The following is a 115,343-nucleotide window of genomic DNA, read 5'->3' as shown; positions in this document are numbered from 1 at the left end:
TCGAGCGTGGCGACAAAACGTTCGCCTCGGACACCGCCACCATCAATGTGGATTTCTTCGTTCCTGGGCCCGTAAACCCGGACCGGCCGGATCCGGTAAACACCAACCTGCCAAGAGTAACGGTAAAGGGCGCGGTTTCTGAAGTCGAGAACGTGCTGACGTCTGCCGATGTCGACGGCGATGTTACGGTAGCGCTCAAGCTGTACGACCCTATCGGCGCGAACGAGGAGATGGTCCTGTATTGGGGAGATATCACGCAAGAGGTCGCCAGGCTCAGCCCTGTAGTGGGGACGGCGGGTGAGGACTATGAATTCGTTCTGAAGTGGGACCAGATCAAGGACCTGCCCAGCAGCCAGGCAGTGCCGGTGTTCTATACCGTTGGGCGAATCAACACCGGAGGTGGTACCCCCCCAGGCAACATTGAGTCCTGCGTGCCGACACCGGTAGATGTCAGCGCAGCGCTGCCGATCAAGCTCGCCAACCCCGAGTTTCCCCTCGCGGTCCCGGCGCCGGACGGAACGCTCATTCTCAACTGCAGTACGCACTTCGGCCCTAGTCAGTTGGTTCGTGTGCGCATCCCTGCAAATCCTAACCTGAAGGGTGGTGAAACGCTTGACTTCACTTGGCAGTGCTACACCGACAGAGCAGGGACACAGCCGGCGGGCGCCGCGTCGACATTCTCGAAGAGCATCACTGCGGAGCAGGTCGCTGACGGTTTTACATTCGATCAAGGGCCGTTTGATGAGTACGTCCTGCCAACCGGCCTGAACGGGTCGATTAGAGTGACGTATGTGTCTGATACCACCCCGCCGATGCAGGGGGAGACGTTGATTAGAGCATCGGGTCAGAACGCGGCGGGCACTTGTCCGCCTAATACCCTTCGTGCATTTGGGGCGGGTGGATGCGGCTGTTAAGTGAGTAGGCTCAACTTGAGATTGAATGTACAGACGCTTTAGTTCAGGTGATAAAAGACAAGGCCAGGCTAAACGGCCTTGTCGTTTTTCAGGCTTATTGCCTCATTTTTACGATGAGCGGTAGTAAATATGCATGGTAGGAAACTACGCTCAATACGTTAGGAAACTTCCTACACGAATGCCAATTTGAAGAATGTAGTCTTCGCGCCTTTGTCCTGCGGAGCTTCTTTGTACTCCGTGGGAATGGCGATATTCCCAAGGAGCTAGACATGGCTGCGTCGCGTTTCACACCCTCCCGTTATTTCAACCCCTCAACCTTTATTTCCCTCGCGCTGTGCATAAGCACCGCCGCTCAGGGCCGCACACTGTCCCCTGACGAATCTGCGGTGGTTAACCAGGGCGACACGCCCGAAGCCTGGACGTTGGCGCCCGGTTCCTCGCTGACGGTGAGCAGCGGCGCCCAAGCCCTGACGATTTTCGGCGGTGGCGCAGGCGCCGTGGTCAATTTCAATGAGGGCAGCTCAACCACAGGCATCAATCTCAGCGCGGCGGGCGCGGTGGCAAACGTCAACGGTGCCAGCGTTAATGCCGCCGGCAACTCGACCGCGTTGATGCTCGGTGACAGCCAGGCGGTCCTGACGAACGCTACCATTACCAGCGAGACCGGCCTCGGTCTCAGTGGCACACAGTTTCAGGGCGGCACCGGCAGCGCGTTCCAGATCAATGGGGGCACGATCAGCGGTGGGGCGGGGGGCGCGACGCTTTCCTCCCGCAGTACGCTGGACGCGACGGGCACCGTGATTACCGGCACCGGCGCAAACAGCTACGGGGTCCGCGGTTTCGGCTCGGACATTTCCCTGCGCGGCAGTACCGTCACCGGCGGCTTGAACGGCCTCGTCTATCGGGTGGATACGGCCAATGTGCGCCAGGGTACGGTCAATATCGAAGGCTCACATGTAGAAGGCACCAACGGCGCTGCGATCCTGCTCAATGGTCAGGGCGGCGGGATGGTTGCCGACCTCAACCTGCTCAACGGCACCACTTTGACGGGCGGCAACGGCAATGCGCTGGAAGTGACCAACACGGCGACGGCGAACGTGCTGCTGCAGAGCAGTGAAGTGACCGGTAACTTCGCTATCTCCAACGGCAGCATCGCCAACCTGACCTTCGATCAGGGCCGGTTGATCGGTAACGTTTCGGCGGATGCCACCAGCAGCGGCACGCTGGCGCTGAACAATAACTCGGCGCTCACGGGCGATGTCACCGGTATTGATACGGTCAATCTGAATGCGAGTTCCATTACCGGAAACGTGACCTCGGCCAGCAACGCCGGTGTGGTTTCGCTGGCTAACCGGTCAGTGCTGGAAGGCAACGTCAACAGCGACAACGTCAGCCTGGATACCAGTCAGATGAAGGGCGACATCACGTCGATGAGCAGTGCCGGCGTCGTATCGCTTGTCGGCAGTTCAGTGCTGGAAGGCAACGTTAACAGCGACAACATCAGCCTGGATGCCAGTCAGATGATCGGCGACATCACGTCGTTGAGCAGCGCAGGCGTAGTGTCCCTGACAGCAGGCTCCGTGCTGGAAGGTAATGTCAGCAGCGATAACGTCAGCCTGAACGCCAGTTCAATGAAGGGTGACATCACGTCGACCAGCAACGCCGGCGTTGTATCGCTTGTCGGAGGGTCCACCGTAGAAGGTCAGGTTATCGGTGACAACGTCAGTCTTGACGCCAGCTCGGTTGTTGGCGATGTCACTTCGGCCAGCGGAGCAGGTGCCGTCAAGCTGGTTCGCCGCTCTCTGGTGAGAGGCAACGTGAACAGCAACAACGTCAGCCTCGACGCCAGTTCAATAACGGGCAATGTCACGTCGACGGGCAATGCAGGCGTAGTGTCCCTGGTGGCAGGCTCCGTGCTGGAGGGCAATGTCAGCAGCGACAACGTCAGCCTCGATGCCAGTTCGATCGTCGGCAATGTCACGTCGACCGGCGGGGCAGGTGTCCTGAGGTTGCTGGGCGGCTCAACGCTGAAAGGCGATGTGAGCAGCAGTAATGTCAGCCTGGATGCCAGCTCGATGTCCGGCGATATCACCTCCGGTGGCGGCGTAGTTTCGCTGACCAACAACTCGGTGTTCATCGGCAACTTGATCAACGTTGACAGCGTTACCCTCGCAGGGTCGTCCACCTGGGAAATGCTGGGTTCCAATAGCCTCAATTCACTTGCAATGAACGACAGTGCGGTGAGGTTTGGCGCGACCAATGCGTTCTACCAACTCAACGTCGGCACGCTGTCCGGCAACGGCACGTTCATCATGGACGCGGATTACCTTACCAACGAGCACGACCTGCTCAATGTGACCGGCTCTGCAACGGGCAGCCATACCTTGCTGATCGCAGGTTCCGGCGTCGATCCGACGTCACCACAGCCCTTGACCATTGTGCAGACCGGGGGCGGTGACGCGACCTTTGCGCTGGCGGGCGACGGTGCGGTTGACGTGGGCACCTATTCCTATCAACTGGCGTCGGCCAGCAATGGCGCGGGCGGCACAGACTGGTTTCTGGACCCGAATACCGCGACGATCAGCCCTGGCACGCGCTCGGTGCTGGCGCTGTTCAACACTGCGCCGACGGTCTGGTATGGCGAGCTGACATCCCTGCGCAGTCGCATGGGCGAGTTGCGCTTCAACGGTGGTAAATCGGGCGGCTGGGTGCGCACCTACGGCAACAAATACAACGTCGATGAAGCGTCCGGGGTCGGCTATCAGCAGACGCAGCAGGGCGTATCGCTCGGCGCCGATGCACCGCTGCCGATTGGCGACGGGCAGTGGCTGGTGGGCGTACTGGCCGGGCATAGCAAATCCGATCTTGACCTCAGTCGCGGGACGTCGGGCACGGTTAACAGCTATTACGGCGGGATCTACACCACCTGGATGGACCAGGCCAGCGGCTACTATTTCGACGGTGTGTTGAAGTTCAACCGCTTCCGCAACGACTCGAAAGTCAGCATCAGCGATGGCACGCGCGCCAAGGGGGATTACGACAACGCCGGCGCCGGTGGCTCGGTGGAGTTTGGTCGACACATCAAGCTGAACGACGGGTATTTCATCGAACCGTACAGCCAGTTGTCCGCCGTGGTGATCCAGGGCAAGGATTACCAGCTGAACAACGACATGCGTGCGGAAGGCGATCGCACCCGTTCGCTGCTGGGCAAGGTAGGGATGACGGCAGGTCGTAACTTCGAGATGAGTGACGGCAAAGTGGTGCAACCGTATGTGCGGGTGGCGGGTGTGCACGAGTTCGCGAAGAACAACGAAGTGCAAGTGAACAACAACGTGTTCAACAACGACTTGTCTGGTTCGCGAGGTGAGTTGGGGGCGGGCGTTGCCGTGGCGTTTTCAGACAGTCTGCAGGTGCATGCTGATTTTGATTACGCCAATGGCGAGAATATTGAGCAGCCGTTTGGGGCGAATATTGGGTTGCGGTATAGCTGGTAATCCTTGATAGCAGCCGACATCTTCGTCAGATGTCGGCTTTTTACCTGATCAGCGAATGCCTACCACCAGACACAGCGAGAATGGAACCACCGAGGCGACCGCATAACCCTCTGCTCCGGTCACAAGGTTTTTTACGTAGTTTTTGTTAAAGACATAACCGTTGCTTGACCAGTAAAAGTCGTTGCCTTGAGGCCATCTCCCGGGGTACAGGTTATAAATAGAACGCAACTCGTCCATATTGGGAATTCTGAACCCCGAAGCTTCCACATTGTTTTTGGCCCATGGGTAACGATTCTGGCCGAATCCTACGCAGAGGATAACGTTGCTTACTTGAACCCGGTATGCTCCGGAACGACCCTGGGCATCCCGAACGGTAATGGTGGCACTGCCATTGCCTCTGCTGAATACCTTGCCGTTCGCATCGACGGTCACCAAGGCCGTATTGCTCGAAGAGTAGGAGTAAGGAGGCACGCCGCTGCGGGGAGTTCGCGTCGCTGTCGTCCCTGCTGGCCATGACACGGGCAGGACATCTAGCCTTGAACCTGGCACGTACAGACGACCGTTCAGGTTGACAGTCGCTGTATCCAGCACGAACTCCGGGATTGGGGAAATAACCGAAAACTGGCGAACAGCCGATGCAGGATTTGAACTGTATTGCCCCACAGCTTTAAGACTGTGGGCACCCAGTGCCACGCTCACCGATACGCTCCAGCTACCGTTAGCACCTACGGCGGTCTTCCCTCTGGAGGTGGCCCCGTCGAAAACTTCCACCTGCTCATTGGCCGCCGCTGTGCCTGACGCCGTCACCGTGGTCTCTGTGGTGGTGCCGCCCTGTGCGACCTCGCCTTCCGAGTCGCTCACGATCAGCGTCGGCGCCGTTGCAGCCTTCACACTGAAGGTCCAGGGTGAGGACGCCGGATGACCGGCATACACGGCCTTGGCAGTCAGGCTATGGGCGCCCACCGACAGGCCGGTGACCGATCGAGACCATCCACCGCTTGAGTTCACACTGGCAATGCCTTTGGACGAGGCTCCGTCGAACAGCTCCACGGATTGGCCGATCGACGCCTTGCCCGAGACGGCGACAGCATTGGCATAGGTAGCCCCGCCATTACTGACAGCGTTGCTCTGAGGGTCTACGACCAGAGTGATGGTCGGGGTGACCACCTCGGTGATGGTGAACTTACGCACGGAGGATTCCGGATTGGTTCCGTAGTTCGCCCTGACTTTCATGTCATGCCGCGCCAGGCTCAGCCCCGTGAGGGTGATTGTCCATTGCCCGCTTGCATTGGCGTTTGCTGTGCCGCGCGACACCCCGCCGTCGAAGACTTCTACCTCAAGACCCATGCTGGCAACGCCGGTCAATACCACGCTGGTATCAACGGTGAATCCGTCCGGTGGAATCTCCACGTCTTGCGTGTCTTTGATATGAGTGATGGTCGGTGCGACCGCTGCGGCGATGACCACCGTCCATATAGCGGACTCTGGCAGTGTTCCATAGAGGGCCTTGGCCTTGAACGGGTGCGACGCAACGGTCAGCCCGGTAACCGTGAGCGACCAGACACCGGATCCATCTGTTCTGGCGGTGCCTTTTGAGACCCCATTGTCAAACAGCTCGATCTGCTGATCAGCGCTCGCCAGCCCCGATACCGTGACGCTGGTGTCCACGGTCGTGCCGCCGTTGGTGACCGGTCCTCGAGAGTCGAGCACCTGATTGATCACTGGCGTCACATTGGCCAGAACTTCGAGGCGGCGAGGCGGTGAGATCAGCCCGCTGCCGTCGAGGGCCCTTGCCGTGAAGCTGTAGTTTTTCGGGGTGAGCGCCGACAGGTTCGTGCTCCACGCACCCGTGGCATTGGCGCGCACCTTTTCGATCAGGGTCGTGCCATCCAGGATTTCCAGTTCGGCTTCAATCGTGGAGGTACCGCTGATGCTTACAGCGGTGTCGAACGTGGTGCCCCCGTCAGCCACTTCGCCTTCGCTGTCCCTGACGCTGACGATCTGCGGGCTGACCCAGTCGTGGTGCAGCTTGAAGGTGTAGACCGTTCTCGGGAACTGCACGGCAGCACTCTCGCTGGCGACGCCGTCGAAAGCCACATTGCAGATCACCGTCACGCGGGTGTCTTGCCCAAGTTTTTCGAGCTCGGTTCGCGGGATGGACAGAGACAGGCCGGCAGAAGCCTGAGCACTGGTCAGCACTGCGCCGTCCAGCAGCGTAATCGAGTGCATGCCGCCGCTGCCGGTTTCCCCCTCAAGGCGCAGCCATGCACGCTGCCCCTCGAGAATGAATGGCCATTTGGCAACGGTTGCGGTGCCATTGCCAGTGAAGGTCGCCAGGTTAAGGGTCAGCGTCTGGCTGTCGGCCTGAGTGATACCGGGATGCGGCAGGTCCCTTTCCGGGTTGCCAAAGGGCAGTATCTGGAGCAGCGTTAGATCGGACTGCTTCTCTGCGGTGTAGCGTTTCACCCGATAGAACACGCTGATATCACGGCCAATGTTCGCGCCGACCACTGTAGCGGGTACCGTGAAATCAACTTGCCCGCTGGCGTTGCCGGGCTTTTCCTGATCAGCAGGCGTGCCCGGCCCCGGGGTGCCCAGCCAGGCCATCGAGACACTGTCCTGAGCCTCCATGCTCGCGTAGCTCACCTGTACCGTCGCGCCGGTCAGCGCGTCAATGGGGTCAAGCACCCCGGCGCTGGCCTCCAGCACGGTAGGGGCGGGCAGTTCGCCGATGAGTTTGCCGATTACCAGATCCAGCGTTGCCGAGTATTGAAATTTGCCGGTGGCGCCCCGCTTCAGGGTGTACAGCACCCGCACTTCATCATTGATGTTGGGCTCAACCAATGAACGGGGAATGGTGAAATCGACCGGTTCGCCGGCAATGGTAGTGGTGATGGGGAGCCAGTCACTGCCGCTGCCCTCCAGCGGATGACCGAGCCAGTACCAGGTCAGCCTATCGCCAGCCACCGTACCGAGGTAGTTGACCCGTAGGGTGACATCACCGGGATTCACCTCGGGGTCAAGCACACCGTCCGGTGCTTCAACGATAATTGGCGCCGGCAGTTCTGCCACGTGCTGGCCGACGTTGACGAGCAAGTGCTCCGACACACGCACATCAAGTACCTGCCACGCGTCGTTGGAGACGCGATAACTGACATCGACTTTGCCGTTTTCAAGCAAGGCAATGTGTTCGCCCATCACAGGGATATACACGACGTTGCCCGCTTCGTTGGCGGTGACGACGTGCTGGGTTTCATACAGGTAGGGTGCGCCATCAGTGCGAGTGCCCAGCCAGGCCAGATCGATCAGATCCCCGTTGGCCATACCGTCGTAGACCGGGATCTCTACATGGGCGCGTTCTACATACGGGTCGAGCACGTCGCCGATCACTTCCAGAATCCGTGGGATCTCCAGCGGTGCCACGCCGGTGATCCGCACGGCTGCCCGTTTCGACGATTGCGGCGGGCCACCATTGGCTTTGGTCAGAACATACGAGGCTTGAGCGGTCCCGTTGATCATTTCGCGCACGAGTGCATTGGGCACGGTGGTGTCATAGATTGCCGGGATATTCGTTATGCTGACCGATTGGCTGTGTTCCAGCGGAGCGCCTGCCGCCGTAGTGCCGAGCCAGGTCATGGTCACTGTGTCCCCGCGCTCGAATGGGTCTGCGGTGACAGCGATCCTCACCGTGACGTCTGCGCTGCCCAAGTTGCCCAGATCGATTTCGCCGTTGATAGCGTCCTGAATGATCGGTGCATCCAGCTTCCAGGCGCCGGCGTCTACCAGCACGAACGTCTGCAGCGACCACTGCTCGGAGAAATTCCAGACCTCGTCATACACCTGATAGTGAACGAGCAATTTCGCAGAGTCGCCTGCCGCGAGTATGGCGGCCTGGTCAACCGTGATGACGACAGGGTCCTCGCCATCTGCCTCCTGTTCGGTGATCGGCCGGCTGATCGACACCACACCCCATCGCAATTCCACGGTGTCGCGCGCGGCCCGTCCCGGGTACTTGGCAATGGTCACCGGAATCCCGTCCTTGGCCCACTGGGCGTCAACGCCGTTGTCGATAACGTCTTGGGGCAGTTGCGGCGCCGTGAGTTCTGAGTGGCCGGGCAGATGCGGGTCGCGGTCCTTGCCTCCGGGCCGGTCGAGCTTGACCAGCAGGCTCTTTGACACGGAGTCTTCCGGCGCGCTCGAGCCGACGCGAGTCAGGCTGTAAAGAACCTTTTTTTCCCGGCCGGCTTCGATAAAAGTAGATTCCAGCTGGAAAAACATACGCTTGTCGATGTCGGCCCCTACGACGATGCGTTCGCCCACGGATACGCCGTCCCAATAGATCTCGACACGGTCGCCGACCTGCATGCGCAGCCAGGGATCGACGGCAAACAACACACCGTACGGGTCTTCGACGATGCTGATGTTGATTCCGCCGTCATGGTCCAAGACGTCCTCGACCATGCTGGAGATCAGCACAGGGCGCAAAGCCAGCGTTGAATAATTGTGGTCCAGCGGGGGAAAGAGGGTGCGTGAGTAGCGTTTCATGGTGAGCTTCCTTTCAGAGGATGTTGTCCTGGGCGGATCATTTGTTGCCGGTGCATCGTCGGTGCGTTGGTTCGGTTGGCGTCTGGAGCGGCAATACCGGAACCGCCAGGCGGGTGTGCTATTTGGTGGAGCGTCAAGCGCGCAGGGTAGTTACGTCGCACTCGGCCTGTGCGATGCCGGTCACTGTCACTGTCACTGTCACGTTCGCTTCAATCGTCATCCCGTCTCCCGCATCAGCACCGTTGGCGGCGTTGATGCGGGAAATGGTGGGGCAGCGAGTGCTATCGGACGGTAAATATGAACACTCCCGATTCACTGCCGTTGCCAAAAAGCAGCTTGGCTTTTAGCGCGTGAGGCCCCACCGCCAAGTCAGCGATGGCCAGATTCCACTCTTGGCTGGTGTTGGCCATAGCTTTACCTTTTGAAGTGGTGCCGTCGAAGACTTCTACCTCAAGCCCAGTGGCTGCAGCCCCAGTCACCGTCACGTAGTTTGCGAGGGTCGTGCTCCCGGCAGGGATCTCATTGCCTTCGGCGTCCCTGATTTTGAGGATGGCTACTGCCACGAGTGGTCCAGCGGTAAACCAGAACACCGCCGACTCCTCGCCGTTCCCATAAAGCGCTCTGGCTTTGACCGCATGAACGCTCCGTTCCAGGTCCTTGAGTGTCTTGCTCCACTGTCCGCTGGCGTCGGCCGTGACGATACCTTTTGAGGTATTGCCATCGAAGACCTCTACCTGGCGCCTGATGTTTCCAGCGCCTGTCAAATACACCGTGTAACCGTTCGGGTTTCCAATACCATTCGTGTTTCCATAGAGAGGTATTTCTTCGCCAGTGCCGCCTTTGACGCTGGAGATGGTGGGGACGACGAGTGGCAGGACGGTAAACCCTCGTACTTCCGACTCATTGCGGTCGCCATAAAGCGCTTTGGCTTTAATCGCGTGAGCCCCCACCGCCAAGTCAGTGATGGCAAGTCTCCAACTTCCGCCGCCGTTCGCCGTGGCCTCACCCATTGAGGCGGCGCCATCGAACACCTCTACCGAGAGCTCGGCTTCTGCAGTGCCTAACACTGTCACGCTCGTTTCATCCGTCGTCCCATCGGGAGGGACTTCCCTGTCGGAAACCAAGATGCTGGAGATGGTGGGTGCGGCGAGTTCTTCGGCTTCAACGGCAAATCTGTGTGCCGCCGACACTTCATTCTCGCCATACAGCGCCTTCGCCGTCATGACATGCGCTCCGATGTCCAGCCCGCTGACTGGCAAGGTCCATTGCCCGGCGTCGTCGGCAATGGGTTTGCCTTTGGAGACGTCGCCATCCAGCACCTCCACCCCCAGGGTCGCAGGTGCAGTGCCGGTCAGGGTGACGCTGGTCTCGGTAGTCGTCCCACCGTCCGCAATTTCCTGGCCCTCAGAATCCTTGACACTGCTGATCACGGGAGGGTCCAGTGCCACCGGCTTCCCGACACTGAAGCGGTTGATGCCCGAGTCGCTGCGGCGTCCGTTCACACGAATCACCCAATAAGAAGCCTCTACAGTGCCAGCGTCGTTTCCCGAAATGTATTCTTGCTCTACGTTGAAATAGACGGCTTGGTTCTCGGTGAATGAGGTGATTGTCTGCGAGTCTTCCAAATCTTTGACGCTGCCATTCCACAGGAAATGCACCACATCGCCTTTCACCATTCCCGTGTAAACCGGCACAGTCACGGTCGTTGCGCCGTAAGCGGGATCTATCAGCCCGTCGACTATCCCTTCAACCTCCGGAGCGTCCAGCTGGGCTCGAGGCTCGCCGATGTTTAGTCGTTCGGCGCGAGCAGATTCGCGCTCGACGATGGTGTCGTCCATCTCTTTGGCGAGGATGAAATACAGCTCGAGGGTACCGCCCTCAATTGCTTTAAGGTGCTTGCCCTCTACCCTGAAATTGATCGGCGCCTGGCTGGCGGCTTCGCCGTTGGTGATGTTATGCGCTGTTAACTGCGGGTCATAAATGGTGAGGTCAGGCCGGGTGCCAATCCACTTCAAGGTGAGCCGAGCACCGGCAACCATGCTGTCATCCCACGGGATCTGCACGGTCGTGGTGGCGAGGTTCGGATCAATCGCGCCTTGCGCCGCATCCAGTGCAACGGGCGCAGCCATGCGCACAGCTTCACCGATCACACTGATGAATCGCCCTCTGGACTTCGACTCGGAAGCGTCCGCATGAATTGCCCGGTACGAAAACACTGCCTGGCTTTGCGCCAGTTTCTGGATGACGTCGTTAGGGATCTGAGTTTCGATGATCTGCGGCAGGTAGGTGATCGTAATCTGCGGCACGTTATATTCGACAGTCTCTTTGTCAGCGGTGGTGCCCTTCAACGTCACCTGGATCCTGTCGCCTACGACGAAGTCCGCCTTGAATGTCCCGATACGCGAGAGGGTTTCTTTGCCCAAAGACGCTTGCAACTGTGCCGCCTGTTGCGGCGTGAATGACCGGCTGAGCTCCTCTAGCATCTCTCGACTGTTGACCGCGATGATCTGCACGGTTATCGGTTCGCCCGCCAGGGTATCGAGGTCCAGGACACTGTCCACTGACTCCTTGACCAGCGGTGCGCCTAGCCGCGAATTGCCGGTGTCAACCACAATACGGGTCTCGGCGGCCCAGTCTTCGGACCGGTTTTGCACCACGTCGTAGACCTCAAACGTCACGGCCAGGCCGTTTTGGTCTGAGTCTCCTCCGGCGACAATGACGTCTTTAACGACAGTCATCCCGATCGGTTGACCCACTTCTTCAGACGTCACCGCGCGCTCTACAAACTCCCCGCCCCAGGAAAGCTTGATAGTGTCCCCTGCGGTCATGTTCGGATAAGGCGCGACGGTAACGGGCACGCCATTTTCGGCGGCATCGGCATCCACGCCATCGTTGACAATGGCCTCGGGCAGCGTGAATTTGAGTGCCGAATGGCCGGGTGTGTCGCCGTTCTGATCCTGCCCGCCGGGCCGATCAAGCTTGACGGATATATCTGTGTAAGCGGAGAACACGGCGTTCTGGCCGAGTTGCTTCACGCTGTATTGCAGTTTGTGATTGCCGGGGACGAGGCGCGGGGCGTCGACAAAGGCAGTTACCCGCTGCTTGACCTCTTCCGGATTAATGGACTCCGTGATGACCATTTGCTCGTCGAGCAATACGGACACACTGTCGCCCTCAGCCATCGCTGGCCATGCCGGAATGTACAGCTGCAGGCCGTTTAGCGGAAAGTTATCCAGCGCCGCGCCGTGGTTGATGCCCCATAACGTCTGACCAGGCTCGGCCGGTGGCACGGGCAGAGGGCCCACAGCGCCGGGGATCTCCAGGTCGATGAGCGAGCTGATACCACTGGAAGGGCGAGACGGGTCACGCGAGGGTGAGGTCATGGCGGTGGACTCCTGTCGATGAATGCCAGGAGTCATTGGGCGCCGGATCAGGGGAGTTGGCTACTGTCACAAATGACAGGTTTTGCTGCCTTTGGTCGGTTGGAAAGCGTCGCCGGAGAGAACCTGCATTGGATAGCTTAAGCATCCTGGTGCGCCTCAGTCGGGGACGCTGCTGGCTTGGGGGCTGTAAGCGCTGCGGTTCCAAGTGCGAGAAGAGGGCGCGCCAGGGGCCAGTTGGTTGGCGGGGTCGTAGGTAAATAGAGTGCCGTCGGTCGTACCCAGATTCATTTCGACCAGGGGCAGGAATCGCTGGGTTTGCTGGAAATAGTCGTTCTGGATGAACTGCGCCTGTGGAAGTCCGCTGCTGCCGGTCTGGAAAAAAAACGACTCCAGCGGTAGCTGTTCAGGAATATCCTGAGTCCATGCCGCAACCATGATTTCGTTCCAGTCACCGCGCTCGGGGAAGGCGTGCCGGACATCGATACTCAGCTGAAATTGAGACGGGCTCTGCCCGTCGAAAGCGCATCCTCTTCCCGGATTGCCCGCGTATTGCACCATCCACAGGGCTACACTCTCGATGCCCAGTGCCTGACACGCGCCGCGGAATGTGCACGGGTCGGGACTGTTGCTGGTAGCGGCATCGTAGGGGTACGCGCAACGAACGGTGGCGGAATAAACGGTGGGCGCTGCTGACTCTTTGAAGGTAAAGCCGAATGGACGGCTGTACACCAGCTTATCAATCGTCAAATCCTGGCGGGCGTAGGAAAAAGACACGCCGTTGTTCATCGTCGAGCCCGGGCTTGGATTCCAGGCGTGGAAAGCGGTCGTGGCATTGTTGGAGCGGAACAACACCCCGTTACAGTAATACGCGGCTAACCCGCCGGGGCACTCTACACGTGTGTCGACGTATCGAGCGTTCATGCGCGCGGCGATCTGATAGCCCACATACAGCTGATCCTGCAAGTTAAATCCGAACGCGCTGCCTGAGCTGTCGTTCAGATCCATGCGTAAGACCGGTAGCCACTGGCCGGTGGCATCGAAAAAATCACGCTGGTCGCTTTGCGCTGCCCTCAATGCTTCGGTCTTGCTGATGTCGTAGAACAACGCTTGGACCGGCACACTCAGTGGCGCCGAAGCGTCCCAGTTTTTCACTTGCAACTGATTGGTCCTGGCCGACCAGTCGCTGCCCAGCCCTTCATGGGCCTTGAGGCTCGCGGCGAACTGGGCGGGGTCAGTCCCGCTCAATGAACATTGTTGGTCCAGCTGGTTCCCGGCCTGCTGGAAATGTGCCAGCCATGTCGGACTGTCGACGATGCCGAGCGCGGAGCAAGAGCTGGCATCGACGGTCGACGGCTGAGAGCGGGCGGGCAGGGCGCAACCAAAACCGGCGCGACTGGCGTTCAACCCCGGGGCAAAGGGATAGGCGCACAGCACTTCCAGTGTTTTGCCCTCGCCCACTGCTGTGAACAGATCACTGAAAATCACCCCGTTGCCCTTGCCTGGCTCGCGGATGGCCAGATCGCGGCGCAGATACGTCAGGCCTTCTGCCCCGAGCGCGCTGGCGTCGCTGCCGTGTTGCCAGAACGTCTGCCCGGCAGTCAGGGGTTGCGCCTGGACAAGCACGCCGTTGCAGTACCAGGCCGGCTTATTTGCCGCGCACGTATCGCTCGTGGCCTGATAACGGTTATTGAGCAGTTGCGCGGTCTCCGGGCCGGTGATGGCCTGTGCGTTAAGACACACCCACAACAGCGCTGCGGCAAATCGGGAAATAAGGGTCTTCATGACCTGTTAACCTCCTGGCGAATCTATCCTGCGAGTGCCCGGATCCCTGCGGTCCGGGCGGCTGCAGCGTCACTGATGATTGTTTGCCTGCCACGTTCCGAGCGCTGCGAACTGCACGGCGTCGCATGACACACCAATGGCCTGATTGCGCAATGAGCCTTCGGCGCTACTGGCGTTCTCGTTCACGTCTGTGCCGCCGAAGTTGTAGGTGCCGTAAGTGCCGGCCCCGACGCTGACCGCAGTCCAGAAGGGGTAATCGAGCCAGCCCAGGTACGTCGTCACGGGAATGTCGTCGGCGTACAGCGTCCACAGTGTTTTGCACTGTGCCAGCGTGACAGGGGCGAGCCCCGCGGCATCACAAACCGCATGCATGCCCGCCCAGTCAGTATTGCCGGTGAGGAAGTGGACCACGTTGATACCACTGACGGTCAGCGAGTATTGGCGGGTCGCACCGGTGCTGTCGGTTGAGGTGATGTCACAGGTGCCATTGGCCCTGGCGGTCACCTTGCCCGAGCTGTCTACGCTTGCAACCGTTTCAGCACTGGTGCTGTAGCTGTAGGGAGGGACACCCCAACTCGCCGTTCGAGTCATGTGGACGAAATCCGGAAGCGTAGAGGGCAGTTTCGGTTCTGCCACGATGTAGTTGTGCGCGGACAGATCCAGCGCTGCACTGGCTTCGAATCCGCCGCTGATAGTCAGGGTCAGCTCTTGCGATGGCTGCTCCTGCTGTTCTCCGGCCGGAACGACGCCATACCACACCGCCACTGATGTCTCGGAGTAAGGCAGGAATTCGGACGCTGCAATCTCGAAGTCCAGCCCTGCGCCCGGACCGTTACGATTGACGACGACGTAATCGATCATTTTGGCGTTGAGGTACAGGCTGACTTTGTCCAGATACTTCAACGTCCCTGGAGGGACATGGGTGACGATAGGTCTGTCCGGATCGGCCCCCGGGTCGAGAAAGCCGTCCTGCGCCTCCTCGACCACGGGTTGGCTCCAGTCAACTAGGGTCCGGCCGCGATGCTTTTTTTTTCGGCCAGGCGTCTGGCGTTCAGCGCCATACCTCTCGCAGCCGGCGTAGCCAGATAAGAGACGTTTCCGCGCAGCAGACTTTGTACGGTACTGCTGTCACCGCCACCTGAGGCATTGCCCCAGGTCACAACCCTGCCGTCGGACGTGAGTGCCACGAAACTCTGGCTGTTGGCGTAAATCGCCTGCACATTGTTCAGCTCGCTGACGACCGCAGTGGTATCGCCTCCCACTGTGGCATCACCCCACGCAACCACTGTGCCGTTGCGACGCAGAGCGGCGAATGCCTTGGCGTTGCCGACCACTTCAACAATGTCATTGAGTGTGGCGATGTCAGCAGTAACCGCGCCGCCATGAGTGGCAGGTCCCCATGCGACCACGTGACCGTTGCCTCGACGGGCAGCGAATGCCTGCCAGGTGGCACTGACTTCGACGATGTCGGTCAGCGTTGTGATGTCCTCAGGTACGGTGCCGCCGTAGGACGCATCGCCCCAAGTCATCACCTGTCCGGTGGCTCTGATCAGGGAAAACGCCCGAGCAGTGCTGCTCCCCAGTTCGGTGATATCTGTCAGCGCGGCGATATTGGTGGGGACCGTTCCACCATTGGCTGCCGTGCCCCAGGCGACCACTCTGCCGTTTCCACGCATGGCGGCGAAGGCTGTGAAGTTACCGGACACCTCGACGATATCGGTGAGCCCGACAATATCATTGGGCACGGTGCCTCCTGCATCGGCACTTCCCCAGGCAACCACTTGTCCGGTGGCCCTGATAGCGGCGAAGGCGTTTCCGGCGCCCACGACCCGGGTAATGTCGGTCAGGACTGCGATTTCCGGAGGTACAAAACCGCCAGATTCCACCGCTCTAGCATTTCTAGCATTGCGGAGGGGGGGATTCACGATAGGAGGGGCTACTTCGTAGCTGCCCCAGGCGACTACGTTCCCGGAAGACTTGATCCCCGCAAACGCCCTGCTATTGCTGGATATGGCGACAAGGTCAGCTACGGTTGGGACAGCACCCTGAGTAAAACCTTCAACAGGACCAGGCGGTACATTCTCCCCGGCTGGAAAGCTTCCGCCTTCCTCCGGGTTGCCCCACACAACCACGTAGCCGTTCACTCGGCGTGCTGCATAAGCGCTGCGGGTACAGCTGACTTCTACGACGTCGTCCATGGTGATAATGGTTGAGGGAATTTGCCCTCCATATGCAGCATTGCCCCAGCCGACCATGTCATGTACGTCGCGATGAGCAACCAGCGCAGCATCGCCTGTGACGGTGGTGTCATTCCCACTGCCTACGATATTGGCCGGACTCAAGGCTACGATGTCGTCGCTGGTACGCACGCGCAGTACCAAATCAGGGCGTGTATCACGGAAGGTGGTTGCTTGAATCCAGGCGTCTGCGTCGCCCTCGTATTGCCATTGGGCGGAAATCGCAGCACCGGTTGTAGAATCGAAGGCGCTGATACGCCGGGGTGTGGCTGAGGCCCGGTAGCTGCTGCGGTTGAAGCGTGCCCCCATGATTTTCAGTTTGCCTGCGCCCAGATCAGTTTTGACGTCGTAGATAGCGTCCGGCGAAGGGCCTTCAACGGCGCCAGCGTTGCGTCTGACTGTATAACTCAGGATCACGCTATGCCCATCGTTGGCGATAACGGTTGCATAAGCGATGTCGAACACCATCTCGCCAGGGCCGGTCGCGGTTTGTTTCGGTGACACGCTGCCCGGTCCCGATTGGCCGGCCCACGTCAGGGTCACTTCGTCTCCGGTATCGAGGTGTGCGTCGACGTTGATGCGCACATGAGCACCGTTGAGCACTGCGTTGGGGTCCAGCGTCGAGCCCACCGCTTCGTTGATAGTGGGGGCGGGCAACTGCGCCGCAGGCGCATCCTGGACAGCAAACGTCAGAGGCACTGACACCCGGTCTTCGCCTTGCAATGGCATAACGATGTAATTGACGGTTACGCTGCCTTCTACACTTTTACGCACCTCTTCCAGAGTGACAGCAAAAATCACTTCTTTCCCTACCCCATTGCCCGTTATGTTCTTGCTGGCGGTGTAGGCGGGCGTTCCTTTGTCGTCTTGCCAATTGAGCGAAACCGAGTCGCCGGCTTGCATACCGTCCCAAGGGGCGATGACGACCTGTGCACCATCAGAGACTTCGTCGAGTTCAAGGGTGCCGTCCTCTGCGCCTGGAACCGAGGGCGCGACCGGCTGGGAGGATTGTGCAGCGCCGACATTGAAGTGGTTGATGTCCGAGTTGCTGGTCCGGCCGCTGACGCGTTCCACCCAATAGGAGGCGTCAACGGTGCCGCCGTCGTTGGGCGCGATATCGCCCTGGTAAAGGTCGAAGACCACCGGTTTGTTCACCGTGATCGAGTTGATCGTGATGAAGTCTTCGACGTCGCCGCCCAAGCTGCCTTGCCACAAGAAAACGACTTCATCGCCCACCGCCATTTCGGTATAAACCGGCACGGTCAGGGTGGTTCCAGGCAAGGCTGGATCGAGCACGCCGTTCGCCACGCCTGCGACCACGGGCGCTGGCAGTTCGGCACGAGGCGCACCGACATTGATCTGCGCGGTATGGGCGGATTCGCTTTTGACGATCCCGCTTCCGGTGTCCTTTTCCAGGGTGAAGTACAACTCCAGCGTGCCGCCTTCAATCTGTTTGAGGTGCGTGCCGGGCACCGTGAAGTTGATCGGGTACTTGTTTGTCTCTTCTCGATTGCTGATGACATGCGGGTCAAACACCGGATCGGTAATACCGAGGTCAGGCTTCTTGCCGATCCATCTCAGGGTAATGACGTTCCCCGCCTGCATGCTGTCATTCCACGGGATTTGCACGGTGGTCTGCGGCAGTTCAGGATCGATTGCGCCTTGCTCGGCATCCAGCGCGACAGGGGCGGCCATGCGCACGGTTTCCCCGATAACATTAATGAATGCACCTTTGGAGGCGGCTTTCAACGTGTCTGTGGCGTCCTTCAAGTCGTAGGTAAACACAGCCTGGGTTTTGGCCAGTCGCCGGATCTGCGCATTGGGCACCGGTATCTCGAAGATATGCCCCACGCGGTCGATCGTGATCGGTTCCGCTTCGTACAAAAGGGGTTCGCCGTCTGCGGTGGTCCCGGTTAATTTCACGTAGATCTTGTCGCCCACCGCGAAGTCGGCTCGTAGGGGCGCAAGACCTTTGAGCGCCCCCTTGCCCAGGGAGGCTTCCACCGTTGCTGTCAGTTTTGTGCCCAGCAACGCCATGAACTGCGCCATGAACAGCAGGCGATTCATCGCCACGATCTGGACCGTTACCGGGTTGCCCCCCAGCGCATCCAGGTCCAGCACATTGTTGACGGCCTCATCGACAAAAGGGGCCTCAAGACGTGAGTTGCCGGTATCCACCACGATGCGCTTTTCAGCCGCCCAGTCCTCGGAGCGGTTCTTGACCACGTCATACACTTCGTAGGTCACCGCCAGGCCCTCCGCGCCGGAGTCTCCTGCCGCGAGAATGACCGACTCCTCGACCATTATGTCTATGGGGTTGTTGACCTCGGTTTCTGTGACTGTATGTTCCACAAACCAGCCACCCCAGGAAAGCCTGACATTGTCCTTCTCACTCATGTCCGGGTACGGTTCGATCGTGACGGGTACGCCCGCCGCGGCGGCGTCTGCATCCACGCCGTTATTGATGACGTCCTCAGGCAACGTCAGCTGCAACGCCGAGTGCCCAGGGGTGTCGCCGTCCTGATCCTGGCCGCCGGGGCGGGTGAGCTTGACCCATATCCTGGTTTCGTCAGACGACAGCGGCGTCTGACCGATACGCTCGACACTGTATTTCACCGTGTACGGGCCGGGTTGAAGATGACGGGCGTCGATAAACGTGGTGACCCGCTGGCCGACCTCTCCTGGGACGACGAACTTGGTCGCAACGTTCAAGGCGTCCAGCCATACCTTGACGCTGTCACCCACGGACATGACGGACCAGACCGGCACGTAAAGCTGCAAGCCTTTGTCTGGAAAGTTGTCGATGACAGCGCCGTGGTTGACCCCCAGCCGTGTTTCGCCAGGCGCTGCAGGCGGGCTCGGAAGCTCGCCGGTGTTGCCGGGTATTTCCGGGCCGACAAGGAGGTCAGGGTTGGCGGTCTGCAGCGCTGCGTCATGCGGCGATGTGGTCATGGCGGTGGACTCCTGTCGATGAATGCCAAGAGTCATTGAGCGCCGGATCAGGGAAGTTGGCTACTGTCAGAAATGACAGGTTTTGCTGCCTTTGGTCGGCTTAACGGTGTGCCAGGACGCCAGCCCTCAACGTCGTGGCCGGGCCCATTTCAGCATGTTATTTCCAGTGATGAATAGGCCATCCGGCCTTTTCAGCGTGTTCACGCAGCGTCGCGTCGGGGTTCACCGCGTGGGGGAAATCCACTTTCAGCAACAGGGGCAAATCGTTGCGCGAATCGGAATAAAAGCTCGCGCCTTCGAGGTTTTCGCCCTCCTGATCCAGCCACGCCATCAGCCGCGTGATCTTGCCTTCACGGTAGGTGAGCACGCCGCTGGTCTGGCCGGTATACACGCCATGGGCCGTTTCCAGATCAATCGCCAGCACCTCATCAACGCCAATGCGCTCGGCGATCGGCTTGACCAGGTGCACGCCCGACGCGGAGATGATCAGAATGCGGTCACCGGCGGCGCGGTGTTCGGCGATGGCCTTGGTGGCGTCGCTGAAAATGATCGGCTCGATGTAATCCTCGACCCAGGGCCCCACCAGAAAATCCACTTCCTCCGGTGTGCGCCCGATCATCGGGTCCAGGCTGAACGCCATGTAATCTTCCATGGCCAGTTCGCCCTTGCCGTAGGCTTCCATCAGTTCGTGGTCTTTCTTCATGAACCACTCCGGATCGACCCAGCCCAGCCGGCCCATCTGCTCGCTCCACAGGCTGGAGCAGTCACCGTGGATCAGGGTTTCGTCCAGATCGAAAATTGCTAAAGACACGCGCGCGCTCCATTAATCAGTGTGGATTCGGTCGGCGTCTGGCGCGCAGCTACAAGTTTCAAGCGGCAAGCTGCAAGAGGGAGCGGCGGTGATCCAGCTTTTTCTTGCAGCTTGTCGCTTGAAGCTTGCCGCTTCAAACAGCACATAACGCCGACGCTTCGATGTGCAGGGTGACGCGCTGGCCGTTCGGGTGCAAGTCGCTGGCCGAGCGGTTGAGCACGTCGACCACCAGATCCACGCCTCTAGCCTCGACGCGATAGCGAATCACGTTGCCCAGCAGGCTGTGGCTGCGCACCTCGCCCTCCAGCGAACCGGTCAGGCTCAATTGAATGGCTTCCGGGCGTATCGCCACGCGGCTGTTGATCGGGCGTTGCATCAAGCGGCTGGCGGCGTCGGCTTCCAGCAGATTGTAGTTACCGATGAAGCCTGCGGCGAAGGCGTCGACCGGTGCGGTGTACAGGGTTTCGGCGTCGCCGCTCTGCACGATCCGGCCCTGATTCATCAGGAAAATCCGGTCGGACATGGTCAGCGCTTCTTCCTGATCGTGGGTCACGAAGATCGTCGTCAGGCCCAGCTCCTGCTGAATGGCGCGGATCTGCTCGCGCAGGTGCTTGCGGATGCGCGCATCGAGGGCCGACAGCGGCTCATCGAGCAGCAGCAGGCGAGGGCGAGTCACCAGCGATCGCGCCAATGCCACGCGCTGACACTGCCCGCCCGAGAGCTGATGCGGGTAGCGCGTGGCGAACTCGTTCAGCTCCACCAACTTGAGCACCTCGGCCACGCGCTGCTTCATTTCATCGGTGCTGACTTTCTGCATGCGCAGGCCGAAGGCGACGTTCTGTTCCACGTTCATGTTGGGAAACAGCGCATAGCTCTGGAACACCATGCCGATGCCGCGCTTCTGCGGCGACACCGGCACCAGGTCCTTGCCATCCAGGAAGATGCTGCCGCTGGTCACAGGCGTCAGCCCCGCGATGCAGCGCAGCAGGGTGGACTTGCCGCAGCCGGACGGGCCGAGCAGGGTGACGAATTCGCCTTTGTGGATGTCGCAATTGATGTCGCTGAAGACCGCTGTGCTGCCGTAGTTCTTCTGCAGGTTTTCGACACTGACGAAGCTCATATCAGTCTTTGTCCTTGTTCAGTCGGTTGGCCGCCCACGTCAGCAGCAGTACGAAAAAGAAGTAGGAAATCACCAGCGCGCTGTTGAAGTGACCGCTGCTGTTGCGCATGTTGTTGAGGTACACCTGCAGGGTCTCGTAGCGGGTGCCGACCAGCAGATTGGCGAACACGAACTCGCCGAACAGGAACGAGAACGACAGCAGCAGGGCAATCATCAGGCCCTTGCGCAGGTTCGGCAGCACCACCAGAAACGCGGCTTGAAAGGTGTTGGCGCCGAGCAACTGGGCGGCGTCCATCAGGTCAACCAGGTTGATCGCTTGCAGGTTGTTGGTGATCGCCCGGTACATGAAGGGCAGTGCCACGGTGAAGTAGCAGCCGATCAGAATCCATGGCGTACCGACCATCGCCAGCGGCCCGGAGCCGTAGAGCTGCAACAGGCCCACCGACGACACCACCGGCGGCACCGCGAAGGGCAACAGGATGAGGATGTTCATCAGCGCGTCGAGCTTGGGGAAGTGGTAATGCACGACGAACAGCAGCGGCAGAATCAGCACCACCGAGAGCACCAGCGCGCCGACGCACACCAGCAGCGACTGGCCGGACGCGCGCAGAAAACGCGGATCGCTCCACAGCGCGACGTACCATTTGTAGGTCAGGCCGTCGGGCAGAATCGTCGCTGACCAACTGGTGGCGATGGAATACACAAAGGTGCCCAGCAGCGGCGCCAGCAGAATCAGAAACAGCAAGTACACCACGACGCGGTGGTAGAGCCCCGGCGGGCGGCGTTCAGCGCGAGACATGGTAGCTCCTCTTCAACAGCCACTGATGCACGACGGTCACCAGCGTCATCATCCCCACCAGAATCATCGCCAGGGCGCTGGCCATGTTCGGGTCCAGCGTGATGTCGCCCGCGACCATCGCGGCGATGCGGATTGGCAGCACGTTGAAATTGCCGGTGGTCAGCGCATACACCGTGGCGTACGCCCCCAGCGCGTTGGCCAGCAGGATCACGAAGGTGCCGAGCAGCGCGGGTGTCAGCACCGGAATGCCGATGTGCCGCCAGAAATCCCAGCCGCTGGCGCCCAACAAGGAGGCCGACTCACGCCAGTCTTCCCGCAGCGCGTCGAAGGCCGGGTAGAGCAGCAGCACGCCCAGGGGGATCTGGAAGTAGGTATAGAGAATGATCAGGCCGGTTTTCGAGTACAGATTGAAGTCATCGATGATTCCGGCCTGCTTGAGAATCAGCGTCAGCGCGCCGTTGAAACCGAGCAGGATGATGAAGGCAAACGCCAGCGGGACGCCGGAAAAGTTGCTGGTCATGTTGGCGAAGGCGCTGACGAAATCCCGGAGGCGCGACGGCACTTTGCGCAGGGAATAACTGCCGAGAATCGCGATGACGATGCCGATCAGGCTCGACCAGAAACTGATCTCCAGGCTGTACTGCATCGCCTGACGGTAGAAGCGCGAGTTGAATGCTTTGACAAAGTTGTCGATGCCCCAGCCGGCGTCCGATTGCAGGCTGTTGATCGCCACCCAGGCCAGCGGCGCGATCTGAAAGGCGATGAAGAACACCGCAAACGGCACAAGGCAAAACAGCGCCAGCCATTTGCCGCGGCTTTGTGAATTCACTTGAGCACCTCTCTGCACACAGGTTTGTCGTGGGGCACACCGAGCAGTTCGCAGACGGTGCCGCAGAGCTCGGTCTGTTTCGGTTGCGCATCGGGGTCGAGGCTGAAGGCATCACCGAGCACGAACAGCGGGACTTCGCGTTCTTCCGGCAGCACGCCGTTGTGGGAGCGGTCGTTGTTCATGCCGTGGTCGGCGGTCACCAGCACTTGATAGCCCGCATCGAGCCAGCGCTGCAGGTACTCGGCGAGGATGATATCGGCGGAGCGAGCGCTGTTGCGGTACTGCGGGGTGTCGAGGCCGTGCTTGTGGCCGGCGTCATCGATGTTCATCGGATGCACGAACAAGAAGTGCGGCGCGTGGGCGGTTCGCAGATGCTCGGCATCGTCGAACAGATGGGAATCGGGGTAGTGATCGACGTAGTAGAAATGCCCGTGCCGAATCGGCAAGTCGACGTCATCGGTGTGACGGTCGCGCGCGGCCACAAACGGGCTGCGGTTGTACAGCTCGCTGACCCAGTGATACGCGGCAGCGGCGGTGGTCAGTCCGGCGTCGGTGGCGTAATGGAACACGCTGCGCTGGTTGGAAAGCCGGGAAACCTGGTTGTGCACGATGCCGCTGTCTATGGGCGCCACGCCGGTCAGAATGCATTCATACAGCGGACGTGACAGCGACGGCAGTTCGCATTCGAGCTTGTACAACGCCGCACGGCCTGCGTTTCGGTAGGCCAGCAAATGCCCCATCGCATGGTGCGCCACGCTGTAACTCAGGCCGTCCAGCAGGATGAGGATGACGTTGTGTTTCATGTGCCGCTCCGGAGGGTGGATCGCCAAACATTACTGTAGGAGTGCGCTTGCTCGCGATCGCGGTATGCCTGCGACAGACAGGTTGACTGACACACCGAAATCGCGAGCAAGCTCACTCCTACAAGGGGGCTGCGTTAGCAGTTGAGGATCACTGCATCTCGACGATGACTTGCTCGTTCCACTGTTGTGGCAGGGCTTTCGAGGTTTTTTCCCATGCCGCAGCGTCTTTGATCGGCGTCACGTTCTTGTACTGCTCGTTGGGCAACAACTTGGCCTGGACCTCTGGCGGGAGCGTCAGGTGCTCGGCGCGGATCGGGCGTGCGTTGCCTTTGGCCAGGTTGATCTGGCCGGCGTCGCTGAAGATGTATTCACGGGCCAGCTTGGCAGCGTTCGGGTGCTTGGCGTACTTGTTGATGATCGTCGTGTAGCCCGAGATCACCGAACCGTCGGACGGGATCAGCACCACGTAGTCGTCAGGATTGGCCATCTTGGCTTTGTAGCTCAGGCCATTGAAGTCCCAGACCACGCCCACTTCCACTTCGCCTTTTTCCATCGACTGGATCGTCGGATTGTTGATGCCCAGGCGTTTCTGCTTGGCCAATTCGGTGAACAGCTGCAGACCCGGCGCGAGGTTGGTTTCATCGCCTTTCATGGAGATCGCAGCGGCCAGTACGCCGTTAGCCGCCTGGGCCGCGGTGCTGACATCACCGATGGTGACTTTGTACTTGCCGTTCTTCAGGTCAGCCCATTTGGTCGGTACGTCCGAGCCGTGCAGCAGCTTTTTGTTGACGATGAAAGCGATAGTGCCGGTATAGGCCAATGCCCAGTGACCGTCTTTATCCTTGGCCCAGTCCGGTACCTGAGCCCAAGTGCTCGGCTTGTACGGTTGAGTCACGCCCTTCGCCACAGCGATCGGGCCGAACGCTGCACCCACGTCGCCAATGTCAGCGCTGGCGTTGTCTTTTTCCGCATCGAACTTGGCCACTTCCTGAGCTGAACTCATGTCGGTGTCCATGTGCACCAGACCGTACTTGGCGGTCAGGTCGGTCCAGGTGCCTTTCCAGTTGGCCCAGTCATCGGGCATGCCCACGCTGTTGACCGCGCCCTCAGCCTTGGCGGCGGCTTCAAGTGTTTTGAGGTCGGTGTCGGCGGCCATGGCCGAAGTGCTCAGCGCGATGGCCGAACCCAGGAGTGATGCCAGCAAAAGGTGTTTCATTCGAAGCTCCTTTGTGCACTTCTCGACGGACTCATAGAAGTGTTCGTTGCGGATGGTTGGTCTAGGTCAGCAATACCTGAGCCAAGTTAGGCGAGTTACATGACGCTTTCGTGTCTGGACCGACTCTTGCTGGGGCGAGACACAGCCCGGCCAGTTGCTGTGGAATGAGCGTAGACCATGCTCAAGCGCCTGATCTGAAAGGCCCGGATGATTTGCTGAGCGCTGGTGTTGCGCCCGCTCCTGGCTGGAATGTCACGCAATGGTCATCTAGGCTGCCTAGGCTCTGGAGCACCGAAACGGGCCGGTCAACGAGCGACTCCGCCCTTTAATAGCGCTGGTCTAGTCCAGATAGGTAACGCAATGCGCGACGAAATACCCCGAGCGGTGACGACCATTTGCAACGCGCTGCAAGAACAGATCGAACATGGTCTGTTGCCACCGGGCAGCAAGTTGCCGGCTGAGCGCAAGCTGAGCGAGGTCTTCGACACCACGCGCATCACCTTGCGCGAAGCGTTGGTGCAGCTTGAGGCGCGGGGTTTGATCTACCGCGAGGAGCGGCGTGGCTGGTTCATTTCGCCGCCGCGACTGGCCTATGACCTGATGCGCCGCAGCCACTTTCACGCGATGGTTCAGGCTCAGGGCCGAGTGCCTGCGACCCAAGTGATTTCCGCGCGGCTGCAACCGGCTTCGGCCGTGATCTGCGGGCTGCTGCAATTGCCGGCGTTGTCCAGCGTGATCCAGATCTGCCGCGCTCGTCGCATCGATGAACGGCTGGTGCTCTACGTCGAACACTACCTCAACCCCGATTACTTCCCGCAGATCCTCGATCTCGACCTGAACCAGTCGCTGACCGAACTCTACGCCAGCCATTACGACATTCGCTATGGCCAGGTGCGTTTCGAGATGGTGCCCACGGCGTTACCCGTGGAAGCGGCAGGGGCGCTGAAAGTCTCCATCGGCAGCCCGGGCCTGCGTATTGTTCGGGTCAACCATGACCAGCGCGGACGGCTGATCGATTGCGATCTGGAATACTGGCGCCATGACGCGATTCACGTAAGCGCGGTGGTGGCGGATATCTAGGCCGACTTACACCGGGGCATCGTCCTTCCTCTCACGCACCTTATTCACACGCCCGCCACTGGTGCTGACCTGCACGTTCAGGCGCGGCGTCGCCAGGTCCATGCCGGCTTCATCCAGATAACGCTTGAGCGACAGGTTGAACGCCCGCGACACTTCCCACTGCTTGATCGGCGCGGTCTTGAAGCGTGCGCGCAGAATGGCGTTGCCCGAGTCGAAACTCTCTACCCCCTGAATCTCCAGCGGCGACCAGATGTTGCGTCGTTGCAGCGGGTCGGTGCGCATCTTCTGGCCGACGTCGCGGATCATCTTCAGGGCGTCGTCGATGTTCATGCTCGCCGGAATCGCGATGCGGAAAATCGCGTACCCGAACTCCCGCGAGTAATTCTGAATGCTTTTGATCTCGCTGAACGGGATGGTGTGGACGATGCCGTCGATGTCGCGCAGGCGTACGGTGCGGATCGTCAGCCCTTCCACAGTGCCCAAGTGACCGCCGACGTCCACGTAATCGTCGATGGCCAGCGAGTCTTCGATGATGATGAACAGCCCGGTGATCAAATCCGCCACCAGCGACTGCGCGCCGAAACCGATGGCCAGACCGATCACACCCGCACCGGCCAACAGTGGCGTCACGTTCATGCCCATGTTCGCCAGGGCGACGATCAGCGCAATGATGAAAATGGTCACGAACAGCACGTTGCGGATCAGCGGCATCATGGTTTGCGCGCGGGTATTCGCCAGGCCTTTGCGCGAGCGGGTGAGGGCGTGGTGAATGGCTGTGTCGGCGAGAATCCAGATCAGCCAGGCGAACATCAGCGTGGCCGCCAGGCCGATGAGCCTGACGCTGATGTCGTGGCCGTCGCCCTCGGCGAATCGAATAAGCGACACACCCCATACGCGCAGGCCCAGTTCGATGAACACCAGCCAGATGAGCAAATGCGCGACCGTATAGAAGAAGTTCTTCAGGCGGTCCGAATACAGCGCGTGGCGCTTGTGAGCGTGGCTTGGCTTGAGCGAATGACGCCGTACCAGGCCGTTGATCACCATGCACATCACCAGCAGCACGGTGCAGATCAGGGCCTGACGCAATGCGGTGCTGGTGTCGCCCGCAGAGAAAAACGTGGCGAACAGGGAAACGCCCACCAGCACCAGCGCTGGCAGGTACCAGAACGTGCCGAGCACCTCGATGCTGTCACTCAGGGCGCGGCGTTTGAGGCGACGCTCAAGCGCCTGATTGCGGATCAGGTGCGCGATCGGGCGACGGAAGCGGATGATGAACAGACCGGTGGACAGTGCGGCCATGACATTGGCCAGGGTCGCGGCGGTATGCGCCAGGTGCACGCCGAGGCTGGCGACCAGACGCGGGTCGCTCAACGCCTCGCCGAACGCGGCGAAGCTGCCAATCCACCACAGCGGCCGAAATGCCTGATGCCGCAGAATGTAAAGCGCCTGGTGCCGGTGCGGGCCGTCCAGCAGAGAAAACGCGATGACACACACCGCCGAGAACAGCGTGCCCACCACCAGCGCGTAGGCGAGCACCATCGCCAGATCCCGGCCCAGGGACGGCGGCAACGAGTAACTCAGGTAGATCGTGATCACCAGCGCCACCAGCCACGGGCCCAGCTTGCGCAACGCGAAGCGCAGCATGTCCGACAGGCGCGGGTGCTGCGGAAGTTCGGCGGAAAGGCCGAAACGCAAACGGACCTTGTGGCCCAGCCAGATCAGCGCTGCCGCCAGCAGCCCCCAGATCGCCAGGACCACGGCAAAGCCCCAGATGATCGGCCACCACTGGTTGGCCGGCAGCATCAGCGCCATCAGCTCGTCCTCCGCCATACCTGCCTCGTCCGCCCAGCGGCTGAGCGGGCTGTCTGCGCCGGTGAACTGTTTTTCCAGCCCGGCAAGCGAGCTGCCGATAAGGCCCAGCACGCCTTGCTCCACCGTCGGCTGCGCTTTCCTGGTGGCGTCCCGCAGTTTTTTCAGGTCATCGAGCAACTTGCTGCGCTGTTGATCGTTTTCCAGCGACGTAATGACCTCGTCCAGCGACTGCCCCAACGGTTCCTGGGCCTGAGGCTGCGTCTTGTCACCGCCACTCAGCAGACTTGGCAGGCCAGCGGCGTGGGTCAACGCAAACGGGAACAGCGCCAGCAGGCAAAGCAGGAAGAGGCGGGGCAGAAGGGAAAGGCGGGTGGGAGCGATCACCTGGAAACAAACCTCGAATAGACAGGCGCTTGAAGTAGCGCGGTATGGGAGCCGTGCAGGGTCAAGCAGAGGCGGATGAGTTTACGAGGGGATGGGGGGTGTGGCGAGGGGGAATTGTGAAGTCCGGGACAGCGCGATGTGCAGGCCGTTTCCATGACCCGTGAAGGACATGGATCGGCCTGCTTTCACCAGTGGCTTGAGATCAAGGCAACTCGGCACTCGCATAGAACGCCGACAGCACCTTCACCAGATGCGCCAGATCCTGACTGCCCGCCAGTTCGCGGATCGAGTGCATGGCGAAGGTCGGCAGGCCGATGTCGACGGTACGCACGCCCAGATGACCTGCAGTGATCGGGCCGATCGTCGAGCCGCAGGCCATGTCGCTGCGCACGACGAAGCTTTGCACCGGCACTTCTTCGGCCATGCACAAATGACGGAAGAAGCCGGCCGTTTCGCTGTTGGTGGCGTAGCGCTGGTTGCTGTTGACCTTGATCACCGGGCCGGCATTGAGTTTCGGGCCGTGGTTGGCGTCGTGCTTTTCAGCGTAGTTGGGGTGTATGCCGTGGGAATTGTCAGCGGAGATCAGCAGGGACTTCTGAATCGTGCGCACGTAGTCGTCGCCTTCCGGCAGCAGGCGTTGCAGCACTTGCTCCAGCATCGGGCCGTCGGCACCGCACGCGGACGTCGAGCCGACTTCTTCATGGTCGGTGCAGATCAGCAGGCAGGTTTCGTCGCCGTCGGCATTGAGCAACGCTTGCAACCCGGCGAAGCAGGACAGCAGGTTGTCGAGCCGGGCGCCAGCGATGAAGTCACCGTTGAGGCCGATGACGGCGGCGCTTTGGGTGTCGTAGAAGCTAAGTTCGTAATCGAGGACGACGTCGGCATTCAGGCCGTGTTCGCGAGCCAGTTGATCAGTCAGCAGGGCGCGGAAGTCGGGGCGTTCGTCACCGGCGACCTGGGCCAGGATCGGTGGCAGTTCGGTCTGCGGGTTGATTGCCCAGCCTTCGTTGGCAGTGCGATTGAGGTGGATCGCGAGGTTGGGGATGATGGCGATCGGCAGCTTGAAGTCGATCAGTTGGCTTTCGACTTTGCCGTCCCGACGGAAGGTGACGCGGCCGGCGAGGGAGAGGTCGCGGTCGAACCACGGCGCAAGCAGGGCGCCGCCGTAGACTTCGACGCCCAGTTGCCAGAAGCCCTGACGTTGCAGTTCGGGTTGTGGTTTGACGCGCAGGCACGGGCTGTCGGTGTGGGCACCCACGAGGCGGATGCCGCCGGTGAGGGGCGACAGGCGACCGAGTTTGAAGGCGACGATGGAGGAGTCGTTGCGGGTGACGTAGTAGCGGCCGCCGGCTTCGGTGTACCAGGGCTCGCGTTCGTCAAGGCGCTGGTAGCCGGCGCCTTCGAGGCGTTGGACGAGGCTGGCGGTGGCATGAAAGGGGGTGGGGGAGGCCTTCAGGAAATCGATAAGGCCTTGATTCAACTCTTCGCGCATAGGTTACTCCAGGCAGCAATGGGCGGGAGTTTACAGGCCAAAAGGTGTTTTGATCGAGATCAAGATCAAGATCAAGATCAAGATCCTTAAGATCAAGAGCGTCTGTCTGGGGACAGACCGTTTCGCCTTCGGCGAGTTACTTGATAAAGCCCCAAGTAACCAAGGGCTTGTGCTCCTGGTTGGGCCCCTCGTTCCTCGGGGTTCCTTCACTCCGGTCTCGCTCCGTGGGCCCGCGCCGAACGGGCATCCATGCCCTGACGGCGCTCTCGCCGCATCCATGCGGCTCGGCCCACTGCGCGAGACCTGCGTTCAGCCTGCACCCAAGTCGCGATTTGCGGTGTTTGGACTTTGTGTGTTCGAAGATCAAAAGCAGATCAAAGGCTTCCCGGCTGAAGCCGGTCCTACGCGGGGGACACAGTGCGCTTTTTAGTGGGACCGGCTTCAGCCGGGAATGGACGCGGAGCGTCCTCGGATGCATACCCACGCAGAGCGTGGGCTCGATCGTAAGATCAACAGCTTCCCGGCTGAAGCCGGTCCTACAGTCGGCGCCAATCCCACAGTCGAGGCCAATCGCACAGTCGAGGCCAATCCCACTGGATGCATGCGATTTCTTGGTAGGACCGGCTTTAGCCGGGAAGAGGCCAGTATGTGCGCTGGTAGTTTTGCAGACCGCCCCTTTCGCTGTGGGAGCGAGCTTGCTCGCGAATGCTGTTGCTGTTGCTGTGCTTTTGATCTTCCTACACAAAAAGTCCAGACACCGCGAAACGCGACTTAGGTGCAGGCTGAACGGAGGTTTCGCGGAGTGGGCCGAGCGGCATGGATGCCGCGAGAGCCGCCCCCCGCCATGGATGGCGGATGGCGGCGGGCCCACGGAGCGGGACCGGAGTGAAGGGACCCCGAGGAACGAGGGGCCAAACCGAGAGCAGGCACCCTTGGTTACTTGGGGTGCTTTTCCAAGTAACTCGCCGAAGGCGAAATGATCTGCCGTTAGGCAGATGTTCTTGATCTTCACGCTGTTCTGACTAACCCGATCAAAACGGCGCCGGGCACTCAAACCGAACCCGCTCACCCGTCCCCGGATGGGTAAACGCCAGCATGCTCGCATGCAGACACAGCCGCGGATACGCCGCCAGCGCCTCCGGATGCGCATACAAACCATCGCCCAGCAACGGATGCCCGATCGACAACATATGCACCCGCAACTGATGCGATCGCCCTGTAATTGGCGTCAGCTCAACCCGACAATACGCGTCATACCGCTCCAGCACCTTCCAGAACGTCAACGCATGCTTGCCCAACTCATGATCCACCACATGACGCGGCTTGGTCGGCGGATCGTAGCGCAACGGCAAATCGATACTGCCACTGTCCAGCGCCGGCTGACCCCAGGCCAGTGCCGTGTAGGCCTTCTCCGTCTCGCGGTCATGGAACTGCCGGGACAGCTCACGGTGGGTGTCCGCGTCACGGGCCAGCAAAATGATCCCGGACGTTTCCCAGTCCAGCCGGTGGACGATTCTCGCCTCGGGATAGCCGTTTTCCTGCAGGCGGGTAATCAGACAGTCCTTGTTATCGTCAGCGCGACCGGGGACTGAAAGCAGCAGGGTAGGCTTGTTCACCACCAGGACAGCGTCGTCCTGATGGAGGATATGAACGTTGGACAGCGGCATTGAAAGCCTCATCACTCAAACAGGCGCCGCACGATCGAAACAGCCATCGCGGCGCAGAAAACAGGTCTTCAGGAACGCCAACGGCGGCGCGCTTGCCTGATCCCGCAAAGGGCTTCAGGCAACCGGGCCGCCGTGGCGACTGCCTTGTCGATCAACGATCAGGCAGGGTGATATTCAGTTCCAGAATCGAGCAGCTGCCGTCGTTTTCAAGGGCGACATGCACGTCATCGTTACCGATATTGACGTACTTGCGGATCACCTCGACCAGCTCCTTCTGCAAGGCGGGCAGGTAATCCGGGGTGCTGCGTTGGCCGCGTTCATGCGCCACGATGATCTGTAGACGCTCTTTCGCTACCGACGCGGTGCTGGGCTTTTTGTTGGCACGAAAGAAGTCAAAAATGCTCATCAGTTACCCCCGAACAGGCGTTCGAAAAATCCTTTTTTCTGTACGTCCAGGAAGCGGTGCTCACGGTCCTTGCCCAACAGACGGTCAACGGCATCGCTGTACGCCTGGCCGGCGTCGCTCTGATCATCAAGGATGACCGGCACGCCCTGGTTGGATGCCTTGAGTACGGCCTGGGACTCCGGAATCACGCCCAGCAGGGTCACCGCGAGGATTTCCTTGACGTCTTCAACGCCCAGCATCTCGCCCTTGCTCACGCGCTCAGGGTTGTAACGGGTCAGGAGCAAGTGCTCCTTGATCGGGTCTTCACCACGCTCGGCGCGACGGGACTTGCTGGCCAGCAGGCCCAGCATGCGGTCCGAGTCACGAACCGAGGACACTTCCGGGTTAGTCACGACGATGGCTTCATCGGCGAAATACATCGCCAGGTGAGCGCCCGTCTCGATACCGGCAGGGGAGTCGCAGACGACGTACTCGAAGGTTTCCTTGAGCTCCATCAGGACTTTTTCAACGCCTTCCTTGGTCAGCGCATCTTTGTCACGGGTCTGGCTGGCGGCGAGGACGTAAAGACCTTCGATCTTCTTGTCCTTGATCAGCGCTTGCTGCAGGTTGGCTTCGCCGTTGACTACGTTGACGAAGTCATAAACGACGCGACGCTCGCAACCCATGATCAGGTCGAGGTTACGCAGGCCGACGTCGAAGTCGACGATTACTGTCTTGTGGCCGCGCAGTGCGAGACCGGTACCGATGGCGGCGCTGGTGGTGGTCTTGCCCACACCACCCTTGCCGGATGTAACCACGAGAATCTTGGCCAAGGTGTATCACCCCTAGAGGAAAAGGACGTTGAGTCCCTGAAGAGCCCCTCATGACGGCGCAACCAAAGCGGGCGAGGGCGGTGATCGGAACCCGTGACGGAATTCCTGTTCGGGAGAACAAAAAAATAGCCCGAACGTCTCGGTGCCTTCGCGTCGTTTTCGCGACGAATCAGAGTGGCTTAAAAATGGCGCAGTATCCGTTAAAGACGGGTGATGTTCAACACGTCGCCGGACAGACTGATCTGCACACCGGCGCCCCACAGCGGATCCCGGCGCAGGTCTTCGGACACCTTGTATTGGCCGGCGATGGAGATCAGTTCGGCGACCATCTGCTGGCAGAAAATCCGTGCCTTGGTATCGCCTTTGATCCCCGCCAGCGCGCGGCCGCGCATCGGGCCGTATACGTGAATGTTGCCGTCGGCGAGCAGTTCGGCGCCGGGGCTGACCGAGGAAATCACCACCAGATCCGAGCCCTGGGCGTAGATCTGCTGACCACCGCGCACGGGGGCGGTGATGATCTTGGTCGGCTTAATCAGCGGCTCGGGCGGCTTTTCAATGATTTCCGGCTTCTTTTTGATTTCGCCTTCCGTCGGATCGAGCGGTCGCTCGCGCGCACCCGACGGCGGCAGCACCGGCAGGTCGATGGAAATGGCGGCGGCGATGTCTTCAATCCGGTTGGCGCGAATGGCCAGGGTGCGCAACCCATGCTGGCGGCAGATGCGCATCATTGCCGGCAGATCGATCGCGCCCTCATCCGGCGGCAACTTGTCCAGCGCCAGCACCAGCGGTGTATTGCTGAAGAAGTTCGGCGCCTGGGCGACTTTTGCCGCCAGTTGACGATCCAAGGCTTCGAGGTTGTTGCGGGCCAGTTCCAGCACAGTGATGGCCAGCATGCTGCCCTTTAGCTGGAACACGGGTTCCTTGTCTTGCAATTCGATTTGGCTCATGTCGGCATACAGCGGCTTGTCGCTAAAAGTGCCGAGACTTATAACGATAACGCCCGCCAGCCGCAAGGGAGGCGCAACCGACGGCGGCACGATCCGCGCGAACCGATGTAGAATGCCCGCCTTTGTCCTGACGGAAGCTGTAATGGATCGCCCGCGTTTTCGAGCTCACTTTCTTCATCCCCGCTTCTGGCTGCTATGGCTGGGGCTGGGCTTGCTCTGGCTGATCGTGCAGTTGCCGTTTCGCGTGTTGCTGGTGATTGGCCGTGCGTTGGGCTGGGTCATGTATTACCAGGCGACCGATCGACGGGTGATCGCCGCGCGTAACCTCGAACTGTGTTTCCCCCAGTATTCGAAAGCCGAGCGCAAACGCCTGCTCAAGAAAAACTTTGCCTCCACCGGCATCGCTTTTTTCGAGATGGCCATGAGCTGGTGGTGGAGCAAGCCCCGTCTCGCGCGGTTGGCGCACATCGAAGGTCTTCATCATTTAAAGCAGGCGCAGCTGGACGGCCATGGCGTGATCCTCATGGCACTGCATTTCACCACCCTGGAAATCGGCGCGGCCTTGCTCGGCCAGCAGCACACCATCGACGGCATGTACCGCGAGCACAAGAACGCGCTGTTCGATTACGTGCAGCGTCGCGGCCGCGAGCGCCACAACATGGATTCCATCGCCGTCGAGCGCGAAGACGTGCGCGGCATGATCAAGCAACTGCGCAAGGGCCGGGCCATCTGGTACGCGCCAGATCAGGACTACGGCGCCAAGCAAAGCATCTTTGTGCCGCTGTTCGGCATTCAGGCCGCCACCGTGCCGGCCACCAGTAAATTCGCCAAGCTCGGCCACGCGCTGGTCGTGCCGTTTACTCAGGAGCGCCTGGCCGATGGCAGTGGTTACAAGCTGGTGATCCATCCGCCCCTGAGCGATTTCCCGGGGGAGAGCGACGAGGCGGATTGCATTCGCATCAATCAATGGGTCGAGCGCGCCGTCACCGAATGCCCCGAGCAATACCTGTGGGCGCACCGGCGTTTCAAGAGCCGGCCGCCGGGTGAGCCGAAGCTGTACAAGAAGCGTGGCTGAAACCAAGAGCTCAATCCCCATGATGACAAGCACCACAGAACAACAAGCGGTGCGCCACGCCTCAGCGCTAGCCCCCGGCGTCGAGCCGGTTACCGGGCTGATCCTGTCCGGCGGCGGTGCCCGCGCGGCCTATCAGGTGGGCGTACTGGCCGGCATCGCTGACCTGCTGCCTGTCGGCGCCAAGAATCCTTTTCCAGTCATCGTTGGCACCTCTGCCGGCGCGATCAATGCGGTGAAGCTGGCCAGCGGCGCCGCGCAGTTTCGTACGGCAATCCACGAACTCACTGACTTCTGGCAGGGCTTTCGCAGCCATCAAGTGTTGCGCAGCGACTGGCCCGGGGTCGTCCGGCAGGCCGCGCGATTCTTCGGTCGCAGCCTGTTGGGCATCGGCCGCCAGCAGGTGCCGGTGGCACTGCTCAACAGTTCGCCGCTCAAGGACCTGCTGACCGCGCGGCTCAACCTCGACGGCATCGACGAAGCCATTGAAGCCAGGCATCTGCGCGCGGTGGCGATCACCGCATTCGGTTACGAGTCGGGGCAGGCGGTCACGTTTTATCAGGGCAAGGGCACGATCGATTCCTGGCTGCGGCATCGCCGGATCGGCCTGCCAACGCGCTTGACCATTGACCATCTGCTGGCCAGTTCGGCCATTCCCTTGCTGTTTGCGCCAGTGAAGCTGGGACAGGAATATTTTGGTGACGGCGCGGTGCGGCAATCGGCGCCCATCAGTCCGGCGCTGCACCTGGGCGCCAACCGCGTGCTGGTGGTGGGCGTCAGCGGCAACCCCCGTGGCCCTGGCGCGAATCCGTCTGTGCCGCGCGCGGTCCGTGGCGTCCAACCGAGTCTCGCGCAGATCGGTGGGCACATGCTCAACAGCACATTCATTGACAGCCTCGAAAGCGACATCGAATTGCTGGAGCGGCTGAACATCGTCAGCCGCATGCTGCCCGGGCCCGACGTGCCCAAGCCGCAGTCGTCAGACTCGACGCCCATTCAATCCCTGGCGCCGGTGGAGGTGCTGGTGATTTCGCCCAGCCAGCCCATCGATGAAATCGCCGCCCGTCATCGCCGCGAATTGCCCCCGGCGCTGCGCACGTTTCTGCGCGGCCCGGGTGCGACCAAAACCAGTGGGGCAGGGGTATTGAGTTATCTGTTGTTTGAGTCGGGTTACTGCAGCGAGCTCATCGAACTGGGCCGTCGAGACGCGATGGCCCAGAAGGATGAGTTGATGCGGTTCCTGCAGTTGGAGTAGTTGCTCTGCTGAAGGCCGGGTCGAGGGCAATCACGCGGTCAGCTTGTCATCCCGAAAATCCCGCAGGGCCTGTTCGATTTCTTCCCGGCTGTTCATCACGAACGGGCCGTATTGCACGATCGGCTCGCCCAGCGGTTTGCCAGCGATCAGCAGCACGCGGGCACCCGCCTGAGTGTTCAGCTGAATCTCACCATCTTCCGACAATCGCGCGAGACGGCTCGTACCCAACTTCTGTGGCTGCCCTGCGATCTCGACTTCACCTTCGTACACGTACAGCAGCACGCGATGGCCGTCCGGGACGCGCGGGCTGATGAGGCTGCCGGCAGGCATGTGGAAATCGAAATACTGCGGCTCGGTGTCCGGACGCTGCACGGCGCCTGCCTGGGACGTGTGGCCGTCGTCGAACTGGCCGGCGATGACCACGACGTCGACGCCGTCCTGCGTGGTGATGCGCGGAATGCGCTCGGGCTGAATGTCGTCGTAACCGGCGTTGCCCATCTTCGATTTGGCCGGCAGGTTGAGCCACAGCTGGAAGCCGCGCATGGCGCCTTTCTCCTGCTCGGGCATTTCGCTGTGAATCACGCCGCGTGCAGCGGTCATCCATTGCACGCCGCCGCCTTGCAGCAAGCCGACGTTGCCCATGTGGTCTTCATGGCGCATGCGGCCTTCGAGCATGTAGGTCACGGTCTCGAACCCGCGGTGGGGATGGGGTGGAAAACCGGCGATGTACTCGTCGGGATTCTCGGAGCCGAACTCGTCGAGCATCAGGAACGGGTCGAAGGCTTCGATGCCGGGCCCGCCGAACACACGGGTCAGCTTGACGCCAGCACCGTCGGACGTCGGTTGGCCGGCCTGGATCGACAGCACTTTACGAAATGGGGGCATGGGGCTCACTCCGGCAAAAGGGGAATGGCGCCTATGGTAGGCCTGTTGAGGCGATGGATGGGTGACGTTTTTGCGGGGGAATGATCGGGTTTGGCGATGGGTCTGGGCGAAGTGTGGGAGCGAGCTTGCTCGCGAATAGGTGTTTATAGCCGCCAGATCTCCAGCGGCCGTAATAACGTCTTCGTGAGCAAGCTCACTCCCACAAGATCCCTGCCAGCAGTGCCAGCAGTGCCAGCAGTGCCGGCAGCTTTCAGATCACGTTACTCGGACACCTGCAGCTTGCGGGCTTCGGTGTACACGTAACGGACTTTCTCGTACTCGAACGGCGAATCCATCTGACCGTAGCGGAAGCTGGTGGTGTAGCGACGGTCGATGGCCCGCAGCAGGTACAACTCAGGGTGGTCTTCGCTGACTTGGGCGACGTTGAGGAAGTTGATCTGCGATTCAGCGGTGAAGTCGAAGACCAGGCCGCCGGTGTCACGCAGGTTCGATGGACCGAGGATCGGCAGCACCAGGTACGGGCCGGCCGGTACGCCATAGAAACCCAGGGTCTGACCGAAGTCTTCGCTCTGCTTCTTCAGACCCATCAGGGTGGCCGGGTCCCACAGCCCGGCAATGCCCAGGGTGGTGTTGACGATCAGGCGGCCGGTGGTTTCCATCGAACGCTTGCCCTTGAACTGCAGGAGGCTGTTCAGCAGGTTCGGCACATCGCCCAGGTTGCCGAAGAAGTTGCTGACGCCGGTACGCACGAAGCTCGGTGTTATGTATTTGTAGCCGTTGACCACCGGCAGGAACACCCACTCATCGAAGCGATAGTTGAAGTGGTAGACCCGGCGGTTCCAGGATTCCAGAGGGTCGTAGACATTCAGCGCGTTCAGCGACGAGCGCTCGAACTCCTGAGCATCCAGCCCCGGGTTGAATTTCAGCGACTTCAAAGGCTCGGTGAACCCGTCAGGGTTATCGATGCGTTGGACCGGGGCTGCCTGGGAAATGATCGGCGCGTCGGCCGCGTGGACGGCGCCAGCGCAGAGGAGGGCGGCGATAAGCAATAGACGTTTAGCCACGGAAAAACTCCAGCATGGCGTCGCTGTTGACGCGATAGTTCATGTTGCCGCAGTGACCGCCGTAAGGGTAAACGGTCAGGCGATCGCCAAAAGTCTTGCGCAGGAAACCGAGGTCGCCCGGGCCGAGGATCACGTCGTCGGCGTTGTGCATCACCGCGATCTTCTTGCTGCTGGCCAGGTAATCCTTCAGCGCGTACAGGCTGACCTGATCAACCAGTTGCAAGAGGCTGCCGCCGTCGGTGCGGGCACGCCACATCGGGATGACCTGCTCGGTCACGTAGCAATCGAAATCGCATTGCAGCGCGCGCTTGAGGAACGGCGTCAGGCTGGTGCCTTCACTGATCGGGGTCTTCGGCGGAGTAATCAGGCCGCGACGGTTGATCAGGTCGGAGGTGAACGCGATGTCGGCGGCGGAGAAACGGAACGAGGTGCCGATCAGCATGGCCATCTGTTCATTGGACAGGTGCTGCTTGGACTGCTGGAAGTCATACAGCAGCGCATCGTTCAGGTCGATGTAGCCTTTCTCGCGGAAGTAACGGGTCAGCTTCTGTAGCACCAGTTCATAGAAGGTGGTGCTGTTGGTGATGCCTTTAACGTCGGTCTGCACCATCTTGTCGAGGTTGGTGATCGAGGTGTAGAGGTTCACCGGCGGGTTGATCAGCAGCACTTTCTTGAAATTGAAGCTGCGGCGGGTTTCGTCGAGTTTGCTGACGAAGGCCGCATCCAGCGCGCCAAGGCTGTAACCGGTCAGGTAATACTCGGTGACCTGCAGTTTCGACTGTTGGGCGCGAACGGCCTGCATGACGCGGTACAAGTCTTCGGCGTCTTCCTTGGTCACGCCAGGGGTGGCGAAACGCGAGGCGGCGCTCATGAAGTCATAACTGGTCGGCGACGAAAGCTGTACGACGTTGTAACCCGCGCCGTAATAAAGCTTCTTCAGGTATTCATTCAGGGTGCTGTTATACGGCGCGCCGGTGCCGGCGATCAGGAAGATCAGCGGCGCAGGGTGGTCTTGTTTGGCGAGGCGGTAACGCAGTTTTTTCACGGCCCAGAAGTTGTCCGGCAGTGTGAACTCACGCTCCGGGCGCATGGTGAGGCTGTAATCGTCCTGATCGATGTCGGCGTCTTCAGGCACCTTGGCACGCAAATCCGGTGGGGTCGTGGCGATGGTCGCTTCGAACGGATTGGTCAAGGGGAAGCCATAGCTGGACGGATCGATATCGACCGCCATCACGGACGCACTCAAAAACAGGCCGCCTGATAAGGCGGCGAGGCGCAGAAAACGAAGCATGACTGAATCCCTTGGGAATGATGTGCTGTTGAAATACGCAGGCTATGACACGGGTGTAGTGCCAAAGTGCCGTGACGGCAAGCGACTCTCGCATGACCCTCTTCGACGATACAGGTTATGGCACTTCTGACCTGTCCGCTCGTGCTTTTTATTGCCCGTATGGTTTTGCCCGTGCCGCTGCGGCTATGCTGCGCGCCGTTGGTTATTTTCTGGAGTGTGTCGTGTCCCGTCGTCTGCCGTTGGTGGTGCTGTTTTTGATTCTGGCGCTGTGGCTCGCCGTCAGTTACGGCTTGCGTTACGGCCTGATGGAGGACGTGCAGTGGGTAGGAATCTGTGCGGACGAGTCGTCGAAATGGCAGTGCCAGTTGCGCTCCAATCTGGGCCTGTGGATTCACTTCGGTGTGTTCGGGTGGGGCGCGCTGATCACGGCGCTGGTCGCGTTCTTTATTCCGCGTCAGGTCGGTCGAGCGCTTGCAGTGGTCGGCTTACTGCTGGGGATATTGGCGCTGGTGCTGTATACGGCCAGCTTGGCGGTGTTCGCGGTGGTGATTGCCGGATTGCGGCTGGTGCGCGATCAACGTGCTTAACGTCACTGCGGGCATGGCTTCAAAAGCCAAACGCCAGACAGCATAAAGGGGAGCCGAGGCTCCCCTTTAAATCGTTGCACGTGCTCTTTCTTATTGTTGTAGGGCGGTCTGTTGTTGTTATTGGCAACCGGTCCCTCTACAGCGTCTTCGGTGATCCCCATACGGGATACAAGAGCAAACGTATTTTTTTGAGCGCTGACCTGCTTTGATTCCTCTTCTGCGAGAGGTGATCCAACCCGTTCTGGCCGCTACCTGAGGGTAGTTTTATTATTCTCGGTCGGGCTGCGAGGCCTAAGCCTCAGTAAAGCGTTTCTACTCCAAAAAAATCTGTTGGCTGCGTCTCTGTGCCGTTGTTCTTGTTATGTCAGAGCCGATTCATCTTATTTTTATTGGGTTTTCACATTTTGTTCTTGTTATGCAGGAGATATAGCAGGGTGCGTGCCAACTTTTGCAATGCCTTATAAATCAAGGCCTTGCAGATTCCGATCAACTGGCACCCCTCCTGAGTAACGGATTTTTGTTTCCGTGTTACCCGCCTTCGAGCCTTTCAGTCCCTCGGCGGTAACACAATGTATCCGTCCCAACGCACACTCGGTTACACAGCATTGGCTACACAGCGTCAACGGTGCTCTGCTGCGCAGTGCTCCGCGCGTTTACAGGTGCGCCAATGCGCACGCTGCGCCACAGTGCCAGCGCCATTAGCACACTCACGGCCGCCCACGCCCAGGCCTGGGGATTGCTCAAGCCTTCGCGAAACAGCTGCGGCACGATGCCGGCGCCGACGATGAACATCAGCAAACCGATCTCTCGGCGCGGTGCCGCCGCCGGCCGGATCAGGTAGACCAGCGCCGGCACCCACAACGTTGCCGTCGCGAAGCTGCGGTAGCGCGGATCAAAGACCATCGCCAGCATCATCACCGCCGCTGCGAAGCCGCTGGCGTACAACCACCAACCGGCCCGTGCGTCCAGCCAGGCGAACACGCGTTCGCGCCAGCCTGCGCGGGCTGACAATGCCAGCGCTGCGTGGGCGAGCACCAGCAGATTCAGCACCACCAGGGCCACTGCCCACAGGTATTCACCGGCGAAGCGGCTGGTCACCCGGGCCAGTTCACCCCAGGTGCCGATGCAGCAACCGGCGAACGCTGCCAGCAACGGCAGCATCAGCGCGCTGCGTGCTTGACTGACACGACCCGCCCACGCCAGCGCCATCACGGCGATCGCGCCACTGACCGTCAGCCAGAATGGCCACATCGGCAGGTTCGACACCGGTCCGGCCAACACGCCCTTGTCCTGGCGATCGGCATCGAACAGCCCCCAATAACCGCCCACTGCGCCCTCGGACTGGCGCTTCCACGGCTGGTCGAACGCCTCGATCAGGTTGTAATGCCAGCCGTGTTGCTCGGCCATCGCGACAAAACTGCGAATGAACCTGGCTTCGTTGACCCGGCTGGGCAGCGCGGTTTCACGCTGACGGCCTTCGCTGGGCCAGCCGGTCTCGCCGATGAGAATGTCCTTGGGCGCGAATTGCTTGCCGAACGTTTCACGGATCTGCGCGACGTGGGCCAGGGCCTTGTCGATGCCGGTGGGATCGTCTTCCCAGTACGGCAGCAGATGGATCGTCAGGAAATCCACAGTCGGCGCGACTTCCGGGTATTGGAGCCAGTATTCCCAGACGTCTGCATAAGTGACCGGCTGCTTGACCTGCGCCTTCACCTGACGAATCAGCGTGGCCAGTTGAGCGCCGGTGACTTCCTTGCGCAACAGGCTCTCGTTACCGACGATCACCGCCGTCACCACATCCGGGTGGGTATTCGCGGCCGTCACCAGTGCCTTGATTTCCTTGGCGGTGTCGACCGGGTTGCCGTTGACCCAGGCACCGAGCATCAGCTTGAGGCCGTACTTGCGAGCGATGTCGGGAATCGCCTCCATGCCGGTCATTGAATAGGTGCGCACGCAGTCGAAGCGCGTCGCCAGCAGCGCCAGGTCAGCGTCCATCCGCGCGGGGCGCAGGGTGAAGGGCTGGTCGAACGGGGACTGGTCTTTGTCGAACGGCGTGTAGGACGCGCATTGCAGTTTGTGGGTCGGCGTGGCGGCGTCCGGCAGAATCACAGGCTTGCCCAGCCAGTACCAATAGCCGCACAGGCCAAGCAGGGCAATCACACAGGAGAACAGATAAAGGACGACAGGCGAGCGGGAGGTTGCGGACATGATGGGGCCGAAGTGGGGCGAAGGGCGGCATATTAGCAAGATGATGCCGCTACACACCTCATCCTCTCAGCGCTTTCGTAAACCATGCAATTTCCGGACGAGCCGCTAGCCTCTTTACGACCTGTCTGTCGTTGATGGCCCGGTGATGTCGTTTACCGGGTGGCTGGGTGTCGCTGGCAGGAAAGGCACAAGGTGTATGGGGGTTGATGATCAATCGTCCACGCAGCGATTGCGTCTGCGCAGGCACGTGGTGGAAGCGTGAAACGCGTGGCTTGCCCCGAACCAGGGCGCAAGTGCGACGTTATAAGAACGTTAACGACGCCCGACCGCTGTCGGGCTCTGGACTACCGGGGAAGTGAAAATGACGATGCGAAAAATCCTGGGTGTCGGTGCCGCGCTGGCACTGGCCATCAGTTCCACGCTGGCCCATGCCGACGCCAAACCCGAGCTGAGCATCGGTTACGTCGATGGCTGGTCCGACAGTGTTGCCACCACCAACGTCGCCGCCGAGGTGATCAAGCAGAAACTCGGCTATCCGGTGAAGCTGCAGGCCGTTGCCGCCGGGATCATGTGGCAGGGCGTCGCGACCGGAAAGCTGGACATGATCCTGTCTGCCTGGCTGCCCGTCACCCACGGCGAGTACTGGACCAAGAACAAGGACAAGGTCACCGACTACGGCCCCAACTTCAAGGACGCAAAGATCGGCCTGATCGTGCCTGAGTACGTGAAAGCCAACTCGGTGGCGGACCTCAAGACCGACGAATCCTTCAAGAAGAAAATCGTCGGCATCGATGCCGGTTCAGGCGTGATGATCAAGACCGATCAGGCGATCAAGGATTACGGTCTCGACGGTTACAAGCTGCAGGCCAGTTCCGGCGCCGGCATGATTGCCGAGCTGACCCGCGCCGAGAACAAGAAAGAATCCATTGCCGTGACCGGCTGGGTACCGCACTGGATGTTCGCGAAATGGAAGCTCAAATTCCTGGAAGACCCGAAGGGCGTTTACGGTGCGGCTGAAACCGTCGACAACATCGGTAGCCTGGATCTGGCGACAAAGGCCCCTGACGTTGCGGATTTCCTGAAGAAATTCCAGTGGGCCAACAAGGATGAAATCGGCGAAGTCATGCTCGCCATCCAGGACGGCGCCAAGCCTGAGGCTGCGGCCAAGGACTGGGTCGCGAAGCACCCGGATCGCGTGAAAGAGTGGACCGGTAAGTAATCCGTCACAAAGATTTAACGTCTTATCAAACCGCCTGGCGAGTCATCGCCCGGCGGTTTTTTTATTGCCGCTACCTGTAGGCGCACTCAACCGCGGTTAAAAGAGGCAATCCCTCGAACATCAACTAATGTCGTTCTAATACTAAGGTCGTCTGGAGTGCAACGCAGAGCGGACTAAAGTGCAAACCGTGACATCCATCTGTGCTGCGAGGACAAAAACAATGAACGACAGCATTTACCTCTCGATTCAGAACAGCCCGCGCTTCAAGGAGCTGGTCTCGAAAAGGGAACGATTCGCCTGGATTCTCTCGGCAATCATGCTTGGGCTCTATGCCGCATTCATCCTTCTGATTGCGTATGGGCCTCAGATTCTCGGCGCCAAAATCAGCGCCACATCAACCATCACCTGGGGAATGCCGATCGGCGTCGGGCTGATTGTGTCCGCGTTTGTTCTGACCGCCATCTATGTTCGCCGCGCAAACGGTGAATTCGATGACCTGAACAACGCCATCCTGAAGGAGGCGCAGCAATGATCCGGCGCTTGCTTGCGGCCTTCGGCCTTGCCGCTTTCGCACCGACACTCTGGGCAGCCGACGCGCTGACCGGTGCGGTACAGAAGCAACCGTTGAATGTGTCGGCGATCATCATGTTTGTGGTCTTCGTCGGGTTCACGCTTTACATCACGTACTGGGCGTCGAAAAAGAACAAGACAGCGTCGGACTATTACTCGGCAGGCGGCAAGATCACCGGTTTCCAGAACGGTCTGGCCATTGCCGGTGACTACATGTCGGCGGCGTCTTTCCTGGGGATTTCCGCGCTGGTGTACACCTCCGGCTACGACGGTCTGATCTACTCCATCGGCTTCCTCGTGGGCTGGCCGATCATCCTGTTCCTGATCGCCGAGCGCCTGCGTAACCTGGGCAAGTACACCTTCGCTGACGTGGCGTCCTATCGCCTCAAGCAGAAGGAAATCCGTACCTTGTCCGCCTGCGGTTCGCTGGTGGTGGTGGCGTTCTACCTGATCGCGCAGATGGTCGGCGCCGGCAAGCTGATCCAGTTGCTGTTCGGCCTGGACTATGCGGTGGCGGTGGTGCTCGTTGGTATTCTGATGTGCCTGTACGTTCTGTTCGGCGGCATGCTGGCGACCACATGGGTACAGATCATCAAGGCGGTGATGCTGCTCTCCGGCGCGTCGTTCATGGCGTTGATGGTGATGAAGCACGTCAACTTCGACTTCAACGTGCTGTTCTCCGAGGCTGTGAAGGTTCACCCGAAAGGTGAGGCGATCATGAGCCCGGGCGGCTTGGTGAAAGACCCGATCTCGGCGTTCTCCCTGGGTCTGGCGCTGATGTTCGGCACCGCGGGCCTGCCACACATTCTGATGCGCTTCTTCACCGTGAGTGATGCGAAGGAAGCCCGTAAGTCGGTGCTCTACGCGACCGGTTTCATCGGCTACTTCTACATCCTGACCTTCATCATCGGTTTTGGCGCGATCCTCTTGGTCAGCACCAATCCGGCGTTCAAGGACGCGGCGGGCGCGCTGCTCGGCGGCAACAACATGGCAGCGGTTCACCTGGCCGATGCGGTTGGTGGCAGCCTGTTCCTGGGCTTTATCTCGGCGGTGGCGTTCGCGACCATCCTGGCGGTGGTGGCAGGTCTGACATTGGCCGGTGCTTCGGCGGTGTCCCACGACTTGTATGCCAGTGTGATCAAGGCGGGCAAGGCCAACGAGAAAGACGAGATCCGTGTGTCGAAGTACACCACGGTGGCGTTGGCGGTGGTGGCGATCCTGTTGGGTATCGCGTTCGAGAGTCAGAACATTGCGTTCATGGTGGGCCTGGCATTCTCGATTGCGGCGAGCTGTAACTTCCCGGTGTTGTTGCTTTCGATGTACTGGAAGAACCTGACCACCCGCGGCGCGATGATTGGCGGCTGGATGGGCTTGATCAGTGCCGTGGTGTTGATGATTCTGGGCCCAACGATTTGGGTGCAGATTCTGCATCATGAGAAGGCGATTTTCCCGTACGAGTATCCGGCGTTGTTTTCGATTGCGATTGCGTTTGTCGGGATCTGGTTTTTCTCGATCATCGATAAGTCGAAGGCGGCGGAAGGTGAGCGTGCGTTGTTCTTCCCGCAGTTTGTGCGTTCGCAGACGGGCCTGGGTGCCAGCGGTGCGGTGTCGCATTGATCTGAGGTAGCGTTGTTTTGGAAACGCCCCGATTATTCGGGGCGTTTTTGTTTTAAAAGCGCTTAAGATCAAGATCAAGAGCGTCTGCCTAGGGGCAGACTGTTTCGCCTTCGGCGAGTTACTTGATAAAGCCCCAAGTAACCAAGGGCTTTTGCTCCTGGTTGGGCCCCTCGTCCCTTGGGGTTCCTTCACTCCGGTCTTGCTCCGTGGGCCCGCGCCGAACGGACATCCATGTCCTGACGGCGCTCTCGCCGCATCCCTGCGGCTCGGCCCACTCCGCAAGACCTGCGTTCAGCCTGCACCCAAGTCGCGTTCGGTGTCGTCTGGATTTTCTGCGTAGAAGATCAAAAGCAAAAGCAAATCGAAAGCTTCCCGGCTGAAGCCGGTCCTACAGGGGGGAGCGCCGCTGGCCTCACTGACTGCACGCGCTGCCGTTGTAGGACCGGCTTTAGCCGGGAAGGGGCCAGTTCAGGCGCGGTTGAATCTGAGGCAGATGTCATTTTTGCGTTCGGTGCTTCACCGTAAATGAATCTGTCCCCGGATTATGGTCATCCCGCTCGAAGGGGACGGTGCAGGCGCTGACCAATCTGATGCAGATGTCATTTTTGCGTTCAGTGCTTAAAAAGATTGAACCGCTTTCAAGCCGCTTCGCCTAATGATCAGCGTGTGGAGATTCCCACAGGCCTTGTGCTAATACCGGCACTCTTTGAGAGGTGGTTAACGTGGCTAAAGACGACAAGAAAACCAAAGGCGAAGCTTCGAAAGCCAGCAAGGACTTGAAAGACAAAAAGTCCTCACCAGAAAAGAAATCAGCGGCGGCATCGGCTCTTTCGAAGTCTTCCGAAAAGAAAGACACCAAGAAAGACACCAAGAAAGCAGCTGAGCCAAAGAAAGCTGCAAAGAAAGCTGATAGCAAGCCAGAGAAGGCCAAGAAATCAGATAAGGCAGAAAAGGCTGAAAAGCCTGCAAAAAAGAAAAAGTGATGCCCGCTATCTGCTAGGGCGTTACGCCCTAGCTTCCTCAGAACGTCCTGTTCGGTTGCTGTAAATCCTCCCTCCCGCTGATTTCCTCCACGCCCAGTCGCAGCCGCTGATGGGTTAACGCACGTTTAGAAATTACGGTGTTCAAACCGGCCCCTTCCCGGCTAAAGCCGGTCCCACTAAAAGCAATGCGTGAAGTCAGTAGAATTGCGGCGGCGTCTGTAGGACCGGTTTCAGCCGAGAGCTCTTGATCTGCTTTTGATCTTCAAACGCAAAAAGCCCAAACACCGCCAATCGCGACTTGGGTGCAGGCTGAACGCAGGTCTCGCGCAGTGGGCCGAGCCGCAGGGATGCGGCGAGAGCGCCGTCAGGGCGTGGATGCCCGTTCGGCGCGGGCCCACGGAGCGGGACCGGAGTGAAGGAACCCGACGAAGTCGGGCCTAACCGAGAGCAAGCACCCTTGGTTACTTGGGGATGGTGCGACTTTCGACTTTTCCAAGTAACTCGCCGAAGGCGAAACAGTTCTGCTCCAGCAGAACCGCTTCCATAAGCCCATAAAAAAACCGCGCCTAAGCGCGGTTCTTTTTTATGGCAGCTTTAGCAGTTAAATCCTGCCCAGCAACACCAATATCAGCAGGATCACCAGAATCGTACCGATAATGCCCGACGGACCGTAGCCCCAGCTCCGGGAGTGCGGAAATACCGGGAGTCCACCGATCAACAGCAGGATGAGGATGATGATCAGAATTGTGCCGATGCCCATGACGAGTTCCTTCTAGTGTTCTTGGAAGATGGCTATGCAGTTCAAGAGGTTGCCACTACGGCTAATCATTGTGCTGCTTGATGAATCCGACTGCCGCAGTAATCAAAAGGTTCTGGAACGCAGAAATAAAAATTAACACCTCCAGAAAATACCATTCGAATCAAATGCTTGGGTGTTTAAAAGTCACCATGATCGCTTAAAGCTCTGACGTAAAAAACGTGCGAAAAGTACCTCGCTTAGTGTGGAACCAAGCAGTAACTAATAGGTCGCCGGATTCGACATTAGAGTGTGTCCCGCAAATAATCATCGGCCCAATACACCCAAAAGAGTGATTAACACCCAAAGCACCGGTTTGCGTCCCATATTCAGCGATCTGATGAAGGGTTTGTCGGACAATCCTCCTGTTTACACTCTAGCCACTTCTTCGTAATCGACAAGGCGTCTGCTATGCACAATCGCATCATGATTACCGGCGCAGGGTCCGGGCTGGGACGTGAGATCGCGCTGCGCTGGGCGCGCGAAGGTTGGCAGCTGGCGCTGTCGGATGTCAGCGACAGCGGCCTTCAGGAAACCCTGCGCCTGGTGCGGGAGGCGGGAGGGGATGGGTTTGTTCAGCGCTGTGACGTTCGGGACTACAGCCAGCTCACCGCTTTCGCCCAGGCCTGCGAACAGAAATTCGGCGGCATCGACGTGATCGTCAATAACGCCGGCGTCGCCTCAGGCGGCTTCTTTGGCGAACTGTCCCTTGAGGATTGGGATTGGCAGATCGCAATCAACCTGATGGGCGTCGTCAAAGGCTGCAAGGCGTTTTTGCCGCTGCTGGAACAGAGCAAAGGCAAGATCATCAACATCGCCTCCATGGCGGCGTTGATGCAGGGGCCGGCGATGAGCAATTACAACGTCGCCAAAGCGGGTGTGGTGGCGCTGTCCGAGAGCCTGCTGATCGAGCTGCGCCAGCAGGAAATCGGTGTGCATGTCGTGTGTCCCTCCTTCTTCCAGACCAACCTGCTTGATTCCTTCCGAGGCCCCACGCCGGCGATGAAAGCCCAGGTCGGCAAGCTGCTGGAGAGTTCGCCTATCAGCGCGAAGGACATCGCCGACTACATCTACCAGCAGGTCGCCAGCGGTGAATTCATGATCCTGCCCCATGACCAAGGTCGAATGGCCTGGCAGCTCAAACAGAAAAATCCACAGTTGCTGTACGACGAGATGGCCAACATGGCGGAAAAGATGCGTGCCAAGGCGAAGGCCTGAAGCGGAGTCAGACATTCCCCAGGCTCTTTTCTGATAGGGTTGCCGGCACTTTCCGGCTGCCCTGGACGAGGCTCATCGTGCTCAATTACCTCTGGTTTTTTCTTGCCGCGCTGTTCGAAATAGCCGGTTGTTACGCCTTCTGGATGTGGTTGCGTCAAGGCAAGAGCGCACTGTGGGCTCTGCCGGCGCTGATCAGCCTGACGCTGTTTGCCGTGCTGTTGACTCGAATTGAAGCCACTTACGCCGGCCGCGCCTATGCGGCATACGGCGGCATCTACATCATTGCCTCCATTACCTGGCTAGGCGTTATCGAGCGTGTGCGACCGCTGATGTCTGACTGGATCGGCGTTGGCTTATGCGTGATGGGCGCAACCATCATTCTGTTCGGCCCGCGCTGGTCAGCCGCCTGATCTTCCCGGCCGCAGTGAAAAAACTGGCGTCTGCCGGACCTTTCTCTGAGGTGCAGGCCGGAAATGGTCGGGCGCGTAGGACGCGTCTGTCAGCCGTGGTCTTGAAGGATTGAAGGACGTTACTGATTTTGCTCTGGCGCATTGAAGCGCCGGGGTGTGAGCGTCAACCTGCTCCCTCGGTTATAGCCAAGGAGTAGGACGTATGCTGGTATTGACGCGGGAAATCGGAGAGACCTTCAACATTGGCGATGACATTACCGTGAAGGTGCTGGGCATCACCGGCAATCAGGTCCGGCTGGGAATCGATGCGCCGCGGCATATTAGGATTCACCGCACAGAGGTGTTCCGAAGAATCGCCTCACGGCTGCAACAACTCGCCAACCGCTCGCCGGAGAGGTAAGTCCCTTTATTCCTCGAAATATTCCTTCGGCACTTCGCGCTTGAGCATCAGCTGACATTGCTGGCTGTCCATGTCGAAGAAAATCACCGCCTGACCTTTGCTTAGCGCATGACGTACCCGTAATACGCGGGTTTCAAGGGGAGTGTCATCCCCGTTGTCAGTACCGTCGCGGGTCACGAAGTCCTCGATCAGGCGCGTCAGCGTGTCGGCTTCGAGTTGGTCGTAAGGGATCAGCATAGGTTTCTCGGCCATCACAAAATATACACGGGGCGGCGATGCTATCGCGCCCCGTGCGGGCAGGCTAGCGCTGCCCCACCAATGTATCCACCGACGGCACACGGGTGTCGCTTTCCATTTGCGCGTCATGCTCCAGCTGATGGCTGAAATTCTCCAGAGACGCATTGGACGGATGCGCATCGCTGGCGAACACCGGCGGGCTCATGATGTAGGCGGTGAGCAGACGGCTCAGCGTGTTCAAGCTGTCGATGTGTGTGCGTTCATAGCCATGGGTCGCGTCGCAACCGAAAGCCAGAAGGGCCGTGCGCGTGTCGTAACCGGCAGTGATCGCCGAGTGCGCGTCGCTGTAGTAATAGCGGAACAGGTCGCGGCGCACGGACAGATCGTTTTGCTCGCCCAGGCGCAACAGATGTCGCGACAAGTGATAGTCATACGGGCCGCCGGAATCCTGCATCGCCACGCTGACCGCGTGTTCGCTCGAGTGCTGGCCGGGCGCGACAGGCGCGATGTCGATCCCCACGAACTCGCTGACGTCCCACGGCAGACTTCCCGCAGCACCGCTGCCGGTTTCTTCGGTAATGGTGAACAGCGGGTGGCAATCGATCAGGGGCTCGACGCCGCTGTCGATGATGGCTTTGAGGGCTGCCAGCAGAGCGGCGACGCCGGCCTTGTCGTCCAGATGGCGAGCGCTGATGTGGCCGCTGTCGGTGAATTCGGGCAACGGGTCAAACGCCACGAAATCGCCGATGTTGATGCCCACCGATTCGCAGTCCGCGCGAGTGGCGCTGTAGGCGTCCAGGCGCACTTCAACGTGGTCCCAACTGATGGGCATGGTGTCGACGGCCGTGTTGAAAGCGTGCCCGGAAGCCATCAACGGCAGCACGCTGCCGCGAATCACGCCAGTGTCGGTGAATACGCTGACGCGACTGCCTTCGGCAAAACGGCTCGACCAGCAACCGACCGGGGCCAGGCCCAAACGGCCGTTGTCTTTGACCTCTCGAACGCTGGCGCCGATGGTGTCCAGGTGCGCGGAAACGGCGCGGTCGGGGCTGTTCTGTTTGCCTTTCAGCGTGGCGCGGATGGTGCCGCGACGGGTCAGTTCGAACGGGATGCCCAGTTCTTCAAGGCGCTCGGCGACGTAGCGCACGATGGTGTCGGTAAACCCGGTCGGGCTCGGGATGGCGAGCATTTCCAGCAGGACTTTCTGCAGGTAATTCAGATCCGGTTCAAGGAGGGTTGCAGTCGTCATAGGGACCTCTTTGTGTGGCGCAAATTAACCTGATAGCGGAGTCGCTCGCGGTACCGGTCCGGCGGCGACGCATTCGTCGTCATACCGGACTGGTTGCGGGCACGCGCACTGCTACAGGGATTTCGCCTTAGCCATGAGCAGGCTGGCTGTGGGGAAACAACAGATCGACGAAACGCTCGGCCGTCGGTTGTGGCTCATGATTGGCCAGGCCGCAGCGCTCGTTCGCTTCGATAAACACATACTCCGGCTGATCAGCTGCCGGGACCATCAGGTCCAGGCCGACCACCGGGATGTCGAGGGCGCGTGCGGCTCGTATGGCGGCGTCCTTCAGTACCGGGTGAAGAATCGCGGTGACGTCTTCCAGGCAGCCGCCGGTGTGCAGGTTCGCGGTACGGCGCACGGCCAGCCGCTGATCGGTCGGTAACACACTGTCAAAGCTGAAACCCGCTTCTTCAACGGTGCGATGGGTTTCGTCGTCCACTGGAATCTTGCTCTCGCCGCCCGTGGCTGCGGACCGACGACGGCTTTGCGCTTCGATCAACTGGCCCACGGTGTGACGGCCATCGCCAATGATCTCGGCAGGACGGCGGATGGCCGCTGCCACCACCTCAAAACCGATCACGACGATGCGCAGGTCCAAGCCTTCATGAAAACTCTCGAGCAGCACGCGGCTGTCGAACTGGCGGGCACGCTCGACCGCCGCCTGGACGTCCTCGATGGTGCGCAGGTCCACGGCCACGCCCTGACCCTGCTCGCCGTCAACCGGCTTGACCACGACGCGCTGGTGTTCTTCCAGAAACGCCAGGTTGTCGTCACCGTTACCCGCCAATTGCTGCACCGGTACTTCCAGCCCCGCCGCCTTCAGCGTCTTCTGGGTCATGCGCTTGTCCTGGCACAGCGTCATGCTGACGGCGGTGGTCAGATCGCTCAACGACTCACGGCAGCGCACACGGCGACTGCCATGGATCAGCGTGAACAGTCCGGCCTCGGCGTCATCCACCTGCACCTCGATGCCACGACGATGGGCTTCTTCGACGATGATCCGCGCGTAGGGGTTGAAGTCTGCCTGTGGGCCGGGGCCGAGAAACAGCTTTTCGTTGATGCCGTTTTTGCGCTTGATGGCGAAGGTCGGCAGATTGCGGAAGCCCAGCTTGGCGTACAGGCTTTTTGCTTGTTCGTTGTCATGCAGCACCGACAGATCCAGGTACGCCAGGCCCCGGCTCTGGAAGTGCTCGACCAAATGACGCACCAGCACTTCGCCGACGCCAGGCCGTGTGCATTGCGGATCAACCGCCAGGCACCACAGGCTGCTGCCGTTTTCGGGATCGTTGAAAGCCTTTTGGTGATTCAGGCCCATCACGCTGCCGATCACGGCGTTAGTGGTCTCGTCTTCAGCGATCCAGTAAACCGGGCCACCCTGGTGCCGAGGCGTCAGCAGGGCAGGGTCGATGGGCAACATGCCACGGGCGATGTACAGATTGTTGATCGCGGTCCAGTCACCTTCGCTTTGCGCTCTGCGAATCCTGAACCCACGAAACACGCGCTGGGCGGGGCGGTAATCGCTGAACCACAAACGCAAGGTGTCTGATGGATCGAGAAACAACTGTTGCGGCGATTGCGCCAGCACCTGCTGCGGTGCGGCGACATACAGGGCGATGTCGCGCTCACCCTGTTTTTCGTTGAGCAGCTCCTGCGCCAGGGACGCAGGGTCCGGGTAGGTGTGGCCAATCAGCAGCCGTCCCCAGCCGCAATGCAGAGCCAGCGGTTCTGTCTCAGGCGTGCTGCCGTCCTCGGCTAGGCGAGCCTGCAAGCGCTCGTACGATGGCGTCTGGCCGCGTAGCAAACGCTGGTTGTGGATCGAAGCGTTGGCTTTCATCGGTCAGAGTCCTTGTTCGCTGAGCCACAGGTTCAGCGCCGCGAGCTGCCACAGCTTGGAGCCGCGCAGTGGCGTCAATTGACCCTGCGGATCGGTGAGCAGTTTGTCGAGCATGACCGGGTTGAACAGGCCACGGTCCTGGCTGGGATCAAGCAGCAGATCGCGGACCCAGTTCAGCGTATTGCCTTCCAGATGCTTGAGTCCCGGCACCGGGAAATAGCCTTTCTTGCGATCGATGACTTCCGACGGGATGACCAGGCGAGCCGCTTCCTTGAGCACTTGTTTGCCGCCATCGGGCAATTTGAAGCGTCCCGGGACCCGAGCCGACAGCTCGACCAGTCGATAGTCGAGGAACGGGGTGCGGGCTTCGAGTCCCCAGGCCATGGTCATGTTGTCGACGCGCTTGACCGGGTCATCCACCAGCATGACGGTGCTGTCCAGTCGCAAGGCCTTGTCCACCGCCGCATCAGCACCTGGCATCGCGAAATGCTCGCGCACGAAATCGCCTGCGGCGTCATTCGCGGTCAACCACTTCGGCGCGACGGTCTCGGCATATTCGGCGTAACTGCGGTCGAAGAACGCATCGCGGTAAGCAGCGTAGGGATCGCTGGCGCCGTCTACTTGCGGGTACCAGTGATAGCCGGCGAACAACTCGTCCGCGCCTTGGCCGCTCTGAACCACTTTGCAGTGCTTGGCCACTTCCCGAGACAGCAGGTAGAAGGCGATGCAGTCATGGCTGACCATCGGCTCGCTCATTGCCCGAAATGCGGCGGGCAGTTGCTCGATGATTTCGCTTTCCTTGATGCGCAGCTGATGGTGGTTGGTGCCGTAGTGTTTGGCGATCAGGTCCGAATACTGGAATTCGTCACCGCGTTCGCCGCCCGCATCCTGGAAACCGATGGAGAAGGTAGACAGATCCTTAACGCCCACTTCGCGCAGCAGGCCGACGAGCATGCTCGAGTCAACGCCGCCGGACAGCAGCACGCCGACGTCCACCGCAGCGCGTTGACGGATGGCAACGGCTTCGCGGGTGCTGTCGAGCACGCGGTCGCGCCAGTCTTCGAGGGTCAGATTGGCTTCGTCGGCGCGCGGGCCATAAGGCAGCGTCCACCAGACCTTCTGCTCGACCTTGCCCTCGGCACTCACGCGCATCCAGGACGCCGGTGGCAGTTTCTCGATGCCGGCCACCAACGTGCGTGGCGCAGGCACAACGGCATGGAAATTCAGGTAGTGATTGAGTGCGACCGGGTCGAGCATCGGGCTGATGTCGCCGCCTTTCAGCAAGGCGGGCAGGGCGGAAGCGAAACGCAGGCGCTTGTCGGTGCGCGACAGATACAGCGGCTTGACGCCAAGACGGTCGCGGGCGATGAACAAGCTTCTGTTGTCGCGCTCCCAGATGGCGAACGCGAACATGCCGTTCAGCTTGGGCAACATGTCAGCGCCCCAGGCGTGGTAGCCCTTGAGCAGCACTTCGGTGTCGCCGCCGGAGTGGAACTGGTAGCCAAGGCTTTCAAGCTCGGCACGCAGTTCCGGGAAGTTGTAGATAGCGCCGTTGAAAGCCAGGGACAAGCCCAGGTGGCTGTCGATCATCGGCTGCGCCGAACCGTCCGACAGGTCCATGATTTTCAAACGACGGTGGCCCAGGGCAATCGGCCCCTGGCTATGAAAACCCCACGCATCCGGGCCGCGGGCCGCAAGATGATGGGTGATACGTTCTACTGCGGCGAGATCCGCAGGTTGATTGTCAAAGCGTAGTTCGCCAGCTAATCCGCACATCAGTCCTAAACCCTTTATGTTTCGGCGTGTTTGGCGTTACCGGGATTGCGCGGCGGTGAATGCCGGGTTCATTCCGGACATCAGGCGCATGGTTGCGTACGTGTGGCGCGTGGCGTACATCCTGCGCTGTCTAATCCCAAGCTCGCGCAATGCACTCAGCCAGTAACGTTTCGGCCCTGTTTCGGCGCGGATAAGACCCTGACGTGAACCCGCTTACTTCAAAAGCGAACACATAATCAGGGCGCGCTGCCGTCAGCGGCCTAGCTTTATCGAGTGCAGGCAGGCGTGGATCGTTCAATAAAAAAACATTGCAGGCGAGGGAGGTGCGGCCGGGTTTTTAATCACCGACGAGGTTTTTCGTGGGGTGCCGACGCGCTCACAGGTTCAAGAAGCGCTGCCCACGTGATGTCTGGGAAGCGCATATCTCGCCCGACTCAACGCGAGCGGTTGGCGATCCGTAAAGCTGCGGTTTTGATGTACCTCACCGAGTTGGCAAGGTTACCGGCGTGACTTTCGAGGAGCATGAGGTCCTCTTGTCGACACACAACTCTCTGAGCCTTCAGGTAGATGGCATGACCTTCGAGGAATTGCGACAGAGAGTCAAAGTAAGCCGCCGAATCTTCAAGATCCAGCTGCATATCTTTCAAGCTTAATGTAGACATCGAGGCTCCAGACGCTATTGAAGCAGGCGTCCTGGCCTGACGGGGTTGGGATATCGGGTTCACTGTCCGATTCTTTGTTTATCGGCAGCCGCCAGGAAACTTTAGATGATTCTGAGGGTCCGTCGCGGCGGCGTGTCAGTAGCCCGTCATCTCCAGATACCCCACACCCTCATGGCTACCGTTCAGGGTGACCGGCCCTTCCCAATAGGGGATTTCCAAGTTCATCCATGCCTGCGAGTTGAGCGCTTCGACGGCAATGTCCACGGCCTTCGACGGGATTTTCACCGACCAGCGTGTGGGGATGTCGCGGCCTTCAACGTCAGTGGTGTCTTCCGGCGCCAGTTCTATGTCCTTCGCCGCCAGTTGTTCGGTGCTGCCATCGGCGTTGATCCATGTCCCGGTCAGGTACGGCTCACCGTCCTTTTGCCGCATGCGATACAGCATGACTTCGGTGCCATCCCCCAGATGCAGCGAGAACCAGTCCCAGCCTGTCTGATTGTCCGTGAGCGGCTGGCTGCTCCACTCCCGGTCCAGCCATGCAGGCCCCGACACCTGATAGGTTTTGCCGTCAATCTCGATACTGCCGTCCGCCTGAAAAAACGGCTGGCTGTAGTAGTACGACGCCTGACCCTGCTCGGACTTCTGACTGAACCCCTGTTTGCCTTGCAGCACCAATGGCTTCGTGGCTTTCAGGTGCAGGCGATAGTTGAACTGCGGACCGCTGGCCTGCAACTGCATGTCCGCCAGCGGGTCCTTGTTGGCAGACTGGCTGGTGAAGGACCAGTCATCGATCCAGGCTGCGAACGGCGCCAGCGTCACATCGGCCTGCTGCACGCCGCCACGGGCGTAGCGTTCCGCTGCGAAATGGTCGTCTCGGGACGTCACTGCCGCGTGGCCCATCCACAGGTTGCGGTTATTCCAGCCAGAGCCGTCGCCCTGAAAGCCTTTCGCACGGGGCAGTGCGTTGCGAAACAGCGTCCATTGCACGCCAAACGACTGGCCGTCGGCATCCTTGAGATTGGCGGTGACGTACCACCACTCGATGCGGAAGTCATCGTGGGGGCCGTGGTCGTCGGGAAAAGCGAAATGCCTGTCCGGCGTTACCTGTGCGTAGCTTGAAGCGTCGTCGGCAAGGCCGGCGAAGCCTTTCTCTTCCTCGGGCTTTTCATCGCAGCCGCTCAGCAGCGTGATGAGCAGTAGCCCAGCGAAGAGGATCAGGGCCTTAACCTTCATTGGCGAAAGTCCTCAGCAAATCGGCGGGGCGGGTACGGTACAAACGGTAGAGCGGCCACGCCGAGGCCAGCAGCGTGGCAAGCATCGCCAACAGCGTCAGGCGCAGTAGCTGCATGGGGAACACCTGCAGTGGCAGGCGCCAGCCGAAGGCTTGCACGTTGATCACAGCGTCCAGGCACCACGCCAGCAACAGCCCCAGCGGAATCGCCAGCACCAGCGTCAGCACCGCCAGCAACCATGTTTGCGCCAGATTGAGCAGCATCAATTGCCGCCGCGTCACACCCAGCGCCCATAACGGCGCCAGTTGCGCGAGGCGGCTCTGGCTCTGGGTCAGCAAGCTGATGAAGAGGGCGACACCAGCGACCATCAACGTCAGGCTGTTCAAAGCGGCGGTGGCGGCGAAGGTTCGTTCGAAAACCTGCTGCGACCAGGCCTTGAGCTGGATCTGATCGACGATGCGGTTGTCGTCGATGGTGAATTTGTTGTGCAGCACACGTAGCAGCTGCGGGATAGCTTTGGGATCGATGCGCAGATTGAAGCGGTTGGGCGTCAGTTGCGGCCAGTGTTTAAGCAGGTGGTCAGCGTTCACCAGCATGTGGCCCTTGGGGTTGCCGTAGTCGGCGTAAATACCGACAACGCGCAGCGGCCACGGCCCGTCCGGCGCGGGCAGTTTGACTTCATCGCCAACGCTGACGTCCAGACGGCGCGCCAGTTGCTCGCTGAGCATCAGCGTGTCTTCCTGCGCCAGTTGCTTCCACGCATCCCCGCTCGCCGATTCCAGCAGCGGCCAGTGCTGGCGATAGTGCGGATGGTCAATCACGCCATACAGCTCGGCTGGCCAACCATGCAGTTGCACTGAAACCTGCCAGTTGGGCAGCACCGCTGACGTCAGCGGTTGCTGGCTCAGCCACTGCTGCAAGGGTGCGGCCTGGGCCGGATTCTGCGGATTGATATACAGCTCTGCGCTGAGGCGTTGTTCCAGCCAGTGAGTGAATGTCTGGCGGAACCCCGACGTCATGCTGCCCGCGCCGATGTTGGCGGCCATGGCCAGTAACAGGGCCATCAGCGCCAGACTCAGGGCCGGCAGTTGCTGGCGGCAGTCAGCGAGAAACCACTGCCCCAGCACCGAGCGGCTCCTGCCCAACAGTGCGTTGAGCAGCAGATTGAGCAGCACTGGCAGGCCCAGCGCCGCGCTCAGCAGGAGACTTGCCATCAACACGAAGCCCAGCGCCAGGCTATCGCCAAACAGCCCGGCTAATACCGCAATCAGCGCTGAAATCCCGGCGACCCAGCCTTGCCGTCGCAGCCATTTGGCGTGGGTTTCATGCCACGCCTGGGCATTGGCCAGCGCCAGCAAAGGCAGGCGCGCGGCACGCAGCAGGCTGCTGGCGCCTGCGAGAAACGCGCCGAGCAGACTGACGCCCAGACCACTCATCCACCACCAGATGCTCAGGTTCAGATGCCCGGCGACTTCAGCCCCGTACAGCCCGCGCAGACTCGCCGCGACATCGGGCAACAGCGCGCTCGCCAGCCAGTAACCACTGATGACGCCGGCGATGCCGCCGAGTAAGGCCAGCACGCCGAGCTCGACCACCAGACTCACCATCAACCCACGCGCGCTAACCCCGCAGGCGCGCAGGTTGCGCAGCAGCCCGCGACGCTGTTCAAGTGCCAGACCAATCGCCGCATGCACGATGAACAGGCCGACCACGAATGACAGGAAACCCAGCGCGTCGAGGTTCAGGTGGAAGCTCTCTGTCAGCCTGCCCAAGTCGTTGTCTTCGCCACTTTTGCGCAGTACCAGCTCGCCATTCAGCTCGGCGGGCAACGCAGGGGCGTTATCGGCAAAATCCTTTGGCAGCACCAGTCGCGAGATCTGATTCGGCTGATTGAGCAGCTGCTGGGCGAAGCCTATGTCCATGAGTAGCACGCCCGGCGCCATGTCCGTTTTCGCACGCAAGGGGGGCAGCACCTTGCCGGAGTCGATGACCGGCTGCTGCCCTTCATGCAGGCCGAGGGCCGCGAGGGTCTGCGGTGAAATCCAGGTGGTGCCGGGAGGTGTGAAGAAGTCGACGATCTGCTCGGTGTCCAGCGATTGCCCCGCCAGCGCGGTGTTCACTGGCAGCGAGACCGGCTCTATGCCGAGCACCGTCAAACGCTGCTCCGGCGCTTGCTTTAGGTTTACACGACCGCGCAATGCAGGTGAGACCGGCCAGCCGGCGCGGCGCAGGGTCACGAACAGGTCCTGGGAAAAGTTGGCGCCGTTGGTCGAGACCAGAATTTTCTGGGGCTCGCCGCCGATCATCTGACTGGCCTTGGCGTAGCTTTCACGGGCCTGGCTGTTCAGCGCCTGCACGCCGGTGAGCAGGCTGGTTGCCAGCCACAGGCCGGTGAGCACGCTGAAAAACTGCACGGGATGGCGCCGCCAGTGGCTCAGCAGTGCTTTCAACGTCCAGTAGAAGACCGCCATCTCAGCGTTCGCCTTCGCTGACCAGCCTACCCAGGTGCAGCACGGCCTGACGCTGCAATCGCGCCGCCACCCTCGGGCTGTGAGTCACCATCAACAGGCTGGTGGTGCTGTCGCCCAGGAGGTCAAGCAGCAACTGCAGCACTTCATCGCTGGTGGCTTCGTCCAGGTTGCCGGTGGGTTCGTCAGCGAGCAGCAGGGCTGGGCGCGAGGCGAGTGCCCGGCCAATCGCAACGCGCTGCTGCTGACCGCCGGACAGCTGTTCGGGGTAGCGCTTGAGCAGCGCGCCCAAGCCCAGTCGCTCAGTGAGTTCAGCCTGCCATTCAGGCTGATAACGTCCCGCCAGACGCGCCTGAAATGCCAGGTTGTCCTCGACCTTCAGACTGCCGATGAGGTTGAACTGCTGGAACACCAGACCGATTTCCGTGCGTCGCCAGTTGGCCAGTTGCGCCTCGTTCATCTGGTCGAGACGCTGTCCGGCGATCTCGATGCTGCCCTTGTCCACGTGGTCCAGACCGGCCACCAGATGCAGAAGTGTGCTCTTGCCGCTGCCGGACTCACCCATCAACGCCAGACTGCCGCCCTGATTCAGTTGCAGGTCCGCTCCACGCAAAACAGCCAATGGGCCCTGGGCCGTGGCATAGCTCTTGAACACACCCTGGACTTGCAGCATCGACACGCACCTGAATGGAGGGATGGGCTGGAGGATAACGGTTTGGCCGGAGCCGATGTAGCTGGCGAAGCAGTGGATCTTCGGAAGGAGGAAGAAGTTGCGTCGGATAGCGGCGGCGGGCGCCTGGACAGCCGATACCGCAGGCTTTTCTATTTCCCTCGAATCAGCCCGCGCAGCGCGAATCGGTTGGGGTGACAGGCTTCGGCCACGCTTCGCGGCAGTGGCAGCGGTTCGTCATTCAGCCAGGCGGCGATCAGTTCGCCTGACAGCGGCGCAGTGATCAGGCCGCGAGAGCCGTGACCGCTGTTTACATACAAACCGTCGAGCCATGGGCATTCGGTATCCGGCGTCCGGCGCGCGTCCTTGCGCAGCACGGCGTACGTTTCAAGGAATGCTGCCCGGTCCGCGAGCGGCCCGATGATGGGCAGGTAATCCGGGCTGGTGCAGCGAAACGCGGCGCGACCTTGCAACTCCTCGGCGGGCAGCGCGTCGGCATTCAGCCGCTCGGTGAGGTCCTCGGAGATTTCCCGCAGCAACTCGAGATTGCCGAGGTGCTCAGCCGTGCTCGGCGTCAGGTGATCGCTGTTGAAAGCGAAGCTTGCGCCCAGCGTATGTTCGCCATCGCGCGCGGGCGCCACGTAACCCTCGGCGCACACGACAGTCGTCAACGCCTGGCTTCCGGAGGTTGCAGTCAGTCGAGTGATCTGCCCGCGAATCCGCTTGAGTGGCAGGTCCGCGCTGGCAGGAAAGCGTTTGATCTCGGCAGCCCCCGCCAGCACGACGACGGGAGCGCAAGCCAACAGTCGCTCGCCATCCCACGCTTGCCACAGCACGCCGTCGCGCCGCAGCTCGATCACCTCGCTGTGGGTTAGCAGTTCAATGTTGCTTGCGCTGGCCTGATCGCGACACAACGCCGGCGGATGCACCCAGCCACCTTGCGGGTAAAACAAACCGCCGCTCTTCAACACCACACCCGCCTGCGACTCAGCGTCAGCCCGTTCCAGCACATGCAGAAGATCCTCGGGAAAGGCCGCGGCGAGTTGCGCCTGACGCTCACGCTCTTTTTCATCGAAGGCCAACTGCAGCACGCCGCATTCGTCCCAGTCGATGCCCCGTTGCAGCCGCTCCAGCAAACGTCGCGTGTGACCAAATCCGCTCAAGATCAGCTGCGACAGCGCGGTGCCGTGGGCCGAAAGCTTCAGGTAGAGCACGCCTTGTGGATTGCCCGATGCTTCTTGCGCCAGATCCCCGTGGCGCTCCAGCAGACTGACGCGCCAACCGCGCGCGGCCAGACTCGACGCGGTGGCGCAGCCTGCCAGGCCTGCGCCGATGACCAATGCTGTGCGAGGGGTGTCCGGTGAACGGGGCATTGAACGAGGTCGGGCAAACCAGGGCTTGTCACGTGGGGGCGTTGCCACGTCTGCGGGCCAGCCGATAAAGCGGCCCTTAAGCACCTCCCACTTATGCCCGATCCCCGGCACGCGCTTCATTTTAAAACCGGCTGCGTTCAATGCCCTGCGCACCCAGCCGGTGCTGGTAAAGGTGCCGATGGTCGAGCCCGGTGCCGCCAGCCGCGCCAGCTCGGCGAACAGCTCGGGCATCCACATGTCCGGGTTTTTCGCGGGCGCGAAACCGTCGAGAAACCACGCGTCGATCTGCCCGTCGAGCTGCGGCAGCATGTCCAGCGCGTCGCCGATCAGCAAGGTTAGCGTGACGCGGCCGCCATCGAACACCAGCCGCTGGAAGCCCTGATGGACTGCCACGTATTGGACCAGCAGCTGGTCCGCTTGCGCCTTGAGCTCGGGCCACAAACTCAGCGCGCGCTGCAGATCAACCCGGCTCAACGGGTATTTTTCGACGCTGACGAAATGCAGTCGTGCGTCTGCGACCGCGCTGGCGTTGAACAGCTGCCAGGCACACAGGAAATTCAGCCCGGTACCAAAGCCGGTTTCGCCGATGATCAGCCGATCGCCCGCCGGCAAAGCGGCAAAGCGCTCGGGCAGCTCGTTCTGGGTCAGGAACACATGGCGGGTTTCATCCAGACCTGATTCGGTCGAGAAATAGACGTCGGAGAACACCCGCGAATGCGGATTGCCGTGTTCGTCCCAGTCGATCTGCGCGTGGCCGTGGACAATCCCGGCGATCTGGGTGGGGTCAATGGTAGTCATGTTTGGCTCGGGACGGGCGAGGTGGCGATGTTACTCCAGCCCCCGGGGGGCCGTGCACTACATATGTATGCCACTTTGCGGGTGCGTTCCTGTTTATCTATGCGCCTTTGATCACACGCAGAAACAAGGACGTAAGATGAACACCGCCAGTCAGGCTCTCATGACTTCATTTATTCAGAATACGCTACCGCAATGGTTCATTCAGGCGACGCCAGCCATGCGCGATGCACTGCGCCAGGACATGACCCTCGCACAGGCTGCCCGCGAAGACCTCAATCAGGTGCTCCAGCGCATTCAGGGCTTGCCGGCGTTCGCCAGGCCGTTGCTGACCCAGGCCCTCGACACCGAGTTCGGGCCGGGTCTCGATGTCGATCGCGACCACTTCTTCCACGCCAGATTCCAGCGCGACTGGCTCACAGGTCGTGCTTCGCCGCAGCGTTCCAGCACGCGTTCGCTCCTGGCTGCCGCCCTGCAAAATTTTGAAGCGGTGGAGGCAATGGAAGCGGATCGTGAAAGCACCTCGGCCATCCTTGGCGGCACGCCAGACACATCTGCGGGGCCAGAAAGCGTTCATGCATTGAACGTAAGCCCCGGTCGCTTCATCGAACTGTGCCGCCGGCTTGACCTGGGTGGCCAGTATCAGCGGCACCTGCATCATGTACTGCACCCTGTCGCGAGGCCGGACGTTCCCGGTAGCCTGGGCAACGATGACATCAAGGCGCGCATTATCGAGCACGCCCGTCTGGCCTTGCGGGTCGACTCCCACATTGCACGCCTCAAGGGCGCCATTGATGAGGCGCAGTACCAGATGTTGCTGCAGCTCGACGCCTACGGCCCTGCGGATGAGGTGTCTACCCTGCAACTGCTGGGCTGCAAGCTTCGCGGGCCGCTGTTATTCAAAGCCTCCGAGCAGACGCGTTGCGTGGTGTACCTGCCTGGTGAAGCCGATGGCGCTATCCAGTCCTATCCCTCGCTCGAACATTTCACACAGGCGTTGCGGACCAAACTGCGCTCCGAGGCGTATCAACGCTATTTCGACCGCTTCATCCCCGAGCGCAGCAAGGCCGCATTTTTCAAGCGGCTGCATGAGCGCCTGGCGCCCCATGTCCTGCACAGCGTCGCCCGTGGCAAAGGTTTTCACCGACAGCTGATCAGCGTTTCCGAGGTGGATCAGAATGCTTTTCTCGATCTGGAAGCCATCGAGGTCGGAGGTGCGCTGGGTGATGTTTTCTATCTTCATAAAATGCTGCGACTGAAAGACGACGCTCGCGTGCTGGCGGTCCCCACTGACGACGAGGACCAGAAAACCCGTGACCAGCGCCTCGCTGACTGGCTGGACTACGGCATGGACGCGCTCAATATCGCCGCGCTATTCGTTCCCGGTCTTGGCGAAGTCATGATGGTCGTCGCGGGCGCGCAATTGCTGGACGAGACCTTCGAAGGCATTGACGCGTGGCGCCATGGCGAGATGGATGAAGCACTGAATCACTTGGGCAATGTCGCGCAAAACCTGGCGTTCATGGGGGCGCTGGGTGTCGCGGGTGCCGTAACAGGCGCAATGGCGGCAGAAGCCGCGGCGTCGCAGCCACCTTCGTTCATCCGACGCAGCGTTCCGGCCCGGAATGCAGCAGGTCATCTGCGCCTGACCGACGTGAGCGTGGCCTTGCGTCGCCTCCATCCGGAACTCGCGGACATCGACGACAAAGCCGTTGGCCGGATAATGGCAGTCAGCGGGGTAGACGAAGAAGAGCTCGCGGCATTGCACATCGGCAATCAACCTGCGCCGGCAGCGCTGCTCGATACCGCCAAGCGTTTTCGCCTGAGTCAGCAGGCGGCAGATTCCGCTGATGCTTTCAACGCGGCCTACCTCGCCACCGAGCAGTCAAACGACCCGCTGATTACCCTGCTCAGACGGGATTTCCCCTCGCTTACGCTGGCAGCAGGCCGAGAGCTGATCGCGGAGATCGCCGGCGAACAGAGGGTTGCGATGCTGAACACTCGGCGCATCCCGCTGGAAATCGCCGGAAAGGTTCGTGAGCATTTGCGTCAGACCCGCATGAGCCGTGCGCTGGAAGGCTTTTTCCTGACGCCCAGTACGGCCAATGATGATCTTCAGCGCCTGACGTTGCGCAGCCTCGCGACGTTTCCTGGATGGCCCGCCGATGTGCGCATTGAAATACGAAGCGGCGACGCCACCGGTGCGTTGCTTGACAGCATCGGCGCCGAGAATGCCACCCGACAACGTGTGTTGATCAAGGGCGACAAAGGCTTTCAGGTAGATGGCTCTGAGGCACCGGAGAAAAAAGGCAGTCTGTTCTCCGCGCTGTTGCGCGCGCTGCCGGAGAGCAGTTGCGAGGCGATGGGGCTCAACGACCCGCAGACCGGCGTGCGCGCCTTCAAGCGCCGTGTCTTCAACTGGGTCCGGTCGCAACCGAAATGGGCGGCCGAGCAATTGGGGCAATGGACGTTACCGACCGAGTTCAGGCCCCCGCAGCGCTTGCTTGACGGGCGCATCGGTTATCCACTCAGCGGGCGGGGGTTGCCTGTGGCTGAACGTGCGATTCAACAGCAATTGATTCAGGCAATGACGCACCTCTACCCGGAAAGCGTCGAGCTGGCGGCCCAAGTGCAGGCCATGACGCGACGGGGGCGATCAGTGGAACAACTGCTGAGCGCGACGCGTGCACGCGCTGTCGCCTACGACCAATTGCACATGAGCCTGATCGCCTGGGCTGAGGCCGACGATATCAGCGTGTTGCTCAACGACGGCGAACGTCTGGCGCGGCGCCGGGTCGCCAATGCGCTGGGTCGGGCGTGGCGCTACAGCCATGATGACGCACCCCGGGGTACCCATTGGCTGACGCTCGAATACCTGGCAATGCCGGACTTACCGCCGTTGCATGGCTTCTATGCCGACATTACGCAGATCGAGCTCAATAACGTGCAGTTTGATACGGGCGCTGCCAATGCTTTTCTGGCCAATTTCCCGAACATGACCCATTTGAACGTTCGCGGCAGCTTCACCGCGGTTCCGGACGTCTTGCCGCAGTTTCAGTCTTTGCATCATCTGACGCTGGAAAATATGTCGTGGACGCTGGACCAGCCCGCCATGAATACGTTGATGGATATGCCTGCGCTGAACTCCCTGAGTCTGGCCGGCAGCCAGTTGGGTGAATTCACCGACACCAGCCGCTTTAACCTATCGACCCTCTGGATCAATAACACAGGCCTCACTCAATGGCCGGAGTGGACCCATACGCTGGGGCTTGGCGAGCTGGACATCAGTGACAACCAGATCACCGACATCCCGCCCGAAGTCATCGAAAACCCCATGGACGACAGCCGGCACACGGTGATCTACGCCTACAACAACCCGTTTACCCATCAGGCCCTTGAGGATTACTGGCGCAACGACACCGGCTACGGTCATCGCTACCAGCTCGACTACGATTTTCCCGAAGACATTCGCGAGATCCATGTAGAAGGCGCGCCGATGGACACAGATTCCGAGGCATCGGACGACGAATCCGAGTCCCATGGCCACCGCGCGGGTCCGAGCGCGAGGGCTGGCAGACCCTCCGCGCAGGCGTGGTTGCGCCCGGGCGAGGATGTGCTGAATCAGCGGTTGCTCGCGGCCTGGGCGCAAGTTGAACAAGCCGCCGATGCGCCTCATCTTTTAATGTTGTTGCAACGTTTGAGGCAAACCCCGGACTTCCGCCAGTTCCACGCCGAGCTTGCCAGTGAGGTGCTCACGGTCCTGGAAACGACCGCGCAGGATGCCGTGCTGCGCGGGCAGATCGAGGTCATGGCCAACGACCGCTTGTTCGGAGCCAATCAGACCTGCCAGGACGGTGCGCGTCTGATTTTCAGTGATATTCAGGTCGCGGTTTACAGCCATGGATCGCTGCAGGGCGTTGCAGAAAGCCAACGCACGGATGCGTTGCTGGGTGTTCTCCGTCAGCTTTTTCGCCTTAACGAAGTGCAGGCGATTGCGGATGCGGAGATTGCCCGGCGCGAAGCCCTTGGCATGGCGCTGGATCATGCCGAGGTGCGACTGGCCTACCGCGTCGGGCTCGCGGATGAGCTCGGGCTGCCCGGCCAGCCTTACCGCATGGTCTGGGCGCGACTGGCGGCAGTTGATCGTGGAGCATTGCTGGATGCCAGTCGCCAGGTGCTGGAGGCGGAACGCGGCCCGGCTTTCCTGCAGTTTGCCGTCAGTGACCGGCAGTGGAACGCGCGTTTGCGCTCCGAGCATGCGCCGGCACTGGCTGCGGCCACTGCGCCAGTGCGCACCCGTATGGCGGCGCTGGAGGATCATCCGCCGGTTGATCCCGACGAGTACCATCGACAGGGCCTGGCGCTGATCGCCGAGCGCGAAGCGGCCGAAACGCTGCTGCTCACCCAATTGACGGATCTGTACCGCGCGGGCTGGTAACCCGCGCATCGAGGTGGACGCGTGATGCCGCCGCCTCGGTGCTACTGCAACCGAATGTTTCTCGATGCAGTGATCCATCGCAGCGATTGGCGGTCATAACCTGCATCGACGCCGCCTGTCGCCTGCTAGTCTTGAGCGATCCTTAAGGGAGCCCTGCATGTTCGAATCCGCTGAAATCGGCCACACCATCGACGACGAAACCTACGACGCTGAAGTCCCGGCCCTGCGCGAAGCGCTACTGGAGGCTCAGTACGAGCTGCATGAGCAAGGCAAGCGCCAGATCATCGTGTTGATCAACGGCATCGAAGGCGCCGGCAAGGGCGAAACCGTCAAATTGCTCAACGAATGGATGGACCCGCGTTACATCGAAGTGCGCACCTTCGATCAGCAAACCGATGAAGAGCTGGCCCATCCGCCGGTCTGGCGTTACTGGCGCCAGTTGCCGCCGAAGGGCCGCATGGGCGTGTTTTTCGGGAACTGGTACAGCCAGATGATCCAGGGGCGGGTGCACAAGCGGTTCAAGGACCCGGTCCTGGATCAGGCCATTAACGGCGCCGAGCGCCTGGAGAAGATGCTGGTTGACGAAGGCGCGGTGATCTTCAAGTTCTGGTTTCACCTGTCCAAGCGGCAGATGAAGCTGCGCCTCAAAACCCTCAAGGATGACCCGTTGCACAGCTGGCGGATCAGCCCGCTGGACTGGCAGCAATCGAAGACCTACGACCGCTTTGTGCGTTTTGGCGAGCGCGTGCTGCGTCGCACCAGTCGCGACTACGCGCCCTGGCACGTCATCGAAGGCGTCGACCCGAACTACCGGAGTCTGACCGTCGGCCGCTTGCTGCTCGAAGGTTTGCAAAACGCCCTGAAGACGCCTGAAGGGGCGACCCATCTAGTCGGACTCGGCCCTTTGCCCAACAACAGCAATGAGCTAAGCCTACTCGACAACCTCGACATGACCCTGGCGCTGGAGAAGGACGACTACGACGAGCAACTCATCACCGAACAGGCCCGGCTTTCCGGGCTCATGCGCGACAAGCGCATGCGCCGTCACTCATTGGTGGCGGTGTTCGAAGGTAATGATGCAGCGGGCAAGGGCGGCGCGATCAAACGGGTAGCCGGCGCCCTCGATCCGAGGCAGTACCACATCGTGCCGATCGCCGCGCCCAGTCAGGATGAACTGGCTCAGCCTTATCTGTGGCGGTTCTGGCGGCAGATTCCGGCGCGCGGGAAGTTCACCGTATTCGACCGGTCATGGTATGGACGGGTGCTGGTCGAGCGGGTCGAAGGCTTCTGCTCCGAGGCTGACTGGTTAAGGGCCTACAGCGAGATCAACGACTTCGAAGAGCAGCTCACCGACTTCGGGGTTGTGGTGGTGAAGTTCTGGCTGGCGATCGACGACAAAACCCAGTTGGAGCGTTTTCAGGCGAGGGAGAAGGTGCCGTTCAAACGCCACAAAATCACCGAGGATGACTGGCGTAACCGCAGCAAGTGGCCGCTGTATCGCGAGGCAGTGAGTGACATGGTGGATCGCACCAGCACTGAAATCGCGCCGTGGACGCTGGTCGAGGCCAACGACAAACGCTGGGCGCGGGTCAAGGTACTGCGCACGATCAACGAAGCGATCGAGGCGGCATTCAAGAAGAGTGACAAGAAACACAAGTAGCGGGGAAGGGGGCGTACGAGCCGGCGTCGGCTCGTACGTTTCTCATGCGCTAACGCCGAGACTTGATGGTCGAGCTTAGTGATGGCGAGGCTTGAGGATCGCCGGCTTTTCATCCGGGGCTTGCAGCAGCAGATACAGGGCGGTCAGCGCTTCCGGGATCTGCACGATCATGTCGTCCATCAGGTTGGCGTCGGCAGCGATGTCAGCAAACTCTGGCTGTTCGTCGAACAGACCGGAACCGACCATGATCGGCAGCAGCATCTCGCTGACTTCCTCTTCGTCGTTTTCGAACCAGGCTGACTCGCGCAGAAACACGCCTTCCATGAAGCCGATGCACCAGCCGCGCAGCTCGGAGTCGTCGGGGTCATCGCCCAGGTCCAGGTCGCACGGCAATTCGAACTCTTCGTCCGACGCCAGTTGGCGAGCGATATGCGCTTTGAGCTGGATCAGTGTGGCTTCGATTTCCTGATGTTGCGCTTCGTCCGTGTAGTGCGGCGGCTCGGCGAACAGTGCGTCGATCCACTCACGGTCCGGCACGGTTTCGGCGCAAATGGACAGCGCGGTCAGATAGCCGTGGGCGGCTACATAGTCCAGCGCTTCGTCATGCAGCTCATCGGCATCGAGGAAGGCTTGCAGGCGGTGTAATTGCTCAGCGAAGGACATTGACAGACTACCTTGGGAATAAACGATGCTGAATTCTAGGCCCTGAGGCCGCCCGGCGCCAGCGGCGAGGCCACTGGAATCACTATTCCGGTTAATTTCGACCGCCGGTGTCGCCGCTGTCCAATCTGTCGGAGCGCTCCGGTATACTGCCGCGTTTTGCGATTTTCACAGCGATTATCGACCGCTGTTGCGGCACCATCCGGGGTATTTATGCTCGACCAGGCTCAACGCGTACTTAAAGACATCTTCGGCTACGACAGCTTCCGTGGTCGCCAGGGTGCCATTATCGAGCGCGTGGCCAGTGGCGGTGATGCATTGGTGCTGATGCCCACCGGCGGCGGCAAGTCCCTGTGCTTCCAGGTGCCCGGTCTGCTGCGCGATGGCCTCGCGGTGGTGGTTTCGCCGCTCATCGCGTTGATGGACGATCAGGTCGCAACGCTTGAAGAACTCGGTGTTTCAGCCGCAGCGCTCAACTCCACCCTCAGCGCCGAGCAGCAGCGCGACCTCGCCAACCGCATTCGTCTGGGCGAAATCAAGATGCTGTACCTGGCGCCGGAACGTCTGGTCCAGCCGCGCATGCTGTCGTTTTTGCAGAACCTCAACATTGCCCTGTTCGCCATCGACGAAGCCCACTGCGTGTCGCAATGGGGTCATGATTTCCGTCCGGAATACCTGCAACTGGGGCAACTGGCGGAGCTGTTTCCGGATGTGCCGCGCATTGCCCTGACGGCCACGGCCGACAAGCGCACCCGTGAAGAGATCGTCGAGCGTCTGCACTTGCAGAACGCCGAGCGATTTTTGTCGAGCTTCGACCGCCCGAATATTTTTTACCGCATCGTGCCCAAGGAACAGCCGCGCAAGCAGCTGCTGGCGTTTCTGTCCGAGCGGCGCAGCGACGCCGGCATCGTCTATTGCCTGTCGCGAAAGAAGGTAGAAGAGACCGCAGCGTTCCTCAGCGACAACGGCTACCCGGCGCTGCCGTACCACGCCGGTTTGCCCATCGAAACCCGCTCCGGCAATCAACGGCGCTTCCTCAATGAGGAAGGGCTGATCATGGTCGCCACGATCGCGTTCGGCATGGGCATCGATAAACCCAACGTGCGGTTCGTGGCGCACATGGATCTGCCCAAATCGCTGGAAGCCTATTATCAGGAGACCGGCCGGGCAGGGCGGGACGGTCTGCCGGCCGATGCGTGGATGGCGTACGGTTTGCAAGATGTGCTGATGCTCAAGCAAATGCTGCAAAACTCCGAAGGCGATGAGCGCCACAAGCGCGTCGAGCAGCACAAGCTCGACGCAATGCTGGCGCTGTGTGAAGAAACCCGCTGCCGACGTCAGTCGCTGCTGGCCTACTTCGACGAAATCATGCCCAACCCCTGTGGGCATTGTGACAACTGCGTCGACGGCGTGCAGACCTGGGACGCCACCGAGCCTGCGAGACAGGCGCTTTCAGCGATCTATCGGACTGGCCAGCGCTACGGCGTAGGGCATCTGGTCGACGTCTTGCTGGGCAAGGAAAACGACAAGGTGCAGAGCTTCGGTCACCAGAAGCTGGCGGTGTTCGGTGTCGGCAAGAGCCGCAGCGAAGGCGAGTGGCGTTCATTGTTCCGACAACTGGTGGCCCGTGGTCTGGCCGACATTGACCTGGAAGGCTACGGCGGCTTGCGCCTGAGCGACACGTGTCGGCCGCTGTTGCGTGGCGAAGTCACTTTGCAACTGCGCCGTGACTTGAAACCGCAGACCACCGCGAAAGCCTCCGGCAGCCCGGCGAGCCAACTGGTGCGCGGCGAAGAGCGCGAACAGTGGGAAGCGCTACGTGCCTTGCGGCGCAAGCTGGCGGAGGAACATGGCGTGCCGCCTTACGTCATCTTCCCGGATTCGACTCTGCTCGAAATGCTGCGCAGCCAGCCGGGGACCATGGCCGAAATGGGCCGGGTCAGCGGGGTGGGCGCGCGCAAGCTGGAGCGTTACGGTGAGGCATTTCTTGAAGTGCTCGGCGGTGCGGCACCGGCGCCGCGTGTGGTCGCCGATGTGCGGCATGAGCTTATCAGCCTCGCCCGCGCCGGCATGACCCCGATGCAGATCGCCGGTCAACTGCAATGCTCGGAGAAAAACGTCTACACGATGCTCGCCGAAGCCATTGGCAAACAGCAACTTTCACTGGATCAGGCGCTGGACCTCCCCGAAGACATGATGACCGAGATTCAGGACGCATTCCTCGACGGTGAAGGCGAACTGCCCCCTGTCACCGCCATTGCCGAACTGTTTACCGGCCGCGTTCCCGAAGGCGTGCTGTATTGCGTGCGCGCGGCGCTGCAGTCGGAGTTTGAAGTTTAACCCGCCGCCATCGCGGCGCACGGCGCGCCCGCATTCAAGCAACCCCAAGGCATACCCGCCGCATCCCGGCCCCTCTCAGCCTCTGCGACGAATCACCGCGCTCAGGCGCTTGCCTCCTGCCGGGCTCCATGGTTAGCTGCCTATTAATTAGGAATTGCCTTTAACCGTCGAGTTACCTATGCCGTTAACCGAAGAACACCGCTTTGGCATGCAGCTGGCCCATATGTCCCGGGGCTGGCGTGCGGAGCTGGATCGCCGGCTGGCTGATCTGGGATTGTCCCAGGCGCGCTGGCTGGTTTTACTGCATCTGGCACGTTTCAAGACGCCGCCGACCCAACGTGAACTGGCCCAGAGCGTAGGCGTTGAAGGCCCGACCCTGGCCCGGTTGCTGGACAGTCTGGAAAATCAGGGACTGGTGCTCAGGCAGGCGGTGCTCGAAGATCGTCGAGCGAAAAAGATCGTCCTCTGTGACCCCGCACGGCCCCTGATCGAGAAAATCGAAACCATCGCCACGGCCTTGCGTCACGAGCTTTTTGCCGGCATCGACGAGGAAGAACTGCACCTGTGCATGCGCGTTCATTCGAAAATCCTGGCGAATCTCGAAAAATCCTGAAAACCGCGCGAACGCCCGCGACAAATACATTGATGCGGGCGAAACATCCTGTTCTATTTGCACCCATACTGATGCTGCCCGGATGACGTGTCCGGGCGTACCGAATGTGCAGGGACGCCTGCCTCGTCTTCAAAAGGGTTCGCATGCTGAAGAGTTTTCAGGCCGGTAGTCGTCGTGAAGGGGGGGTGCCCCTTCGCGTTCAGTCAGGTCTTCGTTCGGGTTTGCTGGCCATCGGGCTTGCCTCGGCCGCGCTGCTGCACAGCTCCGTGGCGGCTGCGCTGGGGCTGGGCGAGATCAGCCTGCATTCCGCCCTCGGGCAACCCTTCAACGCCGATATCGAACTGATTGAAGCGGGCGGGCTGAGTCCTGAAGAAATCGTCGTCGGGCTCGCCCCGCCCGAGGCTTTTGCCAAGGCTGGCGTGGAGCGCGTCTTTTTTCTCAACGACCTGCGCTTCACACCGGTGATCCGTGGCAGCCGCAGTGTGATTCACATCGAATCGCATAAGGCGGTCACCGAGCCGTATCTGAATTTCCTTGTCAGGCTGGTACGGCCAAACGGGGACCAGCTGCATGAATACACCGTGCTCCTTGATCCGCCGACCTCGCCGACAGGGCTAGCCGCGACGCGCAGCCGTACTCAATCGCCGGCGGCTGGTGCAAAGAATGATGAGTCGCGTCTGCCGGTCGCGCCGCCCCAGGCTCGACAGGGCAAGCATTACACCGTTGTGTCCGGCGACACGCTGGCGGGTATTGCCCGCCAGGTGCAGGCGCCGGGCAGCAAGACCTCTTCTGCCGAATTGATAAAAGGTGTGGTGGCGCTCAATCCGCAAGCGTTTGCCAATGGCGAGCGCAGCCAGTTGAAGGTCGGGCAGAGCCTGTTGCTCCCCGACAACGCCGTTGAACCGAAGATTGCCCGTGCACCTGCCGCTGCAGGTAGCACCACGTCGCCAGCGGCCTCTGCGCCAGCGACCGAGAACGTCGGCGAGCAGCTGGCGGCGACGGCGCTTGAAAACCAGCAGTTGAACAAGACGCTGGATGACCTCAAGCAGCAAGTCCAGACGTCCACGGTCGAAGAGGCCGACAAGGACAAGCAGATCATCGAACTGCAGACACAACTCGCCGAACTCAAGGCCCAGTCGTCCAAGCCTGCGCCAGTTGCTTCCGTCCCCTCCGCGGCAGCGACGACGCCAGCTGACTCGGCAGCTGCAACGCCAGCCCCACCCGCTCCGGTAGCCACTCCTTTACAAGCGCCGGTGCCGGTTGCCGCCGAGGAAGACGACTTCCCCTGGACGACGGTCCTGGCAGCTTTGTTGGTGATACTGCTGCTCCTCGCGCTGGTCTGGTCGGTGCGCCGCAACCGGATCAAAAATCAGCTGGCCCTCGAGCCTGTGCCCGTGGAACCGGTGGTCAGGTCTTCCGCCACGGTCACGCCAGTCTTCGAGGTACCGGCGGTCACCCCTGCGCGTTCGGCCTCTTCAGCGCCTGCCGGCCAGCGCCTGGCCGGTGCCGCCACCGACGCGCTGGATGGCGCGAGCATTTACATAGCCTACGGTCGCTTCGCCGAAGCCCTGGCCATTCTGCGCGATGCGCTGGACAAGCAGCCCGAACGTACCGATGTTCGCCTGCGCATCCTCGAACTGCTCGGCGAACAGGGCGACGTGGAAGCGTATGACGAGGAAGAGCGCGTTCTGCTGAGCCAGGGCGTCGACGCACAGAAGCTTCAGGGCATCCGCGATCGTTATCCGAAACTCAAACCCGAGCCTGTTGCGCCCGAAGCGCCGTCCGCGCCGCCTGCCATGACCTCGGCGGCAGCCCCTGTAGCTGCGCTGGGTGCTGTCGCAATGCTGGCTGGTCAAACAGCCTCGGCCAGGCAAGCATCAGAAGACCGGACGGAGCTCAGCCTCACGGAGCCCGCCCGGTTGGACGAAAATGCGGCCGCGTCGCTGAACCCGGTTGACCCTGCGGATGATTTTCAACTCAATCTCGACGACCTTTCCATGGACGCCGACTGGGAGCTGGTCGATCCGTTCGATAGCACGCCCGCGCCCCGCACGCCCGTCCCGGCAGCTGAGGCCGAACCTGAACTGGACACCTCGTTCTCGTCCGACCTCACCCAGCTGCCCGAGGTCTTCGAGATGCCGGAAGAGCAGTTCCTCAGCGATTTTGCCGAAGAGGAAACGCCGCCGGAAATGGGCGTGCAGTTCGAGCCGGGCCCGGCAGACATCGTGCAGAGCAACAGCGATTTAATGGATGACGCTTTTCTCGACAGCTTCATGATCGAGGAGGGCGGCTTCGATCTGCTGAGCCTGGACGAAGAGCCGCTGAGCAAGATCAACGAGGCGCAGGTGCTGATTGATGAGGGCAACATCGACGAGGCCCGTCGCTTGTTGCAGGAAGTCATCGACGGTTCCGACGATGGCCCGCAGCAAACGGCCCGTGACCTGTTGGCAGGGTTGGGCTGATTAATGTCCGCCAAGCCTGAAATCACCATCACCTACTGCACACAATGCCATTGGCTGCTGCGTGCCGCCTGGCTGGCTCAGGAATTGTTGAGCACCTTCACCGATGACCTTGGCAAGGTGTCGCTGATTCCGGGCACCGGCGGCGTGTTCCGCATCACCTGCGATGACGTGCAGATCTGGGAGCGCAAGGCCGACGGCGGGTTTCCCGAGGCCAAGGTTCTCAAGCAGCGGGTGCGTGATCAAATTGATCCTGCCCGACACCTGGGACACAACGATCGTCACGCAGGTCTGGACACCTGAATGCGCATCGGGTCTCGGAAAGTGTTAACCGATATGCCGTGTCATCAAAGCTAAACACAGCCGTCATGTTCATATCACCGACCGCGTCCACCCTTGGGAAAACCAAAGTGGAGGTGGTCCATGAGCATTGCCGAGAACGTGAAACCCAGCCGTAAACAACGTGTCCGGACCTTGTGGATCTCCGATGTGCATCTGGGAACCCGTGACTGCCAGGCCGAACACCTCTCCGGATTTCTCAAGCAATACCATGCCGACAAGGTGTACCTGGTCGGCGACATCATCGACGGCTGGAAGATGCATGGCGGCATGTACTGGCCCCAGGCGCACACCAACGTCATCCGCCGCCTGCTGACCATGAGCAAGCGCGGCACAGACGTCATCTATGTCACCGGCAACCACGACGAATTTCTGCGCCGCTATTCAAAACTCATTCTGGGCAACATCCAGTTGGTCGATGAGGCCGTGCACCTGACCGCCGATGGTCGTCGGCTGCTGGTGATCCACGGTGACCAGTTCGACGTCATCACCCGCTATCACCGCTGGCTCGCCTTCCTTGGCGACTCGGCCTACGAATTTACCCTGACCCTCAATCGCTGGCTCAACCACTGGCGCGCCAAATACGGCTACGGCTATTGGTCGCTGTCGGCGTACCTGAAGCACAAGGTCAAGACTGCGGTGAATTTCATCAGCGACTTCGAGGAAGCCATCGCCCACGAGTGCGTCAAGCGCGGGCTGGACGGCGTAGTGTGCGGACACATTCACCACGCCGAAATCCGTCAGGTGGGCGGCGTGGAATACCTCAACTGCGGCGACTGGGTGGAGTCCTGCACGGCCTTGATCGAGCACTGGGATGGCACGATCGAGCTGTTCCGGCTGGCCGATGCCCACGTCAAGGTTAAAAGCCCGCAAGCCCCCGAGCCGGTGGGCGAGACGGTCTGAGCGCCGGCAGCTTTTTGCTCAAGCGGCGCGGCAGCGAGGCGCCATGAGCGACGCCGATAACGGTGGGTCAAAACGGCACTTTGCCCCTGAGCATGTCCTTGTACATGACGAAATCGCCGAGCAGGCTGTAGAACGGATGCTTGAACGTGGCCGGGCGGTTCTTCTCGAAAAAGAAGTGGCCGACCCAGGCAAATGTGTAACCCGCCAGCGGCAAGACCCACAACAACGTCCAGTTTGCGCTGAGCACGGCGAATGCCAGGATCAGGATGACCAGACTGGTGCCGATGAAATGCAGACGACGGCAGGTGCTGTCGCGGTGTTCATGCAGGTAATACGGATAGAAATCTGCAAACCGGTCGAAAGTCTTCAGGGTTTCCACAAGGTTGTGCTCTGCGGCCAAGGTGTTGGCTGAGCTTAGTCCAGCCCCCGCCGCCCGAGGTGAAATTTCTGACGGCGCCGCCCGTGATGTTGTCCGGCTTGCAGTGTTCTAGTGACGCCAGAACGCCGGGATGCACAGCACCAGCACCGTGATGATCTCCAACCGCCCGAGCAGCATGCCCAGGGACAGAATCCACTTGGCGGCGTCCGGCAGCGTCGAGAAATTACCCGCCGGCCCGATGGTTTCACCGAGCCCTGGCCCTACGCCCGACACGGTACTGGCGGCGCCTGTCAGCGCGGTCATCCAGTCCAGCCCCAGCAGCGACAGCATCAGCGCGATCAGGCAGATGGTGAAGGTGAAGAAAAACGAGAAGGTCAGGATCGAGCGCACGATCTCGTCATCCAGCCGGTGACCGTTGTACTTCTGCTTGATCACCGCGCGCGGGTGAATCAGCTGGTGCAGGTTGGCGCGCAGCAGGATGTACGCGACCTGAAAGCGGAAGACTTTCACCCCGCCCGCCGTCGACCCCGAACACCCGCCGATGAACCCCAGATAGAAGAACAGCATCAGCGCGAAGTTGCCCCACAGGCTGTAATCCCCTAGCGCGAAGCCGGTGGTGGTCACCACCGATGTCACGTTCAGCGCGACATGACGCAGCGCGTCGTACCACGGCAGATCGGTCGTCGCCCAGTACCAGGTCGTCATTACCAGCCACATCACCAGCAGCAGGACGATGAAACCCTGCACCTGCTGATCCTTGAGCAGAGCGCCGCGATTGCCCCGCAGTGTCGCCACATACAGGGTGAACGGCAGGGCGCCGAGGATCATCACGACGATCGCCACCCAATGCACGGCGGGTTGTGGCCATTTCGCCAGTGACTGGTCAGAGGTGGAGAACCCTCCCGTCGATATCGCCGACATCGCGTGATTGATGGCGTCGAACAGGCTCATGCCGGCCCACCAGAATGCCAGCGTGCCGAGCACGGTGATGCCGAGGTAAACCAGGACGATGAACTTGGCGACCATGTGGGAACGCGGCATGACTTTTTCGGAACGGTCCGACGACTCGGTCTGGAACAGGCGCATGCCGCCGATGCGCAACAGCGGCAGAATCGCCACCGCCATGCCGATGAAGCCGATACCGCCGAGCCAGTGCAGCAACGAACGCCAGATGAGGATGCCGGGGGACATGGTGTCCAGACCGCTGAGCACGGTGGAACCCGTCGCGGTGATGCCGGACATGCTTTCGAAGAAGGAGTCGGTGTAGCTGATGTGTTGCGTCAGCAGAAACGGCAGCGCCGCGAAGATGCACACAATGACCCAACTGCTGACCGTCAGCAGGTACATGTCGCGCGGACGCAGGTGCACATGCTCTGGCCGGCCCTGGCCCACCAATGCCAGCCCGGACACGAAGGTGATCAGGCTCGACCACAGAAACGACGGCATGTCGGCGGTACGGTGGAAGATCATCAAGGTGATCATCGGCACGACCATGGCGATGGCCAGGGTAATCAGGAAGATGCCGATAATGAAACCGATGATGCGGAGGGTCGGCAACGCCATGCAGTCGCTCTGATCAGGAAGTGAGAGGGCGGCCATTCTACTCGCGAGCCCGTTGGTGTAAACCGAGGCATTTCCGAGAGTGTTGTAAGTAATTGCCCGGGTTAATCGTTATTGAAGTTCAAGACTGCACCGAGGGCACTACAATGGCCCGTCATTTTTCCTGGAGACGACTTAATGGAAGCGCTCGACGTATTGCTTAATCGCGTGTCCGTGCCCCGCTTGATCGAACCCGCCCCGGACGCCGAGCAGCGCGAGATCCTCTTTGGCGCCGCCCTGCGCGCGCCTGACCATGGCGTCTTGCGGCCTTATCGCTTTCTGACCGTCGAAGGCGACGCACGCCATCGCATGGGCGAATTGCTCGCCCAGGCATTGGTCGACAAGGGCGGCGATGTCGACGCCAAAGCGCTGGACAAGGCCCGCAACGGGCCCCTTCGCGCGCCCTTGGTGGTCGTCGTGATAGCCAAGTTGACTGACCACTACAAAGTGCCGAAAAAGGAACAGGTGATTACCGCAGGGTGTGCCGCCCACGGCATCCTGTTGGCTGCCTACGCGATGGGTATCGGCGCGGTCTGGCGCTCGGGGGATTTGTCGTACTCTCGCCACGTTGCCGAAGGGCTGGGTCTGACAGGCGAAGAAGAAGTTGTCGGCTTCCTCTACCTAGGTACCCCGCAAAACCCGCCGCGAGAACCCGCGAAGCCTGCGGTGGCTGATTTTGTGAGCGCCTGGGAGGGCTAGTGGGACCGGCTTTAGCCGGGAAGGCATTGGGCGTTACACCGCAAAACTGCCGGTATACACACCACACAAACACCGGCCTCTTTCCGGCTGAAGCCGGTCCCACCGAGAATCGCAGAAGGCGGTACCGCCGAATCAGCCGTGCAAAACGGTCAGCTCGCGGGGTACCACGATGCTGGCCACGAAGCCGCCCTGCGGGTGATTGCCCAGCATCAGCGTTCCGCCGTGCTTCTCGGCGGCGCGTTTGGCAATCGCCAGACCCAGCCCGTAACCCGGTGCGGTCTGGTTCGGCGCGCGATAGAAGGGCTCGCCCAACTGCGCCAGATGCTCCGGGTTGGCGCCGGGGCCGTGATCCCGCACGCTAAGGCGCAGTTCATCCCCCTCAATGCTCGCGCTCAACTCGATCGGCTGACCTGCCGGATTGAAACGCAGCGCGTTGCGCAGCAGATTATCCAGTGCCCGCTCAAGCACGCTCGGCCAGCCCTGCAACTGCACGCCTGGCTCCACCGACACCGAAACCGTCTGTTCGCCGCTGCCCATCTCCGTCTCGGCCTGCAGATGGTGCAACAGCCCTGACAGATCCACCGCCGTGGCGCTGCCCATGTCGGCGTCCAGTCGCGCCAGCGCCAGAATCTCGCTGATCAACTCTTCCAGCCGGTCGCACTCGCGCGTCAGGCGCGGCCACAGCTTGTCTCGCTCGACCGGTTCGGCACGTTCGGCCAGCGCCAGGGCAATCCGCAACCGGGCCAGGGGAGAGCGCAGTTCATGGGAAACGTCACGCAGCAACTGCCGCTGGCTGCTGATCTGACTCTGCAACCGGGCGCCCATGCGGTTGAAGTCATTAGCCAGCACGCCGAATTCATCCCGTCGATTAGCCAGTTGCGCCAGGCTGTTTTGCTGGTAGGTGGTCTGGCCCAGATCATGCACCGCGCCGCGCAGACGGCTTAACGGGCGGGTAATCGACAGCGTCACCATCAGGCTGAACAACGTCAGCACCACGAGCGCGATACCCAGCGCACTCAGCGGCCAGACCAGACTGTCGCGGTGCCACGCGTCCAGCTCCGGGTGGGGGATACGGTAAATCAGCAGGTAGGTTTCACCGGTTTTTTCGCTGGTGTATTCGCTGGTCAGGCGCCGCCACGGCAATGGGCGTGTATCGTCTTTCTGCCGCTCTTCAAAGGCCGCCGCGCGGGGCGGGAAGGTGCCGGGGATCACCGCTTCGCCGCTGTCGTTCAGCACCTGAACGTCAATGTGGTATTTGCGCTTGAGGTCTTGCAGATAATCCTGGGCAGATTTTTCACCTTGGCCTTCGTACAGCTCGACCCATTTCTGCGGCAAGTTATGCAGGCCGGGATGACGACTGAGAATCCAGGCGTCCTGATTGAGCACATGGCCCATCAGAATCGACAGGCCCGCCACCAACGCGATGGCCAGCCAGAAGCTCGCCAGGATTCTCCAGAACAATGAACGCACGTGCTGCCCTCGACCCGATTCGTCAAACAGAAAACCCGACACGCCGGGAAGCGTGTCGGGTTGGGGGAAGTGTAATGCCGCGCCAGCAGGCCGTTACTGGGTTTTTTGCGCTTTCTGCGCTTTCCAGGCTTCGAACTCGGCGCGGTCCGCACGGCGCTGGGCTTCGTCCTTCTGGACCTGGTCGAAGGTCTTCTGTTGCTCCGGCGTCAGCAGGGCGCGGATGTCGGACTGCGTTTTAGCACGGGCAGCGTCCTGTTCATCCTTCATCGCCTTCTGGTCTGCAGCCGACAGCTTGGCCAGGTACTTCTGGGTGATCTCGTTGCGGCCGTGCCATTGAGCGCCCATCAGCCTGTCGACTTGCTGACGTTGTTCCGGGGTCAGGTTGAGTCTGTCCATCGGACCCTTGCGGTGATGCATACCAGGGCCATCAAAGCCTGGACCACCAGGGCCACCCATCGGGCCGCCTTCCGGCGGCATGGCCATTGCGACGGTAGGCAGGGCTGCGGCGAACATCAAAGCCATCAAAGTCTTGCGCATGGTGAATCTCCTTGTCTCGATTTCGGCTCTGTGCCGGTTGAGGCCAGTTTAGGGAGATCAAGGTCAAGCGAGGTCAGGCGTCGGTAAAGCTTGGGTAAAGGAGGCGCGCTGGCGTGTTGACGTAGTGTGCCTGCTACCGAGTGCGCGCCCAGCTGTAAGCGGCAAGCCACAAGCTTCAAGCCAAAAGCAGTCCGGCGTCGCTGCCGATGGTGTTGCTTGTGCCGTCGCTGTTGCTTGCAGCTTGCAGCTTGAAACTTGCCCCTCCCAACTCCCTCGTCAGAGGCTGTAATAATACCCGCGGCTGCGCAGCGCAACGATGCGTGGGCGGCCGTCGGCATGTGGTCCGATCTTCTTGCGCAGGTTGCTGACGTGCATATCAAGGCTGCGGTCGTACAGGGTCAGCTTGCGGCCCAGGGCCAGCTGCGCCAGCTCCTGCTTTTCCAGCGGCTCGCCGGGCTGACCCAGCAAGGCTTCAAGAAGGCGCGCCTCGGAAACGGTGAGGGTGAACTCCTGCTCGTCAATCGTGACCACACCGCGCGCCGGACTGAAGCACAGGTCACCCAGCTCGATCTGCGACGACACCGCCGTCGGATGACTACGGCGCAACACGGCACGCAGACGGGCGGTCAGTTCGCGTGGGTCGCAGGGCTTGGCCAGGTAATCGTCGGCGCCCAGCTCCAGACCGAGGATACGGTCCAGCGGTTCGCCGCGCGCCGAGAGCATCAGCACGGGGAGGTCCGGGTGATCGGTGCGCAATTGTTTGAGCAGTTCCAGACCGCTGCCGTCGGGGAGCATCACGTCCAGCACCACCGCAGCGGGTGCAAATTCAGCGAGCGCCTTGCGCGCGCTCTGGCCATCGTGGCAGGCGCGCACGGCGAACCCTTCCTGACTCAACCAACTGCTCAGAAGCTCACAGAGCTCCTGGTCATCATCAATAAGTAACAGCTCGCTCATGACTCACTCAATTTAGCCAGTGCCGACGACGTCTACGCCAGCCGCTGGCAACGATACCGCACTGGAGGGCCGCCCTTGCTGTGTGACCCCTCGCGACAAACCATTATTGTTCGATCAACACCCACAAGGCATGACCGGCCCTGCCTCTTTGAGCCGCACTTAAAGCCTTTGGTTCTAGCAACATATCGGCAGGGCGGTGCGAAGGGTGAGCTTTAGCGTGCGGGTTGAAGGCGGCCCGACTCGTGAAAAAAGCCGGGTGCTCGACTGACGTATCAGGGCAGGACTTGCTTGAAGGGTTTGACGACCACGCCAGCGTAGACACCCGCTGCGACGTAGGGATCAGCATCGGCCCAGGCCTGGGCGTCCTTGAGCGACTCGAATTCGGCGACGATCAGGCTGCCGGTAAACCCTGCCGTGCCCGGGTCGATGCTGTCTATCGCGGGCATCGGGCCCGCAAGGACGATGCGGCCCTCGGCTTTCATTGCGTTCAGACGCTCCAGATGCGCAGGGCGTGCGGCCAGGCGTTTTTCCAGCGAGTTGGCGACGTCGGTTGCCACGATTGCGTAGAGCATGTCAGTCCTCTCTTTTTTTGTTTGAAGGCTGGGTGGACGGGTCGGCGTCATGGATATGGCGGGCCAGGAAGATGCCCTGGCCGACCAGGAACAGCAGGGTCATGCCCAGGCTGCCGAACACCTTGAAATCGACCCAGAATTCTTGATAGGTAAACGCAACATAAAGATTGGCCGCGCCGCAGAACAGGAAGAACACGATCCAGGCGATATTCAGCTTGGTCCAGACCGCCTGGGGCAGGGTCAGCGCATGGCCCATGATGCGTTGAATCAACAACCGGTCGCCAATGAAGTGACTGCCGGCGAAGATCAGCGCAAAGACCCAATTGACGACCGGGGCTTTCCACTTGAGGAAGGTTTCGCTGTGGAAGGCCAGGGTGAGGCTACCGAAGACCAGACAGGCAATCAGCGTCAGCCACTGACTCTTTTCGAGTTTGCCCTGCCGGAAATAAAGGACGCCGTAGACCACGAGGGAACTGGCGATCAGCATCGCGGTGGCGCTGTAAATCCCGCCTACCATGAAGCTGTGGCCAAGGACATCGACGGCTTGCGGGCTGATTTTGTAAACGATGAAGAACAGGATGAGCGGGATGAAGTCGATGAATTGTTTCACAGTAAGAGCCAGAAGCTGGATGTGACGGCATAATAACAAACATCAATGACTGCGAAAGCGCCCCTATGAACGTCGATCTGCACTGCCACAGTACCGCTTCCGATGGCGCCCTTGCGCCCGCGGTACTTGTCGCGCGTGCCCACGAGCACGGCGTCAAAGTCCTCGCGCTGACCGATCACGACACCCTTGAAGGCCTGGCCGAGGCCCGTGCTGCGGCGCTTGCGCTTGGTATGCAGCTGATTGATGGCATCGAATTGTCCTGCACCTGGGGTGGTGCCACCATTCACGTACTGGGTTACGGATTCGACGTAGATGCCCCCCAATTGCGTGAGGCCATCGAGCAATTGCACACGGGTCGCTGGTTGCGGGCCGAAGAAATAAGCCGAAAGTTGGCGATGAAAGGTATGCCCGGCGCGCTCGAAGGTGCCCGCGCGGTGCAGCAGGCGCTGGGCGACAGCGGCAATGCGCCGGCCCGACCGCATTTTGCCGACTTTCTGGTCAATCAGGGTTTCGTCAAAGATCGCGCCGAAGCGTTCCGCAAATGGCTTGGTGCGGGCAAACTGGGCGACGTCAAGCAACACTGGCCGACCCTTGAGGAAACGGTGGCGACCCTGCGCGCCGCCGGGGCCTGGATCAGCCTTGCGCACCCTTCGCATTACGATTTCACCCGCAGCAAGCGTCGCAAGCTGGTCGCCGACTTCATCCAGGCCGGCGGCCACGCAATAGAAGTGGTCAACGGCCTGCAGCCTGCCGATCAGGTCGGCAGTCTGGCGATTCTGGCCCGTGAGTTCGGTCTGCTGGTCAGTGCCGGCAGTGATTTTCATGCCCCAGGCGCATGGTCTGAAATCGGCGTTTATCGCCCATTGCCCGAAGACCTGCCGCCCCTTTGGTGTCGGTTCAAACATGACCAGCCTACTGCCGTCTGAACAGGAAATTACCGTGAGTCAATTTTTCCAGGTCCACCCGGAGAATCCGCAAGCGCGCCTGATCAAGCAGGCCGTGGAAATCATCCGGGCGGGCGGTCTGGTGGTGTATCCCACCGATTCGTCCTACGCATTGGGTTGCCAGATGGGCGACAAGACGGCCGTCGAGCGCATCCGTCGCCTGCGTCAACTCGATGACAAACACAATTTCACGCTGATGTGCAGCGACCTGTCCCAACTGGGGTTGTTCGCCAAGGTCGACACGGCGGCGTTCCGCGTGCTCAAGGCGCACACGCCGGGGCCGTACACCTTCATCCTCGGCGCCACCCGTGACGTGCCGCGTCTGGTCCTGCACCCCAAGCGCCGGACCATCGGCCTGCGCGTGCCGGGTCATCCCATCGCCCAGGCGCTGCTGCAGGAACTCGGCGAGCCGCTGATGAGCGTGAGCCTGATCATGCCCGGCGAGACCATTCCGATGAGTGACCCTTACGAGATGCGCGGGATCCTCGAGCACCAGGTGGACCTGATCATCGACGCAGGCGAGGGCGGCATTTCGGCCTCGACCGTGGTCAACCTGACCGATGGCGAGCCCCAAGTGGTGCGCGTGGGTTGCGGCGATCCGACGCCGTTCGGGGTCGAAGTCGAGTGACCGAAGCGCAAACCCTGGATGCTCAGACCGACGCGCAGCCCGGTGCTCAGCAAGAGCTGCCGTTTGCCATGGTCTACGGTCAGGCCGTCACACAGATGCCGGTCGACCTGTACATCCCGCCGGACGCGCTGGAAGTGTTCCTCGAAGCCTTCGAAGGCCCGCTGGACCTGCTGCTTTACCTGATTCGCAAACAGAACATCAACATCCTCGACATCCCTGTGGCGGAAATCACCCGTCAGTACATGGGTTACGTCGAGCTGATGAAAACCGTGCGCCTGGAGCTCGCCGCCGAGTACCTGGTCATGGCGGCCATGCTCGCCGAGATCAAATCGCGCATGTTGCTGCCGCGCTCGGAAATGGCCGAAGAGGAAGAGGGCGATCCCCGCGCCGAACTGATTCGCCGCTTGCAGCAATACGAGCGGTTCAAGGCCGCGGCAGAAGGTATCGATCAGCTGTCTCGCGTGGGCCGTGACGTGCTGGTGCCCAGGCTGGAAGCGCCGGAAGCACGGGTGCGCAAGTTGTTGCCGGATGTCGCCCTCGAAGAGCTGCTCATGTCGATGGCCGACGTGCTGCGCCGTGGTGACATGTTCGAAAGCCACCAGGTCAGCCGCGAAGCGCTGTCCACCCGCGAGCGGATGAGTGATGTGCTGGAGCGCTTGAAAGGCGCGGGTTTCGTGCCATTCGCCGAGCTGTTCACGGCAGAAGAGGGGCGGCTGGGTGTGGTGGTGACGTTCATGGCCGTGCTGGAACTGGTCAAGGAGCAACTGGTGGAGCTGGTGCAAAACGAAGCCTTCGCCGTCATTCATGTGCGGGCGCGAGCCGAATAAAGAGCAAGAACTGATCAATGAACCTGAATGAACCTCGCGATCTGGCGCCGTTGCTCGAAGCGTTTCTGCTTGCCTCCGGAAAACCGCAATCCCTGGAACGCCTCTATGAGCTGTTCGAAGAGGGCGAGCGGCCTGAACCGCCGGTGTTCAAAAAGGCCCTGACGTTGCTGGGCAAATCCTGCGACAACCGCGCCTTTGAACTGAAAGAAGTCGCCACCGGCTATCGCTTGCAGATCCGCGAGAAGTTCGCGCCCTGGGTCGGGCGTCTGTGGGAAGAACGGCCCCAGCGCTATTCACGGGCCCTGCTGGAAACCATGGCGCTGATCGCGTATCGCCAGCCGATCACCCGGGGCGAGATCGAGGACGTGCGCGGCGTCGCGGTCAATACCAACATCGTCAAGACCCTGATGGAGCGCGAGTGGATCAGGATCGTCGGCTACCGCGACGTGCCCGGCAAGCCAGCAATGTTCGCCACCACTAAAGCCTTTCTTGACCACTTCAACCTGAAAAACCTCGACGAACTGCCGCCGCTGGCCGACTTGCGCGAGATGGAAACCGAGCCGGTGCTGGAATTCGACGACGCGCCAGTGCCTGCGCATTTGCAGGCGTTGGCCGATGCCAGCCTGGCGCTCGATGGCGACGCAGAGCCTGGCGCCGAGCCTGAAGCGCCCCGGGATGAGACCAGTTTCCGCAGCCTGCTGGCCGAGTTGGATACCATGGAGCAGGGCCTGAAAATCGACTTCGACGATTTATTGCTCGATGAGCCCGATAAAGAGTCTGAATTGGAAGAACCGCCGCAGGACGATGAAGATCCGCGGTGACGATGGCTGCGGCGGAAATGTCCGCAGCCCCAATTCCTCACTCAGGCGAACCCATGAGCACCAAGAATCCCTGCATCAGCCTCTGCAAGTTCGACGAAGAGATTTGCCTCGGCTGCGGTCGCAGCAAGCGCGAGATCAAATCCTGGAAGAAGATGGAAAAGGACGAAAAGCGCTCGGTGCTCGCCGAATCGGCCCTTCGGCTGATCAAGCTCAAGGGCGCCAGTCGGCGGAAAAAGAAGTGAGCCTGATTTTTTCATCTAGTCTTTGATGCGCAACGCGCGTCAGGCGCGTATGATTCGCGACCTTTTGGCGATCCACACGCGCCAGGGATTTCAGTTTTCTGCCCGTTCCGCGTCAGAGTTGTTCTGATCCGGAGCCGCTTTCTTCCAGAGAGCCGGGCCACAGGCCATGCCCACTCGCGCATGCCCTGATTCGACACACCGGGAGGTGCCCAGATGAGTGAACAAGACAAGCAAGACAAAGAGATCGGCCCAGCAGGCGAAAAACTGCAGAAGGTTCTGGCGCGTATTGGCGTTGGTTCCCGTCGCGACGTTGAAGCCTGGATCGGCGAAGGCCGCATCAAGGTCAACGGCGTTCAGGCCACGCTCGGTCAACGCGTTGACCTGCACGACGCCATCACGGTCGACGGTCGCGTGATCCGACGCGAAGAAGCCGCCGAAACCGTTCGCCGCGTCATCATGTACAACAAGCCAGACGGTGAAATCTGCACCCGTGACGACCCCGAGGGCCGTCCGACCGTCTTTGATCGCCTGCCGCGCCCGAAAGAAGGCCGCTGGATCAACATCGGTCGTCTGGACATCAATACCACCGGCCTGCTGATGTTCACCACTGACGGTGAATTGGCCAACCGCCTGATGCACCCCTCGTTCGAGATGGACCGCGAGTACGCCGTGCGCGTCCGTGGCGAAGTCGACGACGACATGCTGGCACGCCTGAAGGCTGGCGTGGTGCTGGAAGACGGCCCGGCGCGTTTCACCGACATCCAGCAGGCACCGGGCGGCGAAGGCTTCAACCACTGGTACCACTGCGTGGTGATGGAAGGCCGCAACCGCGAAGTTCGCCGGTTGTGGGAATCCCAGGGCTTGGTGGTCAGCCGCCTGAAGCGCGTGCGTTTCGGTCCGGTGTTCCTTAATTCCGACCTGCCGATGGGCCGCTGGCGCGAAATGAGTCAGCAGGAGGTCGACATCCTCAGCGCGGAGGTCGGCTTGACGCCGGTTGCGATGCCGCAGATGACCGCCAAGACCAAGGACAAGCTGGAGCGTTTGCAGCGCCAGTCGTCCCGCCCGTTGGGCAAAGGCGAGCGTGTGCGTCAGTTGCGTCCGGCCAAGGATGCAGTGTCCCCTGATCGTCCGGCCCGCGAGCCGCGTCTGGCGGATGGCGAGCGCCCGGCGCGCAAGCCTGCGGAAAACGGTCGTCCGGCGCGCACCCCGCGTCCGGCCATCGGTGGTCGTGGCGGCGACAATGCCCGTGGCGGCAATCCACGTGGCGACAGCGCTCGCAGTGACAACGGTCGTGGTACGCCAGTGGCGGAACGCCCGAGCGACATGAATAAACGCCCGGCCAAGCCTAAGCCTTCGCGCCCTGGCATTGGTCTGGTGGACGACAAGACCCCGTCCGGCAAACGCCGCGGCCCGCCAAGCGGCTCCGGTCAGCGTCCAGGCTTCGGTCGTCGCAAGCCTGAGTAATGGCGTTGTGAAACACTGACAGCGGTCTGCACTACGAAAAACGCCAGTCGAAAGACTGGCGTTTTTTTATGCGCGCTTATGAGTCAGACGACGTAGGCGGTCCCATCGAATACCACGCGCTTGTCCACGGCCAGTGAACCGCTGTTGAAGATCAGGTCCATGTGATGGCTGCCCTTGGCGCCGCCGCCCAGGCCCAGATGCAGCCCGCAGTGACGCTCTTCGAACCCGGCGTTGCGTGCGTACAGCTGGCTGACGCCTTCGTTGGTGCCGATCCCCAGTTCTTCAATGCGCCGGTTCGAGGGATTGGCGTCCAGGTACTTATTGAAGTCGTGCTCCAGCCCCGGTACGTCAGTAGCGATTCGGGTCACCATGGAGTTCTCGATCCACAGTTCCAGTGGCGATTCGATGATCCCGTACTTGCGCGCGAAAGGGATGGTGCTGAGAAAGGTGCCGAGGAACCGCACATGACCGTTGATGGATTCGCTGTGGGTGGCGATCTCACCGGGTGCCAGGTCGTAGTTGCCGACGCCGTTGATGTTGGTCCACTTCTTCAGTTCGCGCAGCGGTGCCTCGAAGTACGAGCCGTGCTCGTCGCTGAAGCTGAGGGTCTCGCCTTCGTTCATGGTGTCGATCAACGCCGCATTCAGCTGCGCGATGCGCTCTGGCTCAACGCTGAACGTGTCGTAGAAATAGTCGCCGTAATCCTTGAACAGCAGAGACTTCTTCCACTGCGCCGACATCACGTCCTGCAACTGACGAATGAAAGGCGGTCCTTCGGCGCGCGGGTTAGGCAGCGTTGAGGAATCGTAGAACAGGACAAAGAGATCGGAGTGGGTGATGGCTTCTGTCAGTTCGCCGACCGGAGTGGTGTCCAGCGGCATAGTGCTGAACCGGAAGAAATCCCGCGCCGTCGAGCTTTCGGCGATGCCGTCGACGAGGCTGCGGTATTCCGGGGTATGGGCCAGTAGTACTTGAGGAGTGTTCATGCCGTTAACGGCGGGGTGGTGTTGCAGGTAATACAGGAAGTGTTCGATGGCGCTGCTGTTGTCCATGGGTGCGCTCCGCTCCGAATGCTCAAAACAAGAGGGCGAACGCGTTAGCCACGTTCGCCCTTCAGCTGTTTTAGAACGGCCACATTGCGGTGCCAAACGGCACCACGGCGTCGGCCTGCATCATCTCCACAGCGGCATCATGAGTCGGTGCTTCAAACCAATCGTCCAATTGCAGTTCTTCTTCCAGAGCCAGTTCAACTGTTTGCATAGGTGAATCTCCTGAGAATGACGTACTTGCCGAATGCAGCGAGGACGAAAGGCATCGCTTTAAGTCCTCGTCATGGAAGCACGCTGACCTTCGTGGCCAGCAAGCACTGAAAAAACTAGTTCAATAGTCAGGCTGTTGCAAAGTGAAAAACGGGTGCTGGATGCTGGCATTTCGCCGGGGTTTTCAAAAGTTGCAGCGAAAACAACGTTAGGGGGCTTACGATTTCGGTTAATTATTTTCGCGACAAAATTGTGTCGGCGGTGTGATTAAGAGCCCAAACAATCACAGCTTCCCGGCTAAAGGCGGTCCTACTCTTCCGCGCAAACCGGTGTGAGCGGTGTACAATGCGCGCCCGTTTTTTCTGTGATCCACCGGCGTACGGACGCCAACCCCTCGGGGTTACCCACTCCGTTTTCCTCCGTCGCGCCATGAGCGCGTCGGGTTCGATTCCGTCACAGACAAGCGCGCCAAGGTGATTTGCCAATGAGTGAAAACATGTCCCATTCGGGTGACTTGAAGCGTGGTCTGAAGAACCGCCACATCCAGCTGATCGCCCTCGGTGGCGCGATTGGCACGGGTCTGTTCCTGGGCTCGGCAGGGGTTCTGAAATCCGCTGGCCCGTCGATGATCCTTGGCTACGCCGTCTGCGGCTTCATCGCCTTCATGATCATGCGCCAGCTCGGCGAGATGATCGTCGAAGAGCCGGTGGCCGGGTCGTTCAGCCATTTCGCCCACAAATACTGGGGCGGCTTTGCCGGCTTCCTGTCGGGCTGGAACTGCTGGGTTTTGTACATTCTGGTGGGCATGTCCGAGCTGACCGCCGTCGGCAAATACATTCAGTACTGGTGGCCGGAAGTCCCTGCGTGGGCCTCGGCAGCCGTGTTCTTCGTGATGATCAACGTCATCAACCTGGCCAATGTGAAAGTCTTCGGCGAGGCCGAATTCTGGTTCGCGATCATCAAAGTCGTGGCAATCCTGGGGATGATCGCCCTGGGCAGTTATCTGTTGGTGAGCGGCGAGGGTGGCCCGCAAGCGTCGGTGAGCAATCTGTGGGATCGGGGTGGCTTCTTCCCCCATGGCGTGAGCGGGCTCGTGATGGCGCTGGCGTTCATCATGTTCTCGTTCGGGGGCCTGGAAATGCTCGGCTTCACCGCTGCGGAAGCGGACCAGCCGCGCACCATCATTCCGAAGGCCATCAACCAGGTGATCTACCGGATTCTGATTTTCTACATCGGCTCGCTGGTGGTGCTGCTGTCACTGACGCCGTGGGACGCCTTGCTGGTTGACCTCAATGCCTCCGGCGATGCCTACAGCGGCAGCCCGTTCGTGCATGTGTTCTCGATGCTGGGCAGCACAACGGCGGCGCACATACTCAACTTCGTCGTGCTGACGGCGGCGTTGTCGGTCTACAACAGCGGCACTTACTGCAACGCACGCATGCTGTTCGGTATGGCCGAGCAGGGCGATGCGCCGCAGTCACTGGCGCGGGTCGACAGTCGGGGTGTTCCGGTGCGGGCGATTCTGGTGTCGGCGGCGGTGACGCTGATTGCCGTGTTGCTCAACTACCTGATGCCGCAAAACGCCCTTGAGCTGCTGATGTCGCTGGTGGTCGCGACGCTGGTGATCAACTGGGCGATGATCAGTTATTCCCACCTCAAATTCCGCCAGCACCTGAGCCGCGTCGGCCAGCAGCCGCTGTTCAAGGCGCTGTGGTACCCGTATGGCAACTATGTCTGTCTGGCGTTTGTGGTGCTGATTCTGGGGATCATGCTGATGATTCCCGGCATCCGGGTTTCGGTGTACGCGATCCCGGTCTGGCTGGCGGCGATGTGGGTGTTCTACCTGATCAAGAACAAGCGCCGGGCCAACAGCGAGTCAATGGCCCAGCGGACGTCGATCATCAAATAAGGCGAGAGCCGCCGGTGAAATCGCGGCGGCTTGGAACCAGGACATAGGTTGCGATGCTGATCATCTCCAACAACATCCATCTGCCGGACAGCGACGTCGAGCTGACCGCCATCCGTGCACAGGGGGCGGGTGGTCAGAACGTCAACAAGGTGTCCAGCGCCATGCACCTGCGCTTCGACATCAACGCCTCGTCGCTGCCGCCGTTCTACAAGGAGCGACTTCTGGCGCTGCGTGACAGTCGTATCACCAGCGACGGCGTGCTGGTCATCAAGGCGCAGCAATACCGGACGCAGGAGCAGAACCGTGCCGACGCGCTGGAGCGTCTGAGTGAGTTGATCATCAGTGCAGGGAAGGTCGAGAAGAAGCGCCGGCCAACCAAGCCGACCCTGGGCTCGAAGACCCGTCGACTGGAGTCGAAGACCAAGCGCGGGTCGATCAAGGCAGGGCGGGGCAAAGTCGATTTTTGACCCGCGCAAGCGGGATCAGCTCGCGACTGGCTTTTCCCGCGTCCTCTTCGCGTGCTTGTAGAGATACACGCTCAGCCCCAGCCCGCTCAGCGAAGCCAGCGCGGCAAACAGGAAAATCGACGCAAAGCCGAAGCCTGCCGCCACGGCGCCCGCCACCGGCCCGGTAATCCCCAGTGACAGATCAATGAACAGCGAATAAGCCCCCACTGCCGCACCGCGACTGGCCGGTGGCACAAGATTCACCGCTTCAACGCCGAGCGCCGGGAACACCAGCGAGAAGCCGAAGCCGGTCAGCGCCGCGCCGGCCAATGCCAGATTCGGGTTGGGCGCCAGCCACAACAGCAGCAACCCCAACGTCTCCACCGACAGGCAGGCAATCGCCACACGGAAGCCGCCGATGCGATTGATCAGGTTGCCGAACAGCAGGCGTGCGCCAATGAAACAGGCGCCGAACAGGCTCAGGCACAACACCGCATTCGGCCAGGCGTGGCTGGCGTAATACAGCGTGATAAACGTCGCGATGGTGCCGAAACCGATCGACCCCAGCGCCAGCCCGGTGCCGTGGGGCAGCACACGCCCTAGCACGTGAAGGAAGGGCAAACGCTCCCCATGCACCAGCGGCGCCGGGGTTTTCTTCCAGGCCAGGGAAATGCCCAGCGCCGCCAGCAGCATGATGCTGACGCCCATGCTCCACAGCCCCAGCGCGTTGACCAGCAGCACACCCAGCGGCGCGCCGATGGCCAGTGCGCCGTAGCTGGCGATACCGTTCCAGGAAATCACTTTGGCCGTGTTGGCAGCGCCGACGCGGCCGATGCCCCAGCCAATCGAGCCGGAGCCAACCAGACTTTCTGCGCTGCCGAGCACCAGACGGCCCACGAACAAGCTGATCAGACTGACCATCGGCCAGGCGTCGAGCCAGTCGGCGAGGAGCATGAACACGCCGCTCAACCCGCAGCCGAACAGGCCGATGATGACGGCCTTTTTCGGGCCTCGGGTGTCGATGAAGCGCCCGGCAAAGGGGCGGCTGAGCAGTGTGGCGAGGTATTGCACGCTGATGACCAGCCCGGCGGCCACCGCGCCGAAGCCAAGGTCGGTGTGCACATAACCCGGCAATACGGCCAGCGGGATACCGATGTTCAGGTAGCCGATGAAGGTGAACAGCACGATGGAAACAACCTGCAGCGTGACAGCCATAGGACGTTGAGGGGCAGCGCTCGAAGCGTCTGGCATGGGCATAGATCCACGGTTACGACGGAAAAAGAATAGCGAGGGGTCAATCGGGTTGAAGCGTAGACGCTTGAATCCGTGCGAGGGCACATGATAACGAGGCACGGAGGTTCATGGCAGCAGCGGATGGGCGGATCTGATTCGGGGTCAAGCAGAGGTGAAGCCTGTTGCGAATGATTCGGCCCTTATGGAAATACACCTTGAAGACGCTCTTCCATAGGGGCTGAACAGTCAGCGGTAAAAATCGGCCTTCAGCGCGGGCTTTGGGCTTTGCTGCTGTCATTACGCTTACCGCTGGCTTTCATCTCGATCGGCTGACCGAGTTCCTGGCGGGCTGCTGCACTTTGCTGGGTTTGGCTTGGGAAGGGGAAGTTCGGGATTTCATGCATATCATCGCTCCTCACAAGTGTGTTGCGGCTGAATTGAACAGCGCGTCTTAAAACGCTCAGGGAGGATACAGCAGTACAAATGACAATCAGACTTTTAAATGCGGGCCGCCGGTCATGTAGTGAGGATGGGTTCCTACAACATGCGCGCGGCCCTCGAAAAAGTCGGCTCGGTGAGCGCCTCAGTCCTCGCAAACCGCTGCAAACGCCGCTGCCAGTTCAGCCAGTCGCGTGGCATCAATCCCCGCCACGTTGGCCCGACCCGCTGCCACCATGTACACGCTGTGCTCGTTGCGCAGACGCGCCACCTGGTCGTCGTTCATGCCGGTGTAGGAAAACATGCCGCGCTGCACGGCGATGTGGGCGAAACGTTCGCCCAGACCCAGCGGCGTGAGTGCCTCGACCAGCCCGACCCGAAGGTGCGCAATGCGGCTGCGCATCTCTTCGACTTCTTCAGCCCACAGGGCTTTCAATTCAGGATCGCCGAGGATTTCGGCGACGACGGCAGCGCCATGATCCGGTGGATTCGACCACAGATTACGGGCCGTCGCCGACAGCTGACTGCGCACATCCATCAGCTTGTCGGTGGTGTCGGCGCAAACCAGCAAGGCGCCGGTGCGCTCGCGGTACAGGCCGAAATTTTTCGAGCAGGAACTGGTGATCAGCAGCTCCGGCAGTTCGCCGGCAAACAGGCGAACCGCCCAGGCGTCTTGTTCAAGGCCGTCGCCAAAACCCTGGTACGCGAAATCGATCAGCGGCAGCAGGTTGCGTTGCTTGACGATTTCCAGCACCGCGTACCAGTCATCACGGGACAGGTCGAACCCGGTCGGGTTGTGGCAGCAGGCATGCAACAGGACGACGTCGCCCTCGGGAATGGTCCTCAACGTCTCCAGCATGGCCGGCACGTTGAGCGTGTTGTCACTGCCCACGTAGGGGTAGTGACTGACTTTCAGGCCCGCCGCAGCGTAGATGGTTTCGTGAATCGGCCAGGTCGGATCACTCAGCCAGATGCCCTTGCCCGGCAGGCAATGGGCAATGAAGTCCGCGCTCAAACGCAGCGCGCCGGTGCCGCCGGGTGTCTGGGTGGCGCCAACGCGCTTGCTGCCGATCAGCGGTGAGTCGGCGCCCATGACCAGCTCACAGATCAGCGTGCCGAACCGCGGTTCGCCATGGCCACCGATGTAACTCTTGGTGGGTTGCGAGTCGACCAGCCGCTGCTCGGCGATTTTCACCGCGCGGGGAATGGTCGTCAGGCCCTGCGCATCTTTATAGACGCCCACGCCCAGGTCGAACTTGTTCGGATTCGGGTCTTTGGCATAGGCCTGAATCAGGCCCAGGATGGGATCGTCCGGTACGCGCTGGATCTGTGAAAAATGCATTTTACTTACGGCCCTCGGCGCTTTTGGCCACCTCGTCGGTGCGGGAGGCCATGATGAAATCGTTGCGGTGCAGCCCCTTGATGGAATGGCTCCACCAGGTCACGGTCACTTTGCCCCATTCGGTCAGCAGCCCCGGGTGGTGACCTTCGGCCTCGGCAATTTCGCCGACCGCGTTGGTAAACGCCAGCGCAAATTTGAAATTCTTGAACAGAAAGACTTTTTCCAGCTGCATCACGCCGTCACGCACTTCGATGTTCCAGTCCGGGATCTGCTTGAGCAAGTCCGGCAGCTCGGCGTCACTGACCTGCGGGGCGTCGGCGCGGCAGGCTTCGCATTGGGATTGATTGAGAGCGGTCATCGGGAGATTCCTTGATCGGGTTCGGGCTGCTGTTTCAGGCAGCTTTTGTTTAGGCGGCTTTTGTCTTGGCGGCGAACTTCGGCGCGTGCAGCCCCCGTTCGGATGCCGTGCAGGCCATGCCCATGATGTCTTCGTGGGCAAGGTCGAACAGGCGCTTGAGATCCGGCAGCACAAAATAGAGTGGCTGCAGAATGTCGATGCGGTAGGGCGTGCGCATGGCTTCAATCGGGTCGAAGGGCTGATGTTCAGGGGTTGTCGACACGCTGTAAACGGTTTCCTTGGGCGAGGAGAGGATGCCGCCGCCGTAGATCTTGCGCCCCTGGGGCGTGTCGACCAGGCCGAATTCGATGGTCATCCAGTAAAGGCGGGCAAGATACACGCGCTGCTCTTTGCTGGCTGCCAGACCGAGCTTGCCGTAGGTGTGGGTAAATTCTGCAAACCAGGGGTTGGTCAGTAAGGGGCAGTGTCCGAAAACCTCGTGAAAGATGTCGGGCTCTTGCAGGTAGTCGAGTTCTTCCTCGCTGCGAATGAACGTAGCGACTGGAAATCGCTTGCTCGCCAGTAACTCGAAGAAGGTTTGAAAAGGGATCAGCGCCGGCACGCGCTCGACTTGCCAACCCGTTGTAGCGCCGAGGACGCGGTTGATCTCGCCGAGCTGCGGAATACGGTCGTGGGGCAGAGCCAGTTGCTCGATCCCATCCAGATACTCCTGACACGCACGACCCTCGACGACTTTGAGCTGGCGGGTGATGAGGGTGTTCCAGATTCTGTGCTCGGCTTCCGAGTAATCAATGAATCCGGTGGCGTCCGGCTCGCGGGCGACGTAATGCGTACTCATGGGGCTCTCCTGATGGTTTGTTCTTATATGGAGCAAGCGATGTGAGGCGTTTGAATCCGATTGAGCCATTGATAGCTGATTTGGCGCTCTTGAAGGGCAAGGTTGCCGTTCGATCAGCGCCGCAGTGCTCGCGGATCTGTAAAGAAATCGTGACGAACAGCCGGTGCTTGCTCAAATGCACCACCGCTGTACCTCATCCACCGCTTGCGCTGTAACGTATTCTTGACGATAAACTCGGCTTAACCCGAAATCGATGCCACGTTCGCGAGCCCTTCATGCGTATCAAAGTCCATTGTCAGAACCGCGTCGGCATCCTGCGCGACATCCTCGAGTTGCTGGTGGCTTACGGCGTCAACGTCTCCGGCGGCGAAGTGGGCGGTGAGCATGGCGACGCCATTTATCTGCGTTGCCCGAACCTGATCAATCTGCAGTTCCAGGCGCTGGTGCCGAAGTTCGAGACCATCGCCGGGGTATTCGGCGTCAAGCGTGTGGGACTGATGCCCAGCGAACGTCGGCATATGGAGCTCAATGCCTTGCTCGGCGCGCTGGAATTCCCCGTGCTGTCCATCGACATGGGCGGCTCCATCGTTGCGGCCAACCGCGCCGCCGCGCAGCTGCTGGGCGTGCGGGTTGATGAAGTACCGGGCATTCCGCTGTCCCGTTACGCCGAGGATTTCGACCTGCCGCAACTGGTGCGCGCCAATCGCTCGCGCATCAACGGTCTGCGCGTGAAGGTCAAAGGCGACATCTTTCTGGCTGACATCGCGCCCCTGCAATCCGAGCATGAAGACAGCGAGGCCATGGCCGGCGCGGTGCTGACACTCCACCGCGCCGACCGGGTCGGCGAGCACATCTATAACGTGCGCAAGCAGGAGCTGCGCGGTTTCGACAGCATTTTTCAGAGTTCGAAGGTGATGGCCGCGGTGGTTCGGGAGGCCCGGCGCATGGCCCCGCTGGATGTGCCGTTGCTGATCGAAGGCGAAACCGGCACGGGTAAAGAACTGCTGGCGCGGGCCTGTCACCTGGCCAGCCCGCGCGGCCAGTCGCCGATGATGGCGCTCAACTGCGCGGGGTTTTCCGAGTCCATGGCTGAGACCGAGCTGTTCGGCTACGGCCCCGGCGCATTTGAGGGTGCACGAGCCGAAGGCAAGCTGGGGCTGCTGGAATTGACCTCGGGAGGCACATTGTTTCTCGACGGGGTCGCGGAGATGAGTGCACGGTTGCAGGCGAAACTGCTGCGCTACCTGCAGGAAGGGTGCTTTCGGAGGGTCGGCAGCGACGAGGAGGTGTACCTGGACGTGCGCATCATCTGTGCCACGCAAGTGGACTTGTCCGAACTCTGCACCCGTGGCGAATTCCGCCAGGACCTCTATCACCGGCTCAACGTGCTATCGCTGCACATTCCGCCCCTGCGCGACTGCCTGGACGGTCTCGCGCCGCTGGTTGAGCACTTTATTGATCAGGCCAGTCGGCAGATTGGTTGCGCCTTACCCCGGCTGGCGCCAGCGGCAATGGATCGGCTCAGCCAATACCACTGGCCCGGCAATGTGCGGCAGCTGGAAAACGTATTGTTCCAGGCTGTTTCGCTGTGCGACGGAAAACTGGTGAAAGCTGAACATATTCGCCTGCCGGATTACGGCGTGCGACAACCCTTGGGAGCGTTTTCCCTGGAAGGGGGGCTGGAAGATATTGTCGGGCGGTTCGAGAAAGCAGTACTTGAGCAGCTCTATGCGGCGCACCCGAGCAGCCGTTTATTAGGCAAGCGATTGAGTGTTTCCCATACAACCGTCGCCAATAAGTTGAAGCACTACGGAATAGGCCAAAGTTAAAAGTTGTTCATGACTGTAGAGGCACGCTTACCTGCGAATCGGTAATGCTGTTAGCGGATATATAAACTCATACACCGCGATTCGCGGGTAAGCGCTCTTGGAAACAAGCGGCGAGCGCAACTGATCAGCCGTTGCTGCAACCGTTGCCCATGACCTGATACTCAAGCACGTGGCGTTTGCCCTGAGAGTCAACGTAGGTCATATGCTGTGGGACGACCTGGCAGACGTTCGGCACTTCATCCACCGAAATAACCTTCGCGATATCCAGCTTGGTGGAGTAGGTATATTCCTCGACACGCTGTTGCTGGGCGGCCACTTTTGCGCCGGATTCTTCTGCCATTGCCATGGCGCTGAAACCACAAAGAGCCATTACAACCAGTGCCGCTTTCATTACTCATTTCCTCTAAGTTGCTTCATTAACACTGCGACGCAGAAAGTGCGGTCGACAGGGTGCGCAGAATCCTTGTGGGGCTCTGGGTGAAGCGAATGATGACCGGGTGGGTTTAGTTGATCGATGTTCCAGCGTGGGGGCTGTTGTTAATCAATCATTTGCCGTGTTGGCGGAACGGATTCTATGCCCCTGTCTGGAATTCATATAGAAACCATTCTGATAAAGTCTGTTGAGCAAATCGGCAACAATCGCTGTTATTCGGTTGTTGGCCGGGCTCGACGGGTTCTTTAGTCGTAGCCGGGACATGAAGATTTGCCTGAAACCGGGCACCTCAGCTGCTTTCGGCGCTATGCTCGGAGTCGGTAAGACCATCGTCGAATGGCCTTTGCAGCCATCGGCGGATACAACAGGGTCATAAAACAACAACATTTCCACCGAGGTAAGAAAGATGAGTGCGGCTTCCCTGTACCCCGTCCGCCCTGAAGTGGCAGCCAATACGCTGACTGACGAGGCGACCTACAAGGCGATGTACCAGCAGTCGGTGGTCAACCCCGATGGCTTCTGGCGCGAACAAGCCCAGCGTCTTGACTGGATCAAGCCATTCACCACCGTCAAACAGACCTCCTTCGACGACCACCGCGTCGACATCAAGTGGTTCGCCGACGGCACCCTGAACGTTTCCTACAACTGCCTCGACCGCCATCTGGCCGAGCGCGGTGATTCAATCGCAATCATCTGGGAAGGCGACGATCCTTCCGAGAGCCGCAACATTACCTACCGCGAACTGCACGAAGAAGTCTGCAAGTTCGCCAACGCGCTGCGCGGGCAGGATGTCCATCGCGGCGACGTCGTCACTATCTACATGCCGATGATCCCGGAAGCCGTGGTGGCCATGCTGGCCTGCGCGCGCATTGGTGCGATTCACTCGGTGGTGTTCGGTGGTTTCTCGCCTGAAGCACTGGCTGGTCGCATCATCGACTGCAAATCGAAGGTAGTGATTACCGCAGACGAAGGGCTGCGCGGTGGCAAGAAAACCGCGATGAAGGCGAACGTCGACCGTGCTTTGACCAACCCGGAAACGGCGAGCGTACAGAAAGTCATCGTGTGCAAGCGCACCGGCGGCGATATCGAGTGGAACCGTCATCGCGACATCTGGTACCACTCGCTGCTGGACGTGGCCTCAAGCACCTGCGCGCCGAAAGAGATGGGCGCCGAAGAATCGCTTTTCATCCTTTACACCTCGGGTTCCACCGGCAAGCCGAAGGGCGTGCTGCACACCACAGCGGGCTATTTGCTGTACGCCGCGCTGACCCACGAGCGCGTGTTCGATTACCGTCCGGGCGAAGTGTACTGGTGCACCGCGGACGTCGGCTGGGTCACCGGCCACAGCTACATCGTCTACGGCCCGCTGGCCAATGGCGCGACCACGCTGCTGTTCGAGGGCGTGCCGAACTACCCGGACATCACCCGCGTGTCGAAAATTGTCGACAAGCACAAGGTCAACATCCTCTACACCGCGCCGACTGCCATTCGCGCCATGATGGCTGAAGGCACCAAGGCCGTAGACGGTGCTGATGGTTCGAGCCTGCGCCTGTTGGGTTCGGTGGGTGAGCCGATCAACCCGGAAGCCTGGAACTGGTACTACAACACGGTCGGCAAGAAGAATTGCCCGATTGTCGACACCTGGTGGCAGACCGAAACCGGCGGCATTCTGATCAGCCCGCTGCCTGGCGCCATTGCCCTGAAGCCGGGTTCGGCGACCCGTCCGTTCTTCGGCGTGATTCCGGCCCTGGTGGATAACCTGGGCAACCTCATCGAAGGCGCAGCGGAAGGCAATCTGGTGATTCTCGACTCGTGGCCGGGTCAGTCGCGCAGCCTGTATGGCGATCATGACCGTTTCGTCGACACTTACTTCAAGACCTTCCGCGGCATGTATTTCACCGGCGACGGCGCCCGTCGAGACGAAGACGGTTACTACTGGATCACCGGTCGCGTCGACGACGTGCTCAATGTGTCCGGCCACCGCATGGGCACCGCCGAAATCGAGAGCGCGATGGTGGCTCACCCGAAAGTGGCCGAAGCGGCGGTCGTGGGCGTGCCTCACGATCTGAAAGGGCAGGGCATCTACGTCTACGTCACGCTCAATGGCGGTGAGGTGCCGGACGAGGCGTTGCGCATCGAGCTGCGCAACTGGGTGCGCAAGGAGATCGGCCCGATCGCCTCGCCGGATGTGATCCAGTGGGCGCCGGGCCTGCCGAAGACCCGTTCCGGGAAGATCATGCGACGCATCCTGCGCAAGATCGCGACCGGGGAGTACGACGCGCTGGGCGATATCTCGACGCTCGCTGACCCGAGTGTGGTGGCGCATCTGGTGGAAACCCACAAGACCATGACTGCTGCCTGACGGTCTTGCTTCATAAGATCAAGGGCGTCGGCCTAACGGCCTCTGTTTCGCCTTCGGCGAGTTACTTGGAAAAGCACCCCAAGTAACCAAGGGTGCCTGCTCTCGGTTGGGCCCGACTTCGTCGGGTTCCTTCACTCCGGTCTCGCTCCGTGGGCTCGCGCCGAACGGACATCCATGTCCTGACGGCGCTCTCGCCGCATCCCTGCGGCTCGGCCCACTCCGCGAGACCTCCGTTCAGCCTGCACCCAAGTCGCGTTTTGCGTCGCCTGGACTATCGCGTAGAAGATCAACAGCAAAAGCTTCCCGGCTAAAGCCGGTCCTACAGGCGGAGCCAGTCCTACTGAACTGAATGCGCTGCTGTGAGTGGGACCGGCTTTAGCCGGGAAGAGGCCAGTCCAGGCGCCAACAATTATGCTGATCGCATCGCCGTCCTTGTGGGAGTGAGCTTGCTCGCGAATGCTGCATTTCAAACACCAATTTTCGGCGGAGGTGCCAATGCCTTCGCGAGCAAGCTCGCTCCCACAAGTCCCCCAGTATCCTTAGCCCGCAATCCGGCCCTGATCCGCCCTCGAGCTGCCTTTGATCTGCTTTTGATCTGCTTTTGATCTTCATACGCAAGAGGCTCAAACACCGCCAATCGCGACTTGGGTGCAGGCCGAACGCAGACGACGCGGAGTGGGCCGAGCGGCATGGATGCCGCGAGAGCGCCGCTAGGACATGGATGTCCGTTCGGCGCGGGCCCACGGAGCGTCGTCGGAGTGAGGGAACCCGACGAAGGAGGGCCAAACCAGGAGCAAGCACCTTTGGTTACTTGGGGTGCTTTTCCAAGTAACTCGCCGAAGGCGAAACAGTCCGCCCCCAGGCGGACGCTCTTGATCCTAATAACCCGGACGGTCCCCCGAAGAATCGGGAATTATCGATCTGTTACCGCACATCCGCTCGCGTAACCTTGCGCCCCGCTGTGGGGCGTTTCCACCCGAAAACCAAGCATTTCATCGCCCCGAATCAACCCGCTCCCACGCTGGACTTGCCGGATCATAAGGCTTTGCCAATAATGGGCGCGTTATTTGCTTCGTTGATAGGTTTGCCAGCTCTGGCACTTGCATAAAGCTTTTTGGATGTCAATTAGCCTGAATACGATTTCATGTGCTTCTGTAACTAGTTGTCGCATTGAAGAAATATCGACTTTCAGCCTGCCGCTAAAATGCCGACCACTCGCCGAAGGCTTGTCGGGCCCAGAGACCCGCCGGCACCTCGCGTCGCAATTTCTGATTCCTCCTGTTCATTGAGCGTCTCGCTCACTGCCATTTGTCGCGTTATACCGATGGAGTTCCAAGAAATGAAAAAGCTCATGCTGCTGGGTGCGCTGGCACTGTCCGTATTGGCACAGCCCGTGTTCGCCGATGAAAAGCCCATGAAGATCGGCATCGAAGCGGCATACCCTCCGTTTGCCTCGAAGGCGCCGGACGGCAGCATCGTCGGCTTCGACTACGACATCGGCAACGCCCTTTGCGAAGAGATGAAGGTCAAGTGCGTGTGGGTCGAACAGGAATTCGACGGCCTGATCCCGGCGCTGAAAGTGCGCAAGATCGACGCCATCCTGTCCTCGATGTCCATCACCGAAGACCGCAAGAAGTCGGTCGACTTCACCAACAAGTACTACAACACCCCGGCCCGGCTGGTCATGAAGCAGGGCACCGTCGTCAGCGACGCCCTGACCGAGCTCAAGGGCAAGAACATCGGCGTGCAGCGTGGCTCGATCCACGAGCGTTTCGCCAAGGAAGTCCTGGCCCCGCTGGGTGCTGAAATCAAGCCGTACAGCTCGCAGAACGAAGTCTATCTGGACATCGGCGCCGGTCGTCTCGATGGCACCGTGGCGGATGCCACCCTGCTGCAGGACGGCTTCCTGAACACCGAATCGGGCAAAGGCTACGCGTTCGTCGGCCCGGCCTTCACCGACGTCAACTACTTCGGCGACGGCGTCGGCATTGCCGTGCGCAAAGGCGACAAGGCTGACCTGGACAAGCTCAACGCCGCCATCGCGGCCATCCGTGCCAATGGCAAATACAAAGCCATCCAGGACAAGTACTTCGACTTCGACATCTACGGCAAGTAAGTTGGTTTAAAGCCGTCAATGGCGCAAACAGCCGGTCACCGCACCGACTGATTGCGCCATTTTTCTATCCCGCGCTTGAGGGCCAAACAACATGTTGAAAGGTTACGGAGCCGTCATCCTCGACGGTGCATGGCTGACCTTGCAGCTCGCTCTGTGCTCCATGGCGCTGGCGATCGTGCTCGGCCTGATCGGCGTGGCATTGCGGCTGTCGCCGGTGCGCTGGCTGGCCTGGCTGGGCGATCTGTACTCCACCGTGATCCGCGGCATTCCCGATCTGGTGCTGATTCTGCTGATTTTCTACGGCGGTCAGGACCTGCTCAACCGCGTTGCACAGTTGCTCGGTCACGACGACTACATTGACCTGAACCCGCTGGTGGCCGGCATCGGCACGCTGGGTTTCATCTTTGGCGCGTACCTGTCGGAGACCTTCCGCGGCGCGTTCATGGCCATCCCGAAAGGCCAGGCCGAAGCGGGCATGGCCTACGGCATGAGCAGTGGCCGGGTGTTCTTCCGCATTCTGGTTCCACAGATGATCCGTCTGGCGATCCCCGGTTTCACCAATAACTGGCTGGTACTGACCAAGGCCACCGCGCTGATTTCCGTGGTCGGTCTGCAGGACATGATGTTCAAGGCCAAGCAGGCGGCCGATGCCACCCGCGAGCCCTTCACTTTCTTCCTCGCAGTCGCGGCCATGTACCTGGTGATCACCAGTGTCTCGCTGCTGGTACTGCGCTACGTCGAAAAACGTTACTCGGCCGGCGTTAGGGTGGCAGACCTATGATTTTCGATTACAACGTCGTCTGGGAAAGCCTGCCGCTGTATTTCGGCGGCCTGCTGATCACCCTCAAACTGCTCGCGCTCTCGCTGTTTTTCGGCCTGCTCGCTGCACTGCCACTGGGCCTGATGCGCGTGTCGAAAATCGCCTGGGTCAATCTGCTGGCCTGGAGTTATACCTACGTCATTCGCGGCACGCCAATGCTGGTTCAGCTGTTCCTGATCTACTACGGGCTGGCGCAATTCGAAGCGGTGCGCGAAAGCATTCTGTGGCCGTGGCTGTCGAGCGCTACCTTTTGCGCGTGCCTGGCCTTCGCCATCAACACCAGCGCCTACACCGCTGAAATCATCGCCGGCAGCCTGAAGTCCACGCCGCCGGGCGAGATCGAGGCGGCGCGAGCGATGGGTATGTCAAAAGCCAAAATGTACCGCCGCATTCTGCTGCCGTCGGCCCTGCGCCGGGCGCTGCCGCAGTACAGCAACGAAGTGATCATGATGCTGCAGACCACCAGTCTGGCGTCCATCGTCACGCTGATGGACATCACCGGTGCGGCGCGTGCTGTGAACGCCCAGTTCTACCTGCCGTTCGAGGCCTACATCACCGCAGGCGTTTTCTACCTGTGCCTGACGTTCATTCTGGTGAAACTGTTCAAGCTGGCCGAGCGCCGCTGGCTCAGTTACCTCGCCCCGAGGAAGCACTGATATGCAGCGCATCGATCACGATTTACCGTGGGGCAACCTCGGCACCCAGCGCACCCTGAGTGTGTTCCGTTTCGGTCAGGGCGAGCGCAAGGCCTACATTCAGGCCAGCCTGCACGCCGATGAGCTGCCGGGCATGCGCACCGCCTGGGAATTGAAGAAACGCCTGACCCAGCTGGAAGAACAGGGCCTGCTCAAGGGCGTCATCGAGCTGGTGCCGGTCGCCAATCCGATCGGTCTGGGCCAGTTGCTGCAGGGCAACCATCAGGGCCGTTTCGAGTACGGCAGTGGCAAGAATTTCAATCGCGATTTCACCGAATTGAGCGAGCCTGTGGCCCGTGCGCTGGCAGGGAAGCTCGGTGACGACCCCCACGCCAACGTCAAACTGATTCGTCAGGCCATGGCCGACGTGCTTGAGCAGTTACCGCCGGCGGGCAGCGAACTGGCGGGCATGCAGCGCGTCTTGCTGGGTCACGCCTGCAACGCCGACGTGGTGCTGGACCTGCATTGCGACACCGACGCTTCGCTGCACATGTACGCCTTGCCCCAGCACTGGCCGCAATGGCGGTCGTTGTCGGCGCATCTCGGCGTCACGGTTGCGCTGCTGGCTGAAGATTCCGGCGGCAGTTCGTTCGACGAAGCCTGTTCGTTACCGTGGCTGCGTTTGTCCAAGCAGTTCCCGGACGCGCAGATCCCGCTGGCCTGCCTGGCGACCACTCTGGAACTGGGCGGCCAGACCAACACCGGCAAGGCTGAAGCCGAGGCCTACGCCGAAGGCATTCTGGCGTTCCTGGCCGAGCAAGGCCTGATCAGTGGCGATTGGCCGCAACCCGGCCATGAAGCGTGCGAAGGCATGCCGTTCGAAGGCACCGAAATGATTTATGCGCCCCATCCCGGCGTGCTGACTTTCTTGCGTCCGGCGGGGGCTTGGGTCGAGCCCGGCGAACCGCTGTTCGAAGTCATCGACCCGTTGACTGATCGCGCCACCACCGTGTGTGCCGGTACGGCCGGCGTGCTGTTCGCCATCGAAAAATTGCGTTACGCCCAGCCGGGTTTCTGGATGGCCAAAGTGGCCGGCCGCACCCCGTTGCGCAGCGGCCGCCTGCTCAGTGACTGATTACTTGTGAGAACCGACATCATGAACAAACTGGAAGTCCAGGACCTGCACAAGTGCTATGGCAGTCACGAAGTGCTGAAAGGCGTCTCGCTGACCGCCAAGGCCGGTGATGTCATCAGCATCATCGGCTCCAGCGGCTCGGGTAAAAGCACCTTTCTGCGCTGCATCAACTTGCTGGAGCAGCCGAAATCAGGGCGCATCCTGCTCAACAATGAAGAGCTGAAACTTGTCTCCAACAAGAACGGTGGTCTGAAAGCGGCTGACCCCAAACAGCTGCAACGCATGCGTTCGCGCCTGTCGATGGTGTTTCAGCACTTCAACCTGTGGTCGCACATGACCGCACTGGAAAACATCATCGAAGCGCCGGTGCATGTCCTGGGTGTGCCGAAGAAAGAGGCCCTGGAAAAGGCCGAACATTATCTGAACAAGGTTGGCGTTTATCACCGTAAGGACGCTTACCCGGGGCACATGTCCGGCGGCGAACAGCAGCGCGTGGCGATTGCCCGGGCGCTGGCAGTGGAGCCGGAAGTCATGCTGTTTGACGAACCGACTTCCGCGCTGGACCCAGAGCTGGTCGGCGACGTGCTGAAAGTCATGCAGGCGCTCGCCCAGGAAGGCCGGACCATGGTGGTGGTGACCCACGAAATGGGCTTCGCCCGTGAAGTGTCGAACCAGTTGATCTTCCTGCACAAGGGTCTGGTCGAAGAAAGCGGCAATCCCCGTGAAGTGCTGGTCAATCCGAAATCCGAGCGTTTGCAGCAGTTCCTGTCCGGCAGTTTGAAGTAGCGAGCCCGCCCTGTGAGAGCGGTGCGTTTTGCTTCAGAACGGTTCATGCTGCGCGTCATTCAGACCGCAGCCATTGACTGAAGGTTACAGAATCCCATCGCATGCCAGGCGTGCGACCCCTTTTAGCGACACGTTTCGGATTGCACGCCATGACTGCCCATCGAATCGGATTTCTCATCTGGCCCGGCACCAAAGCCTTGACCCTGGCGCTGGCGGAGGAAGCCCTGCGTGTTGCTCAGCGCGTTCACCCCGAAGTGGTTTACGAACTGTCGTTTCTGCAGGCCGAGCCGCCAACTGATGGCACCGGCTGGCAATTGCCGGGCGAGCCGTGGGTCGGTCGTCTGGAGGGGTTTCAGAAGCTGTTTCTGCTGGCTGACGAGCCGCCGGCGCCGATGTCTTCGGCCCTTGGTGGCGCGCTCAAGCAGCTGGTCCGCGCCGGTTGCGTGATCGGCGGGTTGTCGGCGGGTGTGTATCCGCTGGCGCAGCTGGGTTTGCTCGACGGTTACCGTGCCGCGGTGCACTGGCGCTGGCAGGACGACTTCGCCGAGCGCTTCCCCAAGGTCATCGCCACCAGTCATTTGTTCGACTGGGATCGCGATCGCCTGACGGCCTGCGGCGGGATGTCCGTATTGGATCTGTTGCTCGCGGTGCTGGCCCGTGATCATGGCGCCGAGCTGGCCGGCGCGGTGTCGGAAGAATTGGTGGTGGAGCGCATCCGTGAGGGCGGCGAGCGTCAGCGGATTCCGTTGCAGAACCGTCTGGGTTCCAGCCACCCGAAGCTGACCCAGGCGGTGCTGTTGATGGAAGCCAACATCGAAGAGCCGCTGACCACCGACGAAATCGCCCAGCATGTGTGCGTCTCGCGACGTCAACTGGAACGCATCTTCAAGCAATACCTCAATCGCGTGCCGAGCCAGTATTACCTCGAACTGCGCCTGAACAAGGCGCGCCAGATGCTGATGCAGACCAGCAAGTCGATCATTCAGATCGGCCTGTCCTGCGGGTTCTCGTCAGGGCCGCATTTCTCCAGCGCCTACCGCAACTTCTTCGGCGCCACACCCCGTGAAGACCGCAACCAGCGTCGCAGCAGCAGCCCGTTCGAATTGTCGTCGGTGCCCGCCGAGCGTGGTTGAGCATTAGCCCTGGGCTGTTTCCATCCTGCACTGCAATACGCGCACGCCACCGGTTAAACTGCGCCTTTGTGACGCAATTTGTCGCATTGCCGCAAACCCCGTAAAAAGCCGGTTTGGCGCTGTAAGAAGTTGTCGCTTGGCGGCAAGGTCCGGCCCGAATCAGTCCTTACAATCCTTCCATCGCTCGCCTGTCCCAGGCAGGCGTTCCTCTTCAGGAGACTCCGATGTCCGTTGAGCAAGTACCGGTGCAACGTGCCGATTTCGACCAAGTGATGGTCCCCAACTATGCCCCGGCAGCGTTTATCCCCGTGCGCGGTCAGGGTTCTCGCGTCTGGGATCAGTCGGGTCGCGAACTGGTTGATTTCTCCGGCGGCATCGCGGTCAACGTGCTGGGCCATGCGCATCCCGCGCTGGTGGGCGCGCTGACCGATCAGGCCAACAAGCTGTGGCACGTCTCCAATGTCTTCACCAACGAACCGGCGCTGCGTTTTGCCAAGAAGCTGGTTGACGCCACCTTTGCCGGCCGCGTGTTCTTCTGTAACTCCGGCGCGGAAGCCAACGAGGCCGCTTTCAAACTGGCCCGCCGCGTTTCCCACGATCTGTATGGCCCGGACAAGTACGAAATCGTCGCTGCCCTGAACAGCTTCCACGGTCGCACCCTGTTCACGGTGAGCGTCGGCGGTCAGCCGAAATACTCCGACGGCTTCGGGCCGAAAATCACTGGCATCACCCACGTCCCGTTCAATGACCTTGACGCGCTCAAAGCCGCTGTCTCGGACAAGACCTGCGCGGTGGTGCTGGAGCCGATCCAGGGCGAGGGCGGCGTACTGCCTGCCGAACTCGAATACCTGCAAGGCGCGCGCAAATTGTGCGACGACCACAAAGCGCTGCTGGTCTTCGACGAAGTTCAGAGCGGCATGGGGCGCAGCGGTCATCTGTTCGCTTACATGCATTACGGCGTGACGCCGGACATCCTCTCCAGCGCGAAAAGCATCGGCGGCGGCTTCCCGATGGCGGCCATGCTCACCACTGAAAAACTCGCCAAGCACCTGGCCGTTGGCGTTCACGGCACCACCTACGGCGGCAACCCGCTGGCGTGCGCAGTCGGCGAAGCGGTCATCGATGTGGTCAATACCCCGGAAGTGCTGGCGGGCGTGAAGGCCAAGCATGAATTGTTCAAGGCGCGTCTGGAGAAGATCGGTCAGCAATACGGCGTGTTCAGCCAGGTGCGCGGCATGGGTCTGCTGATCGGTTGCGTGTTGACCGACGCCTGGAAGGGCAAAGCCAAAGACTTCTTCAACGCTGCCGAACAGGAAGGCGTGATGGTGCTCCAGGCCGGTCCCGACGTGGTGCGTTTCGCCCCGAGTCTGGTGGTGGAAGACGCCGATATCGAAGAAGGCCTGAACCGCTTCGAACGGGCGGTTGCCAAGCTGACGGCGGCATAAGCCACCTGTGGGAGCGCCACCCCGGGCGCTCCTGCAAGCCCACACCTACAAGGTCGGGCACGCTTCACTTTTTGTTTTTTCCTGTGCCGGAACACCGGCCCGATTTTTTTCTCAAGGAGTGACACCATGCTGGTGATGCGCCCCGCGCAAATGGCGGATCTGAGCGAGGTTCAACGACTCGCGGCAGACAGCCCGATTGGTGTCACGTCCCTGCCGGATGACGCTGGACGTCTGAGTGACAAGATTGCTGCGTCCGAAGCCTCGTTCGCGGCGGAAGTCAGTTTCAACGGCGAAGAGACCTACTTCTTTGTCCTCGAAGACACCGAATCCGGTCGTCTGGTGGGTTGTTCAGGGATCGTCGCCTCGGCGGGGTATTCCGAGCCGTTCTACAGCTTTCGCAACGAAACCTTCGTCCACGCCTCTCGTGAACTGAAGATCCACAACAAGATTCACGTGCTCTCGCAATGCCACGACCTTACCGGCAACAGCCTGCTGACCAGTTTCTACGTGCTGCCCGAACTGGTCGGCACGCTGTGGTCGGAGCTCAACTCCCGCGGCCGTCTGCTGTTCGTCGCCGGCCACCCGGAGCGCTTTGCCGACTCAGTAGTCACCGAGATCGTCGGTTACAGCGACGACCACGGCGACTCGCCGTTCTGGGACGCCATCGGGCGCAACTTCTTCGACATCAACTACGCCGAAGCCGAGCGCCTGTGCGGGCTGAAAAGCCGGACCTTCCTCGCCGAGCTGATGCCCCATTACCCGATCTACGTGCCGCTGCTGCCCGATGAAGCGCAGGAAGCCATGGGCCAGGTTCATCCGCGCGCGCAGATCACCTTCGACATCCTGATGCGCGAAGGCTTCGAAACCGATCATTACATCGACATCTTCGACGGCGGGCCGACCCTGCACGCGCGGGTGTCCGGCATTCGCTCCATCGCCCAGAGCCGCGTCGTGCCGGTCAAGGTGGACACGGTCAGCACCGGTGATGCGGTCAAAGGCGGGCGGCCTTATCTGGTTTCCAATGGCCAGCTGCAGGATTACCGCGCGGTCATGCTGGAGCTGGACTGGGTGCCCGGCAAGCCGGTCGCTTTGAGTCTGACGGCGGCCGAAGCGCTGGGTGTCGGCGAAGGCGCCAGTGTGCGCATCGTCGCGGTCTGACAACCGGGTCAAGTTGGGTTGAGATGAGTTGACGGCGACCGGCGATGCAATGGCAGGCCGACGCCGTAATGCAGGTTAGCGAGTTCGCCGGGGGTTGCAGAACCTCCGGCATGAGGAGAAAGCATGATCGTTCGTCCCGTACGCAGCAGTGACCTTCCGGCGCTGATCGAGCTGGCGCGCAGCACCGGTGCAGGCCTGACCACCTTGCCGGCCAATGAAGAGCGTCTGGCGCACCGGGTCGGCTGGGCCGAGAAAACCTTCCGTGGCGAGGCCGGGCGGGGCGATGCTGATTACCTGTTCGTGCTCGAAGACGACGATGAAAAAGTCGTGGGCATTTCTGCGGTGGCCGGCGCCGTGGGTTTGCGTGAGCCCTGGTACAACTATCGGGTAGGCCTGACGGTCAGTGCTTCCCAAGAGCTGAACATCTACCGCGAGATCCCGACGCTGTTTCTGGCCAACGACCTCACCGGCAACTCCGAGCTGTGCTCGCTATTCCTCCACGCCGACTGCCGCAATGGCCTTAATGGCCGTTTGTTGTCCAAAGCGCGGATGCTGTTCATCGCCGAGTTTCCAGAGCTGTTCGGCACCAAGACCATCGCTGAAATGCGCGGCATCTCCGACGAGCAGGGCCATTCGCCGTTCTGGGAAAGCCTGGGCCGGCACTTCTTCAAAATGGAATTCAGCCAGGCCGACTACCTCACTGGGGTTGGCAACCGTGCCTTTATCGCCGAATTGATGCCGAAGTTTCCGCTGTATAGCTGCTTCCTCTCAGAAGCCGCGCGCGACGTCATCGGCCGCGTGCACGTCAGCACCGAACCGGCGCTGGCCATGCTCAAGGCTGAAGGCTTCAGCTATCAGGGATACGTCGACATCTTCGACGCCGGCCCGGCCATCGAATGCGAAACCAGCAAGATCCGCGCGGTCCGCGACAGCCAGGCGCTGGTGCTGGCCGTCGGCACGCCGGGTGACGACGCGACGCCCTTCCTTATCCACAACCGCAAGCGCGAAGACTGCCGCGTGACCGCTGCCCCTGCGCGTTTCGCCGCCGGCACCCTGGTGGTCGATCCACAGACCGCCAAGCGCTTGCGCCTCAGCGCCGGTGATCAGGTTCGCGCCGTGCCCCTGTCGCCTGCCCGGGAGAGTATTTGATGAACACGTTGTATATCGGCGGTGCCTGGCAGGACGGCCAGGGCGACGCATTCGATTCCCTGAACCCTGTGACCCAGCAAGTGATCTGGTCGGGCAAAAGCGCAACGGCTGAACAGGTTGATGCGGCGGTCAAATCGGCCCGTCAGGCGTTTCCGGCCTGGGCGACGCGCAGCCTGGACGAGCGCATTGCCGTGCTTGAAGCCTTCGCCGCTGCGCTGAAGAACCGCGCCGATGAAATCGCCCGTTGCATCGGTGAGGAAACTGGCAAGCCACTGTGGGAATCGGCGACTGAGGTCACCAGCATGGCCAACAAAGTGGCGATCTCCATTCAAAGCTACCGCGAGCGGACCGGCGAGAAGAGCGGCCCGCTGGGCGATGCCACCGCCGTGCTGCGACACAAACCCCATGGTGTGGTGGCGGTGTTCGGTCCTTACAATTTCCCGGGTCACTTGCCTAACGGCCACATCGTCCCGGCGCTGCTGGCGGGCAACACTGTGGTATTCAAACCCAGCGAACTGACCCCCAAAGTCGCCGAACTGACCGTGCAATGCTGGATCGAGGCCGGTCTGCCGGCGGGCGTGCTCAATCTGCTGCAGGGCGCGCGGGACACCGGCATCGCCCTGGCGGCCCATACGGGCATCGACGGCTTGTTCTTCACCGGTTCCAGCCGCACCGGCAATTCCCTGCATCAACAGTTCGCCGGTCACCCGGACAAGATTCTTGCGCTGGAAATGGGCGGCAATAACCCGCTGGTGGTCGATCAGGTCGCCGACGTCGATGCCGCGGTCTACACCGTGATTCAGTCGGCCTTTATCTCTGCTGGTCAGCGCTGCACCTGTGCCCGCCGTCTGCTGGTGCCCGAAGGTGCCTGGGGCGATGCATTCCTGGCGCGGCTGGTCGAGGTGACGTCGACCATTCAGGTCGGCGCCTTCGATCAACAGCCTGCGCCGTTCATGGGCTCGGTGATTTCCCTTGCCGCTGCGCAAGCACTGATCGATGCCCAGGAAGTCATGCTGGCCAACGGCGCAGTGGCCCTGCTCGAAATGACCCAGCCTGCCGCGCAATCGGCGCTGCTGACGCCGGGCATCATCGACGTCAGTGACGTGGCGGATCGTGAGGATGAGGAACTGTTCGGCCCGTTGTTGCAGGTGATTCGCTACGCTGATTTCGACGCAGCCATCGAAGAGGCCAACGCCACGCAGTACGGCTTGGCGGCGGGGTTGTTGTCGGATTCCGAAGCGCGCTATCAGCAGTTCTGGCTGCAGAGCCGTGCAGGCATCGTCAATTGGAACAAGCAGTTGACCGGCGCGGCCAGCACCGCACCGTTCGGGGGTGTTGGCGCCTCGGGTAACCACCGCGCCAGCGCTTATTACGCGGCGGATTATTGCGCGTACCCGGTCGCGTCGCTGGAGACGGAAACCCTGGCGCTGCCTGCCAGCCTGACGCCCGGCATCACCCTGAACTGAGCGCGCTCCTTGATAGCGCAGCGCACATCGAAGAATGTGCACATAAAAACAGATCCACGGAGCCTCACCGATGAAATCCTGTGAAGTCAACTTTGACGGTCTAGTGGGCCCGACCCACAACTACGGTGGGCTGTCCTACGGCAATGTCGCGTCCCAGAACAACTGCCAGCAATCCTCCAATCCGCGCGAGGCCGCTTTGCAGGGGCTGGCCAAAATGAAAGCGCTGATGGAAATGGGTTTCACCCAGGGCGTGCTGGCCCCGCAGGAACGTCCCGACGTGGCCGGGCTGCGCACGCTGGGCTTCAGTGGCAGCGACGCACAGGTCATTGAGCGCGCCGCCAAAGAGTCGATGCCGCTGCTGGCCGCCAGTTGCTCGGCGTCGAGCATGTGGGTGGCCAACGCCGCCACGGTCAGCCCGAGCGCCGACACCGCCGACGGCCGCGTGCATTTCACCGCCGCCAACCTCAACTGCAAATACCACCGCAGCATCGAGCACCCGACCACCAGCCGCGTGCTTGGCGCGATGTTCGCCGATCAGCAGCATTTCGCCCATCACGCGGCGTTGCCTGCCGTGGCCCAGTTCGGCGACGAGGGCGCGGCCAACCACACGCGCTTCTGCCGCAGTTACGGTGAGCCCGGCGTCGAGTTCTTCGTTTACGGCCGCGCCGCGTTCGACAGCCGTTTCCCCGCGCCGCAGAAATACCCGGCACGCCAGACCCTCGAAGCGTCCCAGGCCGTTGCGCGTTTGCATGGCCTGAGCGCCGAGGGCGTGGTCTTCGCCCAGCAGAACCCGGCCGTGATCGATCAGGGCGTGTTCCACAACGACGTGATCTCGGTGGGCAACGGTGAAGTCCTGTTCTTCCACGAGGATGCGTTTCTCAATACCGACCCGATGCTCGCCGAGTTGCACGCCAAACTCGGTCAACGCGGCGGTCGCTTCCAGGCCATTTGCGTGCCGCGCAGTGAAGTGGCGGTGGAAGACGCGGTGCGTTCGTACCTGTTCAACAGCCAGTTGCTGTCCCGTGCCGACGGTTCGATGCTGTTGATCGTGCCGGAAGAGTGCCGCAGCAACGAGCGCGTGTGGCAATACCTGCAGCGCCTGCTGGCGGACGACAGCCCTATTCGCGAGGTCAAGGTGTTCGACCTCAAGCAGAGCATGCAGAACGGCGGCGGCCCGGCGTGCTTGCGTCTTCGCGTGGCCCTGAATGAAACCGAACTGGCGGCGGTCAATCCAGGCGTTATCATGACCGCGCCGCTATACGACACGCTGACGCAGTGGGTCGACAAGCACTATCGCGACCGCATGAGCGACAGTGATCTGGCCGATCCGCAACTGCTGATCGAATGCCGTACGGCGCTGGACGAATTGACGCAGCACCTGAAACTGGGCGCGGTCTATCCTTTCCAGATCAACTGATGCACCCATCCGTCACGCCTGCGCCCAAGCGGCGTCAGGCGACGATGTTTTTGCTTTTACAGAGAGAGTTTTGCCATGACCGACGCGCTGCGTTTGATCCTTGAAGACACCGACGGCACTCAGCTGGAAACGTCCTGCACCCGTCTTGCCGTTATCTGGCAGGGCAAAGAAGTCTGGATTCAACAGGACGGCCGTGGTCAGTTGCTGATCGGCGTTGACGTCGAAGAAGGCGATGCCGAATACGCCAACCTGCTGCTGCGTCCATTGGCGACCAACCTGGTCAGCCTGCAGCTGGAAATGGAGCCGGCTGACATGAGCAGCGACGACGAAGAAGGCCACGTGCACGGCCCAGACTGCACCCACGACTAAGCCTGCGCAGGAAGCTTCCCCCATGCTCGCCCTCGGCAAACTGCTTGAACTGACCCTCGCGGGTCGCGAACCCGCGGAAAAGACTCAGCTGACCGTCGACGGCGTTCGCATGCGCTGGCTCGCTGAAGGGGCGCTGGAGGTCCGGCCTCCCGAAGCACGCGACAATGGCACCGACCTGCTGCTGTCCGCCGGCATCCACGGCAATGAAACCGCGCCGATCGAACTGCTCGACACGCTGATTCACGCCATCGCCCGGGGCGAACTCAAGCCTCGCGCGCGTATTCTGTTCCTGTTTGGCAACCCCGAAGCGATGCGTCGCGGCGAGCGATACGTCGAGCAGGACGTCAACCGGCTGTTCAATGGCCGTCATGAGCACAGCGGCGGCAGCGAAGCCTTGCGCGCCTGCGAACTCGAGCGTCTGGCCGCCAGCTTCTTCAATATTCCGGGCCGCTACCGTCTGCATTACGACCTGCACACGGCGATTCGCGGCTCCAGAATCGAGCAGTTCGCGCTGTACCCGTGGAAAGAAGGTCGCGCCCACTCCCGCCGTGAACTCGCCCGTTTGCGCACGGCGGGCATGGAAGCGGTGCTGCTGCAGAACAAGGCGTCGATCGTGTTCAGCGCCTACACCTACGACAAGCTCGACGCCGAAGCCTTCACCCTGGAACTGGGCAAGGCGCGCCCGTTCGGGCAGAACCAGCAGGTCAATCTGGACAAGCTGAAGTCCTGCCTCGAACGCCTGATCGCTGGCACCAACGCTGATCAGCCTGCCGATCTGGATGGCTTGCAGCTGTTCAGCGTGGCCCGGGAAATCATCAAGCACAGCGACGCCTTCCGCCTGCACCTGCCGGCGGACATCGAGAACTTCACGGAGCTGGAAAAAGGCTACGTGCTGGCCGAAGACCTGGCCGATTCACGCTGGGTGATAGAAGAAGAGGGCGCCCGGATCATCTTCCCCAACCCGAACGTCAAAAACGGACTGCGGGCGGGGATTCTGATCGTGCCGGCGACGGACGAGACGCTGGCCTGATGGCGGTCATGCTGGCCTCTTCCCGGCTGAAGCCGGTCCCACTAAGGGCAGCGCCAGCATTCAATGAAATGCGTGGCGGTCATGCTGGCCTCTTCCCGGCTAAAGCCAGTCCTACAATGGGAGCGCGGTAGGTCTGTAGGACCGGCTTCAGACGGGAAGCCGTTGATCTTGATTTTCGGATGGAAATCAACCCGCCGCTTTCTGCACCTCACCCGCCCGACGCACTGCACGCAGTTTTGTCAGCGTGTCGGCGCACGTTTTGGCGGCTTCCTGGCCTTTGTGTACGAAGTGATCGAAGAAATACTTCTGGTGCTCTACACCCGCGTGGAAGTGGTGCGGGGTCAGCACGACCGAGAAAACCGGCACTTCGGTTTCCAGCTGAACCTGCATCAGCGCGCTGATCACCGATTGCGCCACGAACTCGTGGCGATAGATACCACCGTCGACCACCAGACCGGCCGCCACGACGCCGCCGTAGCGACCCGACTTGGCGAGCAATTTGGCGTGAAGCGGGATTTCGAACGCGCCGCCGACTTCAAAGAAATCGATGTCGGTCTCGGCGTAACCGTGTTGCGCCATCTCGGCGACAAAACCTTTACGCGCTTGATCGACGATTTCCTTGTGCCAGCAGGCTTGAATGAAAGCGATGCGCTCGTGAGCGTGAATGGCGGTAGGTTGCATGTGTTCTGACTCCTGTTTAATGAAAAAAACAGGGCGTTTTGGATCGAATGGGATGCCAGGGTACGTGCGAAACCGTCCCCGACGCCAAGCGCCTGGAGCTGTCTCGAAACGATCCTGTTGTGCCAGTCCCGTTCTCTCTTCATCCGGACTATGACCGTCGGCCCCGGGATCACACCGGGTCTGCTGACCTTGCATCGAGCTTCGGCTCGCTGCAAGCGCTCGCGGGCTAGACGCATTGCGCGTCATTACCGCCGGTGGGGAATCGCACCCCGCCCTGAGAACGTTGCCAACGGCGTTTCGCGTCGGCGTGCAGTTTGTAACATACATTTCCCGGATTCGCTTGGAGCCTTTTTGATGGTTTTCATCAGCTTTTCTTATAAGGCGTCTTGGCATTCCTGCCCCAAGCCTTGATTATCGATGCCCCGGGCCTCAGAACTGAGGCTCGACCCTAATCAGTGGGAGCTTCATCGTGGCGGTTATCGATCTGCGCAGTGACACCGTGACCCAACCCTCCGCCGGCATGCGCGACGCTATGGCCAGCGCGCCCCTTGGTGATGACGTGTACGGCGAAGACCCGACGGTCAATAGGCTGGAATCATGGCTGGCCGAGCGTCTTGGGTTTGCCGCCGCGCTGTTCGTGCCGACCGGCACCATGAGCAACCTGCTCGGCCTCATGGCCCACTGTGAACGGGGCGACGAATACATCGTCGGCCAGCAGGCACACACCTACAAATATGAAGGCGGCGGCGCGGCGGTGCTCGGCTCGATCCAGCCTCAGCCCCTCGACAACCAGGCGGACGGATCGCTGGACCTGGATCAAGTGGCCAGCGCCATCAAGGCCGACGATTTTCATTTCGCCCGCACGCGGTTGCTGGCCCTGGAAAACACCATGCAGGGCAAGGTTCTGCCGATGGAATACCTCGCGGCGGCCCGGGCATTTACCCGCGAAAAAGGCCTCAGCCTGCACCTGGACGGCGCTCGCCTGTACAACGCCTCTGTC

General features: G+C 60.8%; 92 protein-coding genes, 1 pseudogene and 1 riboswitch (2 of these 94 only partly in view). Of the genes and pseudogenes, 45 read left to right on the top strand and 48 right to left on the bottom strand.

Going from position 1 to position 115,343, the window contains the following annotated elements; translation table 11 throughout:
* Both AC3ISG_RS18560 and AC3ISG_RS18555 read left to right on the top strand, forming a co-directional pair.
* Positions 1-914: the end of a hypothetical protein gene (locus AC3ISG_RS18560; RefSeq protein WP_489297657.1), read on the top strand. 1,120 nt of this gene lie to the left of the window's left edge; only the last 914 of its 2,034 coding nucleotides appear in the window; its start codon lies beyond the left edge, outside the window; it ends in the stop codon at positions 912-914.
* 2,192 nt (positions 915-3,106) lie between these two features.
* Positions 3,107-4,408: pseudogene (locus tag AC3ISG_RS18555) on the top strand (autotransporter outer membrane beta-barrel domain-containing protein); the annotation flags it as partial.
* Between the two features lie 48 nt (positions 4,409-4,456).
* On the opposite strand, the gene AC3ISG_RS18550 reads toward AC3ISG_RS18555, so the two are convergent.
* From AC3ISG_RS18550 to AC3ISG_RS18500, 11 genes are all read right to left on the bottom strand, one after another.
* A complete protein-coding gene (locus AC3ISG_RS18550) occupies positions 4,457-8,800 on the bottom strand; it encodes an immunoglobulin-like domain-containing protein (protein WP_489297656.1) in 4,344 nt (1,447 codons plus the stop codon).
* Between the two features lie 434 nt (positions 8,801-9,234).
* Positions 9,235-12,336, bottom strand: a complete 3,102-nt coding sequence (locus AC3ISG_RS18545) for a hypothetical protein (RefSeq protein ID WP_489297655.1) — start codon at positions 12,334-12,336, stop codon at positions 9,235-9,237.
* 156 nt (positions 12,337-12,492) lie between these two features.
* On the bottom strand, positions 12,493-14,118 hold the full coding sequence (locus AC3ISG_RS18540) for a hypothetical protein (RefSeq protein WP_489297654.1): 1,626 nt from the start codon (positions 14,116-14,118) through the stop codon (positions 12,493-12,495).
* A 69-nt stretch (positions 14,119-14,187) separates the two neighbouring features.
* Complete coding sequence (locus AC3ISG_RS18535) at positions 14,188-15,105, bottom strand: immunoglobulin-like domain-containing protein (RefSeq protein WP_489297653.1); 918 nt, start codon at positions 15,103-15,105, stop codon at positions 14,188-14,190.
* Between the two features lie 17 nt (positions 15,106-15,122).
* Positions 15,123-19,307: a hypothetical protein gene (locus AC3ISG_RS18530; protein WP_489297652.1), complete on the bottom strand. Its 4,185-nt coding sequence runs from the start codon at positions 19,305-19,307 to the stop codon at positions 15,123-15,125.
* Between the two features lie 157 nt (positions 19,308-19,464).
* Positions 19,465-20,118 carry an HAD family hydrolase gene (locus tag AC3ISG_RS18525; RefSeq protein ID WP_489297651.1) on the bottom strand — a complete coding sequence of 218 codons (654 nt, stop codon included), beginning with the start codon at positions 20,116-20,118 and terminating at the stop codon, positions 19,465-19,467.
* A 133-nt stretch (positions 20,119-20,251) separates the two neighbouring features.
* Positions 20,252-21,238 carry an ABC transporter ATP-binding protein gene (locus AC3ISG_RS18520; RefSeq protein ID WP_489297650.1) on the bottom strand — a complete coding sequence of 329 codons (987 nt, stop codon included), beginning with the start codon at positions 21,236-21,238 and terminating at the stop codon, positions 20,252-20,254.
* Position 21,239: 1 nt separating this feature from the next.
* A complete protein-coding gene (locus AC3ISG_RS18515; RefSeq protein WP_489297649.1) occupies positions 21,240-22,037 on the bottom strand; it encodes an ABC transporter permease in 798 nt (265 codons plus the stop codon).
* Positions 22,024-22,866 (bottom strand): ABC transporter permease, encoded by an 843-nt coding sequence (locus AC3ISG_RS18510; RefSeq protein WP_489297648.1) that lies wholly within the window; start codon positions 22,864-22,866, stop codon positions 22,024-22,026. Before AC3ISG_RS18510 ends, AC3ISG_RS18515 begins: the two co-directional genes overlap by 14 nt.
* Complete coding sequence (locus AC3ISG_RS18505; RefSeq protein WP_489297647.1) at positions 22,863-23,669, bottom strand: alkaline phosphatase family protein; 807 nt, start codon at positions 23,667-23,669, stop codon at positions 22,863-22,865. The genes AC3ISG_RS18510 and AC3ISG_RS18505 overlap by 4 nt, the downstream gene beginning before the upstream one ends.
* Positions 23,670-23,817: 148 nt before the next feature.
* Positions 23,818-24,885: an ABC transporter substrate-binding protein gene (locus AC3ISG_RS18500; protein WP_489297646.1), complete on the bottom strand. Its 1,068-nt coding sequence runs from the start codon at positions 24,883-24,885 to the stop codon at positions 23,818-23,820.
* 360 nt (positions 24,886-25,245) lie between these two features.
* On the opposite strand from AC3ISG_RS18500, the gene AC3ISG_RS18495 reads away from it, so the two are divergent.
* On the top strand, positions 25,246-25,965 hold the full coding sequence (locus AC3ISG_RS18495; protein ID WP_122623098.1) for a UTRA domain-containing protein: 720 nt from the start codon (positions 25,246-25,248) through the stop codon (positions 25,963-25,965).
* Between the two features lie 6 nt (positions 25,966-25,971).
* On the opposite strand, the gene AC3ISG_RS18490 is transcribed toward AC3ISG_RS18495, so the two are convergent.
* From AC3ISG_RS18490 to minC, 6 genes are all read right to left on the bottom strand, one after another.
* The gene (locus AC3ISG_RS18490) at positions 25,972-28,161 is read right to left on the bottom strand and encodes a mechanosensitive ion channel family protein (protein WP_489297645.1); all 2,190 of its coding nucleotides are present in this window, start codon (positions 28,159-28,161) and stop codon (positions 25,972-25,974) included.
* Between the two features lie 202 nt (positions 28,162-28,363).
* The gene (locus tag AC3ISG_RS18485) at positions 28,364-29,653 is read right to left on the bottom strand and encodes a M18 family aminopeptidase (protein ID WP_074890571.1); all 1,290 of its coding nucleotides are present in this window, start codon (positions 29,651-29,653) and stop codon (positions 28,364-28,366) included.
* A gap of 1,031 nt (positions 29,654-30,684) precedes the next feature.
* Positions 30,685-31,320 (bottom strand): RluA family pseudouridine synthase, encoded by a 636-nt coding sequence (locus tag AC3ISG_RS18480; protein ID WP_489297644.1) that lies wholly within the window; start codon positions 31,318-31,320, stop codon positions 30,685-30,687.
* A 151-nt stretch (positions 31,321-31,471) separates the two neighbouring features.
* Entirely contained in the window at positions 31,472-31,726 is a 255-nt protein-coding gene (minE, locus tag AC3ISG_RS18475) for a cell division topological specificity factor MinE (RefSeq protein ID WP_037013831.1), read from the bottom strand.
* Positions 31,726-32,538 (bottom strand): septum site-determining protein MinD, encoded by an 813-nt coding sequence (gene minD, locus AC3ISG_RS18470; RefSeq protein WP_037013830.1) that lies wholly within the window; start codon positions 32,536-32,538, stop codon positions 31,726-31,728. Before minD ends, minE begins: the two co-directional genes overlap by 1 nt.
* Before the next feature lie 200 nt (positions 32,539-32,738).
* Positions 32,739-33,485, bottom strand: a complete 747-nt coding sequence (gene minC, locus AC3ISG_RS18465; RefSeq protein WP_122537815.1) for a septum site-determining protein MinC — start codon at positions 33,483-33,485, stop codon at positions 32,739-32,741.
* A gap of 142 nt (positions 33,486-33,627) precedes the next feature.
* Between minC and AC3ISG_RS18460 the strand changes: the two genes are divergently transcribed.
* Together AC3ISG_RS18460 and AC3ISG_RS18455 are read left to right on the top strand one after the other, a co-directional pair.
* Positions 33,628-34,560: a lipid A biosynthesis lauroyl acyltransferase gene (locus tag AC3ISG_RS18460; protein ID WP_272635395.1), complete on the top strand. Its 933-nt coding sequence runs from the start codon at positions 33,628-33,630 to the stop codon at positions 34,558-34,560.
* A gap of 22 nt (positions 34,561-34,582) precedes the next feature.
* Entirely contained in the window at positions 34,583-35,812 is a 1,230-nt protein-coding gene (locus AC3ISG_RS18455; protein ID WP_489299554.1) for a patatin-like phospholipase family protein, read from the top strand.
* A gap of 30 nt (positions 35,813-35,842) precedes the next feature.
* Here AC3ISG_RS18455 and AC3ISG_RS18450 read toward each other — a convergent pair whose 3' ends face one another.
* The 3 genes from AC3ISG_RS18450 to AC3ISG_RS18440 all read right to left on the bottom strand — a co-directional run bounded on the left by AC3ISG_RS18450 (position 35,843) and on the right by AC3ISG_RS18440 (position 39,052).
* Complete coding sequence (locus AC3ISG_RS18450) at positions 35,843-36,697, bottom strand: pirin family protein (protein ID WP_489297643.1); 855 nt, start codon at positions 36,695-36,697, stop codon at positions 35,843-35,845.
* Between the two features lie 260 nt (positions 36,698-36,957).
* Complete coding sequence (locus AC3ISG_RS18445) at positions 36,958-37,761, bottom strand: MlaA family lipoprotein (protein WP_205484474.1); 804 nt, start codon at positions 37,759-37,761, stop codon at positions 36,958-36,960.
* On the bottom strand, positions 37,754-39,052 hold the full coding sequence (locus tag AC3ISG_RS18440; RefSeq protein WP_065986875.1) for a serine/threonine protein kinase: 1,299 nt from the start codon (positions 39,050-39,052) through the stop codon (positions 37,754-37,756). Before AC3ISG_RS18440 ends, AC3ISG_RS18445 begins: the two co-directional genes overlap by 8 nt.
* A 221-nt stretch (positions 39,053-39,273) precedes the next feature.
* Between AC3ISG_RS18440 and AC3ISG_RS18435 the strand changes: the two genes are divergently transcribed.
* Positions 39,274-39,639, top strand: coding sequence for a hypothetical protein (locus tag AC3ISG_RS18435; RefSeq protein ID WP_122537817.1), 366 nt, complete (start codon positions 39,274-39,276; stop codon positions 39,637-39,639).
* Between the two features lie 609 nt (positions 39,640-40,248).
* Here the strand turns inward: AC3ISG_RS18435 and AC3ISG_RS18430 are convergent.
* Complete coding sequence (locus AC3ISG_RS18430) at positions 40,249-41,847, bottom strand: glycoside hydrolase family 17 protein (protein ID WP_489297642.1); 1,599 nt, start codon at positions 41,845-41,847, stop codon at positions 40,249-40,251.
* A 361-nt stretch (positions 41,848-42,208) separates the two neighbouring features.
* Between AC3ISG_RS18430 and AC3ISG_RS18425 the strand changes: the two genes are divergently transcribed.
* The 4 genes from AC3ISG_RS18425 (at position 42,209) to AC3ISG_RS18410 (ending at position 46,236) form a co-directional block, all read left to right on the top strand.
* On the top strand, positions 42,209-43,066 hold the full coding sequence (locus AC3ISG_RS18425) for a glycine betaine ABC transporter substrate-binding protein (RefSeq protein WP_489297641.1): 858 nt from the start codon (positions 42,209-42,211) through the stop codon (positions 43,064-43,066).
* 220 nt (positions 43,067-43,286) lie between these two features.
* Complete coding sequence (locus AC3ISG_RS18420; RefSeq protein WP_074890233.1) at positions 43,287-43,598, top strand: DUF485 domain-containing protein; 312 nt, start codon at positions 43,287-43,289, stop codon at positions 43,596-43,598.
* Complete coding sequence (locus tag AC3ISG_RS18415) at positions 43,595-45,253, top strand: cation acetate symporter (RefSeq protein ID WP_489297640.1); 1,659 nt, start codon at positions 43,595-43,597, stop codon at positions 45,251-45,253. The genes AC3ISG_RS18420 and AC3ISG_RS18415 overlap by 4 nt, the downstream gene beginning before the upstream one ends.
* 713 nt (positions 45,254-45,966) lie before the next feature.
* Entirely contained in the window at positions 45,967-46,236 is a 270-nt protein-coding gene (locus tag AC3ISG_RS18410) for a hypothetical protein (RefSeq protein WP_163023149.1), read from the top strand.
* Positions 46,237-46,837: 601 nt separating this feature from the next.
* Here the strand turns inward: AC3ISG_RS18410 and AC3ISG_RS18405 are convergent.
* The gene (locus tag AC3ISG_RS18405; protein WP_092410703.1) at positions 46,838-46,996 is read right to left on the bottom strand and encodes a DUF3309 family protein; all 159 of its coding nucleotides are present in this window, start codon (positions 46,994-46,996) and stop codon (positions 46,838-46,840) included.
* A gap of 447 nt (positions 46,997-47,443) precedes the next feature.
* Here AC3ISG_RS18405 and AC3ISG_RS18400 point away from each other — a divergent pair, with 447 nt between their 5' ends.
* The 3 genes from AC3ISG_RS18400 (at position 47,444) to csrA (ending at position 49,060) form a co-directional block, all read left to right on the top strand.
* The gene (locus AC3ISG_RS18400; RefSeq protein ID WP_489297639.1) at positions 47,444-48,250 is read left to right on the top strand and encodes an SDR family oxidoreductase; all 807 of its coding nucleotides are present in this window, start codon (positions 47,444-47,446) and stop codon (positions 48,248-48,250) included.
* Between the two features lie 77 nt (positions 48,251-48,327).
* Positions 48,328-48,660 carry a YnfA family protein gene (locus AC3ISG_RS18395; protein ID WP_489297638.1) on the top strand — a complete coding sequence of 111 codons (333 nt, stop codon included), beginning with the start codon at positions 48,328-48,330 and terminating at the stop codon, positions 48,658-48,660.
* Positions 48,661-48,862: 202 nt separating this feature from the next.
* Positions 48,863-49,060 (top strand): carbon storage regulator CsrA, encoded by a 198-nt coding sequence (gene csrA / locus AC3ISG_RS18390; RefSeq protein WP_122624607.1) that lies wholly within the window; start codon positions 48,863-48,865, stop codon positions 49,058-49,060.
* A 6-nt stretch (positions 49,061-49,066) separates the two neighbouring features.
* Here csrA and AC3ISG_RS18385 read toward each other — a convergent pair whose 3' ends face one another.
* The 9 genes from AC3ISG_RS18385 to mnmC all read right to left on the bottom strand — a co-directional run bounded on the left by AC3ISG_RS18385 (position 49,067) and on the right by mnmC (position 61,401).
* Positions 49,067-49,297, bottom strand: a complete 231-nt coding sequence (locus AC3ISG_RS18385; RefSeq protein WP_122537509.1) for a YheU family protein — start codon at positions 49,295-49,297, stop codon at positions 49,067-49,069.
* Positions 49,298-49,361: 64 nt separating this feature from the next.
* Entirely contained in the window at positions 49,362-50,546 is a 1,185-nt protein-coding gene (locus AC3ISG_RS18380; RefSeq protein ID WP_489297637.1) for an osmoprotectant NAGGN system M42 family peptidase, read from the bottom strand.
* 127 nt (positions 50,547-50,673) lie between these two features.
* Positions 50,674-52,422 carry an N-acetylglutaminylglutamine synthetase gene (ngg, locus tag AC3ISG_RS18375; RefSeq protein WP_489297636.1) on the bottom strand — a complete coding sequence of 583 codons (1,749 nt, stop codon included), beginning with the start codon at positions 52,420-52,422 and terminating at the stop codon, positions 50,674-50,676.
* 3 nt (positions 52,423-52,425) lie between these two features.
* Complete coding sequence (locus tag AC3ISG_RS18370; protein WP_122624610.1) at positions 52,426-54,198, bottom strand: N-acetylglutaminylglutamine amidotransferase; 1,773 nt, start codon at positions 54,196-54,198, stop codon at positions 52,426-52,428.
* Between the two features lie 434 nt (positions 54,199-54,632).
* Positions 54,633-54,860, bottom strand: a complete 228-nt coding sequence (locus tag AC3ISG_RS18365) for a hypothetical protein (protein WP_122537513.1) — start codon at positions 54,858-54,860, stop codon at positions 54,633-54,635.
* 135 nt (positions 54,861-54,995) lie between these two features.
* Positions 54,996-56,093, bottom strand: a complete 1,098-nt coding sequence (locus AC3ISG_RS18360; RefSeq protein WP_489297635.1) for a lipocalin-like domain-containing protein — start codon at positions 56,091-56,093, stop codon at positions 54,996-54,998.
* A complete protein-coding gene (locus tag AC3ISG_RS18355) occupies positions 56,083-58,563 on the bottom strand; it encodes an ABC transporter permease (RefSeq protein ID WP_489297634.1) in 2,481 nt (826 codons plus the stop codon). The genes AC3ISG_RS18360 and AC3ISG_RS18355 overlap by 11 nt, the downstream gene beginning before the upstream one ends.
* Position 58,564: 1 nt before the next feature.
* Positions 58,565-59,233, bottom strand: coding sequence for an ABC transporter ATP-binding protein (locus AC3ISG_RS18350; RefSeq protein WP_489297633.1), 669 nt, complete (start codon positions 59,231-59,233; stop codon positions 58,565-58,567).
* 149 nt (positions 59,234-59,382) lie between these two features.
* Positions 59,383-61,401, bottom strand: a complete 2,019-nt coding sequence (gene mnmC / locus AC3ISG_RS18345) for a bifunctional tRNA (5-methylaminomethyl-2-thiouridine)(34)-methyltransferase MnmC2/FAD-dependent 5-carboxymethylaminomethyl-2-thiouridine(34) oxidoreductase MnmC1 (RefSeq protein WP_489297632.1) — start codon at positions 61,399-61,401, stop codon at positions 59,383-59,385.
* 136 nt (positions 61,402-61,537) lie between these two features.
* Here mnmC and AC3ISG_RS18340 point away from each other — a divergent pair, with 136 nt between their 5' ends.
* Entirely contained in the window at positions 61,538-65,836 is a 4,299-nt protein-coding gene (locus AC3ISG_RS18340) for a dermonecrotic toxin domain-containing protein (RefSeq protein ID WP_489297631.1), read from the top strand.
* A 157-nt stretch (positions 65,837-65,993) separates the two neighbouring features.
* The gene (gene pap / locus AC3ISG_RS18335; RefSeq protein ID WP_122537519.1) at positions 65,994-67,496 is read left to right on the top strand and encodes a polyphosphate:AMP phosphotransferase; all 1,503 of its coding nucleotides are present in this window, start codon (positions 65,994-65,996) and stop codon (positions 67,494-67,496) included.
* Between the two features lie 75 nt (positions 67,497-67,571).
* On the opposite strand, the gene AC3ISG_RS18330 is transcribed toward pap, so the two are convergent.
* Positions 67,572-68,159, bottom strand: a complete 588-nt coding sequence (locus AC3ISG_RS18330) for a UPF0149 family protein (protein WP_122537520.1) — start codon at positions 68,157-68,159, stop codon at positions 67,572-67,574.
* A gap of 210 nt (positions 68,160-68,369) precedes the next feature.
* On the opposite strand from AC3ISG_RS18330, the gene recQ reads away from it, so the two are divergent.
* From recQ to AC3ISG_RS18305, 5 genes are all read left to right on the top strand, one after another.
* On the top strand, positions 68,370-70,496 hold the full coding sequence (gene recQ, locus AC3ISG_RS18325) for a DNA helicase RecQ (protein WP_489297630.1): 2,127 nt from the start codon (positions 68,370-68,372) through the stop codon (positions 70,494-70,496).
* 178 nt (positions 70,497-70,674) lie between these two features.
* Complete coding sequence (locus tag AC3ISG_RS18320) at positions 70,675-71,109, top strand: MarR family transcriptional regulator (RefSeq protein WP_122537522.1); 435 nt, start codon at positions 70,675-70,677, stop codon at positions 71,107-71,109.
* Positions 71,110-71,252: 143 nt separating this feature from the next.
* Positions 71,253-73,571 carry a FimV/HubP family polar landmark protein gene (locus AC3ISG_RS18315; RefSeq protein WP_489297629.1) on the top strand — a complete coding sequence of 773 codons (2,319 nt, stop codon included), beginning with the start codon at positions 71,253-71,255 and terminating at the stop codon, positions 73,569-73,571.
* 3 nt (positions 73,572-73,574) lie between these two features.
* Positions 73,575-73,871: an Rdx family protein gene (locus AC3ISG_RS18310; protein ID WP_489297628.1), complete on the top strand. Its 297-nt coding sequence runs from the start codon at positions 73,575-73,577 to the stop codon at positions 73,869-73,871.
* 120 nt (positions 73,872-73,991) lie between these two features.
* A complete protein-coding gene (locus AC3ISG_RS18305) occupies positions 73,992-74,810 on the top strand; it encodes a UDP-2,3-diacylglucosamine diphosphatase (RefSeq protein WP_489297627.1) in 819 nt (272 codons plus the stop codon).
* Between the two features lie 67 nt (positions 74,811-74,877).
* On the opposite strand, the gene AC3ISG_RS18300 is transcribed toward AC3ISG_RS18305, so the two are convergent.
* Complete coding sequence (locus AC3ISG_RS18300) at positions 74,878-75,189, bottom strand: Mpo1-like protein (protein ID WP_122537526.1); 312 nt, start codon at positions 75,187-75,189, stop codon at positions 74,878-74,880.
* 108 nt (positions 75,190-75,297) lie between these two features.
* Positions 75,298-76,752 carry a TrkH family potassium uptake protein gene (locus AC3ISG_RS18295; RefSeq protein ID WP_122537819.1) on the bottom strand — a complete coding sequence of 485 codons (1,455 nt, stop codon included), beginning with the start codon at positions 76,750-76,752 and terminating at the stop codon, positions 75,298-75,300.
* Between the two features lie 174 nt (positions 76,753-76,926).
* Between AC3ISG_RS18295 and AC3ISG_RS18290 the strand changes: the two genes are divergently transcribed.
* Positions 76,927-77,487, top strand: a complete 561-nt coding sequence (locus AC3ISG_RS18290; protein ID WP_489297626.1) for an NAD(P)H nitroreductase — start codon at positions 76,927-76,929, stop codon at positions 77,485-77,487.
* Positions 77,488-77,619: 132 nt separating this feature from the next.
* Here the strand turns inward: AC3ISG_RS18290 and AC3ISG_RS18285 are convergent, their stop codons facing one another.
* The 5 genes from AC3ISG_RS18285 to AC3ISG_RS18265 form a co-directional block, all read right to left on the bottom strand.
* Complete coding sequence (locus AC3ISG_RS18285; RefSeq protein ID WP_122537821.1) at positions 77,620-78,957, bottom strand: sensor histidine kinase; 1,338 nt, start codon at positions 78,955-78,957, stop codon at positions 77,620-77,622.
* Between the two features lie 93 nt (positions 78,958-79,050).
* Positions 79,051-79,494: a Spy/CpxP family protein refolding chaperone gene (locus AC3ISG_RS18280; protein ID WP_122624621.1), complete on the bottom strand. Its 444-nt coding sequence runs from the start codon at positions 79,492-79,494 to the stop codon at positions 79,051-79,053.
* Between the two features lie 276 nt (positions 79,495-79,770).
* On the bottom strand, positions 79,771-80,448 hold the full coding sequence (locus tag AC3ISG_RS18275) for a response regulator transcription factor (RefSeq protein WP_122537529.1): 678 nt from the start codon (positions 80,446-80,448) through the stop codon (positions 79,771-79,773).
* 272 nt (positions 80,449-80,720) lie between these two features.
* Positions 80,721-81,020: a YciI family protein gene (locus AC3ISG_RS18270; RefSeq protein ID WP_122537530.1), complete on the bottom strand. Its 300-nt coding sequence runs from the start codon at positions 81,018-81,020 to the stop codon at positions 80,721-80,723.
* Between the two features lies 1 nt (position 81,021).
* A complete protein-coding gene (locus AC3ISG_RS18265; protein ID WP_122537531.1) occupies positions 81,022-81,630 on the bottom strand; it encodes a septation protein A in 609 nt (202 codons plus the stop codon).
* A gap of 65 nt (positions 81,631-81,695) precedes the next feature.
* Between AC3ISG_RS18265 and AC3ISG_RS18260 the strand changes: the two genes are divergently transcribed.
* The 6 genes from AC3ISG_RS18260 (at position 81,696) to rluB (ending at position 86,556) form a co-directional block, all read left to right on the top strand.
* Complete coding sequence (locus tag AC3ISG_RS18260; RefSeq protein WP_122537532.1) at positions 81,696-82,556, top strand: PHP domain-containing protein; 861 nt, start codon at positions 81,696-81,698, stop codon at positions 82,554-82,556.
* A gap of 13 nt (positions 82,557-82,569) precedes the next feature.
* On the top strand, positions 82,570-83,202 hold the full coding sequence (locus AC3ISG_RS18255) for an L-threonylcarbamoyladenylate synthase (protein WP_108121457.1): 633 nt from the start codon (positions 82,570-82,572) through the stop codon (positions 83,200-83,202).
* A gap of 68 nt (positions 83,203-83,270) precedes the next feature.
* Positions 83,271-84,029 carry a segregation and condensation protein A gene (locus AC3ISG_RS18250; protein ID WP_065986986.1) on the top strand — a complete coding sequence of 253 codons (759 nt, stop codon included), beginning with the start codon at positions 83,271-83,273 and terminating at the stop codon, positions 84,027-84,029.
* A gap of 17 nt (positions 84,030-84,046) precedes the next feature.
* Complete coding sequence (scpB, locus tag AC3ISG_RS18245) at positions 84,047-84,850, top strand: SMC-Scp complex subunit ScpB (RefSeq protein WP_489297625.1); 804 nt, start codon at positions 84,047-84,049, stop codon at positions 84,848-84,850.
* Between the two features lie 53 nt (positions 84,851-84,903).
* On the top strand, positions 84,904-85,092 hold the full coding sequence (locus AC3ISG_RS18240; RefSeq protein ID WP_163022138.1) for a DUF1289 domain-containing protein: 189 nt from the start codon (positions 84,904-84,906) through the stop codon (positions 85,090-85,092).
* 213 nt (positions 85,093-85,305) lie between these two features.
* Entirely contained in the window at positions 85,306-86,556 is a 1,251-nt protein-coding gene (rluB, locus tag AC3ISG_RS18235; RefSeq protein ID WP_122537535.1) for a 23S rRNA pseudouridine(2605) synthase RluB, read from the top strand.
* An 83-nt stretch (positions 86,557-86,639) separates the two neighbouring features.
* Here the strand turns inward: rluB and AC3ISG_RS18230 are convergent, their stop codons facing one another.
* Both AC3ISG_RS18230 and AC3ISG_RS18225 read right to left on the bottom strand, forming a co-directional pair.
* Entirely contained in the window at positions 86,640-87,608 is a 969-nt protein-coding gene (locus tag AC3ISG_RS18230; protein ID WP_489297624.1) for a CgnE/CgnB domain-containing protein, read from the bottom strand.
* A gap of 70 nt (positions 87,609-87,678) precedes the next feature.
* On the bottom strand, positions 87,679-87,816 hold the full coding sequence (locus AC3ISG_RS18225; RefSeq protein WP_163022139.1) for a hypothetical protein: 138 nt from the start codon (positions 87,814-87,816) through the stop codon (positions 87,679-87,681).
* 483 nt (positions 87,817-88,299) lie between these two features.
* Between AC3ISG_RS18225 and AC3ISG_RS18220 the strand changes: the two genes are divergently transcribed.
* Positions 88,300-89,724: an amino acid permease gene (locus AC3ISG_RS18220; protein ID WP_205484442.1), complete on the top strand. Its 1,425-nt coding sequence runs from the start codon at positions 88,300-88,302 to the stop codon at positions 89,722-89,724.
* Between the two features lie 53 nt (positions 89,725-89,777).
* A complete protein-coding gene (arfB, locus tag AC3ISG_RS18215; RefSeq protein ID WP_065986956.1) occupies positions 89,778-90,191 on the top strand; it encodes an alternative ribosome rescue aminoacyl-tRNA hydrolase ArfB in 414 nt (137 codons plus the stop codon).
* A 15-nt stretch (positions 90,192-90,206) separates the two neighbouring features.
* On the opposite strand, the gene AC3ISG_RS18210 is transcribed toward arfB, so the two are convergent.
* From AC3ISG_RS18210 to phhA, 5 genes are all read right to left on the bottom strand, one after another.
* Positions 90,207-91,421 (bottom strand): MFS transporter, encoded by a 1,215-nt coding sequence (locus AC3ISG_RS18210; protein ID WP_122537538.1) that lies wholly within the window; start codon positions 91,419-91,421, stop codon positions 90,207-90,209.
* A gap of 248 nt (positions 91,422-91,669) precedes the next feature.
* Positions 91,670-91,807 (bottom strand): hypothetical protein, encoded by a 138-nt coding sequence (locus AC3ISG_RS18205; protein ID WP_163022140.1) that lies wholly within the window; start codon positions 91,805-91,807, stop codon positions 91,670-91,672.
* Positions 91,808-91,986: 179 nt separating this feature from the next.
* On the bottom strand, positions 91,987-93,183 hold the full coding sequence (locus tag AC3ISG_RS18200) for an amino acid aminotransferase (RefSeq protein ID WP_489297623.1): 1,197 nt from the start codon (positions 93,181-93,183) through the stop codon (positions 91,987-91,989).
* 1 nt (position 93,184) lies between these two features.
* Positions 93,185-93,541: a 4a-hydroxytetrahydrobiopterin dehydratase gene (locus AC3ISG_RS18195; RefSeq protein ID WP_074890313.1), complete on the bottom strand. Its 357-nt coding sequence runs from the start codon at positions 93,539-93,541 to the stop codon at positions 93,185-93,187.
* A gap of 49 nt (positions 93,542-93,590) precedes the next feature.
* Positions 93,591-94,379 (bottom strand): phenylalanine 4-monooxygenase, encoded by a 789-nt coding sequence (gene phhA / locus AC3ISG_RS18190; protein ID WP_489297622.1) that lies wholly within the window; start codon positions 94,377-94,379, stop codon positions 93,591-93,593.
* Positions 94,380-94,654: 275 nt separating this feature from the next.
* Here phhA and AC3ISG_RS18185 point away from each other — a divergent pair, with 275 nt between their 5' ends.
* A complete protein-coding gene (locus tag AC3ISG_RS18185) occupies positions 94,655-96,208 on the top strand; it encodes a sigma-54-dependent transcriptional regulator (RefSeq protein ID WP_489297621.1) in 1,554 nt (517 codons plus the stop codon).
* Positions 96,209-96,332: 124 nt separating this feature from the next.
* Here AC3ISG_RS18185 and AC3ISG_RS18180 read toward each other — a convergent pair whose 3' ends face one another.
* Positions 96,333-96,599, bottom strand: a complete 267-nt coding sequence (locus tag AC3ISG_RS18180; RefSeq protein WP_122624628.1) for a DUF2790 domain-containing protein — start codon at positions 96,597-96,599, stop codon at positions 96,333-96,335.
* Positions 96,600-97,047: 448 nt separating this feature from the next.
* Between AC3ISG_RS18180 and acs the strand changes: the two genes are divergently transcribed.
* The 14 genes from acs to astE all read left to right on the top strand — a co-directional run bounded on the left by acs (position 97,048) and on the right by astE (position 113,662).
* Positions 97,048-99,003, top strand: coding sequence for an acetate--CoA ligase (gene acs / locus AC3ISG_RS18175; protein ID WP_489297620.1), 1,956 nt, complete (start codon positions 97,048-97,050; stop codon positions 99,001-99,003).
* A 1,339-nt stretch (positions 99,004-100,342) separates the two neighbouring features.
* Positions 100,343-101,119, top strand: a complete 777-nt coding sequence (locus AC3ISG_RS18170) for an ABC transporter substrate-binding protein (protein WP_122537545.1) — start codon at positions 100,343-100,345, stop codon at positions 101,117-101,119.
* A gap of 91 nt (positions 101,120-101,210) precedes the next feature.
* Positions 101,211-101,900, top strand: coding sequence for an ABC transporter permease (locus AC3ISG_RS18165; protein WP_489297619.1), 690 nt, complete (start codon positions 101,211-101,213; stop codon positions 101,898-101,900).
* Positions 101,897-102,595 (top strand): ABC transporter permease, encoded by a 699-nt coding sequence (locus AC3ISG_RS18160; protein WP_122537547.1) that lies wholly within the window; start codon positions 101,897-101,899, stop codon positions 102,593-102,595. Before AC3ISG_RS18165 ends, AC3ISG_RS18160 begins: the two co-directional genes overlap by 4 nt.
* Before the next feature lies 1 nt (position 102,596).
* Entirely contained in the window at positions 102,597-103,709 is a 1,113-nt protein-coding gene (locus tag AC3ISG_RS18155) for a succinylglutamate desuccinylase/aspartoacylase family protein (protein WP_489297618.1), read from the top strand.
* Positions 103,710-103,730: 21 nt separating this feature from the next.
* Positions 103,731-104,495, top strand: coding sequence for an ABC transporter ATP-binding protein (locus AC3ISG_RS18150; protein WP_122537825.1), 765 nt, complete (start codon positions 103,731-103,733; stop codon positions 104,493-104,495).
* 149 nt (positions 104,496-104,644) lie between these two features.
* Positions 104,645-105,628 (top strand): transcriptional regulator ArgR, encoded by a 984-nt coding sequence (gene argR, locus AC3ISG_RS18145; RefSeq protein WP_122537549.1) that lies wholly within the window; start codon positions 104,645-104,647, stop codon positions 105,626-105,628.
* 224 nt (positions 105,629-105,852) lie between these two features.
* Entirely contained in the window at positions 105,853-107,073 is a 1,221-nt protein-coding gene (locus AC3ISG_RS18140; RefSeq protein ID WP_489297617.1) for an aspartate aminotransferase family protein, read from the top strand.
* Positions 107,074-107,199: 126 nt separating this feature from the next.
* On the top strand, positions 107,200-108,231 hold the full coding sequence (aruF, locus tag AC3ISG_RS18135; RefSeq protein WP_489297616.1) for an arginine/ornithine succinyltransferase subunit alpha: 1,032 nt from the start codon (positions 107,200-107,202) through the stop codon (positions 108,229-108,231).
* Between the two features lie 123 nt (positions 108,232-108,354).
* Entirely contained in the window at positions 108,355-109,380 is a 1,026-nt protein-coding gene (gene astA, locus AC3ISG_RS18130; protein ID WP_489297615.1) for an arginine N-succinyltransferase, read from the top strand.
* A complete protein-coding gene (astD, locus tag AC3ISG_RS18125) occupies positions 109,377-110,846 on the top strand; it encodes a succinylglutamate-semialdehyde dehydrogenase (protein WP_489297614.1) in 1,470 nt (489 codons plus the stop codon). The genes astA and astD overlap by 4 nt, the downstream gene beginning before the upstream one ends.
* A 70-nt stretch (positions 110,847-110,916) precedes the next feature.
* On the top strand, positions 110,917-112,263 hold the full coding sequence (astB, locus tag AC3ISG_RS18120; protein WP_489297613.1) for an N-succinylarginine dihydrolase: 1,347 nt from the start codon (positions 110,917-110,919) through the stop codon (positions 112,261-112,263).
* A 75-nt stretch (positions 112,264-112,338) separates the two neighbouring features.
* Positions 112,339-112,632, top strand: a complete 294-nt coding sequence (locus AC3ISG_RS18115) for a topoisomerase II (protein ID WP_489297612.1) — start codon at positions 112,339-112,341, stop codon at positions 112,630-112,632.
* Between the two features lie 22 nt (positions 112,633-112,654).
* On the top strand, positions 112,655-113,662 hold the full coding sequence (gene astE, locus AC3ISG_RS18110) for a succinylglutamate desuccinylase (RefSeq protein ID WP_489297611.1): 1,008 nt from the start codon (positions 112,655-112,657) through the stop codon (positions 113,660-113,662).
* A gap of 186 nt (positions 113,663-113,848) precedes the next feature.
* Here astE and AC3ISG_RS18105 read toward each other — a convergent pair whose 3' ends face one another.
* Positions 113,849-114,343 (bottom strand): 6,7-dimethyl-8-ribityllumazine synthase, encoded by a 495-nt coding sequence (locus tag AC3ISG_RS18105; RefSeq protein WP_122537556.1) that lies wholly within the window; start codon positions 114,341-114,343, stop codon positions 113,849-113,851.
* A gap of 126 nt (positions 114,344-114,469) precedes the next feature.
* A riboswitch (FMN riboswitch) is annotated at positions 114,470-114,629 on the bottom strand.
* A 183-nt stretch (positions 114,630-114,812) separates the two neighbouring features.
* Between AC3ISG_RS18105 and ltaE the strand changes: the two genes are divergently transcribed.
* On the top strand, positions 114,813-115,343 hold the 5' portion of the coding sequence (gene ltaE / locus AC3ISG_RS18100; RefSeq protein ID WP_489297610.1) for a low-specificity L-threonine aldolase. 474 nt of this gene lie beyond the right edge of the window; 531 of the gene's 1,005 nt are visible here — the first part of the coding sequence; its start codon is at positions 114,813-114,815; its stop codon lies off the right edge, out of view.

The organism is Pseudomonas sp. GL_135 (assembly GCF_057834665.1).
This window is presented reverse-complemented; position numbering and strand designations above follow the sequence as displayed.

Coding starts and splice junctions, on each gene's coding strand:
- AC3ISG_RS18515 (WP_489297649.1), bottom strand. CDS start 22,037: ATGTCTCGCGCTGAACGCCGCCCGCCGGGGCTCTACCACCGCGTCGTG.
- AC3ISG_RS18440 (WP_065986875.1), bottom strand. CDS start 39,052: ATGCTTCGTTTTCTGCGCCTCGCCGCCTTATCAGGCGGCCTGTTTTTG.
- AC3ISG_RS18205 (WP_163022140.1), bottom strand. CDS start 91,807: ATGCATGAAATCCCGAACTTCCCCTTCCCAAGCCAAACCCAGCAAAGT.
- AC3ISG_RS18195 (WP_074890313.1), bottom strand. CDS start 93,541: ATGACCGCTCTCAATCAATCCCAATGCGAAGCCTGCCGCGCCGACGCC.
- AC3ISG_RS18140 (WP_489297617.1), top strand. CDS start 105,853: ATGTCCGTTGAGCAAGTACCGGTGCAACGTGCCGATTTCGACCAAGTG.
- AC3ISG_RS18340 (WP_489297631.1), top strand. CDS start 61,538: ATGAACACCGCCAGTCAGGCTCTCATGACTTCATTTATTCAGAATACG.
- mnmC (WP_489297632.1), bottom strand. CDS start 61,401: ATGACTACCATTGACCCCACCCAGATCGCCGGGATTGTCCACGGCCAC.
- AC3ISG_RS18370 (WP_122624610.1), bottom strand. CDS start 54,198: ATGTGCGGATTAGCTGGCGAACTACGCTTTGACAATCAACCTGCGGAT.
- AC3ISG_RS18385 (WP_122537509.1), bottom strand. CDS start 49,297: ATGCTGATCCCTTACGACCAACTCGAAGCCGACACGCTGACGCGCCTG.
- AC3ISG_RS18460 (WP_272635395.1), top strand. CDS start 33,628: ATGGATCGCCCGCGTTTTCGAGCTCACTTTCTTCATCCCCGCTTCTGG.
- AC3ISG_RS18505 (WP_489297647.1), bottom strand. CDS start 23,669: ATGAAACACAACGTCATCCTCATCCTGCTGGACGGCCTGAGTTACAGC.
- recQ (WP_489297630.1), top strand. CDS start 68,370: ATGCTCGACCAGGCTCAACGCGTACTTAAAGACATCTTCGGCTACGAC.
- AC3ISG_RS18220 (WP_205484442.1), top strand. CDS start 88,300: ATGAGTGAAAACATGTCCCATTCGGGTGACTTGAAGCGTGGTCTGAAG.
- arfB (WP_065986956.1), top strand. CDS start 89,778: ATGCTGATCATCTCCAACAACATCCATCTGCCGGACAGCGACGTCGAG.
- AC3ISG_RS18230 (WP_489297624.1), bottom strand. CDS start 87,608: ATGGACAACAGCAGCGCCATCGAACACTTCCTGTATTACCTGCAACAC.
- AC3ISG_RS18165 (WP_489297619.1), top strand. CDS start 101,211: ATGTTGAAAGGTTACGGAGCCGTCATCCTCGACGGTGCATGGCTGACC.
- aruF (WP_489297616.1), top strand. CDS start 107,200: ATGCTGGTGATGCGCCCCGCGCAAATGGCGGATCTGAGCGAGGTTCAA.
- AC3ISG_RS18155 (WP_489297618.1), top strand. CDS start 102,597: ATGCAGCGCATCGATCACGATTTACCGTGGGGCAACCTCGGCACCCAG.
- AC3ISG_RS18310 (WP_489297628.1), top strand. CDS start 73,575: ATGTCCGCCAAGCCTGAAATCACCATCACCTACTGCACACAATGCCAT.
- AC3ISG_RS18180 (WP_122624628.1), bottom strand. CDS start 96,599: ATGAAAGCGGCACTGGTTGTAATGGCTCTTTGTGGTTTCAGCGCCATG.
- AC3ISG_RS18450 (WP_489297643.1), bottom strand. CDS start 36,697: ATGCCCCCATTTCGTAAAGTGCTGTCGATCCAGGCCGGCCAACCGACG.
- AC3ISG_RS18480 (WP_489297644.1), bottom strand. CDS start 31,320: ATGCCGCTGTCCAACGTTCATATCCTCCATCAGGACGACGCTGTCCTG.
- AC3ISG_RS18315 (WP_489297629.1), top strand. CDS start 71,253: ATGCTGAAGAGTTTTCAGGCCGGTAGTCGTCGTGAAGGGGGGGTGCCC.
- AC3ISG_RS18105 (WP_122537556.1), bottom strand. CDS start 114,343: ATGCAACCTACCGCCATTCACGCTCACGAGCGCATCGCTTTCATTCAA.
- AC3ISG_RS18270 (WP_122537530.1), bottom strand. CDS start 81,020: ATGCTCTACGCAATCGTGGCAACCGACGTCGCCAACTCGCTGGAAAAA.
- AC3ISG_RS18365 (WP_122537513.1), bottom strand. CDS start 54,860: ATGTCTACATTAAGCTTGAAAGATATGCAGCTGGATCTTGAAGATTCG.
- AC3ISG_RS18160 (WP_122537547.1), top strand. CDS start 101,897: ATGATTTTCGATTACAACGTCGTCTGGGAAAGCCTGCCGCTGTATTTC.
- AC3ISG_RS18350 (WP_489297633.1), bottom strand. CDS start 59,233: ATGCTGCAAGTCCAGGGTGTGTTCAAGAGCTATGCCACGGCCCAGGGC.
- AC3ISG_RS18355 (WP_489297634.1), bottom strand. CDS start 58,563: ATGGCGGTCTTCTACTGGACGTTGAAAGCACTGCTGAGCCACTGGCGG.
- AC3ISG_RS18290 (WP_489297626.1), top strand. CDS start 76,927: ATGGAAGCGCTCGACGTATTGCTTAATCGCGTGTCCGTGCCCCGCTTG.
- AC3ISG_RS18425 (WP_489297641.1), top strand. CDS start 42,209: ATGACGATGCGAAAAATCCTGGGTGTCGGTGCCGCGCTGGCACTGGCC.
- AC3ISG_RS18210 (WP_122537538.1), bottom strand. CDS start 91,421: ATGCCAGACGCTTCGAGCGCTGCCCCTCAACGTCCTATGGCTGTCACG.
- AC3ISG_RS18320 (WP_122537522.1), top strand. CDS start 70,675: ATGCCGTTAACCGAAGAACACCGCTTTGGCATGCAGCTGGCCCATATG.
- AC3ISG_RS18420 (WP_074890233.1), top strand. CDS start 43,287: ATGAACGACAGCATTTACCTCTCGATTCAGAACAGCCCGCGCTTCAAG.
- astB (WP_489297613.1), top strand. CDS start 110,917: ATGAAATCCTGTGAAGTCAACTTTGACGGTCTAGTGGGCCCGACCCAC.
- AC3ISG_RS18495 (WP_122623098.1), top strand. CDS start 25,246: ATGCGCGACGAAATACCCCGAGCGGTGACGACCATTTGCAACGCGCTG.
- AC3ISG_RS18115 (WP_489297612.1), top strand. CDS start 112,339: ATGACCGACGCGCTGCGTTTGATCCTTGAAGACACCGACGGCACTCAG.
- AC3ISG_RS18330 (WP_122537520.1), bottom strand. CDS start 68,159: ATGTCCTTCGCTGAGCAATTACACCGCCTGCAAGCCTTCCTCGATGCC.
- minE (WP_037013831.1), bottom strand. CDS start 31,726: ATGAGCATTTTTGACTTCTTTCGTGCCAACAAAAAGCCCAGCACCGCG.
- AC3ISG_RS18250 (WP_065986986.1), top strand. CDS start 83,271: ATGGTCTACGGTCAGGCCGTCACACAGATGCCGGTCGACCTGTACATC.
- AC3ISG_RS18185 (WP_489297621.1), top strand. CDS start 94,655: ATGCGTATCAAAGTCCATTGTCAGAACCGCGTCGGCATCCTGCGCGAC.
- astE (WP_489297611.1), top strand. CDS start 112,655: ATGCTCGCCCTCGGCAAACTGCTTGAACTGACCCTCGCGGGTCGCGAA.
- AC3ISG_RS18240 (WP_163022138.1), top strand. CDS start 84,904: ATGAGCACCAAGAATCCCTGCATCAGCCTCTGCAAGTTCGACGAAGAG.
- astA (WP_489297615.1), top strand. CDS start 108,355: ATGATCGTTCGTCCCGTACGCAGCAGTGACCTTCCGGCGCTGATCGAG.
- acs (WP_489297620.1), top strand. CDS start 97,048: ATGAGTGCGGCTTCCCTGTACCCCGTCCGCCCTGAAGTGGCAGCCAAT.
- minC (WP_122537815.1), bottom strand. CDS start 33,485: ATGAGCCAAATCGAATTGCAAGACAAGGAACCCGTGTTCCAGCTAAAG.
- csrA (WP_122624607.1), top strand. CDS start 48,863: ATGCTGGTATTGACGCGGGAAATCGGAGAGACCTTCAACATTGGCGAT.
- rluB (WP_122537535.1), top strand. CDS start 85,306: ATGAGTGAACAAGACAAGCAAGACAAAGAGATCGGCCCAGCAGGCGAA.
- argR (WP_122537549.1), top strand. CDS start 104,645: ATGACTGCCCATCGAATCGGATTTCTCATCTGGCCCGGCACCAAAGCC.
- AC3ISG_RS18455 (WP_489299554.1), top strand. CDS start 34,583: ATGACAAGCACCACAGAACAACAAGCGGTGCGCCACGCCTCAGCGCTA.
- AC3ISG_RS18280 (WP_122624621.1), bottom strand. CDS start 79,494: ATGCGCAAGACTTTGATGGCTTTGATGTTCGCCGCAGCCCTGCCTACC.
- AC3ISG_RS18150 (WP_122537825.1), top strand. CDS start 103,731: ATGAACAAACTGGAAGTCCAGGACCTGCACAAGTGCTATGGCAGTCAC.
- AC3ISG_RS18275 (WP_122537529.1), bottom strand. CDS start 80,448: ATGAGCGAGCTGTTACTTATTGATGATGACCAGGAGCTCTGTGAGCTT.
- AC3ISG_RS18380 (WP_489297637.1), bottom strand. CDS start 50,546: ATGACGACTGCAACCCTCCTTGAACCGGATCTGAATTACCTGCAGAAA.
- pap (WP_122537519.1), top strand. CDS start 65,994: ATGTTCGAATCCGCTGAAATCGGCCACACCATCGACGACGAAACCTAC.
- AC3ISG_RS18430 (WP_489297642.1), bottom strand. CDS start 41,847: ATGTCCGCAACCTCCCGCTCGCCTGTCGTCCTTTATCTGTTCTCCTGT.
- AC3ISG_RS18200 (WP_489297623.1), bottom strand. CDS start 93,183: ATGCATTTTTCACAGATCCAGCGCGTACCGGACGATCCCATCCTGGGC.
- AC3ISG_RS18500 (WP_489297646.1), bottom strand. CDS start 24,885: ATGAAACACCTTTTGCTGGCATCACTCCTGGGTTCGGCCATCGCGCTG.
- phhA (WP_489297622.1), bottom strand. CDS start 94,379: ATGAGTACGCATTACGTCGCCCGCGAGCCGGACGCCACCGGATTCATT.
- AC3ISG_RS18415 (WP_489297640.1), top strand. CDS start 43,595: ATGATCCGGCGCTTGCTTGCGGCCTTCGGCCTTGCCGCTTTCGCACCG.
- AC3ISG_RS18305 (WP_489297627.1), top strand. CDS start 73,992: ATGAGCATTGCCGAGAACGTGAAACCCAGCCGTAAACAACGTGTCCGG.
- AC3ISG_RS18405 (WP_092410703.1), bottom strand. CDS start 46,996: ATGGGCATCGGCACAATTCTGATCATCATCCTCATCCTGCTGTTGATC.
- AC3ISG_RS18520 (WP_489297650.1), bottom strand. CDS start 21,238: ATGAGCTTCGTCAGTGTCGAAAACCTGCAGAAGAACTACGGCAGCACA.
- AC3ISG_RS18540 (WP_489297654.1), bottom strand. CDS start 14,118: ATGAAGACCCTTATTTCCCGATTTGCCGCAGCGCTGTTGTGGGTGTGT.
- AC3ISG_RS18170 (WP_122537545.1), top strand. CDS start 100,343: ATGAAAAAGCTCATGCTGCTGGGTGCGCTGGCACTGTCCGTATTGGCA.
- ngg (WP_489297636.1), bottom strand. CDS start 52,422: ATGAAAGCCAACGCTTCGATCCACAACCAGCGTTTGCTACGCGGCCAG.
- AC3ISG_RS18225 (WP_163022139.1), bottom strand. CDS start 87,816: ATGCAAACAGTTGAACTGGCTCTGGAAGAAGAACTGCAATTGGACGAT.
- AC3ISG_RS18360 (WP_489297635.1), bottom strand. CDS start 56,093: ATGAAGGTTAAGGCCCTGATCCTCTTCGCTGGGCTACTGCTCATCACG.
- AC3ISG_RS18260 (WP_122537532.1), top strand. CDS start 81,696: ATGAACGTCGATCTGCACTGCCACAGTACCGCTTCCGATGGCGCCCTT.
- scpB (WP_489297625.1), top strand. CDS start 84,047: ATGAACCTGAATGAACCTCGCGATCTGGCGCCGTTGCTCGAAGCGTTT.
- AC3ISG_RS18530 (WP_489297652.1), bottom strand. CDS start 19,307: ATGACCACATCGCCGCATGACGCAGCGCTGCAGACCGCCAACCCTGAC.
- AC3ISG_RS18545 (WP_489297655.1), bottom strand. CDS start 12,336: ATGACCTCACCCTCGCGTGACCCGTCTCGCCCTTCCAGTGGTATCAGC.
- AC3ISG_RS18295 (WP_122537819.1), bottom strand. CDS start 76,752: ATGGCGTTGCCGACCCTCCGCATCATCGGTTTCATTATCGGCATCTTC.
- AC3ISG_RS18485 (WP_074890571.1), bottom strand. CDS start 29,653: ATGCGCGAAGAGTTGAATCAAGGCCTTATCGATTTCCTGAAGGCCTCC.
- AC3ISG_RS18400 (WP_489297639.1), top strand. CDS start 47,444: ATGCACAATCGCATCATGATTACCGGCGCAGGGTCCGGGCTGGGACGT.